The organism is Streptomyces sp. NPDC058464 (assembly GCF_042721035.1).
GTDB lineage: Bacteria > Actinomycetota > Actinomycetes > Streptomycetales > Streptomycetaceae > Streptomyces.
Window position 1 is genome coordinate 111,438 of sequence record NZ_JBHXMA010000023.1, and the last position, 86,080, is coordinate 197,517.

Below are 86,080 nucleotides of genomic sequence, written 5' to 3' on the forward strand. Positions count from 1 at the left end.
GAGCTGCTCTGGCGGGAGTACCCGACCGACCAGCGCGGCACACCGTTCCGGCAGTTCTGGGACCCGGTCACCGCGTTGCCCCTGCCGCGGGAGACCGCGGCCGACCGCCGCGAGCGGGGCTACGACATCCCGCCGATCCACGAGTGGTCCCTCGGTACCCGGCTCGGCGACAACGAGAACCGGAAGACCGGCCGGCCCCAGGGCGACGACCTCGTCCTGGTGGTCCGCGGCGAGCTGCTGAAGAAGTACCCGACGGCGGCGATCTACGCCCAGAAGGCGGAATGGCCACCGGGTCGCGACGGGCTGCCCGACCCGACCCAGCCCCGGCGGCTCGTCGAGCTCCCGCCGACCGGACTGCCCTCGCCGGAACAGCTCCTGCTGCCGACGTACGAGGCGAAGGCCGACCCGGACATCTACCTGCTCGGCTTCGACCTGGACGCCGACCAGGCGCTCGGCCGCCCCGGCCTGGACGCCGGCTGGTTCTTCGTGATCAAGGAGCGTCCCGGCGACCCGCGCTTCGGCGTCGACGACGGGCCGCCCACCCACCTCGAGGTGTGGAACGACCTCACCTGGGACGACGTCGACCCCGGCGGTCGCGGGTTCCTCGACCTGGACCCGGCCGTCACCGTGCCGCTGGCCGGCTTCGACGGGACCGACGACACGGAGAAGCAGGACCAGCGCGCCGAAGACGTCAACCTGCCGCTGTGGTCCGCGGGGCTCAGCTCCGCCGACCTGGCCTACATCCTCTTCCAAGTGCCGGTCCTGGTGGCCGTGCACGCACAGGAAATGTTGCCGCGATGACCGCACTGAGTGACGACTTCCCGGTGCTGCTGGCCCCGGTCCGGGTCGAGGCCCGCTTCACCCCCACCGAGCTCCTGGTCCGGGTGTTCCCCGACGAATGGGCCGTGGACAAGTTCGAACCGAAGCCGACCGACGCCGAGATCGGCGCGCTCGACGCGTACTGGACCGCCCGGTGGGCCGCGGGCGGTCGGGCCGTCGAGCTCCGGACCGCGTGGCGGGAACTGGCCGGGCGGGTCTCCCCCGGACGGGCGTCCTGGCTTCTGCGGACCAGGACGCCCGCCAACCCCGCGGACGAACCGGCGGGGGTGCCCGACGGTGCCGTGGTCCTGGTCATCCGCAGCACGACCGCTCCCGCTCCGGCCGACCGCCAGCCCTCGATCACCTACTGGACCGCGATCTGGCGGGCCCACGGTGACCCCGACGCCGTTCGGCGGGCGGACGCCGCCCTGAACGCCGCCGTGCGGGCCGATCGCGCCGACGCGATCCGCGCCCGTCGTCCGTTCGGAGTGGACGGTGCCGCGGTGAGCGCGGTCGACGACGTCGTCGTCGCGTTCCTCGTGCTGCCCGCGCCCGCGGCGGGCAGTGTGGCCACGGATTCCTGGACGGGTGCCGCGCAGGCCCGGTTGCTGCCGGACCGCTTCCGGGTGCTCGGGTTCGTAGGCGGCGCCCAGGTGGTGTCGGTGACCGGCGCCCCGGTGCCCGCGACGCTGCAGGTGAGCCCGGACCCCACCGCCGCGGACCAGATCAGCGTGAACGAACAGACCGGGGTGCTGCACGTCCCGGACGGGCTCCGCTGGCTCACCGACTTCGACCGGGCGGTCGCGGTCGGCATGGGCGTGCGCATTCCCCGCACCGACCAGTTCCGCGACGGGCTCGACCGGCTGGTCGTACTCGGGCTGCGTGAGCAGTCCACACCGGCGAAGACCGCCCTCGACCTCGCCGACCTCGTGACCCGGCAGCTGCGGGGTCCGGACGGGTTCAGCCTGCTGCCCCAGGGGACACCGACCAACAACTCCGAAGCGGCGTCCGCGGGCGTCGACGCGGACCAGGAGGCGGACGCCGCCCTGCGGGCCGGCACGACGGCGTTCGCGGCGGCGGCTCCGGCGGACTGGACCACCCGAACGGACGGACAGCAGCTCGTCGAGCTGCTGGGCCTCGACCCGGCCGTGCTGACCGGGATGCCGAACGCGGACGGCACCGACCACCGCGACGCCCGCGCCGCGAACACCGCGCTGTGGCCGGCGACCTGGGGCTACTTCCTCCAGACCGCCATGAACCCGCTCCTGGGCCCGGCCGCCGTCGCGGCGACCCGCGACTTCTTCCTGAAGTACGTCTCCGGCCGCGGTCCCCTGCCGACCGTGAAGATCGGGCGGCAGCCGTACGGCATCCTGCCGACGACCGCGTTCTCCCGGCTCGCCTACCCGCAGTCGGCGACACACCGCCTCGCGTTGCAGAAGGTACTCAAGGCGGCTACCGAGGACTGGACAGCGGCCGCCACCCACGTGCCGCACCTGGGCCAGGACACCGACGACCCGCACCAGCTGCTGCTGGACCTCCTCGCGCTGCACCCGACCTCGGCCGAATACCACCAGCGGTACGCCCAAAGCGTCGAAGACCTGTTCAACCGGGAGAACCTGGCCGGGCTGGGCAGCACCGTGCTGCCGGCCCTGGACGCGCTGCACCAGCCGCAACCGGTGCGCGCGCTGCTGGAGCGGTTCGGTGCCGCGCCCGGCCCGTCCCCGGACCTGCTCCGCCGGCTGTTCACCGACTTCCAGCAGCCCTTCCTGGCCCCGCTGGTCGACGACCGCCCGCTGTCGGAAACCGAACCGGTCAGGACGTACACCACGGACGGGAAGAACTACGTGCGCTGGCTGGCCGACCTGGCCGGCGCGAAACCGGCGCAGACCCACCTGGACACCATCCGGCTGGAGCTCGGCTTCACCGACGACGTCCGCCCGGCCACGCTGCTCTACCTGTTGCTGCGCCACGCCGTGCTGCTCGGCTGGGACGACACGGCGCGCGCCCTCGCGGCCGCTGCGGGAATGCCCGTGCCGTCGCCGTCGGACGCACCGTTCGTCCACATCCGGGCCGGCTCCACGGAAAGCGAGAGCCGGTTCCGTCTGCTGTACTCCCCGGCCCCCGCCGTCACCGGGGACCCGGCCCGGCTGCTCGTCGACTTCATCCCGGACGTGCTGTCCCAGCCGGGCCCCGCGGCCCCGCTCGCCGAGCAGGCCAAGGCCCTGGACGTACTGGCCGACCTGCCGACCGCCCGGCTGGAGCGGGTGCTCGCCGAGCACCTCGACCTGGCCACCCACCGGCTCGACGCCTGGCGCCTCGGCCTGGCCACCGAACGGCTGTCCGAGCTCCGGTTCGGCCCGGACGGCACCGCACCGGCCCGCACCGGACTGCACCTCGGCGCGTACGGCTGGCTGGAGGACCTGCGTCCGGACACCACCGCCCTCGAACCGGTCACTCTGACCGGTGCGCTCGCCACGGTGTTCGCCGGCGGCAGGCCGCTGCTGCACGACCCGCGCAACGAGGGGTTCGTGCACACGCCGTCACCCGGCCACGCCCGGACGGCGGCCGTGCTGCGGGCCGGATATGCGGCCAACCGCACGCCCGACAACCCCGGCGCGTTCGCGGTGGACCTCAGCGCGGAACGGGTCCGCACCGCCCAGTCCGTCCTGGCCGGCCTGCGGCAGGGCCAGTCGCTCGGCGCGCTGCTGGGCTACCAGTTCGAGCGCGGCCTGCACGACCGGCACGGCGACGCCGAGGTGGACGAGTTCATCGCGGCACTGCGGCTCCAGTTCCCCCTGCAGGCCGGGAAGATCGAACAGACCGCGACCGGCACGGATCCCGGGCAGGTCGAGATCGGACAGGTCGAGGCCAGGAACGTCGTCGACGGTCTCGCCCTGGTCCGGCACCTGACCCGCAACGCCGTACCGCAGACGTACAAGTTCGGCATCGACACACTGCCCGACGCGAGCCCGGCCCAGGCCGCGGCCATCACCGCCGAAGCGGCCCGGCTGCTCGACATCAACGACGCGGTCGCCGACCTCGCCGTCGCCGAGTCCGCCCACCAGGCACTGGCCGGCAACGTCGAGCGCGCCGCCGCGACCCTCGACTCCTACGCCAAGGACGGGCTGCCGCCCGAGCCCGCGGTGATCGAGACGCCCCGCAGCGGGACCACGCTCACCCACCGGTTCGGTCTCCGGCTGAAGACCGGCCTGAATCCGGCCGGCCGGGACACTCCGAGGGCCCAGGCCGAGCCGGCGATCAACGACTGGCTGCCGTCCCTGCTGCCGTCGCCGCGGAACGTCGCCGCGCTGGTGACGTGGACCGACGAGAAGGGCCACGCCCAGGAACACGAGGTCACCCAGGACGACATCGGCCTGGCGCCGATCGACCTGCTGTGGGCCGTGCGGCCGGTCGGGGACGCCGCGATGACCGACCTCGACGACCGGATCATCGGCGCCGTGGTCGACGACGCGCACCCGCGGCCCGACCGCGAGCTGACCATCCGCTACACGCAACGGATCCCCGACAAGATCACCTTCTTCGAGCTCTCGCCGCTGATCACCGCCCTGCGGACGCTGCTGACCACCGGCCGGCCCCTGCGGCCGAGCGACCTGGTACCGGCGGCCGGCCCCACCACCCCGGACCGGTCCCTCGACGACGGCGTCTCGGTGTCGCCGCACCGGCCCCAAGAGGTCCGCGAGTCGCTCACCGATCTCGCCGACGACGTGGCCGACTACGTCGGCGACCTGGCGCGGCTCTACCCGACGGCGCCCGCCCCGCCACGGCGCGGCGAGGTGCTGGACCGGATCGACGTCTTCCTCACCCGATACGCCGCCCTGGCCGGGACCTCGGCCGGGTTCGGCGTGGTCCGCAGCGGTTGGGGCGAGCTGACCACGTGGCGGCGAGGTGTCTACGCGGAGGTGCTGGCCGCGGTGGCCGCGATCGCCGACCGCCTGGCCCGCGCGCTGACCGACGCCGACGCGCAGCTCGCCGCGTACGACAAGCTGCCGAAGTCCACCCCGGACCCGGAGCGGTTGCGCCTGCTGCGCGCGATCGAGCGGCTGCTCACCACCACCCCGGCCGTGAACCCGGGCACGCCCCGCGACTTCCTCTCGGCGATCCGCCGTGCGCGGAACGTCTTCAGCGGCCGGGTGAACGACCTGAAGGCCCTCGCCGGGACGGACGAGACGACGCTCGGCGGCCTGCTGGAGCGGGTCGACCGCCTGGGGCCGCTGACCGACATCGACCCCACCGGCCTGGACCTGACCGGTCTGAAGGACCGGGTGGTCGCGTTCGGCGCGGAACTGCTGGCGCGGGCTCGCGCCCTCGCCGTCGAGCTCCAGGACCGGGTGGCCGCCGGCGATCGGGCGCTGGCCGTCGCGGACGAGCCCGGCGCGACGTCCGCGGACCGCGCGTCAGCCGCGACCGGGGCGTTGCGGGCGATGCTCGGCCCGGACGTCCTGGTCGTGCCCGAGTACGGCATCTCGCGCGACTTCGCGGACGAGCAGCACGACGCGTTCGACGACAGCGGAAAGCTCGTCCGGCACCTGACCCAGGCGCCGTTCCGCCGCGACTTCCCCGTCGACGACTGGCTGCACGGCGTCGCCAGGGTGCGCGAGATGCCCCGGCTCTGGGAACGGGTCGTGCTGCTCAGCGACGCGCTGCGCGGGGACGACGGCCTGCTGTCCGGTCAGCCGGACGACGAACCGGGGCTGGTGCCGATCCAGCTGCCCTTCCGGGCGAACGACCACTGGCTCGGGATGGAGCTCGCCGCGGGCGCCGACCTGACCGGGGACCGTGTGTTGTTCACCGCGCACTACGCGGACGAACCGTCGCGCGGCGACGACACCGAGTGCGGGCTGCTGTTCGACGAGTGGACCGAGGTGCTCCCCACCGACAAGGAGACGACCGGCATCGCGGTGCACGCCGACAGCCCGGATTCCGAACCGCCGCAGAGCATGCTGCTCGTCGCCCCACCGGTACGGACCGGTACGTGGGACGTCGCCGACCTCGTCGCGGCGGTCACCGAGACCTTCGACCTGGCGCGGACCCGGCTGGTCGAACCGGCGCACCTGGACGGCACCGGGTATGCCCAGCTGCTGCCGGCGACCGTGCTGTCGGCGACGCGGCAGCCGATCACCATCAGCACCGACCTCGCGATCGCCAACGTGCGCTGGAAGGCAGACCATGACTGAGCCCCGCATCGCGGACCTCGCCGGCGCGCTCCTGCGCCGAGAAAACCCGACGGTCGGCGTGTGGAACCGGATCGAGGGCCGGCCCCGCACCACCGACTTCGCCCGGGCGCTGCGCGCCGAGATCCGCGACCCGCTGTGGCTGCTGGCCCGGCAGTGGCAGCTCGGCGAGTTCCGCGGCACCGACGGTGGTTCGCCGGTGACCGCGACCTACTCCGTCGTCGCGAGCCCACCGACCCGGTTCCGGCCGGGCGGCGGCCAGGCCGAGCCGCTGCCCACCGACCGTCCGCTCGAGACCGTGGCGGAACGGCGGCCCCTGCCCTTCGCCTTCGGTGCCGAGCCGATCTCCTTCGACCTGCGGCTCTCGCTCGGCCGCCGCTGGCTGAAGCTGGTCGCCGCGTCGTCCGTGCGAAACCGGCGCGACGTCGCCGAGGAGTACGTCCACGACTACCCGATCGCCCTGCCGGGGCCCGACGACGCGCCGGCCGCGCATCCGGAGGTGTGGGCGACCCTTCAGACGGTGGCCGGCCGGCGCATGGACGGATACCCGCTCTACCAACACGTCAAGGGCGGCGGCCACGCCTCCGACGGCATCTCCGGCCTGCGCCGCCAGGACCGCGACGCGCTGGACGCGCTCGGCCTCCGACTGGTCGCCTGGTTCGACGAACTCATCGACCAGCCGGGAGGTGACGACGCGTGGGATCCGCGGCGGCTGGAGCACCGGTTCTCCATCTCCGCCGCGGGTCCCGACGGGGAACGGGTACTGACGGCGCCCGAATATCCCGGCGGTGAGCTCGACTGGCACGCGTTCTCCGTCGAGGAGGGCGGCTCGCTCGGCGGCGCCGGCACGGCACCGCCCGCCCTCAACCGCACGGTCTTCCCTACGCCCGTGCGGTTTTCGGGCATGCCGCTGCCGCGCTGGTGGACGGTCGAGGACGGGCGGACGAACTTCGCCGCCGTCACCCCGGACAGCACCGACCTGGCGCGCCTGATCTTCCTCGAGTTCGCTCTCGTGTTCAGCAACGACTGGTACCAGCTGCCGTGCGATCTGCCGGCCGGCACGCTCGCCAAGATCCAGGGCCTGGCGGTGACCGACGTCTTCGGTGAGCGCCGCTGGATCACCTCGGCCGATGAGGGCACGGACCGGCGCCACTGGTCGATGTACACCCTCGACGGCGACGCCGGGCTGCTCCTCCCGCCCGGTACCCCGAAGGTCGCGACCGGCCCGGCGCTCGAAGAGGTCGCGCTGGTCCGCGACGAGAGCGCGAACCTGGTCTGGGGCATCGAGCAGACCGTGCGCATGACGAGCGGCGAGGGCCGGGCCGGCGACGAGGTCGCGGCGGAGTCGCTCGCCTTCCGCCGCCGTCTGCACCAGCCCGGGACTCCGGACGCACCGCACGCGCCGATCTCCTACGAGGTCATGGGCTCGGTGCCGGAGAACTGGATCCCGTTCATCCCGGTGCACGTCCCCGGCGACAACCGGAACGTGCAGCTGCAGCGGGCATCGATGCTGAGCGAGGTCGACGGCACCACCCCGGTCCGGCCGAGGACGGCCCTGCTGCGGGAGGGCCTGGACGCCGGCCGGTCGTACTACATCAACGAGGAGGAAGTGCCGCGCTCCGGCACCCGCCTGACGGCGGCGTACAACCGCACCCGGACCCGAACCGGCCGAGTGGTCGTGTGGCTGAGCATCCAGCGCGACTCCGGCCGCGGCGAGCGTTCCAGCGGCCTGGGCTTCGACGAACTGATCCCCAGCGACGAGCAGGCGGGCTGACATCGTGGTTCCTACTGAGAGGCCGCTCCTCGCGAGCCAGAGGCTGGGGTGCGGGCGAAGGTGACCGGTGGGATTCTGTACTTCCTGTAGGTCAGGGGGGCGACAGCACGACTCTTGACACCGGCAGTTGCCCGAGGTGGTTGAAGTGATGGGCCTCATGGGAACAGGACGTCCACGGCGACGCCCCCTCACGCCGCTGGCCGCCGTCGTCGACGGCGTCGTCGCAGGCGTCGCGGGGACGATCTGCATGGATGCCACGCGCTATCTGCGATATCGCCGCTCAGGAGGGACCGAAAGTCCCAAGGACTGGGAGTTCGCGCCGGTCGAGGGCTGGGAAGCGGCCCCGGATCCGGGCAAGGTGGCGAAGCGGCTCCTGGAGGGGTTCACCCAGCGCGAGGTTCCTGACCGGTGGGCATGGCTCGTGAGTACCGCGATGCACTGGTCCTACGGCTCCGTCTGGGGTGCGCTGTACGGGATCGCTGCCGGATCGGTCCGGCGCCCGAACCCGTTGCTCGGCATTCCCTTCGGCACGGCTGTGTGGGCCAGTGCGTATCTGGTCCTCCCGCAGGCCGGGCTCTACAAGCCGATCTGGAAATACAGCCCGCGGACATTGGCTGACGACCTGAGCGCACATCTCGTGTTCGGTCTGGGAGCCGGGACCTGCTTCTGGCTGACCAGCAGACACCGCTGACGTGGCGCTCTGCGAGAGTCCCGGAGCGCCTAGGAGGCGGCTGTGGGGCGCCGCCGGCTCCGTACCCTGGTGGCATGCGCATGCGCCCCACCCTGAGCTGGACCCCTGCCGCGGATCTGCCGCCTGGCACCACCGATCTGCAACCGGTCGTCGATGCGCTGAGCACCGGCGGTGCACTGGTGCTCAGCGGCGCGGGAATCTCCACGGAGTCAGGCATCCCGGACTACCGGGGCAAGGGCGGGAGCCTGAGCCGGCACACCCCGATGACCTACCAGGACTTCACCGGCAGCGCTCACGCGCGGCGCCGTTACTGGGCGCGCAGCCACCTGGGCTGGCGCACCTTCGGCCGTGCCACCCCCAACGCCGGGCACCGGGCCGTGGCCGCTTACGCGCGGCACGCCCATGTCTCGGCTGTGATCACCCAGAACGTCGACGGCCTGCACCAGGCCGCCGGCAGCGAGGGCGTCGTGGAACTCCACGGCAGCCTCGACCGGGTCGTCTGCCTCTCCTGCGGCGTCTTCAGCCCGCGCAGCGCACTCGCCCGGCGGCTGGAGGCCGAGAACCCGGGCTTCGACCCGGTGGCCGCGGGGATCAACCCGGACGGCGACGCCGACCTCACCGACGCGCAGGTCGGGGATTTCCGCGTCGTGCCCTGCGCGCGCTGCGGCGGCGTCCTCAAACCGGACGTGGTGTTCTTCGGCGAGGCGGTTCCGCCGCAGCGCGTCGAGCAGTGCCGGCGGCTGGTCCGTGAGGCGTCCTCACTGCTGGTCCTGGGCTCCTCACTGACGGTGATGTCCGGGCTCCGGTTCGTCCGCCAGGCGCACCAGGAGGGGAAGCCGGTGCTGATCGTCAACCAGGACCCGACCCGGGGCGACCCGCTCGCCCTCACCCGGGTCGCGCTCCCCCTCGGGTCGGCCCTGACCACCGTGGCCCACCGGCTGGGCATCCCGGTCGGCGGCGGGTCCGCGGGCTGAGGCGGCGCCCACCGGTGTCCGGACGCACCGGCCGCGGGCCCCTGGTCGTCCTCGTGTCCGTCAGTGGTGGAAAGCGGCGTATGCGAACAGAATGGTGATCCGTGGGACCGTGTTCCCACGGCCACGCGCCGCAAGGCCGGTGTCCTTCCGACGGAGGGTGGAAGACATGCGGCACTACGATCTCGTCGTCCTGGGGGCAGGCAGCGGCAACATGCTGCTGTCCGAGGAGTTCGACCGGCTGCGGATCGCCATCGTCGAGCCGGACCGTTTCGGCGGCACGTGTCTGAACCGGGGGTGCATCCCGAGCAAGATGTTCGTGGTCGCCGCGGACGCCGCCGAGGGAGCGCGGGAGGCGCGGCGTCTCGGTGTCCACGCGAGCGTGTCGCACGTCGACTGGAAGTCCGTCCGGGACCGCGTGTTCGACCGCATCGATCCGCTGCACGAGAGTGCGGCGGAATTCCGCAGAAGCCAGGGCGTCGAGGTGTTCACCGAGGCGGCCCGCTTCGTGGCCCCGAAGGTGCTGGAGGTCGGGGCGGAGCGGATCACCGCCGAGACGTTCGTCGTCGCGGTCGGGTCGCGGCCGGTGGTGCCGGACATCCCGGGGCTCGACACCGTGCCCTTCCACACCTCGGACACGATCATGCGGATCGACGACCTGCCCGCCTCCATGCTGGTGCTCGGCGGCGGCTTCATCGCGGCCGAGTTCGGCCACGTGTTCGCTTCGTTCGGTGTGGACGTCACGATCGTGCAGCGGGGGCCACGCCTGCTCATGGCGGAGGACGAGCAGGTGTCGCAGCGCTTCACCGAACTCGCCGCACAGCGGCACCGTGTGCTGCTCGGTTCGGAGGTCACCTCCGTCGGACCGAAGGGGGACGGCGTGGCGGCACGGGTGGCCGCTCCGGACGGCGAGCACGCCGTCGAGGCCGACATGCTGCTGGTGGCCGTCGGCCGCAGGCCCAACACCGACCGGCTGCGGGCCGTCGACGGCGGACTGGAGCTGGACGAACACGGCCACATCGTCACCGACCACGCCTACCGCACGTCCGTGCCGGGGGTGTGGGCACTCGGCGACGCGGTGAACCACTTCCAGCTCAAGCACGTGGCGAACGCCGAGTCGCGGGTGGTACGGCACAACATCCTCCATCCGCAGGACGTGCGGACGCTGCCGAACACGGTGGCACCGCACGCGGTGTTCACCCACCCGCAGATCGCCGGTGTCGGACTCACGGAACAGGAGGCGCGACGGCGCGGCATCCACTTCCTGGTGAGCGTCCGCGACTACGCCCAGACCGCCTACGGATGGGCCCTGGAGGACACCGCCAGTTTCGTCAAACTCCTCGCGAGCCCCACCGATCGCATGCTCCTGGGCGCGCACATCATCGGGCCCCAGGCCGCCACGCTCATCCAGCCCCTGATCCAGGCCATGTCCCTGGGACTGACGGTGGACCGGATCGGGCACGACGTCATGTACATCCACCCGGCTCTGACGGAGGCCGTCGAACAGGCGTTGCTGGAGCTGTAGTCAGGCGTGGCGTTCGGCGGCACGAGGGGGTGAGCCGCCTGGGGCTGTGCCGGCGGTGACGATCACGCGGTGACGTCGAGGACGACGCGGAACCGTGCCTTGCCGGAGAGCATCCGCTCGTAGGCGTCCATGGCCCGCTCGAAGGGCATCGTCTCGATGGAGGGGCGGATGCCGTGCGCCAGGGTGAAGGCGAGGTTGTCCTCGTTCTCGATCGACGAGCCGGTCAGGCTGCCGACGATGCTCCGGGTGCCGAAGATCAGGTCGGCGGTGGCCACCGACAGCGGGTCGGGCGCGGCACCCACGACGACGAGCTTCCCGCCCGGCGCCAGGCCTCGCACCAGCGGATTCATGGACGCGCCGCTCGACGCCGTGGCGATGACGAGCGAGGCGCCGCCCAGGCCGGCCAGCGCCGCGCCGGGGTCCGTCTCCGCGCTGTCGATGTACTCGTGAGCGCCCAGTTCACGGGCGAGCGGCTCCTTGTCCTTGCCGCGGGCGACGGCGGCGACCCGGTAACCGAGGCTGCGCGCGTACTGGAGGGCGAGGTGTCCCAGCCCGCCGATGCCCTGCACGGCCACCAGGCTGCCCGCCCTGACGGAGTCCTGCTGAAGCGCGGAGAAGGTGGTCAGTCCGGCACACAGCAGCGGGGCGGCCTCGGCCGCGGACATGCCCTCGGGGATGCGGACCAGTCCGCTGGCGCGCGCGTAGGTCACCTCGGCGTAGCCGCCGTCGACGTTCGTGCCGGTCTGCCCCTGGTCGAGGCAGTTGACGAAGTCGCCCCGGCGGCACGGCTCGCACTCCCCGCAGTGTCCGTTCAGGAAGCCGACGCCGACGCGGTCGCCCGGGTGCCAGGCGGTGACGCCCGGCCCCACGGCGTCGATGACGCCGACGATCTCGTGGCCGGGCACGATCGGACTCGACGGGTCGGCGCGCAGGCCCTCCACGGCAAGGACGTCGGAGTGGCAGACACCACAGGTCTCCACCCGGAGGCGGACATGTCCGGGCGCCGGGTCGGCCGGCTCCCGTTCGACCAGGCGCAGGTTGTGGACTCCGGTGGCCTCGAAGGCTCGGTAGGTGGTGGACATGGAGGCTCCTTGGTACCGCCCGCCGGGCGTGGGCCGACGGGGTTCGGTGTGACGTTGCGAGTTCAATATGACCGGTCGTCTTAGATGGCGTCAAGCCTGGTCGGCGAGGGTGCGCGGGCCCGCGTCCCAGGCTTGACAGCGGCCAAGACGACCGGACATATTGAGGGCGAGGTGATCCGAATGGCACGTGCGTCGAAGCGCGAGGAGATCGCGCAGGCGGCACTGGAGCAGTTCCGCATCCGGGGCTTCAACGCCACCGGCATAAGCGACATCACCTCGGCCGCCGGCGCCCCGAAGGGTTCTTTCTACAACCACTTCGCCAGCAAGGAGGACAGCGCCCTGGAGGCGCTCGACCGCTATGCCGCCGGCCTGCGCTTCGACATGCTCGACGCCGCCGGGCACCCCCCGCTGGAACGCCTCCGGGCGCACTTCGAGTTCATGGGCTCGGACACGGTGGACAGCGGCTTCGTCCGCGGCTGCCTGGTCGGCAATTTCGGCGCCGAGGTGGCCGACCACTCCGAGGAGATCCGCTCGGCCGTCCGGCGCGGCTTCCGGCAGTGGGCCTCGCACATCGAGCGCGTACTCGCCGAAGCCCAGGAATCGGGCGACGTCAGCGCCTCGCTCGACGTGTCGGCGACCGCGCTCTTCGTCCTCAGCGCCTGGGAGGGCGCCCTGATCGCGGCCCGCGCCGACAAGTCCGCCGCCCCCATCGACGCGTTCTTCCACATGGTGTTCGACGTCGTGCTGCGCTGAGCCTGCCTGCCCGCCCGATCCTGGGCGGGCATGACCGACGTCACCGGACTACTTCGGGCGGACTCCGTCCAGCAGGTTGTTCACGAGTCCGACGATGAAGTCGTCGGTGACGGGTTCGTCGGGGATGAGCAGCCGGTGGTAGACGGCACCCCAGAGCTGGTCCACGAGAATCTGCACGTCGATGTCGGCGCGGATCTGGCCGAGTTCCTGGGCTCGGTGGAGACGTTCCCCCGCCAGCCGGCGCCGCTGCGACGAGTAGAGCTTCCGGTAGGCGGTGGCCAGGTCCTGGTCCGTCTGCGACTCGCCGATGAGCTCGGCCAGGATGCGACCTCCCGGGGTCCGGGTCATCACCTGTGCAAAGGCGCGGAGTTGGGCGAGCAGGTCGGCGCGGATGTCCCCGGTGTCGGGGAAGGCGAGCGTGTCCTCGACGGCGTGGAAGTAGCCGTCGAGGGAGAGCGCACCTCTGGAGGGCCACCATTTGTAGAGGGTCGTCTTGCTGACGCCCGCTGCCCGGGCGACGCGTTCGAAGGTGAGGTCGGCGATGCCCTCGCCGAGCAGCAGCTCCCCGACGGTGCGCAGGACGTCCGCCCGGACCTCGTCCGCGGGCCGGCGCCCCCGTCCGCGACCGCCGCCCTCCCCGGCGGTGGGCCGGTTCATATCGTTCGCCATGTGTGCTCCTGCTCGGTTGCCGGGAGGCGGGTCGGTTTCTGTGTCAGGTCGCGCGCGGTGTCAGGGAGCGATCCGCAGGCTCGCGATCAGCCCGTCGCGCAGGGCGAAGGTCATGGGGCCGGTGCCGTTGTGGCCGTTGCCGGTCACGGTCAGGGTCGCGACATAGGTGTCGGACGACGCACCGGGCTCGATCGCGTCCAGCGTGAGATGCGCCTGTACGCCGATGTTGTCGGTCCGGTCCCAGGCGCGCACTCCGTCGCGGGCGCGGTACTCGCGGCCCCAGTCGTCGAGTTCGGCGTCATGGGTGAACGCGGCGGCGAACGCCTCGGCGTCGCCGCGGTTGGTCGCCTCGACGAAGGTCTGGATGGCTGCGGGGATTTCGATGATGCTCATGGTAAATGTCTCCACCGGAGTGGCCGCGGGACGCACGCTCTGAGGCTCTCTCGGCGCCCCGGGCCAGGGATTTCAGCTCTGGACGGTGAGCAGGTCGGACAGGCCGATGCGGGTGAGGAAGCCACGGCGGATGCGGTCGGCGGTCTCGGAGACCTCCTCGGATCCGTCGTCGGCAGGGTCGACGTGCACACGGTAGGGGCGCTTCCCGGCGGGCAGGGCGACGATGCGGGCGATCTCCTCGGAGACGAGCGACGCGGGGGCGTCCTCGGGAGCGAGGGCGGCGAGCTTTGTCGCCACCTGCTCCATCAGGCCGGGGTACCGGCTCTCGTACTCGGCCTCGACGGCGGTGTCGTCGGGGTGGCCGGAGTGGGCGAAGTGGTTGGTGCCGCTGGTGAACGAGCCGGGGACGACGATCGAGGTCTCCACGCCCCAGCGGGCGAGTTCGCCGGCGTAGGACACCGCGAGGGAGTCCATGGCGGCCTTGGCCGCGAAGTAGGGGGCGAGGTAGGGCGGGGTGCCGCCTTTGACGCTGGTGCTGGACACCCAGAGCACCAGTCCTCGCCGGCGCCGGCGCATGCCCGGCAGCACGGCGCGGTTGACGCGCTGGGTGGACAGGACGTTCACGTTGTAGAGCTCGGCGAGCTGGTCGGGGGTGAAGGCTTCGGCCGGCCCGGTCACCATGTGCCCGGCGTTGTGGATCAACACGTCGACGCCGCCGTGCTCGGCTTCGATCTGTGCGACGGCGGTGTCGACCGAGGGCTGGGAGTTCACGTCGAGCTCGACGGACCGCAGGTCGACGTGGTGCTCGTCGGCGTACTGGGCGGCGGCCCGGACCTGGGGCGCGTTGCGGCCGGTGGTCTGGCGCATGCCGGCGTAGACGGTGTGGCCGGCGTCCGCCAGCGCACGGGCGGTGAGGGCTCCGAAACCGCTGGAGGCGCCGGTGATGACGACGACGTTGCCGGTGGTGGACATGGACGTGGTTCCTTTCCGCGATGACAGTGCAGGGGCGGGGTGGTGCGTGTACGGCGAGGGGGGTCAGGCGAGTCCGCCGTTGGCGTAGAGGACCTGTCCGTTGACCCAGCGCGCGGGACCGGCCAGGAACGAGACGACCTCGGCGATGTCCTCGGGCCCGCCGAGCCGCTCCAGCGGGGTCGCCTTGGCGAAGTTCGCGATGGTGGCGTCGTCCTTGCCGTCCAGGAACAGCGGTGTGGCGGTGGGGCCGGGCGCGACGGCGTTGACGGTGATGTCCCGGCCGCGCAGCTCACGGGCCAGGATGAGGGTCAGGCCCTCGACCGCGGCCTTGCTGGCGACGTAGGCGCCGTAACCCGGCAGCTGGGTGCGGACCACCGAGGTCGAGACGTTGACGATCGCGCCACCCGGGCGGACCCTGCGTGCCGCCTGCTGGGAGACGACGAAGGTGCCGCGGATGTTCGTACGGTGCATCCGGTCCAGGTCGGCGAGGTCCAGCTCCGCGACCGGGGACAGGATCATGATCCCGGCGGTGTTCACGACCACGTCGATGCCGCCGAAGGCCGACTCGACCGCGTCGAAGGCCGCGCTCATCGCGCTCTCGTCGGCGACGTCGCCGCCCACTGCCAGGGCCCTGCCGCCGGCGACGGTGATCGCGGCCACGGTGTCCTCGGCCCTGGCCTTGTTTCCCGCGTACTGCACGGCGACCGCGAAACCGTCCGCGGCGAGCCGCTCGGCCGCGACACGGCCGATGCCGCCCGAGCCGCCGGTGACCAGTGCGACACGGTCGGTGGTGGGGGTGCTCATGGGGGTCTCCTTTTCACGTGGGCCTAAATGAACGACACGTTCATATAAGCATGAAATGAACGCGCCGTCCATATCGGAACGGGTGTGGCGGATGTCGTACAGGCTTTTCCACCAGGTGTCCGCCGCTTCACGCAGGGGTCTTGGTGTCGGCCTGGGATGGCCGGGCGGTGCGGAGATGACACGTGGCGCCGCACACGTCCAGTCGTACGTCAGGAGAGGCATGTCTGTCAGAGCCGAGACGTTCGGGTACGCGGTACGGGGTGCGCGCCGCAGCGCAGGACGGGGGTTGGTGCTGGGGACCGTACTGGCCCTGGTCGCGTTCGTTCCGCCGGCCGGCGCGAGCACACGGGCCGGGAGCGCCGCCGCGCATGCAGTCGCGTGGACCACTCGGTACGTGGCGCCCGGGGTGGAGGTCCGTACCGGGGTGCTCAGTGACCCTCGGGCCGCCGGGGTGTGGACCGTCACCGTCCAGGCCCCGGCCGTCAACCGCCTCACGGGTGCCGCCACCTGGGCCCCGCTGGGTGACCGCGGGTGGGCCGACACCACGGCCGGGCAGGTGCGGGCCGCCGGGTTCGCGCCCCGCGTCGAGCAGGTGACCTGGGACCAGTACGCCGACACGCCGCACGGCACGATGGGCTGGCAGGTCAGAGTCGGCGGGTACGCCACGCAGGCCGAGGCGGGGACGCTGGGCTCGGCGATGTCGGCCGCCGGTTTCCGCACCTCCGTCGAGTGGACGGGCTACGACGGACGCCGGCCCGCCGACGCGGAACGTGTCCACGTCGCCGTCGTCGATCCGGCCCGGCTGCGCGGCACGATCGAGGTGAGTGACGGCGGGGACGCCGCCGACCGCGAGAAGACCTCGACGGTGGCCGCCCGTCTGGGCTCCCTGGTCGGCGTCAACGGCGGCTTCTTCGTCACGTCCGACGCGGACGGCGTCCAGGGCACCTCGGCCGGACTGTCCGTGGTGCGCGGCGAGTTGCAGTCCATGGCGGCCGGTTCCCGTGCCGCGCTGATCCTCGCCGACGGCGGACGGCACGTCCGGGTCGCGGACCTGTCCACCACGGTGACCGTCCGTTCCGGCTCGGCCCTCCACGCGGTGCAGGGCATCAACCGGGTCCCGGGCAAGGTGCGCAACTGCGGGCGCCCCGGCGCCGTACCCACCGCGCTCCCCCGGCAGGACGTCACCTGCTCGCTCGGGGACGACCTGGTGAGGTTCACCTCCGAGTTCGGGGCGCCCCTGCCGGCCGGCAGCGGTGTCCAGGTGGTCCTCGACCGGCACGGTGCCGTCGTCTCCCAGGGCGACCGCGGCGGCTCCGTGCCCGCCGACGGCTCGGTCCTCCAGGGCACCGGGACCGCAGCCGCCTGGCTCGCCGAACACGCCGCACCGGGGCGCCGGCTGAAGCTGCGGGAGACCGTCCGGGACGCCTCGGGCAGGCAGGTCCGGCTCGGCCCCGACGACAGCGTCGTCAGCGCGGCCCCGACCCTGGTCGAGGACGGCCGGGTCCACATCGACGCCACCGCCGAGGGCACACTCGACCCGCTCGACCTCTCCTTCGGGTTCGCCTGGTCCAACGTGCGCCAGCCGCGCACCCTGGCCGGCATCGACGGTCGCGGACGGCTGCTCCTCGTGACCGTCGACGGCCGGCAGCCCGGTGTGAGCGAGGGCTTCACGCTCGCCGAAGCCGCCCGGTTCATGCGCTCACTCGGCGCGGTACAGGCCCTCAACCTGGACGGCGGCGGCTCCACCGCCATGGCCGTCGACGGCAGCCTCGTCAACACCACGTCCGACGCCACCGGCGAGCGTGCCGTCGGCGACACGGTCCAGGTCCTGCCGCGCACCGGACAGGACTGACCACCCGCGCGCGGCACCGTCGAGGGTCCGTCGAGAACCCGGTGCCGCCGGAGATCGGCGATCCGGTACGGCTGTGGACGGTCTCGCACAACCCTTCGGCTCGCCGGCGGGTCCCATACTCTGCGGCGGGCGGCGGGGCTCCGCGGCCCGGTGCCGTCCGTGTCCGTGTCCGGCCCCGCAGTGATCCCGGGAGTCTCACCGTGCGCCAGAACAGACCCTCCGCCACACGCAGGCCGCGCCGCACCACCGGCGTCGCCGCCGCGACCCTGCTGCTGACCATCGGAGCGACCATCACGGCGACGGCCCCGCCCGCCGAAGCCGCCCCCGCGCCCATCACGCACGACGACTTCAACAACGACGGCTACCGCGACCTCGTGGTCTCGGCCCCCGGCGGAACCGTCAGCGGGAAGAAGGGCGCCGGCTACGTCGCCGTCCTGTACGGGTCCGCGAGCGGCCTGTCCCTCGCACACCGGGCCACGTTCAGCATGAGCACGCCCGGTGTGGTGGGCCTCGCCGGGACCGGCGACCACTTCGGGCAGGCCACGGCCACCGCCGACCTCGACCGGGACGGCTACGACGACCTGATCGTCGGCACCCCCGGCAAGGACATCGGTGCGGCCGTCGACGCGGGCTCGGCCACCGTCCTGTTCGGCTCACCCACCGGGCTGCGCGCCACCGGCAGCAGGGAACTGCAGGAGATCCTCCCGGTGGCGGGCAACCGGTTCGGAGCCGCCCTGGCCGCCGGCTGGTTCAAGGTGGACGACTCGTCGGTGGCCATCCTGTCCAAGGACACCCTGTGGTCCTTCGGCTTCGAGGTCGTCTCGGACGGCCGCCGGATGGAGACGGACTACAGCTCCCTGTCCAGGTTCGTGCCCTCGGACTTCCGTCCCACCGCCCTCACCATGGGTGACTACAACAAGGACCGCGCGGACGACCTCGTCATCCTCGGGAGCGGGACGTTCGACAAGGCCGGTGTGTACGGCCGGGCCGTGTACGTGTCGGGCGGGCGCGGCGGGTGGGCGGACCACTACGAACTGACCGGCGGCGGCCAGGTCGGTGCCTCGGGGGACGTGAACAAGGACGGCTACACCGACGTCGTCGTCGGCGCTCCCGACGACCGGGACTCCCAGGGTCACCTGACCACCCCCGGCGGGTTCTTCGTCCACTTCGGCGGAGCGTCCGGGCCGGGCAGTCCGGAGGGCGGATACCACCGCCAGTACTGGACGCAGAACTCGCCGGGCGTCCCGGGCGTCAACAAGCCCGCTGACCGCTTCGGCGCCGCACTCAGCGTCCGGGACGTCGACGGCGACGGATACGACGACGTGGCGATCGGCGCACCGGGCAACGACATCGGCGGCGCCGTCGACGCCGGCACCGTCTGGGTCATGCGCGGTTCTGCGTCCGGCCTGACCACGAAGGACATCCGTGTGCTCAGCCAGAGCCCACGCGCCGTCCCTGGAATCCCGGAACGCGGTGACCGGTTCGGCGCCGCGGTACGGCTCATCGACGCCGACCGCGACAAGAGGGCCGGCCTGATCGTCGGCGCTCCCGGCGAGGACGGCGGCAACGGCGGAGTGTGGGTCTTCCCCTCTGCCACCAGCGGGCCCTCCCTCAGCCGCGCATGGTCCTTCGACGGCGGCACACTGCACGCCCCCGACTCCGACGCCCGATTCGGCCAGACCCTTGCCCCGCACGGCCGCTGACAGCAGAACCGCCGGGCACCGGCAGCCGTCCACCGCGCGGTCGGCACGGGCGGGGCGACAAACCGTCTGAAGGCGAGTGCGGGCCCACCCGCTACGGGGGAAAGGGGTGGGCCCGCACTCGCTCAGACTCCCACGCCTCCACTCTCGGCGCACGGCATGCGCCGCCTGAGGAGGGCGTTCGCCTGCGCTTCGGGTGTTGTCATGGCCGCCCTTTCTCCGTGACGTGGCGGTGACGGACGGTCGGGCAGTCTGAGCCGGTCTGTCGGCAGCTGAGGCGAACCGGCTTGACGCGACTCGACGGAGGCGGACGTGGGCAGTGAGCATTCCCCTGAGCCCGGAGCGGAGAAGGCCCGGGGCCGGGCCGGCGGCGGGAGCGGGCTTCGCGCCGCGCCGCGGGCAAGCGGGGCGGACGGGGCAGGGCGGACCATCCCGCTGTGGGCCGTGAGTGACGGCGCGCGCGGTGCACGGGAGGGTCGTACGGACGGGGTCGAGGCCGTCGCGGACATCGTCGCCCGGCGGGCGGGGCAGCCGCTCGAACCGGCGGTCCGGGCTCGGTTGGAGGCGGTCTTCGGACGGAGCCTGGCCGACGTACGGGTGCATACGGACGCCGAGGCGGCGGAGTCCGCCCGGTCCGTCGACGCGCGGGCGTGGACGGTGGGGAACCACATCGCCTTCGCCTCGAACCGCTACGCACCGGACACCGCGGCGGGCCTGCGGCTGCTCAAGCACGAGGTGAGCCATGTCGTCCAGGACGGCGGGCGGGCATCGGCACCGACCCGGCTCGGCGACCCCGGCGAGGCCGCCGAACGGGCCGCCGGCGCCGTCGCGGCGGGGGCCGCGCCCGGGGCGGCGCTGTCGGGAACGGGACCGGCGGGGGTTGTCCACCGGCAGGTCGCCGGGGCGGAGGACAGTACGACGCACGGGGATCCGCGTGATCCGCAGAACCCGCACAACACGCTGACCGCAGACCAGATGTTCCGGATCTGGCAGCGCTACTGGAACCGGCGGCTCAACAGAGCAGTCACACGTGAGGACGAGGTCAGGACCAGGATCTGGAGCAAGGACAACATCAAATACGCCGATGACATGGACAAGTTCACCCATGGGCTCCGGTCCGCACTCGGGTCGGAGTACGAAGCGGCGGCCGACGAGTTGGACGCGTGTCAGGCGATCACGTCCCAGATGGAGAACGTACTCAACTGGCTCGAAGCCCGTCAGGTGATGGGCGAGCCGGTGACCTTCGACCAGGTGAACGCCAAGGCGTTGGAATCGGCACGTGCTCAGGCGTGGTTCCAGACGTGGATAGAACCCCTCGTCATGGGGGTCCTCGCGATGGGGGCCGGTCCGCGAACCGGACCCGGCCTCACCCGTGTCCCCGAAGTGCCCGCCGCCGAGCCGATCACCGTCGGCACTCCGCCTTCCGGCGCTCGAGGAGCGACGGGGTTCGCGGGATTCATCCGGAAGGTGCTGGCCGCCATGACGATGGGAGTGACCGACGCGGATCCCGTGACCCGGGGGCCGGCGGCCGGGGGTGCCCCGCGGGCCGCCGTCACCGAACCGTTGCGGCCGGCGGCGGGGAGGCCGTCGGCCGCCGGCGGGCCGACGGCCGGCGCCGAACGGTCGGGCCCGGTCGTGCGCCCGCAGCAGAGCGCCGTCGCATCGCCCTCTGCCGAGGTGGGGGCCGCCGCCGAGACGGCCGCGCGCACCACCCCGCCCGAGGTCCCCGTCAAAGCCTCCCCGGCCAGGTCGGCGGCGGGCTCGAAGGGGCCCGCGGCCGGTTTCGACGCGGCGGGGCGGCAGCGGGCCGCAGAGAAGCTGGAGGGCAAGCAGCGGGCGGTCGCCGCCGCCGGTGCGTCGGTCTCGTCGCACCAGGGGGACCGGCAGAGCGCCCAGGAGAGCCTTCGCAGGCAGGCGGGAGAGCGACCGGCACCGGCGAGGCCCGCCTCGCTGAAGGACCGCCTGAACCGGATCCGCCGGTTGCCGACCTACGAGGACAAGGCCGAGGCGGTCGAGGAACTGCGCCGGGAGGCCGGGCGGACGGCCGAGGAGAAGGCGTACCTCGACTGGCTGGGCCGCAACTACGCCCTGCAGCACGAGGCCGAGGACGCCGGGGGCGCGGTCGCTGCGGTCAACGACAGGCAGTTGCCCGCCGCGACCCAGGAGCGGGACGCGGCGCAGAAGGCTCTGAACCAGGCGAGCAAGAGTCTGAACGACCTCATGCGCGGCAACGGCCCGAACTACGTCGCCACCGGCAGGATCCAGGTCGACCAGGTGATGTCCGCCCCCACGTGGAACGCCCTGGCCACCAAACCGGAACTCGCCACGGATCACCTCGTGTCGCTGGACCGCATCACCAAACTGCCGGAACTGCGCAGGCTGCTGGCGTTCTACGCGCAGGCACCCGCCGAGGTGCAGGCGGTGCTCCGGCAGGAGCTGGCCGCTCTCGGCGACCTGCCGGAGAACCTCGTGCGGATGCGGGCGGACGCCAACGGCAGCAGCCTGAAGTCCAACAAGAGCTGGGCGGACATCTCGTACGCGAAGGCGGAGAAGTTCGGGTACAGCGTGTCCGACGTCGACGGCGCACGGGCACGCGAGGAGCAGGCGTACGCCGAGATCCTCCGGAGGATCGAGGAGCTGACCGCCAAGTACGTCAAGAACATCAAGTAGGGAACGGCGCGCGGTAGAAGTCGAGGTCCGGGCCGAGCAGCGCCCGGACCTCGTCCGTCGTCGCGGGCGAGGCCCAGACGTTGCGGCTCGACTTCGCGACGGTGTTGGCAGGGTGTACCAGGGCCACGAGGGCGTCGCCCGGTGTGGTCGCGGTGGCGGTCCGGTTGATCAGCCGGTGGACGAACACCGAGTCCTCCGCGACGGCCTGGTCCGGGTAGGGTGCGCGGAGCCAGAGGTCGCGGCGGAAGCAGAGGCTCTGGCCCGCGAGCCACCGGGGCAGCCGGTTCGGCCAGGTGACACGCCAGGCCCGGTCGGCGGCGGGGTCGTAGTAGAGCACGCTTGTCATCCCGCACAGCTCGGCCCGTCCCAAGGTCAGCTGCCGCACCTGCCGGCTCAGCCGGTCGGGGGCCTGCCAGTCGTCGTCGTCCCAGTGCGCGATGATGCTCCCCCGGGCCGCCTCGCAGGCGAGATTGCGTGCGGTGCCCACGGTGACGCGCCGGTCGAGCCGGTGGTAGCGGACGGTCGGCAGGTCCGGCACCAGGTCCTCGACGGGGTCCGTTCCGCCATCGACGATCACCAGTTCCTTGCAGGGATGGTCCTGGCGCAGGAAGTAGGAGATCGCACGGGATACGAACCGCCGCCGGTTGTGCGTCGGCATGATGCAGCTCACGAGCGGGGGCGGGAGCGTGTTCATGCGCGGGCCGGGGCGTGGTCCGGGAGCGGGCAGGAGGCTCCGGTGCGGCGGTACTCCCGCCGCACCGCCTCGACGAGGTCCTCGTCTCCTACGGGTGTGCCGTTGTCCAGACCGCGAAGGACCGCGTACAACGCGGTGTTGCGGATCTGGCCGCCGGTCAGGTCGCAGCGGCGGGCCGTGTCGGCCAGCACCGCGGAGCTGACCCGGTGGTCGCCGGGCAGGTGGGCGGACCACAGCCGGCGGCGCAGACCGGCGTCGGGCGGCACGAAGTCGACGGTCACGTCCATCCTCCGCAGGAAGGCCGGATCGATGCGGTTCCCGGCGTTCGTGGTGACCACGACGATTCCCTCGAAGGTCTCCAGCCGTTGCAGCAGGAAGTTGGTCTCCAGGTTCGCGTACCGGTCATTGGCGTTCGCGACGTCGGTCCGCCGGGTCATCAGCGCGTCCCCTTCGTCGAGCAGCAGCATGACGTCCAACTCCTCTGCTCGGCTGAGGAGTTGGTCGAGGCTGCGTTCGGTCTCCCCGATGTACTTGTTGACGACCGCCGCGAGGTCCACCCGGAACACGTCGAGACCGAGCGTCGCGGCGAGGTGCCGGGCCGCCAGGGTCTTGCCGGTGCCGCTCGGGCCGCCGAACAGGGCGCGTACGCCGCGGTTGAGGCCGCCGCGCATGCCCCCGGCGGCCGTCGTCAGGCGTTCCCGGTGCCGGCATCGCATGGCCAGGGTGCGCAGTTCCGCCGCGGCGGCGGGGGTGAGGACAGGCGGGTCGCCGGCCGGCAGCGGGTCCAGCGGGTGGGCCAGCACCTCCAGGCTCTGCCGGTCGAGGGTCCTGGTCGCGGCGGCGACATCGGCCGGCGTGACCGCCGTGCGGCCCGCCGTGCGTGCCCCCGCGACGGCCAGCGGAGCCGCCCGGTGGATGCTGCCCGGGGTCAGCAGGAAGCGGTCCACGATGGTGTCGAGGTCGGCCGTGCCGCCCGTCACACCGAGGTCGTTCCAGAGTCCGCGGCGCTCCGCCGGTCCGCATGCGCCGAGGGTCACGGTCAGCGCCGGATCCAGCGCCTCACCGGTCACCCCGCCGGTGCGGCCGATCACGACGCCGAGCGGCTGATCGACGCCGGGCGGCCGGGGCAGGGTCAGGGTCTCGCCCGGTCCGGGTGCGCACCGTACGACGGGAAGCACGTCGCCGATCGAGGCGAGGGCGCCGAACAGCCGCCAGGTGTCGTCGCCGGGCCGCCCCTCGTACACCAGCAGATCCCGGTCCAGTGCGGCGGCCAGCGAACCGAGCAGGGTGGTCCGGCCCGACCCCGCCATTCCTCGGACGATCAGCGCTGCGACGGACCCGTCCCGCAGCAGCGCGGGCAGCCTCGGAACCGTCGCGGCGGCGTCGGCGCAGAGCACGACCCGCTCCAGCGGCGGGAACTCCGCCCGCGACCGGTGGGTCAGCCCGGTCGGCAGCGCGTCGGGGCCGATCCGGCCGCTCCGCAGCAGATCCCACACCGGTACCGGGACACGCACCACCCACTCCGAACGCGGGTCGGCCGGATTGTCGACGTCCAGCAACCCGCGGCGTACGAGGTTCTGCACCCGGCCGGTGAGGTCGTACACGGTGTGGGAGACGTCGGCGAGCAGCCAGCCGAGCAGGCCGACGCAGGGCCGCCGCGACGGGAGGGGGTGCTGGAGATGGGCGAAGAGGGCGCCGAACCGGACGTCCTCCTCGATCAGTCCGGCGGCCATGAGGAGCAGTCTGTCGGGGGCGTCGAGCCGGTGCGGCGAGGGGGGTTGTCCGTGTTCCGGGGAGAGGGTGTCGGAGTGTGCCGCGGCGCGGTACTCGTCGAGCCAGGGCGGGTTCGCCAGGGGATCGGACGCGGTGTGCGGCGCCTCCGCGAGCCTGTGCAGTATCCGGTCGAGCAGATCACGGCCGGTGAGATCGGCCGTCGCAGTGATGGTCGGCATGTCAGTTCCCGCCGTCATGGCCGTCGTGGTCGAAGCGGTCGTGGTCGAAGCCGTCGTGGTCATGGCCGTCGTGGTCGAAGCCGTCGTGGTCGAAGCCGTCGTGGTCGAAGCCGTCGTAGTGGAAGGCGATGATCCGGCCCAGGGCCGGGACCCAGCCCGGATCCTGGTCCAGGCCGCTGGACCGGGCGGTGAGGTCGATCTGGTGCAGGCCGAGGATCACGTCGACGTGGGTCCGGCCGATCAGGAGGGTCCCCGGTCGCGCGAACACCTCCGGGGTGAGCCGGTGCCGGGCCAGGAGGTCCCGCAGCCGGCCGGTCACCCCGTCGAGCCGCACCGGCGTGGGGGTGAGCGCGTCACGGCCGTCGAGTTCGGCCAGGATCCGCCAGATCGGGTCCCGGTGTCCGGATCCGGGCCCGATGGCGGACGCGTCGGGCAGCAGCCAGGCGCCCAGTGCCTCCAGGGTCGCCCAGCCTGAGACGGGCTCGTGGGCGTCGTCGGTGCGTGGCAGGTCCAGCCAGGTCATGAGGTTGACCGCGTAGAAGAGGGTGGCGAAGCGGGTCTCGACGACCTCCCCGGCTGCCGGGCTCCCGACCCTGATTCGGGATTCCGCGAGTTGCGGGGCGGGAGTCGGGATTCCCGTCGCATCGGGTGGGTGGGGAGTGCCGACCGAGTCCGGACGGCGTACGGCAACGGCCGGGGGCCGGAGTCTCGGTGGATGGGAGCTCGGTGGACGGTGGTCGGACACTGTGTACCCGAAGTCGACCGGTTCGTCCGCCCGTTGGGGGACGCCGGGGCTCGTCGAGCCGGCTCCGGCCCGGCGGGGCGTGGCGTGCGCGGACGGCCCGGCGGGGTTCGGGGCAGCCGGATCCGCGGTCCGCAGCTGGGCGTCGATCTCCCCGGCGAGGCGGTCGTCGCGGGCGGCCCACGGCGTGGCCGCGAGCGTCAGCCCGAGGGCCAGCAGCGCCCGCCCGGCCGGCCGGAGTGCGGTGCCGGGCTGCGGCAGGAAGGGCGCGGGGGCGAGGGTCCGATCCGGCGCGGGACCGGACAGCCGGACCGGTGTGGGACCGGCCAGCCGATCCGGTGCAGGGGCGGAGAGCCGATGCGGCGCAGGGGCGGGCAGGTCGTCCGGCGCAGGGGTGGGCAACCTGTCCGGTACGGGGTGGAGCGGCCGATCCGATGCGCTCGCGGTCCCGCCCGAGACCGCCCCGGCCCCGGTCGCACCTCCCCCCACCCTGCCCCCGGCCGCCTCCGCCGCAGCCCCGACTGGTGCTCCTGCAGGCCCGGTTCGCGCCTGCGGCATGTGAAATGCCGTCAGGACCGCGTCGATCACCGCCTGCGCCTGGGCGTCCGACAACAGGTCTATCGCGCGTACGGCGTCCCCCGCCGCACCTGGGAAACCCGGGGAACGCCGTGCCAGTTGGGCCAGTGCCGCGGGTACCCAGGCCGGCCGCTCCAGCCAGAGCCGGGCCAGTGTCGTGCCGGTGCCGGCCGAACGCACTCCCCTGCGGACCTCCGCCGGCCAGTACCAGCGGTCCGCGGCGCGGCCCATGACCAGATCGGCCGTCAGGCAGGTCATGGCCTCGACCTCGTCGCTGAACACCACCGCCGTGCAGTCCGGCGGTGTCGGGCCCAGCGCGGGCCGGGCCGCGCTCCTGCGCAGGGCCGCGACCCGGTCCCGTACCGTGCGGGGCTGTGCGGCGGGCACGCTCAGCCGGCGGATCACCAGCACGGACCGGTCCGGCACGGGCGGGGCGAGACCGAGCGCACGGACGGCGGCGTACGCGTCGGGCGGGCCGTGCCGGGGCCGGTGCAGGCGCATCCTGGCGATGTGTACGGCGTCGCTCACGTGGCGGTGCCCTTCGGCGTGTCCCCGGCCTCGGAGGCCTCGGTGTCGGAGGCCTTGGTGACCGTCCCGCCGCCGTAGCTCTGCTGCCAGGGCAGGTTGGTCATGAACACCACGTAGGTGGGGATGGTCTCGGAGGCTTCGAGGTTCTCCCGGACCCAGTAGTACGTCAGGTGGATTCCCCGCTCGTCGGAGTTGAAGGAGGTGAGTTCCGGGGGGAGTTGCCAGGACTGGCGGAGGGCGAAGTCGGCCACCGACCAGTCGACGACACCGCCGTAGGACGCCGCACCGCCGAAGAAGGTCCACGGGTCGAACAGGGACCCGGTGAAAGCGGCTGCCGACTTCCTGGCCGCCGTGGCGGCCGAGGCGGCGTCCTGGCTCGCGGTGAGGGACCCGTTCTGGAAGGCGGCGGGCAGGAACCCCACCGGAGGCAGCAGCCCGAAGTTCTCCGTGGCCGTCGTGTAGCGGGCGAGTCCGCCGGCGGAGATCAGGTCGATCTGTTCCTGGAATTGCAGGAACCGCGCCTGGCCGTCGGCGTCGCGTCGGTCGGCGACCGTTGCCGACCAGCCCGAGGTGACCGGATCGGGGGTGGTGATCCGGCGCCGGGCCGACCAGTTGTCGAGGTCGACCACCCTCTGGCCGTCCCAGCGGAAGACCGCAAGGGGCAGGTCCAGGTCGGTGAGGTCCGCCGGGTCGAGACGGTCGAGTCCCGAGTACGCGCGGTCGAAGGTGAAGGGGAAGATGGGCAGGTCGACCAGTTGCTCGGCTCCGTAGCACCAATGAGCCGTCAGATTGCGCAGGTTGCCCTCGGTGGCGGCGACTCCGAGGACCGTGGTGAGGGCGGGCAGGGCGATCGCCCGGATCTCCACCCCCTCCGCGGTCCAGCGGGCCGCGCACCCCGGTGACAGGGTGCTGTCGGGCGACGCGGCCAGCGCCACCTGTCCCTGCCGCTGCTGGACCGGGCGGGCCGTGAGCAGGTACGCGCCCGCGGCGACGCCGGAGTCCGTGCCGCCGGTCGAGCAGCGCGAGAAGACCGCGGTGCCGGCGGTGGTGGTGGCCGAGAGGGCCAGCGGCAGCGTGATCGTCCGCGCCGCCACGACCGGCTGCCCGGACGGGTTGACACCGGTGCCCGCGGCCACCGTGAGGGTGGTGGCACCCGAGGTCACCCAGAGTCCCTGGACGACCCCGGCACCGGCCGCCCGGCCGATACGGGCGTCCCGGGTGAGCAGGCTGGCCTGGCCGGTGGCCAGGTCCTCGGCGGCGAGCAGCCGCCCGTTGACGTAGTTCGGCAGCAGCGCGCCGCCGGTGAAGTCCGACCCGATCGTCTGGCTGCTCATCGCTTCTGTCCCCGCCCGGTGGTCGTCCTCGGCGCGGCGGTCTTCGCCCGGGTGGTCCTGCTGCGGGCGGGCGAAGGCTCCTCGTCGTCGGGTGCCGGGACGCGGTGGAAGACAACGATGCTCGCCTCGTCCCCGTTCCAGCCGGTGAAGTCGACGGCTGCGCTGTCGATCCAGCTCGCCAGCGCGGTACTGCCGGAGGCGGCGCCGGTGAGGGTGAAGTCCTCGGCGGGGAAGACGAAGCGCACGTAGGCCGGGAACGGGCTGTTGCCGGCCGGGGCGCTCGTCGTCACGTGCCAGACGTTGCCGTTCCGTGGGTCCTGGGTCGGGCCGGTGACCGTCAGGGGGTCGCCGGTGGTCTCGTCGTACGCCCGGACCTGTGGGGTCTGGACGAGCATGTCGTGCCGGGTGCCCCGGGGTTCGGGATGGAACCACAGCTCGAAGTCCAGCTGGTCGGCCGTCGCGCCGGTGCCGGTGACGGTCACGAAGGGAGCGGGGGTGCGGGGGGTGGCGGCCGGCGGGGTGGCCTCGGCCGCTGCGGCCGGCGGGTCCTGCGGAGTCTGCGCGGTCTGCTCGTTCCGCGCGTCTTCGGGCAGCAGGGTGCTCGTCGTGCTGTTCGCCGTCGTGTAGGCCAGGACGGCTCCGCCGCTCGGGGCCGTGTTGAGGAAGCGGACGCCCCGCTGGTCGCGCCATTGGTCCAGCGTCCAGGCGCCCCCGATGACCACCGCGTCGGACTCGAACCGCGCGCTCAGTTGCTGACCGGCGGTGGGCTTGAACCCGGGCGGTGGGGTCAGCGTCCATACGTTCGCGTAGGTCGGGGATTCTGACCCGCCTGACGGCTTACCGGTCGCCGTGAACGCGTAGGTGGCGCCGGTCTCCGTGGTGACCTGGATCGGACCGTGCAGGGTGACGGCGTAGTCCACCAGATGGAACCAGGCGTCGATGGTGAAGGCACCGGCCGTGGGCGGGGAGGGGACCAGCGTCACCAGCTCGACCGGTTCCTTGTCGATCCGCTCCGGTGGGGGAAGTTCCTGGATCAGCTGGGTGTTCAGGACGCTGGGCCGGCCGGCGACTTCGACATGCATGTTGTAGATGGAGTTGACGTCTGTGCTGAGCCCGTACATCTGGAGGGCCCCGAGGAGGATCGCCGGGTCCGAGGACTGCGACGGGGTGATCAGGTCCGGTTCGAGCCGGGGCCTGACCTCGCTGACCCAGATGGCGAAGATCTCGTCCCAGATGCGTCCCGCCTGCCATCTCGCGATCTCGTAGGCCACGAGCGGCGTGCCGAACTCGTCTATGTCACCGGGGCCGTTCGGCGCGATGTCGGCCAGGGCACGGACCGCGGTGACCAGCGCGTCCTCGCCCGGGAAACTCCCCTGCGGCTGCTCGACGACCGCGACCGAGGCGAGGAGCCGTCCCAGCCGTCGGTCGCTGTCCCAGCGCGGCATCTCCGGGGGGTCCCAGCGCAGTTCGACGGTCCAGGAGTCGCGGACGCGGGACGCCACCTGGGTCTGGTCGCCGGTGCCGCACGGCCGGCCGGGCAGCGGCACCAGGCCGTCCAGGCACTCGGCATAGCTCGCGACGACATAGATCGTCGCGGCCCCGGAGCCCTCGGTGTGCTCCTCGACGATGCCCGGATGTGCCTGCTCCTGGGCCGTCAGCCAGTCCTGGAGCCGGAGGCACTGGGACTCGGGGACGGTGAACTCCCGCCCCCACTGGTCGATGCCCGATCCGCGGCCGACGGTGATGACGTAGTCCCCGCCACCGTCGGGGGCCGGGTCGACGGACACCTGCAAGCCGTAACTGGTGCCGTACCCGTGCAGCAGGCGCCGGTGCCGGTAGGTCTTCTCCTGGTGGTACAGCTGTTCCTGGAGGAACTCGTCGAGGCCGAGCACCATCCCGTACGAATAGTTGACCCGCAGGTCGGGGCTCAGCGTTCCCGTGGACAGGGAGACGCAGGGCCCGGTAGTGGGCTCCGTGGTGGTCATCGCGGACTTCTCCTGATCTCAAGAAGGCATCGTGCGGCGTCTACAGGGCGTGCAGGGCGCCGATCCGGTCGCGGTCGCTCACGACGCGGTCGGTGATGTCGAACGGGTGGGCGTAGCCGAGGTAGCCGGCGGCGAGAACGCCGCTGCCGGTCACGATCGGCGCGAATGACGGGCCGGCCACGACCTGGGTGTCGATGCCGAGCCGGGCCCGGCCGATCACGAACAGGTCCTGGAAGCGGCTGACCTCGAACGCGGTGTGGCCCGGTTTCGCCGCGGCCACGATGCGGGTCACCATGGCGGCGGCGTCCGCCGACAGGTCACCGGGCACCAGCACGTCGAACCGATGGGCGAAGCGGCGGACCCGGGTCCGCGGGTCGTCGCCGACGGTGCCCGGTGCCGGGGCGGCGGCGTCCCGCGTCAGAAACCGCTCCACGACCCGGACCCCCGACGTGGCCGCCGCCCCGCCGCACTCCCCCACAGGGTCGAAGATCCGTTCGTCCACGACCGGGTCGAGGAACACCCGCAGCGTCGCAACGAGACCGGGGACCGTGCCCCGGCGGCGGTAGAACGTGTCGACGTGCCGGATCAGGAAGCGCCGCCGTTCGGTGTCCCACAGCGGGTCGAGGGCGAGCCCGAACCAGGCCGCGAGCCACGGCAGATCGGCGGTCGGTGCGGTGCGCGCGTCGAGCAGCAGGTGGGTGTGCTCGATGCGTTCCTCGATCGCGGTGTAGAGGCCCTCGGGGTTGGCCAGGAACCGCTCCAGGAAGCGGTCGGGGCCCTGGGTGGCCGTGTAGACCTCGGGCAGGTAGTGCTCGGGGTAGGAGAACCGCGGGTACCAGGCGCGCAGCGAGCGCAGCAGCGGCGAGGACCGGCCGGTGCCGGTGAGGGTGATCTCCAGTTGGACGTAGCGGCCGGTGATGCCCTGGAACAGGAGTTCCCAGGTGCCGGTGGCGTCGGGCAGGGTGCCGTCGGACTGCCGCCGGTCGGCCCAGACGTCGGTCCAGGGCAGTTCCGGGCCGCCGGAGCGCAGGTAGGGCACCGGCTGGTCGAGCCATGGCCGCAGCGACAGGAGGGCGGGGTCGTCGTCCGCGCGCGCCCGGACGGTCACGCCGGTGCCGGTCGGCACCTGGGCGTCCAGGAAGAGCCGGTGCCACACGCATCCCGGCAGCCTGCTGTCGAAGGTGTCGCCCGGTACCGCTCCGGCGGTGTCGACGGCGGTGACGAGTGTCGCCGTGGTGGCGAACCGGCACTCGTTGAACACCTCCAGGGAGATCCAGCGTTCCCCGAAGTCGTACCAGGCGCCCGCTCCGGAGCGGACCAGCGCCCGCCCGGCCCACCGGCGCATCGGCAGGAAGTCGTCGTGCGCCCGTACCGCGCCGGTGTCGGGGTCCAGGTCGAAGGCGATCACCTGGGCGCCCTCGGCGTCGGCGACGTACAGGACCGGTGGTGGCAGCGGGCCGGTCGCGGGCGGGCCCGCCAGGTAGCAGAAGTCGTGGCCGAGCAGCGAGTACAGGGTCGGGGTGTTCGTCGGGTCGCGGGGGTCGATCACCTCGACGACGTCCTGGAGTGGCGTCGTCCAGCGCAGTTGTCCCCCGTCGAAGCGGTACAGCGTGGAGTGGCCGCGGCCGGGGTCGGCGTCCAGGACCAGCACGCTGCCGTCGGGCCCGGGTTCGATGGCGACGGCGTGCAGGGGGTTGCCCTCCGCGTCGGCCAGCGGCCACGGCACGGGTACGGCGGGCTTGGTCGTCGTCGGCCGCGCCGGGGTGCCGTCCGCGGGCCCGAACAGCGCGGCGGAGGTGGTCTGTTGCTCCTCTCGGCCGCGAAGCCGGAAGTGCTCGTCGAGCCGCCAGTACGCGGAGTGCGTGGCGTCGAGGACGAGCACGCCGCCGTCGGCGGTGTCGGCGAGGTCCCAGGGGTCGAAGGCGTCGCCGTCCGGCCACGGCAGTCGCAGCGGTGCGCCGCCGCCGCGCAGGTCGAACACGAGCAGCCCGGCCTCGCACGGTGTCTGCCGGCCGCGGTAGCCGACGAGCAGGTACTGGTGGGTGGTGACCGCGAGCCCCTGGAGCAGGATGTCCACCGGCGGGCAGGCCCCCGTGTGCGTGAACGTGCCCGGTTCGGCGGTCCGGCAGGCGCAGTTGTCCGCCAGGTCGTCGACGGTCCACCAGGTGGACGCCGCCCGGGCGGACGCGGCACGGCCGCGGACGGTGCGCCGGTCGGCGTCGATCCAGTACCAGTTGCCGTAGGCGTCGCGGCCGGAGCCGCGGCGGACGTCGGGGGTGAGGGGCGGGGTGCGACCCGCCCGGCGGAACAGCGGTGTGTCCCGGCGCAGCCGGAGCACGCCGAGGTCCGGGTCGTACTCCCAGGCGGTGCCGTCGGTGGCGGGTGCGGTGTCGGACCACGCGTCGGAGAGGGTTCGTCCCGAGGCCGCGTCGGTGCAACGGCCCCAGTCGTCCATCCCGTTGACGACGTGGTACTGGGAACCCTGTACGTCCATCGTTCACAGCTCCTTGGCGTGGTGGTCCCGGGTGCGGCGGTCGCCGGTCAGCAGGTGTCGGGAACGACCGGGACCGGTACCTGGGTCGGCGATGCGGGCTGGCTGCCGCCGGTCAGGGCGGCCGGGTCGGGCGCGGTCCCGGAGACGACGGTCACGGTCGCGGCAGGCAGGCGCAGGCCGCTGATCGGCACCGCGTCCACCGGAGAGACGATGCTGCCGTCCGCGGCGGTCATGGCGATCAGGACGGAGTCGACGTAGCGCACCCCCGGGACGCGGGTGGCGATCGCCTCGATGTCCTGCGGCCGGACGTCGACGCCCAGGGGCCAGCCGGTGCCGGTCGCCGTGGGTGTGATCAGGCCGCCGTCGTCGGCCGCCGTGGCCGGAAGGCCGCCGGTCAGCGGGGAGAGGTAGGTCTCCACGGCCCGGGTGACGGCCTGTTCGACGATGGACGGCACCTGGCCGGGCAGTGCGACGATCCCGACGGAGACCCGGATCGGCTGGTACTCCGGTCCGCGTACGTGCAGTTCGGTGGTGACCAGCCGGCGCGGGTCCAGCCACCCGCAGACGGCACCCAGGAACTGGCGGTCCGGCAGCGGGGCCGTCGGGTGCAGCGGATCGGAGCGGGGGACGACCAGGACGGTCACCATGCCGGCCCAGTCCTGCGGTTCGCCGGGCCGGTCGGGGTTGAACAGGGGCAGCACCTCGACACGGCCGAGGTCGACGCCCGGGGTGCGCCGGGTGAGGTCGCGGAAGTCGTCGGCGGTGACGAGCCGGTCGCGGTGGCGCAGCCAGCGGGTCACGGCGCTTTCGCCGTCGGCGGTGGACTCCCCGTCGCCCGCGCCCCACGTGGGTACCGGGTTGGTGAGGCTGAAGCCGCCGGGCAGCGCGGCGCTGCGGTTGATCCCGCCGATCGCGACCTGTCCCTGGAGTCCGCCGCCGGAGGAGTACGAGGCCCGGATCGCGGCCCCGCGCGCGGGGCGCCGCCCGGTCAGGCCGTTGCCGAACAGGAGCTTTCCGGTGGCGCGTTCGAGGGTGAAGACGGTGTCGTCGGGGCCCGCGGCGTAGATGTCGTCGATCTCGGACCAGGCGTGCCAGGTGTCGTCGGTGTCCTGGACCTCGACGGTGAGTCCGCCCGGCGCGTCGTCGCCGAGGACCGGGGTCCGGGCCAGGGTGAAGGTCTGGAACGGGGTGCCCGTGCCGGTTCCGACGCGCTCGGCCGGGACCGTCACGGACTGCACCGCGCGGGTGGCGTTGACCCCGGCCCAGGTGATCCGGCCGGTGGGGCCGCCGGTCGCGGCCGACAGTGAGGCCGGAGTCGTCGTGGACGTCGTGGCGGACGAGTCCGTGGCCGAACTCCCGCAACCACAACCGCAGCCCGATCCCGAACCCGCATCCGATCCCGTGCCGGTGCCGGCCGCCGTGGGCTCGTACCGCAGTCGGATCCAGGTGACCAGGCGGGCGGCGACCGCCGCGTCGTCGACGCGGGGCGGGAAGTCGCCGGTGCCCTCCTCCTCGGGGTCGAAGTTCCACAGCAGCAGTTGTTCGTACGGCGGCAGCGTGACCTGGACCAGGCCGGGCCGTTCGAGGACGGGCTCGGCGTAGGTCACCGGGAGCCGGGTGTAGCGGGCCGGGCCGACTCCGAAGCCGGGGCCGGACAGGCCGGACGGATCGGGTTCCGGTGCGGCGATCTCGAACACCAGCCCGGGGTCGGCGGTCCGGGTGCCGGTCTGCTGCGGTGGCAGCACCTGTCCGGCGACCCGGGTCGCCGGGTAGACGCCGATCGACAGGCTCTGGCCGGCGATCGCCCGCCGTACCCCGTCGAGGTCGGCGTTCTTCGGCGCGAGCAGCGCGACCCAGAGCGAGCGGTCGACGGTGCCGTTCACCGGGTCGCCGAGGTCGACGACCGGGTCCGGCTTGCCGGTGGCCGGCGGGTCGAGCGCCACCGGCTTGTAGAAGGTGAGGACGTCGGTGTCGGTCTCCAGGAACGTCTGGTAGATGAGCTGGTAGCGGCTGCGGGTGGCGGCGTCCAGGGCGGTCTGCGGCTGCTTGTAGTACAGCGCCGACGTCACGGGCAGTACGGCCAGCGGGGTGCTCGTGGTGAACGGGACCTGCCCGGCCCGCAGTTCGGTGCCCGCGGGCAGCGGCAGCGCCGGGGCGAGCGGCCCCTTGTCGTTGCCGACCGTGACCAGGCCGGTGCCGGGGCTCGGCGGCTGGAGGGCGATGCCCAGCATGCTGAGGAACTTGAGCCGGTTGGCCTCGGGGATGCGGTTGCTGCGGTAGAGCAGGTTCTCGGTGAGGAACGCGAACAGTTCGAGGAGGGTGACACCGGGGTCGGACTCGTTGAGGTTGGACCACTCCGGTGTGTGCACCGGGACGCGGGCCAGCGCCTCCTGGACGAGCTGGTCGAAGGAACGGTCGTCGAGGACCGGAATCGGCAGGGTCACGGCTGGTCCTGGCCTTCCGCGCCGAGGGTCATGCGCAGTCGTTCGCGGTCCCCGGTGGCGATCAGGGTGTAGACGAGGGTGAGGTCCACGTCGCGCGGGTCGGCGGCGTTGACGTCGGCGGTGACGTCCTCCAGCCTGATGCGCGGCTCCCAGCGGGTCACGGCGCGCTGGACGTCCTCGACGATCAGCCGGAGCGTGGCCACCGTGTTCGGTTCGAACAGGTACCGGTCGAGGCCGCAGCCGAAGGCCGGGCGTTCGACCCGTTCCCCTGGGCGGGTGCGCAGGATCGTGACGACGGACTCGCGGACGTTGGTCTCGCCCACGGACCTGACGATGCCGCCGTCGGGGCCGACGCGGGGCGGGAACGAGATGCCCTGTCCGTAGAGCGCTGCCGGCGTTGTCATGGTGTCGGTCCTTTCGGGAGGCCCGTCGGGAGGAGGCCCGTCGGGAGGAGGCCCGTCGGGAAGAGGCCGGTGCGCAGGCCGATGGGAGGCGGCAGCGGACCGGCGAAGACGAAGGGGTGGCTGGGTGCGCCGAGCACCGGCGGGCAGGTGTCGCGGGCGAGGACGGTACGGATGACGTGGGCGGTGGGGTCGCGCACGAACGGGTCGCCGTCGGACACCGGGACGAACCCGTAGAAGAGGGAGCGTGTCGACCGGCCGCCGGCCGCCATGCCGAGGGTGGCCGCGGCGGAACCGGGTGGTGCGAAGGCGGCGACCGGTGTGGCGTGCAGCGGCAGTTGCCGCTCGCCGGGCAGCAGCGCGTCGTCGGGTCCGGCCGCGGCGGCCGGGCGGATGACGAAGAACGGCCGTTCGCCGAGCGCGGGTCGTACGGCGTGGTCGGGGATCCCCGGCCGGCGGCAGACGAGGCTCGCCGCGACGAGGTAGTAGCGGTGGGCCGTCGGCCAGTACAGCGGGTACGCGCCGTCGGGGGCCGGGGTGGGCGGGAGGCCGGCCAGGTCCGTGGGGGTCCGGCCGCCGGTGCCGCCGGTCGTCGCCAGGAACACGTCGAGGAAGTCGTCGGTGTCCAGTTCGGCGATCAGCGGGCGCAGGAAGGCCGGGCTGGTGGTGCCGACGGTGTCCGCGGCCCACAACGGTGCGGGGGCGGTCCACTGGAGCCGCTCGGGTCCGGCGCTCACTGGAGGTTCCCGGCGCCGCCGGCGTAGATCTTGCCCACCACGTTGTTGGCGATGAGCGTGTCGCACTTGATCGCTCCGTCGTGGGACCACATCGCCGGACTCGACTTGGCCGAACCCGCGTCGATCTGGAGGGCCTGGGCCTTGATGGAGAGCGTGCCGGCGGCGGTGAGGGTGATGCCGGCCGGTGCCATCTCCAGCGAGTTGCCGCCGGAATCGGCGAGCCGGATCGTGCTGCCGCCGTCCTCCAGGGTCAGCTGCTGGCCGCCCGGGGTGCGCAGGGAGAGGGTGACGGCACCGTCGGTGTCGTCGAGGGTGATGCGGATCCCGGTCCGGGAGACGATCGACCTGAGGTTGTTGCCGTCGTCCATGGACTCCGGCGGCTCGTCCTGTCCGTTCCACAACGCACCTATCACATAGGGCCAGTTGGGGTCGCCGCCGCCGAATCCGACCAGGACCTCGTCGCCGGTCTCCGGGACGAACCAGGTGCCGCGGCCGCCGCCGGCCATCGTGGTCGCCAGCCGGGCCCATACGGCGTACTCGTCGCCGCCGGGGTCGGGCGACCAGGGCAGCCGCACCTTGACCCGGCCCTGTCGTTCGGGGTCCTGGTTGTCGCAGACCACCGCGGGATACATCCCGAAGTACTGTGCGCGCGGCGTGGTCATCGGGCACTCTCCAGTCCGGGCCGCTCGACGTCGAACTCGGTGCGGTAGCCCTGGGCGAGGTCGTAGCTGTGCCGGACCCGGCAGACGTAGTAGTCGCCGTCGAAGACGGTGCCGAGGCCGGTGAGGCGCACCCGGATGCCGACGCGCAGGGCGGGGTTGCCCGCGGTGAGGCCGGTCCCGGACACGAACCGGCGGGCCCGCTCCAGGTAGGCGGCCCTCGCCTGGGCCCGCGCGTCGTCGCCGTCGAGCGGCACGGACCGGACGATCCGTTCGCTGCGTGCGGCGAACGCGGCCGCCAGGACCGACGATCCGCCACGCTGGCCGGGTGCCAGCTCGGCGGCCAGGACGCCGTCGTCCGCGGTCTCCAGGACGGCCGCCTTGTCCGCGACCGACCAGCCGGTCACCGCGATCTCCGTGACCTGGTGCGCCAGGTCCGCGCGGACGGAGAACGACAGCAGGTCGCCGCCGTAGTCCAGGCTCAGCGTGTCCCCGGTCCGGTCGGGTCGGCGCCGGACGCGCAGGGTGCCGCCGTCGAGCTGGACCTCGCCGTCGTCGCTGCGGGCGAGGCCGCGCAGGAACGCCAGGTCGCTCTGGTTGAGCTGGGCGGTGACCTTGCGGACCGGGCCGTCGAGGTCCACGTCCGCGGTCAGGCCGTGGTCGCGGGCGAGCCGGCCGGCGATGTCGGCGGTGGTGGCGTCGTCGAAGGTGCGGGTGCGCCGGGTGAGCCGGAGGTCCTGGAGCCGGTCCTCGGCGAACACCAGCGCCCGCGCCGGGCGGTCGGCGGGGTAGTCGGCCTGGAGGGCGCTGACCTTTCCGTCGAAGACCGGGCTGTCCGTGCCGTCGGTCGAGAAGGACACCCTCAGCGGGGTGCCGAGGTCGATCGGGTCGCCGCTGAGGTACCGGTAGCCGGGCACCGCGTCGCGGGCTCCCCAGTTGCTGAAGGTGGCCTCGCACCAGGACAGGCCTGCGGTGGTCTCCTCGACCGTCAGCGCCATCAGGTCGCCGGCCGCGCCGGGGTCGACCGTTCCGTTCAGGGCGATGGCCGGGGTGGACAGGTAGGCCGCGAGCAGCGGGCTCATGGCTCAGTCCGCCAGCAGCCGCTGTTCGCGGGCGCGGGTCTCGCGCTCCCAGCGCCTCAGATGCTCGCCCAGGTCCGTGACGGGCCGGCGTGTCGGGTCTCCGTCCGCGGCGGTGTCCGCGTCCGGTCCCGCCGGGGTGTCCGGTTCGAGGATCTCCAGCTCGTTGATGTCGATGCGCACGGGTGGTCCGGTCCTTCCGGGTCACGAGAGACGGGCACTGGGGTCGAGGACGGTGCCCGGTGGGAGCAGCCTCGGGTTGTCGATGCCGTTGGCGGCGGCGATGGTCTTCCACGAGACGCCGGCGCCCGAGCGTGCCGCGATCGACTGCACGGTGTCCCCGGACTGGCTGAGCGTCAGCGGTGTGGTGCCGACCGGAACGGCGGCGGGGGCGGCGCCCGCCCCGGCTCCGGCGCCGAAGCTCACGGGCGGGGCGGGCGGCGGCGGAGCCGCGCTCTGGTCGGGCGGCTGCACGCCGGTGAGCGTCATCTCCACCGTGGCCCGCAGCGGGATGCCGGTGTCGGAGAAGAAGTCGATGGTCTGGCCGAGGCTCTGCACGACGCCGTCGAAGAGGAACGAGCCCCAGGCGAACCGCATGCCGCGCCGTGCCGGGGTGCCGGGACGGGAGGTGTCCGGCTCGGTGAACCGGACGATCTTCCCGGTCCTGGCCTGGACCGAGGTGTTCTCGGCAGTGGTGTCGAAGACGAGTTCGACACTCAGCGTGGTCGACTGTCCGGTCTGCTGGGACGCGAACTTGCTCAGGGCGCCCGACTTGGTGGCCGCGTCGGCGCCGACGACGCCCGTCGGGCTGTACGTGAGCCGCAGGCTCTTCGGGTCGAAGTCGACGACGAAGTGGACGCCCGGGTCGACCTTCTGGTGCTTGACCAGGTCCCACTCGGTGATGGTCGCCGTGCCCATCAGAGGGACCCCCCGCCCAGTGAGGCCGTGGCCGGGGTGCCGGGTGCGGCGGACGGCGTGGGGTCGTCGGGCAGGGCGATGTCGAGGTGCTCGTAGACGAGCCCGAGCTCCTCGACGGCGATCAGCCCGTCGCGGGCGTGCAGGGCCGGTGCGCGCATGCGTACCGGCAGGCAGTGGGTCAGGGTGAACCGCAGCGCGGGAGTGCCGTCGGCGGCGCGCAGGGTGATCTTGCCGAGCGCCGTACGGACGGTGCCGGGGCGGGTCCCCAGGGTGAACCAGCGCCAGAGCTGGAGGTTGTCGGTCATGCCGCGCCGCAGGGTGAGCTGTCCGTGGGTGACGGGGCCGACGAGGTGGACCTGGCCGTCGTTCATGCCGCCGACCTCGACGGTCCTCGGCTGCATCGTCATCTCCAGGCCCTCGCACTCGGCGAAGGCCGCGTCGCACAGCGGACCGGTGAAACCGGGCGTGGCGACGTCCAGGTCGAGGGTCACGTCGAACCGGAAAGCGGTGAAGAGCGGATCGTTGGCTGCCATCGTCAGCCCTCCCGTACGTCGAGCAGGCCCTCGCCGGAGCGGACCAGGCTGACGGTGATGAACTCGACCGGACTGCTCGGGGCGACCTGGAGGGTGATGATCACGGTGCCGTCGTCGCCCTCGGCGGTGGTCACCCGTTGGTCCACGAACGCGCCCCGGGCGGCCAGCGCGGCGAGGACCCGTTCGAACCGCGCCCGCACCAGCTGCCGGAACCGGTCGTTGTCGGTCTCGAAGGTGTAGCGGGCGCCCTCTGCCAGCGCGGTCCTGCGCAGCAGGATCAGCAGCCGCCGTACGGAGAGCTGGAGCAGCGCCGGATCGGCCGACAGGGTGTGCGCGCTGAGCGCGGTGATGGTGCCGGGCCGTTGGCGCAGCAGGTTGGCGTGCGCGTCGAACAGCTGGGCGGTCTCGGTGCCGGTCAGCGCCGGGGCGAGCTGTACGGGGCCGCGCAGCGGCAGGTTCGCCGGGGCGATCCAGGCACCGCGGGCCAGTTCACGGGCGGCGATGGTGCCGGCCACCGTCCCGTCGGGCGGCACGGTGCGCAGCGGGGCGGTGGAGCGCGGGTCGTTCTCCAGGACCCGCAGCCACGGATGCCAGTAGGCGGCGTAGCTCAGCGGCGACGTACCGGAGGTGCCGGCGTTGGACAACGGCCCGCGGGTGGTGAGTCGTTGCTGCCAGCCGAGCACCTGGCCGGCGTCGTAGTGCGCCGGGACGCCGAGCAGCGCCACCAGGTCGCCGCGCGCCGCGCACATCGTCACCAGCGCGCTCTGCACGGCGAGCAGCGCGGCCTCGTCGTAGGCGGCCGGGTCGTCGAGGACGGGCGGGCCGGGGGCCTGGTCCGGGCCCGCGGGCGCCGGGGACCAGCCGAGGTGGGTGGCGTCGGGTACGGCCACCAGGGCGACCTCGTCGACGCCCAGCAGGGCGTGGATCCCGGTGGGCCGGCCGGTGGGGCGGGCCGGCCCGGTCAGTCGGGCCGCGTCCTCGGTCAGGGTGTACACGGTCGCCGTCGCCAGCGCCGGGTCGGTGAAGGACCCTACGGGGAAGGTGCCGAGGTCGTCGGAGCCGGTGACGTCGGGGTCGGCGGCGTCGGTGACGGCGCCGGGCGGGCTCATGCCGACGGGCACCACCAGACCGGTCGCCGCGGCCGACAGGGAGTCGGCGTCCGTGCGCAGCACCGTCGACCGGCCGCCGTCGGGTGCCTGGTCGCCGGCGGGCTGCAGGACGTCCGTCCACACCGGCCGGACCGTCGGGACCGGCCGGACCGCCGCCGGACCGGCCGTGGACACGGCCGCGTTGAAGGCGAGGTCCGTCTGCCGGTCGAGCAACCGCGCACCGTCGGACCCGAGTTGCCTGACAACCAGGTCCATCCGCAGCAACTCGGCTGTCACGACCGGGAGTTCGGCGGGGAACCCGGCCAGCGCGCCCGGGTCGGGGCGGTCCTCGGCCGCCGTGTCCGACGCGGCGGTGTACGGCATCTCGGTGTCCATGGCGACCGCGGCGGTGCCGGGCAGTCGGCCCCGCACCAAGGTGTACAGGGCGGGGTGGCCGGGGCCGAAGGTGAACCGCAGCAGGTCGCCCGGCTGCACCGGGACCGGGTCGGCTGTGGCGGGCAGGTACTGTCCGGGGGCTGTCGCCGTGGACCGCCGGTAGCTGCCCGCGAGGGCGAGCGGCCGGGGCAGCAGCTGGGTGGCGAGCTGGATGCCCGCGGACCAGGCGCCCGGCCAGGCCGCCTCCACGACGGCCCCGGTCACGGTGCCGTCCGGCTGCCAGATCCGCAGCCCGGGCACCGTCCACCGGGCCGGTCGGGCGCCGGGACCGGCCACCCGCACCACGTGGCAGCGCCGCCCGCCGTTGTCGAAGAACGCTCTGACCGCCCCGGCCAGGCGCGCGTACACCGGCACACCGGCGTCGGTGGCCAACACCAGTTCGCCCCCGAAGACGGCGGTGAACTGGTTGACGTCCTCGACAGCGACCGGCAGGTCGAGCGGGCCGAGCGGGGCGAATCCCACGAAGGCCGCGCCGTCCAGCCGTAACGGCAGGTCGGCCGCGGGCGGTGCGGCGGCGACGTCGACGCCGGGCAGGCGTCCCGAGAACGTGAGGGTCGAGGCGGCCATGGGGGCTACTCCACGCTCATGTCTTCGACGGACAGGACGAGTTCCTCGATCGCCACCTCGGAGCCCGCCTTGGCGTTGAGCGACGGCGCGGTGTAGCGCAGCGGCCGCGCGTTCAGCAGGGTCCAGGTCATCACGGGGCCGTTGTGCGCCTCGTCCTGCAAGGACACGTGCACGGTGCGCAGCGCGGACTGATCGCCGGAACGGATCGCGTCCACCCACTGGAACAGGTCCAGCGCGCCGATCAGCCCGCGCTTGAAGGTCACGTCGCCGATCTTGTAGACGCCGTTCACCTTGATCGGATGGTTGACCGGCGAGTTCCCGGCGCGGTAGTCCGCCGAGGTCACCTCGATGTTCATGCCGCTGACCTCCTGGAAACCGCCGCGCACCGTGCTCGCGTCGCCGGTCGCGAAGTCGACCAGGAAGTTGAAACCGCCGTAGGGGTTGTCACGTTGGGTTGCCATTGCCGCTCCTCATCGGTTGGCCGCTGTCCGGCCGTGGGTGCCGTCGTCTCTCGGGCCGTCCGCTCTCAGGCCGTCTGGGTGGCCGTCCACTGGCTGATCCGGAAGACGACGAACTCGGCGGGCTTGGCCGCCGCGACGCCGACGACGCAGATCAGCCGGCCGTTGTCGAGGTCGTCGGCGGTCATCGTGGAGGCGTCGCAGCGCACGAAGTACGCCTGCTCGGGCTTGGCGCCCAGCAGGGCACCGCTCTTCCACTCGTTGAACAGGAACCCCTCGACCGTGTGCCGTACGGCGTCCCACAGGGCGGGTCCGTTGACCTCGAAGACGACCCACTGGGTGCCCTGGTCGATCGACTTCTCCAGGAAGTTGAAGTACCGGCGGATGCTCAGGTACTTCCACTCCGGGTCGTCGGAGACGGTGCGGGCGCCCCACACGAGGAACCCGGGACCGGGGAAGAAGCGCAGGCAGTTGACGCCCTGCGGGTTGAGGAGTTCCTGCTGGGCCTTGTTGAGCCGGGTCTCGAAGTCGAGCGCGGAGCGGACGACCTCGTTGGCCGGTGCCTTGATCACGCCGCGGGCGGCGTCGCTGCGCGCCCAGATCCCGGCCATGTAGGCGGCGGGCGGCACGTCGACCCGGCTTCCGTCGAGGGGGCTGCTGACGGTGATCCACGGGTAGTACAGCGCGGCGTGCGTCGAGGACCGCTGGTTGCGGTAGTCCAGCGCCTCGTCGGGCAGGAAGCCCGGCGGTGTGTCCAGCGCGGCCACCCGGTAGATCATCCGCTCGCTGTGGTTGATCACCGCGTTGGCGATCGCGCGCGCCTTGCCCTGGGCGGCGGTCGTGCGGTCCCAGCCGGTGGAGGAGCCGGGCGCGGCGACGATGGAGATGTCGTCGACCGACTCGAAGGCGAGCAGCCCGTTGAACGGCAGCGCGGTGGGGTTGTTCTGGTAGTCGGCGAAGCCGGTCGGGTCGCCCTCGTACTCGGTGATGTCGGGGGCGTTGCCGTCCGTGCCGCCGGTGAGTGTGACCACGCGCTGCCGCAGCTGCAGCGGGGTGGTCGCCGCGGGGCTGGTCTCCAGGATGCTGGCGTCGAAGAGCGCCGCGGCGATCACCCGGGGCAGGTCGTCGGGTGACACCTGGCCCAGCCCGGCCACACCCTCCACGGCGATCGGGACGCTGAGCGCGGCCCGGCGGGTGGGCGGGTTCGCCGTGAGGACGGTGGTGATGCCGGTGCCGGCCGCCCGGGGGTCGAACCCGAACTCGCCGACCGCCTGGGGCGGTCCGAAGGCGGGCAGGCCCTGGGCGTCGACGGTCGGGTGCTGCACCTCGACCAGGGCGGTGAGCGGGTAGACGCCGCTCGCCTCGTCCAGCGGCAGCGCGAACGCGCCGCCGGTGAGGGTCCAGGCCCCGGTGGTGGTGTCCCGGCGGACGGTGAACACGCCCTTGTCGTCGGAGGCGGTCCTGGTCGCCCAGACGGTGTCGAACTCCCGTACCCGGGTGAGGTCCCCGGCGGCGGTGAGCGCGTTGGTGCCGGAGCGGAGGGTGAGGGTGACGCGCAGGTTCCCGGCCTGTCCGGGGAAGCGTGCGCGCAGGCTCAGCCGGACCGCGTCGGTGTCGCGGGGCACGGAACCGAGACCGTGGTCGTTCTCGGGGGCGTCCGCGTCGGTGCGGGCGAACGTGCGCATCACGTACAGGCTGCTGCCGCCCTCGTCGAAGAAGCCCTTGACGCCGAGCGCGAGGTAGTTGGGGAAGCGACCGGCGTCCTCGAACTCGAGATCGACGGCGTCGCCGAAGAGACGGGTGAAGTCGGCGTAGGAGGTGAGCAGTTCGGGCCGGCCGCTGGTGGGGCCGGAACGGGTGGGCCCGATGAAGGCCGCCGTGCTGGTGCTGACTCCCTGGATCGTTCGGGGGCCAGCGACCTCTTCGACGTAGACACCGGGTGCTAGGTATTGGGGCATCGTCGGGTCGCCTCCGCGGCTCGTTCGACTGGGCTGGGGCTGGGTTTCGTTGGGTTGGGCCGGGGCTCGGGGACCGAGCCGGGGTTCACGAGGGCACCACCGTGAGCGGCAGCACCAGGGCGGTACCGAACGTGAGGGTCTCGGTGACGGTCGGCTGGGGTCCGCCGCCGGGGTCGATCCGCGCGGGCGCCTGCCCGAGGATCGAGTCCAGGTACGGCGGGTCCTGCGGGGCCGGCTCCACCGGCCGGCGCAGGGCACCGGGCTGGCAGCGGACCGCCACGGTGACCGGCCAGGTGAGGGAGGCGAGGCCCGCGGGTGCGGGGCCCGCCGCCGCGCCGGGCTGATCGGGCAGCTCCGGCAGGGCCTCGGGGTAGGGAAGGCAGAGCAGGAAACGGCCGTCGGCGTCGCTCACGGTGGTGTGGCGGCCGGCGTCGGTCGACACCTCCACCACCCCCCACCCGAGAGGTGCCCCGTCCGGGGCGCCGCGGAGTTCCCCCCGGACGACCGCCCAGCCGGACGGCGCCTGCCGTCCGGCGGCCGGGTACAGCGGTACGGCGACCGGTGTGCCGGCCGGCACCTCGGCCAGGAGGGTCGTCGGCAGATACCGGCGAGCGCGGTCGGTGACCCGGACCACGAACGCCTCGGGAGCCGCCGGGACCGGCCAGTTCAGTGGCTCGCCGTCGGTGGAACGGGCCCGCCGGCCGGCGCGCCGGCCGGGCAGGGCGCCGAAGCCGAGCAGGTCCGAGAAGGGTGACGGGGTCGCGCGGACCGTCGTCGCCGGATCGCTCTCGGGCCAGGCGACGGCGCTCAGGCCGTCCCGGGCGAAGGCCGCACCGGCCGCGTCGAAGCAGCGCACGGCCAGCGGGGCCCGGTAGCCGATCCGCTCGCGCTCTCCGGGGACGCCCATCAGCCGGCCTCCGTTCCTTCGCCTGCAGCCACGGCCAGTTCGCGCACCTGGACGGGCGCGCCCTGCGGCACGGTGAGGTCGGACTCGACGCGTACGACACGGGCGAGGTACGGCACCGACAGCTGGAGGCTGCCGGGGAGCACCTGCCAGAGCTGGAAGACGTCGTAGTCGCTCATGTCCACGGGGACCAGCTCGACGGTCTCCTCGGGCCGGAACACCCCCGGTGCGGCGGCGTTGAGGAAGCCGGAGGACAGCACCGGGCTGTCGGCGATCGTGCGCATCGCCCAGCCGAGCAGGTCGTGTTCGGTGGACGCGTCCTGCCCCCAGGCCGTGAGGAGGAACGAGATCCGTACCGGCAGCGGGCGCCGGCGGTCGGAGGCGGCCGGTGGCAGGGTGCGCTGGATCTGGTCGACGTTCACCTGGTAGACGAAGACCGAGACGCCCTGGGCCATCGGGGTGGAGAAGTCCTTGCCCTGGTACACGTCGAACTGCGGCTCGATCCCGCCGAGCAGCGCCGGCTGCCACGCCTGCCGAAACAGCCGGGCAACGGCCTCGGCCACCGATCCGATCGACTGGTAGTTCGCCACCGCGTCGTCCCTCCGTTCTCTCGTCCCACGGACCATGGCAGGCCCCCCGTGACCGCGCCGTCACGAGCGCGTCACCGTCGGCAGGCCGTCCTGTCGCGGGTGCGCCGACCGGTCCGCCGGGAACCCCGGGGCCGGAGTGATCACGACTCCGGCAGTGACCGGATCGGTCCGCATCGGGACCCGATGCGGCCTGTCGCCGCTGCGGTGCCGCCGGTCAGGCTGGGGGCATGACCCGAGCACTGATCGTCATCGACGTCCAGGAGTCCTTCCGCGCCCGCCCGCTGTGGGACACCATCTCCGACCCGAAGATCGCCGACCAGGTCGGCCGGCTGGTGCGGCTCGCCCGCCGGGCCGGGGACCTGGTGGTGTGGGTGCTGCACTCCGAACCCGGCAGCGGCGATGTCTTCGACCCCGCCCTCGGCCATGTCCGCCTGATGGACGGATTGCAGCGCGATGACACGGAACCGCTGATCCACAAGACCTCGCACAACGCCTTCACCACCACCAACCTGCAGCAGCTCCTCACCGAGCGCGGCATCCACGAGCTCACCGTCTGCGGCATCCGGACCGAGCAGTGCGTGGAGACCACCACCCGCGTCGCGAGCGACTTCGGCTACCAGGTCACCTTCGTCGTCGACGCCACCGCGACCAACCCCATCGCGCACCGTGACGCTCCCGCCGACCGGAGCATCGCCGAGCTGCTGTCGGACCCCCGCACCCTGAGCGCCGAGGAGATCATCAGGCGCACGGAGTACGCCCTTGCCGGACGCTTCGCCACCATCGCCACGGTGGGACAGCTGGAAGCCGAGGCGGAGTCTCGGGCATGATGACCGGATCGTGAGCCACATCGCCTTTCTCCTGGTGCCCGGACTCCACCTGCTGGACCTGGCGGGCCCCGCACAGGTCTTCTCCACGGCCTCCGACTTCGGGCACCCCTACACCTTCAGCTACGTCGCCGAACAGCCGCTGGTCCCCACCGCTCAGGGCCTGCCCGTGGTGGCCCGGCCCGACTGGCCCGACCTCGGCCCCGAGGACCTGATCGTGGTACCCGGCTGGCGGGCGCCCACCCTGGCAGGCAGCCCTGCCGTCGGGGAGGCCGCCCTCAAGGCCCTCCGGGACCATCACACCGGGGGCGGGACCGTCGCCAGCGTCTGCGCCGGAGCCGAACTGCTCGGCCGGGCCGGTCTGCTGGACGGCCGCCGCTGCACCACCCACCACGACGTGCAGGACGAGCTGGCCCGCCGCTACCCCGGGGCGACGGTGGTCCGCGATGTCCTGCATACCGCCGACGACCGGGTGGTCACCTCGGCCGGCATCGCCAGCGGCATCGACCTGGCCCTCCACCTGGTCGCCACCCGGCACGGCCCCGCCGTCGCCGCACAGGTGGCCCGGGACATGGTCGTCTACGCACGGCGCAACGGCCACGAACCACAGGCCAGCGCGATGCTCAGGCACCGGTCCCACCTCGACGACACCGTGCACCACGCCCAGGACCTCCTCGACGCCCGCTACGACCAGCCGCTGCCCCTGTCCGCCCTGGCCGCGACCGTGGGCGTGAGCGAACGCACCCTCACCCGCCTCTTCACCCGCGCCACCGGCGGCCTCACCCCCCTGCGCTACCAGCAGACCCTCCGGCTCGAACACGCCGAGCACCTCATCAGCCACGGCGCCACGGTCGACGCCGCCGCCCGCGCCGTCGGCTTCGAGGACCCCCGCATGCTGCGCCGCCTGCGCGCCCGCGAACACTGACCGGCGGCGACGCATGGCAGCCCGCTGTGCTGGTCCGGGCGGGCGTACCGGGTACCCGCGGTCAGGGCCGGCCCAGGAGGGCGCGCAGCCGGGAGAGCTGGCGATCGCGGATCACGGGTTCGATCACTTTGCGCAGGGCGGACCGGTGGGCGGGACCACTGGCCCGGTAGAGCCGTTCGACGGCGTCGAGGTCGTCGCCGGCGATCGCTCCGGAGAGCAGGCGGTCCGTCATCCGTAGCTTCTCGTCGAGGGGCATGTCGCGAAGGGCTCCCTCGGGCTGGCGCGCGATCCATTCCCTGGCGCGCGTGTCGCCGTTCACGGCCAGCAGTCCCGGCAGCTCCGTCCCGGCCAACCCCCCTATCTCCGCGGCGAAGTCGGACTTGCCCCAGCGATCCTCGTACCAGTCGTCGACGATCGGCACGAGGTGCTCGGCCGTGAACGGCCCGCCGGGCACCCTGCGTGTGTCGAGGGCCGTCTGGATGTCCGCCTTCGACGCCTCGACGGCCTCGCGGGCGATGCGCACACCGTCGCCCTCCAGCAACGGAGAGGGCGGCACCATGCCGGGAATCGGCTGCCGTCCGGCCAGTGCGCCGAAAGCACCCTGGATGTCCGGCGCACGTACCGCGAAGGACTTCTGCGCCATGTTCCGGACCTGGTTGAGGTGGTCGTCGCCGAACGCGAGCCAGCGGTCACCTCGCCGGTTGTGGACCGCTACGCCGAACTCGTTGTCGAGGTCGTGCCATATCTTGCTCTTGATGCTGCCCAGCCCCGGCACCGTGCTGTGCACCTCGTGCACCCGGTCCGGGCGCAGATGGCCCGCGGCGAACGCGTCGGTGAGGAAGTGGTCGGCGGCCGCGTTCATCGCCCACGCGGCGTTCGCCTGGCCGGCGGCGGCCAGCGCGAGCGCGGCCCTGTGCCCTTCCCGCCAGGTGCCGATGTTGTTGTGGCCGTCGCCGACGTTGGAGAAGTGCGAGACGTTGTGGGCGGCGAGGGTCAGGTAACGGCCACCGGTCACGGCCTCGGTCTTCCCGGTGGAGGCGATCTCGAACTCCCCGGTGGCCGAGCGCGCATGCAGGATCGGGATGAGGTCGTAGATCTCCACCAGCGACGCGCTGTTGATCCGCTGCATCGTCCCGACCAGCGAGGTGGCCAGGGTCCGGGGGTCGATGTCGGCGTACATGTCCCCGGACAGCGCCAGGATCTCGCCGTAAGTCAGGCCCTGGGTGATCGCACGGCGCTGGTCCGGCGAGCCGTTGTTGTAGCGGGCGATCCAGTCCGGCGGCCATCCGGCGGTCGGCGTCGCGTGCTGCGGCAGGTCGCGGGCGTGGGCGTCGAGCAGGAGGTATCCGGTGGGACCGCCGGCGGACGTGTCGCCGAGCTGGACGTGCTCGAAGCTGTCGAAGCACTGGACGTGTCCGGCCGCGGCCGGGTCCCGGCGTACCGGCGCGTGCACGTGACCGGCGCCGGAGGCGCTGCGGGCCACGTCGTTCGCCTCGCGTTCCGCCGCCGCCGGGCCGGGACCGGACCGCGCCGGGGCGGTCCCGGGGCCCTGCTGCACGACGTGCGTCAGCTCGTGAGCCAGCAGGTACCGGCCGACCGGCGTCGAGGGGGCGTACTGCCCGGCACCGAAGACGATGTCGGCGCCGACCGTGTAGGCACGCGCTCCGAGCGCACGGGCGGACTCGCCGGCCTCGGCTCCCGTGTGGACGCGCACCGTCCCGAGGTCTGTCGCCAGCCGCGCCTCCATCTCGCGCCGTACGCCGGCGTCGAGGGGCTCACCGGCCGAGTGCGGCGCGTGACCGGCGCCGGCACCGGGCCCCCGTGCCCAGATCGGTACGCGCGTCAGGGAGGCCTGGGAAGCCGCGGTCCCGGTGTGTCCTTCGCCGGACTCCGGCGTCGGCGTCGTTCGGCGGACATCGCGGCGACCGCCTCGCCCGCGTGCGAGTTCACTCATGCCGGGCCATGGTCCTCGGCCCGCGTCACCGTGCCGTCAACGGCGGCGGACGGTGCGGCCGGGATCGCCGCCCCGGCACGGACAGGACGGGGCCGCCCCCGACTGGGGCGGCCCCGTACCGTTCACAGCCGTTCGGGAACTACTCGATGTTGATCTTGAATGTGCTGGTCGTGTTCTTGATGTCCTGGGCGTTGCCGCTCATCCGCAGGTTGCGGAAGGTGGCCTCGCCGACGGCGGGACCCTGGCCGGGCTCGGGCAGTTCGTTGGCCCAGATGCCGAAGCCCGACTTGGCGTCGAAGGCGTCTCCGCTCTTCTTGGAGTTGGTGATGGAGATGTCGGTGAAGATGGTGTCCTTCACCGGGAACTGGGGCTGGCCGCCGACGTAGTTGGTCTGGAACATGACGCCTCCGTAGGTGGAGTCGTCGATGTCGACGTCGTTGACCCTGATGCCCTGGAAGACCTTCGAGGCGGAGAACGCCCAGATGGCGGGGAAGACCTGGGAGCCCCAGAAGTGGCCGCCCGTCCGGTCCAGGGAGACGTTCTCGATCGTCGTGGGATCGGTGCCGAAGCCGTTCATCGGGTAGCCGAAGTCCAGCGAGGAGATCGTGATGCCGGAGTAGACGAGGGTGTCGGCGACGCGGATGTTGCGGAAGGTGTTGGCGTAGCCGCCGTAGACGGCGATGCCGGCCGCGCGCCAGGTGAGGGTGGAGGTCAGGTTCTCGTAGAGGTTGTTCTTCTCGTCGGCGCCGCCGGCGTCGATGGCCGAGAAGAGGGCGAAGCTGTCGTCGCCCGTGGCGCGGGCGTCGTTGTTGACGACGTGGTTGTCCGTGGAGCCGTTCGTCATGTTGATGCCGTCGGCGAACGTGTCACGGATGCGGGAGTTGGAGATGGTCATGTTGTCGGTGTTGGCGCCCCAGTAGAGGCACACCATGTGCTCGGCCCAGATGTTGTCGATGGTGATGTTCGAGACGTTGGAGAAGTCGAAGACCTTGCCGGGTCCGTCGATCCGGGACGTGTAGTTCCCGAAGTAGGCGAAGCCGGCGAACGTCGAGCCGTTGGCGGTGGACTCGGCGCGGAAGCCGACGTCGGTGTTCTCCTGCGAGGAGGGGGCGTGGAAGCGGGTGAACCAGGGCCCGGCTCCGACGACCTTGACCGCCTTGCCGTAGACCTGGAACTTGCTGGAGGTGTCGTAGTCACCGGCGGGCAGGTAGACGCCGACGAGCTTGCCGGTGGTGTCCATGCGGACCTTGTCGAGGGCGTTCTGCACGTCCTGCTGGGTGAAGCCGGCCGGGACCGTGTAGGCGGCCGGGTCCGGGTTCGGGATCGCCGTGGCCTGTTCGGTGTTGATGAAGTCGATGGCGTAGTAGGCGGAGGTGTTGGCCGCGTCCTTCTGGAGGCGGATCTTCGAGCCGGCCGGGACGGTCCTGCCGAGCAGCAGGTTCGCCTCGTCGTAGATGTGGCGCGGGGCTCCGGAGCCGGGCGAGTTGCCGGGCGCGGTCTCGCTGCCGTAGAGCCAGGCGTACTTCGAGGTGAGGTCGATCGCCTTGAGGAACTGGCCGTCCACGTAGACGTCGAGGGTGGCGTCGGTGCCGTCCGGGATCGCGAAGCGGGTGACCAGGGTGTTGGTCGCGGCGCGGGTCGTCCACTCGACGTACTGGCCGGTGGCGTTGAGGGTGACCGCCTTGCGGCCGCTCGCCTCTCCCGCGAAGTCGCCGATGGTGCGGTTGGGGCCGACGACCTTGGCTCCGCCGCCGACGGTGCCGTCCTCGGCCTCGTACATGTCGTACGGCATGTCGGCGCCGCGGCCGACGAACAGGTTCTGTGTGGTGGTGTTGTTGGTGCGCTTGACCGGGAGTTCGTTGGTGTCGTCGGCGATGACCGTCTTGACGGTGTACTTGCCGTTGACGGCCGTCCAGGAGCCGAGGCTGATGGGTGCGGTCGTCTGACCGGAGGCGATGGTGCCGCTGTAGGAGCCGGTGAGGGTCTTGACGGTGGCGCCGTTCGCGTCCTGGACCGTCAGCGTGACGCCGTGGGCGCCGGAGGCGGAGTCCACCGTCCCCTGGTTCTTCAGGGCCACGGTGAAGGCGACGTTGTCACCGGCCGAGGCGCTGGAGGGCGTCCAGGCGACCGGGGCGGCGACCAGGTCGGAGCTGGAGACGGGTTTGACGACGAGGGCGTCGGAGCGGGTGAAGGTGTTGTTCCCCTCGTTCTGTTCGATGACCTTGTTGGACGGGTCGACCTCGGCGCCGAGCGGGTAGCTGCCCGCGTCCCGGGTGCCGATGCTCGCGGTGACCGTCGCCGAGGCGCCGGCCGCGAGGGCCGGGACGTCGGCGGTGGCCGCCTTGGTGCCGCCGAGGGTGAAGTTCAGGTCGGTGGCCTTGGACGCCTTGCTGCCGCTGTTGGTGACGGTCGCGGAGAGGCTGATGGCGTCCGACTCGACGGGGGCCGCGGGGGTGTTGGTGATGCCGGTGACCTTGAGGTCCGGGTTGGCGGCCGGGGTGCCGATCACCTGGAGCTCGCCGACCTGTCCGCCCGGGGCGCCGGTGTTGGAGGCGAACTTGAGCTGGATGTCGGCGGCGGCGCCGGAGACCGGGATGGTCACGGTGTTGCCGGTGGCCGGGTTGAACGTGTAGTCCTTCGCCGCGACGAGGCTGGTGAAGGTGGTCGCGTCCTGGTCGCGGCCGAGCACCTGGATGTTCTGGGTGCGGGTGGACCAGGCCGGGTCCGGGTTGAGTTTGACGACGACCTGGCTGAGGTCGGCGTTGGCACCCAGCTTGGTGGTGAGGGTGGCCGGGTAGGCGCCGCCCCCGCTCTCCCAGTAGGTGCCGATCTGCCCGTCGTTGGCGTTCGCGGCGACGTAGGTGAAGGTGTACGAGGAGGCCTCGATGGGCTTGCCCTGGGCGAGGTCGGAGCCGCCACCGGAGCCGGGCCGGGTGACGCTGTTGCTCGCCACCGACACGTTCGCGGCTGCGTCCTTCGCCTTCACGTAGTAGGTGACCGTGGCCGTCGCCGACGGGGTGTCGGTGTACGTCGTCACGTCGCCCGCCACGGTCTTGACGAGCTGGTCGTTGGCGTAGACGTCGTAGCCGGTGACCTGGACGTTGTCGCTCGACGCCTGCCAGGTGAGCTTCACGTCGCTGCCGGACTGCGTGTAGGCGAGGTTGCCGGGCGCCGTGGGGGCCTGGGTGTCGCCGCTCGCTCCCTTGCGGGTGACGCTGTTGCTGTTGGCGGAGACGTTGCCCGCGGCGTCCTTGGCCCGCACGAAGTACGTGATGTCGGTGCCGGCCGGCTGGGTGTCGGTGTAGGTCAGGACGTTGCCGGCGACACTCGCCCGCAGCTGGCCGTTGGCGTAGACGTCGTAGCCGGTGACGGCCGTGTCGTCGGTGGCCGCGTTCCAGGTCAGCTTGATCTGCCCGGTGGCCGGCTCGGTGTAGGCCAGGTCGGCCGGCGCGGTGGGCGCCTGGGTGTCGCCGGTGGCCGGTCCGTAGACCTCCAGCTCGGACGCCTGCCCGGCGGGCCAGCCGTCGTTGGCGGTGAACAGCGCCCGCACGTACCGGGTCGTGGTCGCGTCGAAGGAGATCGTCGCCGACTGGTCGTTGGAGCTGTTGAAGGCGTACGCCTGCGACGCCGTCAGGTCGGTGAAGTTCTGGTTGTCGGTGGAGCCCTGGATCTTGAGGGTCTGGTTACGGCTCGGCCAGCCACTGGGCAGCCGCAGCGTCACCTGGTTCACCGAGACCGACGATCCGAGGTCGACCTTGAGCCACTGCGGGAAGGCGTTGTTGGTGCTCTCCCAGTAGGTGTTGCGGTTGCCGTCACCGGCGTTGGCCGCGCCGTAGACGTCGGCGTGGCCGCTCTCGCTGAAGGGCTTGCCGAGGGCGAGGTTGGGGGTCGCGGCGGCGGCCGTGAGGACCTGCAGCTCGGCGAGCTGGGCGGTGCCGGCAACCGAGTTGGCGCTGAAGTCGGCCCGCACGTAGCGGGCGAGGGTCGCGGGGACGGCGACCCTCACGGTGTTGTCGTTGCCGGGGCTGAAGACGTACTGCGCCGACGACTTGAGCGTGGCGAAGCTCTTGCCGTCGGCGCTGCCCTGGAGCGCCAGCGTCTGCTTGCGGGTCTGCCAGTGCTCGGGCAGCCGCAGCACGACCTCGCGGATGCGCTTGGTCTTCCCGAGGTCGGTCTGGACCCACTGGGCCGACTTCTTCCCGGCCTGCCAGTAGGTGTCGGTGTCGCCGTCGGTGATGTCGGCGGCCGCGTGTGCGGCGCGGGCGCTGCCTGCCGTGGTCTTGGCGTCCGCGGCGGCGTTGGGGCCGCCGGCCGCGTGTGCGCCGACGGCGGGCAGGCCCAGAACCATGACGGCGGAGGCGAGCACGGCGGTCGCTGCGCGCCGTCTCCAGGATCTCGGCTTGTGTCGAGTCATGCGGGGGTCACTTCCTGCGGAGGCTCGCGCGCCGGTGGGGCGGCGAGGGCGGCTCGTTCCTGACGGAGTGGTGCAGAAAGGTGCGTGCGGAGCCGGTGGCGGGCGATCTCCAGGGGGCTCAAGAGGGACGCCACGCGCAGACTTTTGCATTGTTTCATCGAAATATTGCAGAGCGATGCGAGTGCGTCTACTGCCAGGACTACACAAATTTCACCAGAAACACCCACGCCTAGACGGCGGGGACGGCTTACGCATTGCTTGCGAGGCGCAGAGGCCCTCAAGGAGCGGGCATCAAAGGGCACTTCCCGTGAGTGCGCACGGCTCGGGCCTCACGCAAGCCGCACGCCACGCTTGCGTCCCGAGCCGCAAGCGAACGCAAGATACGCAAATTCTTGCGCGATTCCGCGCTGAGCCACTGAGCCGCTGAGCCGCTGAGCTCGCGCTCCTGTGGGCATGCACGAGTCCAGGTCGGGGGAACGGCGAACGCCCCCCGACCGCAGTGGGTCGGGGGGCGTTCGGTCTTTCGTCGGTCGCGCTCCGGTCAGCCGCGCGGACGCTCGAAGGTCAGGAGCAGGCCCTCGACGGCTCCGGGGCCTATGCGGCCCTTGACGTCGGCGGACGTGATGGCCTTGAGGGCCCAGCCGTCCTCGGCGTGCTTGTTGAGGACCTTCTCCAGCTTGTCGCTGTCCAGCGCGTCGCCGATCAGCGACTCCCGGAACGTGACGACCTTGTATTCGTAGGCGTAGGCACTGCTCATGACTGCGAGGTCCTCCTGCCGGCAGAGCCGGGTCGGGATGGGATTGGCCAGGGCCAGACAATCATCCCCGGGTGCCGTGACACACCGTGGGCCTCCGTTTTTCTGGTTCAGGGGCGGTCGACGCGGAACTGGTAGCAGCCGTATTCGACGGCACGCACGTGCACTTGGGCGGTCTCGGGATCCGCGAAGGCCCCGGCCAGCGCCTGCGCGAGAGCCGCCTGGGCGTCGTCCGGAAGCTCCAACATGCGGCCGCCCGTGATGCGCCCTCGGCCGTCGTAGCGGCGCAGGACGCGCAGGGCGCCCGGTCGGGCCCACGGGTAGCCGAGACTCCCGTCGGCCGGGCCGCCGCAGTCCTCAGCGTGGACGAAGACTGGTCCCTGCTCGTCGTAGGCCCCGGGGTCGGCGTCGGCCTGCGCCGCCCAACGGCGCAGCGGGGCATACGAGATCAGGGCGATCCGCTCTCCTGCGGTGCTGGACCGCAGGCAGCAGCGCAGTGGCGCGTCGCCCTCGTCGTCCGTGTACGGGTGCGGCGGACTGCCGGCGTCGTCACGGACACGAAGTTCCTTCAGGACGGCGGAGGGGATGGCGAGAGGAGGGAAGGCGGTGGTCATGGTGTTCAGCGTGCCGCGGGGCGGCTCGGGTCACCGGCGGGAATCGGACTCCGTTGTCCGGTCCGGGTCGTCCGCCCTGCCGGCGCTCCTGCTTGCGTACATCGAGCGCCCGCTGGGCCGGTTGACGGGTTGTCGGCCCTCCCGCCGTGGTGCGTGATCACTGGTGGGCCATCGGGTCAGGCGTCGCAGCGCGGCATGGGCGGGCGGACCCCAGGTGGACTTGCCGCCGGGGCGGCCGTGGACACCGGCGAATCGCACGAGCACCCCTGCCGCGCTCGTGCCGGCCATGCAGGACATAGCCCGGCTTCCGTCGAGAAGGGAGTTTCCCTCCACGTGGCGTTCGGCGGGGACCAGGGAGACGAACAGCGCGGCGTTGCACACGTCGAAGGGCACGCTCAGTGCGCCGACCGTGAACGCGACCGCGTAGAGCTGGCCGAGGCCGAGCCGGCCGAGGGCCCAGGCGGCCGGGAGGGAGACCGGGCCAGGGCCCGCCCGAGGGTGACCGCCCGGCCGCGATCACGAGTGTGGTGCTTCCGCCTCGCCCTGTGGCTGGGTACCGAACTCGCGCGCCGGGTGGCCGAAGTGGACGTACGACACCCGGCGTGCCTCGGCGGGGCGCTGCTCCGGGTGGTCGGCCCGGTGGAGGTACGGCTGGAGCAGCTCCCACACCTTCTCGTCGAGTTCCCTGAGCTCGGCGGCGGTGACGAAGATCGTGGCGTCTCCCAGGGGGGCCGCCTCCTGCCAGTCCGCGGGCTCGGTGTGCCGGCGCTCCAGCCAGTGGGTCGCCTCGGTGAAGTACCGCTCGACGATCGCGAGGCTGAGCGCGGTGGCGGCCTCCCGCACCTCGGGGTCCGCCGTGTGGCCGGGCCAGGAGGTGAAGGCCGCCGTGGCCCGCCAGGGCTTCTCCCGGCCCTGCCCCTCCCCCGTCTGCTCCGCGAGCCCGTACTTGGCCAGCATCCGCAGGTGATAGGAGCAGCCGGCCACCGACTCCCCCGTCAGCTCGGCGGCCCTGGTGGCCGTGACCGCGCCTTCCCTGCGCAGCAGCCCGATCAGGGTCAGGCGGAACGGGTGGGCGTACGCCCGCAGCGCGCGCGGGTCGGTGAGCTGTCGCCGGTCCATGAGGTAAAGGTATCTTTCTAAAGAAACCTTTACAATCCCCGGCGTTACTCACGGCTTGTGTTCTTTTGATCACTTTTGCCCCTTCGATGGTCCGGGTATTTGTGTTACTCATGAGATGTGCGGTCGAGGGTTCTCAGGGCTCGACCGCAGGGACTCGGGAAGATCTGCCGGTACGCGCCGGAGTCAGGCGAACTGTGTGAGCCGCATGGACCCCACACCCTCCTCTGCTTCGCCGTTCGACACGGTCAGCGGCGCGCTGGGTGACTACATCCCGAAAGGCGGAGCAAGAGCGGCGGGCGAGCGGCCTCTGCGTCGGCTCTCGGGGGCCGGCGGGGAGGCCGAAGGCGGGGAGCAGATCCTCGGGGTGGTCAGTCTCGGCCGGGATCTGAGGATCAGCGGCTCCAATCTGGACGCCGCTCCCTTCGCGGGGGTGACCGCCGCGCCGGGGGCCGCCTTCGCCGATCTGCTGCCGCCCGGGGATGTTCCGATAGTGGTGAAGCGGCTTCGCCGGGTCCTGGAGACGGGAGAGGCGCACGTGGCCCGGGTCCAGCGGCTTCGGCGCGACGACGGGACCGAGCTGGTGGTCTCGATGAGCATCCTGCCCGCCGCACCACCGCTGGACGGTCTGACCGTCTCCCTGATCGCCATGGCCAAGCGACTGCACCTGTACGCCTCCGCCACCGCGATCGGGACGTCCCTGGACATCGGGGAGACCGCGCAGTCGCTGGCCCAGTCCCTGCTGGCCTGGGGGGAGGTCGCCGCCGTCAACCTCGACTACGCCGTGTGGACGGGCGAGGCGCTCACCGAGCAGCCGCAGGAACGGATCCGGCTGCGGCGGGCCGCCCTGGTCCCGGACCGGGCCTGGCCCGAGGGATACCTGACTCCCGGGGACAACCTTCCGCGCGAAGCGAGCCGCCTGCTGGCCGGTGCGGTCATGCGCGACGACGTTCCGCAGGCCGTCGTCCTTCGCGACCGTGCGGCGATCGAGCGGGTGCTCGACGATCCGCAGCTGGTGCGCGCCTTGGTGCCCGGCGACCGACCGGTGAGTGTCGCCTGCATACCGCTGGTCGTGGAAGGACCCGAAGGCCTGCCCAGGCCCATCGTGCTGGGCGTGACGGAGGTCTGGCGACGGCCGGACAACCTCTTCCGCGACGGTGAGCTGCTCGACCTGCAGGAACTCGTGGCCAAGACCGCCCGGCACGTGGACCTGGCTCGGCAGCACCAGCGTGAGCACGCCCAGGTGCTGGCCCTGCAGCGCCGGCTGCTGCCGCGGGCCGGCAGCGACACCATCGAGGTCGCCAGCGTCTACGAGCCCACCACCCCGGACAGCGCGGGCGTCGGCGGCGACTGGGTGAACAGCTTTCCGCTGCCCGGGGACCGTACCGCGCTGGTGGTCGGCGACGTAGTGGGGCACGGTCTGGGGGCCGCGGCGGCCATGGGCCAGCTGAGCATGGAGGCCCGGGCGCTGCTGTCGGCGGGGCTGGGCCCCGGGGAGGTGCTGGAGCGGCTGGACGAGACGGTCACGCTTCTGGACGACACGGACGCGGGGCTGGCGGCCGGGTACAGCGCGCTGGGCTCGACCTGCTGCATCGCGGTCTACGACCCGGTCGACCACCGGTTGCAGATCTCCAACGCCGGCCACCTGCCCCCGGTCCTCGTCCATCCCGACGGGTCCGCCGAGACCGTCGCGGGGCAGCCGCACCCGGCCCTGGGCGCCGAGTTCGTCGTGCGGGAGCCGTTCGAGGTGCACGAGTTCACCGTGCCGCCCGGCTCGCTGCTCGTCCTCTACACCGACGGTCTGGTGGAGGATCCGGCGGCGTCGATCGACGAGGGCATCGGCCGGCTGACGGGCGTGGTGCGCGAGGTGCACCCCTGGGACGATCTGCAGCAGGCGGCGCGAGGTGTGGTCGCCGCGCTGGCCCCGAAGGAGCCCCTGCGCGACGACGTCACGCTGCTGCTCGCCCGGATGGCCGGCCGCCGCAGCCGGGACACCGCCACCTGGCACCTGCCCGCCCGCGACGACACGCCCGCCCGGGCCCGCTCCCTGACCGCTCCCCTCCTGCGCCGCTGGCACATCGGCGAGCAGGTCCGCGACAACGCGCTACTGGTGATCAGCGAACTGGTCACCAACGCCGTCCGGTTCGGCACCGGGCCCGTCACGGTGCGGCTGGTGCGGGCCGGCAGCCGGCTCACCTGCGAGGTCGGCGACACCGGCAACGGCCGGCCGCGCCCGCACCAGGGTGACCTGCTCGAGGACACCGGGCGGGGTCTGCACGTCGTGCACAAACTGACCGCGCGCTGGGGGGTGCGGTGGACCGACACCGGCAAGGCAGTCTGGGCGGAACTGGAGGGATAGCGCCCGGGCCGGAACGGGAGGGGCGGGCTGCGGCTACAGCCACTCCCCCTCGACGGCCGTGGCCGTCAGTCCGGGCGCCGCGGCGTACAGCACCGTACGGCTGCCCGACTTCTGCCCGTCGTCGTGCGCGCGGCGCAGGATGTCGAGTACGGCGGCACCGCCGCGGTTGCCCGTGGTGTAGCTGTCCCGGCTGTAGGCCAGGAGTCCCTCCGGCCAGTCGTCGGGCATGGTCTGTTCCATGTACTCCAGCACGCGCGTACCGCCGGGATGCGCGAGCAGCAGATCGGGATGCCAGGGGCGGTCGTCGTCCTGGTGGCGGGCCTGCAGCCACTTCCACATCTCGGCCACCGTCTCCTGTACGGCCCGCGGCCCGCGGCGGTCCATAACGAAGTGCGTGCCGTCCTCCCGGGTCACCAGCCGGTGCAGGTCCATGGTGCCGGGCAGGGTGTGGTGCCAGACCGCGTCCAGTCGCAGAATCGATTCCGCCCTGGGGCGGCCGGTGACCACCACGGCGACGGCGGTGTCCGCGAACAGCAGCCGGACGATCAGCGATTCCAGGGTGTCGTCGGCGGGCTGGTAGGTGGTGCTCAGCGCCTCCGCTATCACGACCAGCACGACCCGGTCGGGGTCCGCGGCGACCAGGTCGGCCGCCAGGGCCAGCGAGCGGGTGCCGGCGATGCAGGCCCACTGGGTGGCCGGCAGCAGCAGTACGTCGCCGCGCAGGTCGAGGCGGTTGAGCAGGGACAGGTCCAGCCCCGGCAGGGCCGGGGTGGTGGAGTGACTGGTGATCAGGCAGTCGACGTCGGCGGCCTCCAGTCCGGCGGTCCGAAGGGCTTCGCGGGCCGCGCGCTCCGCGTACGTCTGGACGGCGGCCCAGGCCGGCGCGGTGCGCTCCTGGACGGTCTGCGGCGCCGGTATCGCCTCCAGCGCGGCGATCGCGCGGTTCACCTCGCCGTCGGTGAATCCGCTGCGGGCCAGCGCCGTTCGGGCCGGGCCGGCGCCCGGAATTCGCAGGCCCGGCCCGCTGCCGGGGGCTGCGGCCGCCGCCAGCGGCAGCATCCACCCGCGGGACTCGATCCCCGTGCTCGCGGCGATGCCGTCGATCCGGGGCAGCCACGGCGCCTGCGGATGCCGACCGCGCACCTCCGCGAGGATCTCGTCGGTCTTCACGACATGTTCGCCTTGCATGACGACTGGAGGACACAGATAGGCGCCCATAACACGCATCTTTCGCAGAAAGCTCATAAATGAGGTGAAGTGTCCGAAACCTGCCTGATTTTGCCGAGCGGGGTCAAGACGCTGTCATTGCAATGTACTTCGCATTCGACAACTTCAGCTCTGCCCCATGTGCCGCGAAAGCCTTGGCGGTTCGGTTCGGCGTTGGCGCGGCAGGGGTACGCGATCACCCGTCCGAGATCGTTGCCGAGCAAACTCCTTACGCCCTGGACCAGTTGGGCGGAGTCCGGGTCGAGGCGCCGACCGAGACCCACGCCACCCATGAGGTGCGTCACAGCCGCGCCCCTCACGGCCGGGCCAACCGGCGGGCGCGCCGGGGCTCATGGGGTGTGCGACGGCGCACTTCTCGAAGTGGTCGCGCCACCCCGCACTCCGCCCATGCTTCATCACCTCCCGCCGGAGATCCCAACGTCAGCCCCACGTGCCGAGGAGGGCCCCCGGCAACTCCGGCCGGACCTCTGGCGGACCGCGCCCACGCCGGGGATCATGGCGCCCTGCTCACCCGACCGCTCCCCCACGAGACGGCGTCCTCAACGACCGGCGCATACGGCCTTCCACGACCTCCTGGCCGCACGGTGTGCGGCTGCCCGAACCGCCCTCCCCGCCCACAGCCCGCCACGGCCGGGCCCGGTCCCCATCGAGGAGTCGTCGAAATGTCCCATGATGTCCCGGATTTACCACCGGAGCGGCTCCTTCACGACCGCCCGTCCCCAACCTGGTCGACCGGCGACGAGCCGTACGGCGCCCGTCCGGCGGGTCCTCGCTCCGGCGCCCACCGCACTCTGCGCCTGCTGCGCCGGGCATACCGCTGGCACCGCCGGGTGGCGACCGTCACCGCGCTCGGCTACTTCGCCGCCTTCCTCACCCTGACCGTCAAGGCGCCTTCCCTGATGGCCCGCCCCGGCCCGGGCGGCCTGCCCACCGGGCTGCTCCTGGCCCTCGCCCAGATTCCCGTGACCTGGCTGGCGGTCCTCGTCCACGAGGCCGCCGCGCACCGCTTCGTGGATCCCCTGGCGCGCCGGGCCCGCCGTCAGGCGCGCGTGTCCGTCGCGGACCGGGAGCGGACGTCGTGACCGGGCTGGGCGGAACCGCCCAGTCCTGGTCCCTCGTCGCGTTCTGCTCGGTGGTCGCCCTCACCCTGCTGCTGTGCGTGCTCACCGGCCCGGAGGCGGACGACCTCGCCGAGTTCTACACCGGCTACCGGTCCCTCTCGCCGTTGCGCAACGGGCTGGCCGTCGCCGGTGACTACATCTCCGCCGCGACCGTCCTCACCATCGGGGGGATCATCGCCCTGTGCGGTTTCGACGGCATCGTCCTGGCCCTCAGCGCCCTGCTGTCGCTGCTGTTGCTGATGTTCCTGCTGGCCGAACCCCTCCACAACACCGGCCGCTACACGATGGGCGACGCGCTGGCCCGCCGCCATCCGGCCCGGTCGGTACGCGTCACGGCCTGCCTGGTCACCCTCGCCGCCCTCGTCCCTATGATGGTCGTCCAGCTCGCCGGGGTCGGTGAACTCCTGGCATACGTCCTCGGGTTCACCGACCCCGGCATGAAGAACGGGTGCATCGCCGGGGCCGGTGTCCTCATGATCAGTTATGCCGCGCTGGGCGGGATGCCCGGGACCGCGCTGGTCCAGATCATCAAGACCGTGGCGCTGCTCGGCTCCGGGCTGGTCGTGAGCGTGCTGATCCTGCGCGCGTTCGACTGGCAGCCCCAGGCGCTGTTCCACGCGGCGGCACGGCGGAGCGGGGCGGGCGACGCCTACCTGACCTGGGGGCTCCAGTACTCCAGCAGCCCGCATCCGGCCCTGGACATGGCCAGTACCCAGTGCGCCATCGTGCTGGGCGGCGCCTGCCTGCCGCACGTCACCATGCGGATGTACACGGCGGGCACGCCGCGCCAGGTCCGCCGCGCTATGTCCTGGGCGGTCTCCTCGGTGACCCTGTTCATCCTGATGCTCACGCTGGTCTGCACCGGCGCGACCGCGCTGGTCGGGCACGACCGCATCGCCGCCGCCGACGCGCACGGCACCACCGCCTACCTGCTCGGCGCCCGTGCCGCGTTCGGAACCGGCCTGTCCCGGCCGGAGAGCCTGCTCTTCGCGACCGTCACGACGGCCGTCTTCCTCACCCTGCTCGCCTCCGTCGCGAGCATGACGCTGGCCTGCGCCAACACCCTCGCCCACGACCTGACCGCGTCCCGCGCCACGCCCTGGGCGCCGGCCCGGGAACTCGCGCTCGCCCGGTGCAGTGCCCTGGCCGTCGGCGTCCCCACCGTGCTCCTGGCCGTCGTCGCCCAACGGCGCAGCCTTCAGCCCCTGGCGACGGTCTCCTTCACCCTCGGCGCCTCCGCCATCGCCCCCGCGCTCCTCTACACCCTCTTCTGGCGCCGTTACACCCGCACCGCGCTCCTGGCCACCCTCGTCGTGGGCTCGCTGAGCGTGCTCGCCCTGACCCCCGGCACCACCCTGGTCTCCGGGACACCGCTGTCCGCCTTCCCGGACGCCGACTTCGCCTGGTTCCCCTACAACACGCCCGCGCTCGTCTCCGTGCCGGCGGGCTTCCTCGCCGGCTGGCTCACCACCGTCCTGGCCGGCCGGCGGGCCGCCGACCGCGAACGCAACCGCTACGCGTCCCACGAGCACCGCCTGCTCACCGGCCCGCCGCCACGCCACTCGGCACAGTAGGGCCGACGGGCCCCGGCCCGGGGGCGGTAGGCCGAGAAAGGCCCTGGCTCCGGGTCGGGGGCGAGTCGGGTCAGGTCCGGGGAAGGGGTCGGGGAAGGGACGGAGTCGGGAGTGGCGCGGACGGGCAGCGCCTACCTGGCCGGGGGCGGGTCCTGCAGGCCGGCGGTCATGGAGGTGGCAGCCGCGTTGAGACCGGCAACCGCAGCCTTGGGCAGCGCCCCGGCGACCTTGGTGGCGAGGTCACGGGGCTGGTGGGGGGCAGATCCGTCCGCGTGGGCGGGGGCGGCGAGCGCCAGGCCCGTCAGGGCGAGCGCGGTGGCAGTGATGATCCTCTTCATGCCCTGAGGAACGACCGTCTCCCGCCGGGGACACGACCGGCGGCGCCTCACCTCGGAACACGGCCCCGACCCCGGGCAGCGGCCGTGGCCCGGCGGGACCGGTCTGGATGCCGGAGAGCGGGGCCGGGCAGGGCCGCCACCGGTTACGCGGCCCGGGCGCTGGGGGGCCGGGAGCACAGTGGGCGCCTCGCTCCCGCAGGGTCTCCCGTTCCGTCGCGGCCGGAGGGCTCCGGACAAGGCCGCCACGTCCGCGGCCCTGTACACCGGTACATCACCGCCCGGCAGGCCCGCCAGATCCTCACCAACCCTCAACCGGCCGTCTACGGCAACCCCAACGCGCTGTTGACGTGCGTATACAAGCGCGACAAAGCCCCTGCACCATCGCGGCATCAAGGACGCCCCCCCGTCTCGACGAGTGCCTCCCCACCTGCGCGAACATTGCCCGCACCGATCAACACGCCGCCGGTCTCCGGCACCGCGCCACCGTGCTCGATCAGCGGGCAGCCCACGTCCCCGGGCCGCTCGGCGAGCGGCTGCACGGCAACGCCGAACGCCTGCGCGACCTCGCCGACACACACCACCGCACCCGTATCACCCTCCAGGACGGAACCGCGTGACCCCCGCACCCGACGAACGCGACCGTATCCGCACGGCCATGAACCGCATCCTGCACGCGCAGGTCGGAGCCCTCGGAGAAATCCCGGACTCCGAGATCCGCCTGCGCAACCAGATCGTCAAACTGAAGGAACTCCGCCAGCAGGACGCCACGGAGCCGGCCCAGCTGCGCACCGACGTCGACCACCTCGTACGCGCCGTCAACCAGCTGACCATGAAGAACCGGCAACTGCGTGGTGCGCTGTCCCAACCCCGAATCGCCGTCGCGGCATTACCGCCCCAACCGCGCTCCGACCGGATCTCGTGATTCCGTTCAAGGGCCCGCTGGATCTTTCAAAGACCGAAGATGCAAGGACGCGCGCCAGCCGCCGCCCTGATGAGAAACAAGGTCGTAGACAGGGTCTGCTCCTGTCCGTTGCCCGGCGTCGGCGGCTCTCGCATGCGGAAGACCCCCTCTGGGATCAGTCCCGTTTGCCCTGGGGCTCCCCCGCAGGCTGTCGCACAGCGCGGCCACGCCAACAGCACCGGCAGAACGCGGAGTTCACTTCGGCGGCTGAGACGTCATACGCCTGTCGTCGAGCCGGGGCGGACGATCATCAGGACCACCACGACCAGCCACACTAGGGCGAACAGACCGGTGATCATCGACAGGCGGGGCAGCCTGGCGATCAGTGACTCTGTGGCGCTCTGCGTCGGGTCGGACCTGTCGAGCTGGTTGACCACGTTGTCCTGGGTGCCGAGCACCGCGATACCCAACAGGACGGCGGCCACCGCTGTCAAAGCCATGGAGGCGATGAGCCAGGCGCTGCCCATCACGCCCATCACCTGGGCGGTGCCGACACCGAAGGCCGGGACGGAGATACCGGCCACGGCGTAGACCCGGCAGATCCGGTGCAGCAGCCGTACCGCACTCTTGGCCGACTGCTGCTCGGGTCCGTCGGCCAGGGCCTGGCGCGCGAAACGCGGGAACAAGCTCGCCGCGACGGTGACTGGTCCGATGAGCAGGATCGCCCCCAACACGTGGACGCTGAGCAGGAATTTGGCCATGCCGATGTCTCTCTTTCGCGCCTTCGCGCGCACGCTGGCGCGGAGCGTCAGGCTCACGGTTTCAGTCTGGCTTGGACCGGGCCGACGGGATCACGGCACCGCCAGGAGGGCCGGCCGTCCGGAAGGCCGGCCGTCATCCTGACCGGTGCTCGGTTCGTGGGCAGTGCCGGTGTTGATGCTTGAGCTGTTCAGCGGTCAACACCGGCTGTTCGGGGACGGTTGTACGGCCAGCGGTCCTGCAGGCACCTCACACGTCCCGTCGGCGTACTACCGCTCACGCATCAGTGGATGTCCGGGGACTGGTGAACCTTCTGGCGGACGAACAGTGCCGCAGGCACGGCCATGGCGATCAGTACGACTCCGCCTATGACGTTGCCCAGGTGCACGGCGTCGGTGAACGCCCTCGGTACCGCCGTTCCCACCACCCGGGCGAGGGAAGCGGGGAGGTCCGCTCCGCCACCCCCGTGTGACGCGCCCTCCACGATCCGGTCCGCCCGCGGCGAGGGGATGCCTGCCTCGATGAGGCGGTCGTGCAGGTTCCGGGGGAAGCGGCTGGTGACGATCGTTCCGAGCACGCTGGGGCCGAGCACGGTTCCCAGCTGACGGGCCATGTTCACCGCTGCCGATGCCATGCCCTCCTGCTCCGGCGGGACGCTGTTGACCGCGGCGGCCGTCGAAGGCGCCGTCAGGAGGCCCGCGCCGATGCCGGCGACGACCAGTCCCGGCCACATCGCCCCATAGCCTCCCGAGGCGTCGGTCGCGAGCAGAGCGAGGGAACCGGCGCCGATCAGGAGCAGACCCGCGGTGATCAAAGGGGTCAGGCCGATCCGGCGTACCAGCACCCTGGCCGCGAGCACGGTGACCAGGAGGAATGTTCCGAACAGCGGCAGCAGGCGAACGCCGACGTCGACGGGGCTGGTCTGTCCTACACGTTCCATGTAGAGCACGCTGAGCAGGGCGACGCCGACCAGTCCGAAGACGCTGACAGCGGCGACGCCCATCACGGCGGAGAAGGAGGCGCTGCGGAAGAGCCTCAGGTCCAACATGGGGTCGGGGTTGCGGAGTTCCACGCGTACGAACAGGAACAGGGATGCGGCGAAGACCACGTACATGGTGAGGATCGGTGCCTTGGTGTATCCCGTGGAGCCGCCCTGGATGATCGCGTAGGTGGCCGAGGCCGTCATCACCGTGCCGAGGACGAGACCCGCGAGGTCGGGCTTGCGCGTGGGGTGCCTTGACTCGGCCACGAAGGCCGGCGCCAGAAGGATGGCCGCGCCGGCGATGACGATGTTGGCGAGGTAGACGGCGTGCCAGGAGAAGTGTTCGAGCAGGGCTCCGGCGAGGATCGGGCCTACGGCCAGGCCCACTCCGGAGCACGCGGCCCAGATGCCGATCGCGGCGGTGCGCTCGTGCGGGTCGGTGAAGGTGGCGCTGACGATCGCCAGGCTCGTCGGCAGTACGGCCGCCCCGCCGAGGCCCGCGATGGCCTGCGCGGCGATGAGCATGCCGGCGCTGTCGGCGAAAACGGCGAGCACGCTGCCGGCCAGGAAGACGGCGGTACCCAGGCTGAACACGCGCCGGCGCCCCACGAGGTCACCGAACGTTCCCGCGGACATCACGAAGCTCACGACGGCGAGGCTGTACGCGCTGGTGATCCACACGAGCGTGCTCGCGGTCACCTGCAGGTCGGTCTGTATGTCGCCCAGGGCCGAGATGGTGGAGGTGACGTCGACGAAGGCCATCATCACGCCGAGGCAGACCACCAGGAGGCCGAGCCAGCGGGACCGCCCGCCGTCGGCGCCCGCGGCGCGGGAAGCCTGAGCGGGAACGGACGCCGTCATCGGACCACTGCCTTCTTCTGCGATACGCCCAGCGACACCACGCCCGCGACGGCCATGAGTGCCATCGTGACCAGCCACGCGTGTCGGTAGGTGTTCAGGGAGGCGCCACCGGAGGCGGTGCCGAGCATGGCGACCAGGATGCTGATGCCGACGACCGAGCCGATCTGCGTCGACATGGTCACGATGGCGCTGCCGGTGGCGGCCTCCTCGGGACGCAGACCGACGGTCGCGGAGGAGACGACGGTCGGGAGCGCCAGCCCTGCGCCGAACCCGAAGAGCAGCCAGCAGGGGAAGGCTCCGGAAAGGTAGTTCGGGTCGTCGTGCAGCAGGAGAACGAAGAGCAGGATGCCGACGGAGGCGATCGCGCTGCCGACCGCCGCGACGACACCGGCCGGGATCCGGAACCGGCGCTGGAGGGTCTCGCTGATGGTGGCGGCCACCGCGAAGCCGATCGGGCCGGGAAGACTGGCACATCCGGTCTTGATGGCGGAGTAGTGCCAGTGGTTCTGCATCCAGAGGATCGACGACAGCAGGAGGCTGCCGAACGAGGCCACTTGCAGCATGCCGGCCAGGTTCGCGGAGGCGAAGATCCGGTCACGGAAGAGCGAGAGGTCGACCACGGGCACCTGGTGCCGTGACGAGCGGAACAGGAACGCCAACGTCCCGACCGCTGCCACGGCCAGGGACGTGACGACCCGGGTGTCCGACCAGCCCCAGTCGGGTGCCTTCACGATGCCGAGTGCCAGCGCGCCGACCATGACGATCAGCAGGACGCCGCCGAGCAGGTCGGGGATGCGGGCGTCCTGTTCGTGCTTGGCGTTGGAGATGAGCCGGGCGGCCAGCGCGATGGCGAGCAGTCCGAACGGAATGTTCACCAGGAACAGCCACCGCCAGGATGCCTGGACCAGCAACCCGCCGAAGATCGGTCCGCACACCCCGGACAGCGAGCCCGCGGTAAACCAGATCTTGACGTACCGCTCCACCTTGTCGGCGGGTGCGCTCGTCAGGACCAGACCGAGGCTGGCGGGGGTCAACAGCGCTGCGCCCACCGCCTGGAGGGCACGGAAGACGACCAGCACCCACACATCGCCGGCCAGCGCGGCCCCGAGGCTCGCCGCAACGAAGACACCCATACCGAGAAGGAAGCCGTTCTTACGTCCGAAGCGGTCGGCGAGCCGTCCGGCAGGGACGAGAAGGGCGGCGAAGACGATCGCGTAGCCGTTGAGCACCCAGCTCAGGTCCGACAGAGAGGTCGAGCCCACGCCCTGGCCGATGTTCGGCAGTCCGACGTTGGTGATCCATACGTCGAGCTGGCCGAGGAAACTCGCCATGGCCAGCACGGCGAGGATGAGAGCCGGACGGGTGTTCGAGGAGCCTTCACCTCCCTCGTGCGTCAGCGGAGGTGCCATCTGATCTTGCGAAGACATGCGTCTTGTCCGTTCCGTGGGCTTTGAGGGGTGCCGAGAGCGGCTGGCGGCATAGTTCTGGACCGCTTCGTCAAGAACCCTATGGACTTCTGGAACGACCTGTCAAGAATGCTGGGAGGGCCCGCCCACCGGGCGTGCCGTCATGTCTGCACCGACTCCGCCTTGTGGCGGAACACGGCCCGGTACTCCTGGGGAGAGGTGCCGAGATGCCGGTGGAACGCGGCCCGCAGGGAGGCGGGAGCACCGAAGCCGGTGAGGCGGCCGACCTGCTCGACGGGAACGGCGCTCGCCTCCAGCAGTTCGCGTGCCCGGTCGATACGCGCATCGGTCAACCAGGCCATCGGCGTGGTGCCGGTCTCCTCGCGGAAGCGGCGGATGAAGGTCCGCCGGGACATATGGGCCCGCTCCGCGAGGTCGTCCACAGTGAAGGTGGCCGCGAGGTTGTCGAGCATCCACTCACGCAGGGGAGCCAGTTCGTCCCCGCTGGCCTCGGGGCGGAACTGTTCGATGAACTGCGCCTGGCCTCCCCGTCGCCGTGGCGGCGCGACGAGGTCCCGGGCACGGATGTTCGCCGCCGCCGCGCCCAGGTCGGTGCGGATCAGGTGCAGGCACAGATCGATCCCAGCCGTCACACCGGCAGAGGTGAGGATGTCTCCGTCGTCGACGTAGAGCTGGTTCGGCAGGACGTCGATGCGCGGGTAGCGCCGTCGCAGTTGCTCTGCGTGCCGCCAGTGCGTGGTGGCGGGGCGCCCGTCGAGCAGTCCGGCCGCGGCGAAGGCGAAGACCCCGGTACAGATGGAGACGAGCCGGGCGCCCCGGGCGTGGGCCGCCCGCAGCGCGGCCAGGAGCTCCGGTGAATGGGGGATGTCGATGTCGTCGTAGCCCGGGACGATCACGGTGTCGGCGTCCGCCAGCGCTTCGAGGCCGGCGGTGACCGTGATCGCGAAGCCGGATCCGGGCACGGGTCCGGGCCCGCTCTCCGCGCACACGGTCAGCTCGTAGTGCAGGTCCGTCGAGAAGATCTGCGTCGCGGCGCCGAACTCGAGCGCGAGCACTCCGGGCAGTACGAGCACGGCGACATGGTGTCTGTTCGTCATAGTGGCACGACGGTAGCGATGCATGGCATCAGTGCCACTTTTCGCGCCGGAACCGCTTTCGTAGCGTCGAGGCATGACCGACATCCCCACCCTCTCGGACAGGCTGCACGACGGCGTACTCGCTCTCCCCTCCGGTCCGCTCGTCGAGGCGAGCCTCGCTGCCGCCCGCGCGGCGGTGCATCCGTCCGTGCTGAACCACTGCATCCGCGGCTTCTACTGGTCCCGCCTGTTCGCCGCCCACGAGGGGGTCCTGAACGACGCGGACTACGACGAGGAGCTGCTCTTCGCCGCCAACGTGCTGCACGACCTGGGCACCGGGCCGGACGCACCGGGCCTGCTCCGGTTCGAGATCGAGAGCGCCGACCTCGCGGCCGCCCTGCTGACCGGTCTCGGCGCCCCGACCGGGGATGTCGACAAGGTCTGGGAGGCCATCGCCCTGCACACCACTCCGCAGATCCCCGAACGCCTGGGGCTGCTCACCCACCTGACCTACGAAGGCATCTGGGTGGACTTCGGCAAGAACGCCGGCCTCGTGGCCGCGGAGCAGAAGCAGATCCACGCCGCGTATCCGCGGCTGCGGATGGCCCATCATCTGGCCGAGGAAGTGCTTGCCCACGGTGCCCGCTCCGAGACAGCCGCGCCTCCCTACGCGCTCGCCTTCCATCTCGCGCAGGAGCGGGCGGCGGACGGCGTCACGACCATGGAGCGGGGCGTGCTCGACGGGCCGTGGGGCGAATAGCCGTCATTGAACCTTTCCAGGCTTCCCGAGAAAGCCGGGAGGTCGACCACGAGAATGAGAAGCGGAGTCAAGCAGTGTCGGATTTTGCGGAGTTCACGTTCCGAGCGCAGCCGGGTTTCGACGAGGCCGTGGCTCGGGAGATCGTCACCGGTTCGATTCCCGTCAGGACGATCGTCATGTATTGCTTCGACCCGCGGGCGGCCGGGGCCGCCCAGGCGGTGGCCGATCACTTCGGCGACGAGGTCTACCCGGGTGAACTGCTCCTCAGTGAGACCGGCAGGAGGATCGGTTCCACGGCGACGGTGTTCCCCCTGATCGTCGGGGGCGGTCGCGCGGCAGACGCCCTTCGTTCGATCACGGTCTCCCAACACCTCTTCGGAATCGAGCGCGTTGTCGTCGTCCACCACTCCTTCTGCGGCGCCACCTCCTTCACTGCGGAGGGAATCACCTCCGCATGGAAGGAGGAACAGCACTCCGACATCTCGTCGTTGTACGACTGGGACGGCATCGCCATCACCGACTTCGAAAAGTCGCTCAACCACGACGTGAGCCTGATCCGCAACAGCCCGGGCACCCCGAAGCACGTGGAGATCTACGGCCTTTTCTACGACATCGATTCCGGCGAGCTGACCGAACTCGTTCGCGACGTTCCCGCCGAGGCTGCGTAGCTGGCGAACGCTCAGGGCGCGGCAGCCGGTACGTCGAGCGATATCACGGAGACGGCCAGGGTGAAGTGCCCTGCGGCGACCAGGCACCTCGCCGCCGCTGTGCCCGGGTCTGACTGCCGCTGCGCTTCGTGGAGCGCGAGCAGTCCGGAGAGCACGGCCGAATCGGTTGCCTCATCGAGGATCTGCTCTACCGTGAACTCACCTTTGCTCGCCGGCTCCTGGGCCCGCTTGACGGCCTGTGCCGGGGATTCCAGCAGGTCGGCGAGGAAGTCTGCGCCGACGTCCGTCCGGGCCGGGATCGCTTCCTTCTCGGCCGAGGCGCATCGTACGGCGTCCCGGGCACGTGCCGCCTCCACCCGCGTACGAGCAGACCGGCAGAGGCCGAGAAGCGGCCCGAGGTTCACCGGAACGTCGGGCCGTGTGGGCGGGGCCTCGGCGACCGGCCGGTACACCTCACCTACGGCCCGTGCGCAGTCGCCGATCAGTTCGGTGAGGGCGACGAGCAGCCAGGCGTGCCGATGGCAGCGGGCGAACGGCTCCGCGCGGCTCGGTGCGGTCATCAGCGGAGCCTCAGTGCCTTCATGACACGGAGGCTCAGGCTGATGAAAGCCGCGTACTGCTGATCGTCCATGCCCATCGACGGGGCCAGCGGAAGTATCCGCTGCGTGGCGACGGTCTGCGACTCCGTGTAGCTGAGGATGCCTTCGAGGCCGTGCCGGCGGCCGAGTCCGGAGTCCTTCATGCCGCCCATCGGGGACCGGACGCTGCCGTGGGCGGACGTGTAGCCCTCGTTGATGTTCACGGTGCCGCTCTGCAGACGGGCCGCGATGCGTTCGCCGCGCCGTGCGTCCTTCGTCCAGACACTGGAGTTGAGGCCGTACGGCGTGGCGTTCACCCGCTCGATCGCCTCGCCCTCGTCGGTGAAGCGGTACACCGACACGACCGGTCCGAACGTCTCCTCCGCGTGGACGGCCATCGTGGGCTCCACGCCGTCCAGGACGGTCGGCTCGTAGAAGAAGGGGCCGATGTCGGGGCGGGGCTTGCCCCCGGTGAGGACGGTGGCCCCCTCGGCAACGGCCTGATCGACGTGCCGGGACACCGTTTCCAGTTGGCGTCGGCCCGCCAGCGACCCCATGCCGACCCCGTAGCTCAGCGAGGTGCCGAGGGTGAGCGCACTTGTGCGCTGGACGAACCGCTCCAAGAACGCGGGGGCGATCGAGGAGTGGACGAAGATCCGCTCGGTCGACAGACACAACTGGCCGGCCGAGGTGAAGCTTGTGCGCACCGCGCCCTCGGCCGCCTTGTCCAGGTCCGCGTCGGCCAGCACGAGCAGGGCGTTCTTGCCGCCCAGTTCGAGTGACGCGCCGACCAGCCGGGTCGCCGCGCGGGCCGCGACTTCCCGTCCGGTGCGGACGGAGCCGGTGAACGCGACGTAGTCGGCCCGGTCCACGACGGCGGACCCGACGACCCGACCGTCGCCGATGACGATGTGCCAGACGTCGGGCGGCAGCCCGGCCTCGATGAGCTGCCGGCGCGCCCACAGCGACGTCAGGGCGCTCTGCGTGTCCGGTTTCGTCACCACGGCGTTGCCTGCGACGAGAGCGGGGAGCGCGTCCGCCAAGGAGAGTTCCAGTGGGTAGTTCCAGGGGACGATCTGCCCGACCACACCTCGCGGGTGATGCCACTCGGTGACTTTCGTGAGCACCGGAAACGCACCGAGGTGCCGCCGCGGCCGGAGGTACGCGGGGGCCCTGCGCCCGTAGTGCCGGGCCACCACGGCGGCTCCCTGCACTTCCTCGTGCGCGTGCAGACGGGCCTTTCCTGTCTCCACCTGGATCAGGTCCATCGCCTCGGCCTGCTTGTCCAGGAGGATGTCGTGAAAATTGAGCAGCACCGCCGCACGCTTGCGCACCGAAAGCGAGGCCCATGCGCGCTGAGCCTGACGGGCCCTGCTGAACGCCACCTCCACATCGCGGGGTGTCGACTCGGGCAGTTCCGCGACCACCTCGCCCGTCATGGGGGTGCAACTCGCGGTACGACCGCTGCCCTCCACCCCTCGCGTGAGGCGAAACACCAGGTCAGAGGTGATCACATCGGTCGCCGTCCGGTTGCTTCGTGCCCCAGCGGGGTTGCCGTCACCGGGAGCGAGGTAGTTGATTCCGCCATGCGAGGACATGCGTCTCATCCGTTCTGCGGGATTCGCGGGATGCCGTGGGCAACGACCGCAGGATTCTGGACCGCCGCGTCAGGAACCGTATGGATTTGTGGAACGTAATGTCAAGAATCCTCGCGCTGCCTGTAGGCTGACGGCCATGGGGCGCCCACCAGGATTTGACAAGGACAAGGTCGTACAGGCCGTCGAGCGACAGTTCCGCCGTACCGGATACACCGGCACCAGCGTGGACGACATCGCCAAGGCCGGCGGGCTGGGCCGCGGCAGTCTCTACGCCGCTTTCGGCGACAAGAGCCGGCTGTACCTGCGCACGCTGGAGGCGTACTGCGACCGCACCGAGACCGCCTGGGCGGCCGTACTCGACGGCCCCGACGACACCGCGCTGGAACGGCTGCACGCATACCTGGTCAAGTCAGCGCGATTCGTGCACGACGACCCCGACGGGCTCGGCTGCATGGTGACCGGCTTCGTCATCGAGGGAGCCGACCCCGATCCACAGGCCGCCGCCCGCGTCAAGCAGGCCCTCGGGAGGATCGAGGGTTCACTGGTCGAGTGCGTGCAGGCGGCGCAGCGCCACGGCGACCTCGACACCGAGGCGGACGCCCGCGAAATCAGCCGGCTGCTCATGGCGATCAACCGGGGCATGGAGGTGCTGGCCAAGGGCGGGCTCGACGCGGCCGCGCTGGAGCGCGTCGCCGATCAGGCTTTCACGGGGCTCCCCCTCACGGCACGGGCCCGGTCCCGGCGGGTTTCCCGCCCAGCCGTCTCGGGCGCTTCCTGAACGCTGCGCGTTCGAAGGCCCGCGCTCCGCGGTGCGGTCAGCGCGCCGCGGCGAACGACTCGATGTAGTCCAGGGCCCCGTACAGCGCGTCCCGCAGCGGGGTGGACTCGCCGGCCGCCTGGTCCAGCAGGGCTCCACCCTGGAAGGCGGCCGTGAGCAGGTGGGCGAGCGCGGCCGGATCGGCCTCCGGCCGCAGTTCTCCGCGTTCGCGCATCCTGCCCAGGCCGCGCCTGAACAGCACCTGCCATCGTTCGAAGCCGTCAGCCACGGCGTCCCGGTGAGAGGGCTCGGTCTTGACGACCTCGGCGGCCAGGGAGCCGAACGTGCACCCGCCGCGCAGCATGTCCTGCGACGCGATGTAGGAGTCGGCCCACCGGCGCAGGGCGGCGAAGCTGTCCAGCTCGCCCAACTCCGGTGCCTGATGGCGGGCGACGATGCTGTCGGCCTGCCAGGCGAGCACCGCGCGCACCAGGGACTCCTTGGTGGGGAAGTGGCGCGTCAGCTGTGAGCCGCTGACTCCGGCGGCCTCGCGAATCTGCTCGTTGTTGGTGTTCTGCGCACCGTGTTCGTAGATCAGCTCGGCGGCCGCCCTGACGATGCGTTCGCGCGTGGCCAGGCCTTTGGCGGTGAGCTTCCGAGTCGACGCTTGGCCGGTGGTGGTCATGGTCACCACTGTAACCCAAAAAAGGGCTTGACAACCCATTCCGCGAGAGGTCTCCTGGAGGCAGACCAAAAAAGGGCTGCCAAGCCCTTTCCTCTGGGAAGGTGGACAGGATGCCCACACAGGCTGCACCGCAGGCGGTGACGGCGACCCGCCGCAGCGGCCCGGCTCCGGCCGTCACCGAGGCCGGCCACCCGCGCCGCTGGAGCATCATGGCGGTGCTGGGTGCCGTCGCCTTCATGGCGCAGCTCGACTTCTTCGTCGTCAACGTCGCCCTCGACGGAATCGGCCGGTCCTTCCCGGGCACGGGGGTCGCGAGCGCATCGTGGGTGCTGTCGGCCTACGCGATCGTCTTCGCCGCCGTGCTCGTGCCCGCCGGCCGCATCGCGGACCAGTGGGGACGTAAGAAGATGCTGCTGTCCGGAGTAGCGCTGTTCACCCTCACCTCCGCCGTCGCGGCCGCCGCACCGAGTCTCGGTGTACTGGTCGCCGCCCGCGCCTTCCAGGCCGTCGGCGCGGCGATGATCGTGCCGACCTCGCTCGGCCTGCTCTACCCCAGCTTTCCCAAGCGCCGGCACACCCTGGTCGTCGGCCTGTGGGCGGGCGTGGGCGCGATCGCGGCCTCGGCCGGCCCGCCCGTCGGCGGGCTGCTCGTCACCCTCGACTGGCGGTGGATCTTCCTGGTCAACGTTCCCGTCGGCATCGCCACCCTCGTCGCCGGTGCGCTGCTGCTGCCCGAGGTGCGCCAGCCCAGGGGTGCCGCCCTGCCGGACCCGGTCTCCGCCCTCGCACTGCTGCTGGCCGTGAGCCTGCTGGTGCTCGGCACCGTCCAGGGGCCCGGGTGGGGCTGGACTGACATCCGCACCCTGGCCCTGTTCGTCGCCGCCGCCCTGGCAGGGGCTGTGACCGTCGAGCGCACCCTGCGCGCCAAGGTACCGGTGATCGAGAAGCAGTTGTTCGCCAGCAGGCCGTTCACCGCCGCCACCGTGGCCCTGTTCCTGTTCTCTGTCGGCTTCGCCACCGTCCTGCTCAGCACCGCCCTGTTCATGCAGGAGGTCTGGCACTTCAGCCCGCTGCGCGCAGGCGTCTCGATCGCCCCGGCCCCTCTTGCCTCGATCGCCTTCGCCATGAGCGCGGGGCCCATCCAGAGCCGCTTCGGACGCACCGTCCCCGCCGTGACCGGGACGCTGGCCATGGCATGTGCCGCCGGATACTGGCTCGCGACCGTGCACACCACCCCCGACTACTGGGGCGGCATGTTCCCGGGCCTGATCCTGGTCGGCCTGGCCGGCGGTCTGGCCCAAGCGCCCCTGTTCGCCGCTGCCGGCACCCTCGCACCCGAGCGTGCCGCCACCGGCAGCGCCGTTCTCAACATGAGCCGGCAGATCGGCAGCGCGGTGGGCGTGGCCCTGCTCGTCGCCCTTACCCCCCAGGCCACGACCAGCGGGTTCGACCATGCCTGGTCCGTCCAGGCCGGGGCCGGAATCGTCGCGGCCGCCGCGCTGCTCGCCCTCCGGCCCCGCCGCACACCCTGACCACCCGGCCGCGGCCGCTCGGGGCGGGCCGGAAAGCCGACCACGGCCACCGGTCGAACCGGGATCGCACCGCCTCTCCCCCCATCTTCTGCGGCACCCGCTCGAAGGACTGACGCTGGAGTTCCCGCCGGCGCCCTCTCAAGAAACGGAGATCACCCTCATGGAACGCAACCTCCTCGTGATCGGAGCCACCGGCAAGACCGGCGGCCACACCACCGAACTCCTGCTCCAGCGAGGACACCGCGTCCGCGCACTGGTCCGCGGTCTCGACGGACGCGCCGAACGGCTCGCCTCCCTCGGAGCGGACGTCGTGGAAGGCGACGTCCTCGACCTGGACTCCCTGGCCGCAGCGACCAAGGGGATCGACGCCCTGTACTTCACCTATCCGATCCGCCCCGCCCTGATGGACGCCACCGCGAACGTGGCCCAGGCGGCGGAGGAGCACGGGATCCAGGCGATCGTGAACATGTCCCAGGTCTCCGCCCGCCGCAACACCGCCAGCAACGCGGCACGCCAGCACTGGGTCGCCGAACGCGTCCTGGACCACGCCCCCGTCCCCGTCACCCACATCCGCCCGACCTTCTTCGCCCAGTGGCTGATCGACACCTGGGCCGACGGCACCGGCGAACTGCGCCTGCCGTTCGCCGACGGACGCCACGCCCCCATCGCCGAAAGCGACCAGGCCAAGGTGATCGCGGCCGTCCTGGAGGACCCCGCCCCGCACGCCGGCCAGATCTACCCGCTGTACGGAGCCGAGGAACTCAACCACTACGAGATCGCCGAGAAGATGTCGCGGGCGCTGGACCGTGAAGTCACCTACGTGCCCATCGAACTCGACGAATTCGCCGCCATCCTGCGCGGGCGCGGCGCACCGGACCACCTGATCCAGCACCTGCTCGCCGTGGCCGTCGACTACCGCAACGGCGTCTTCGCCGGCACCAACGACCTCGTGAAGACGATCGGCGGCAGCGACCCCCTCGACGTCGAGGACTTCATCGCCCAAAACCGCGCGGCCTTCGACCTGCCCACCGTCTGAACACCGGAGAAGACAATGAGCGTTTGGTTCATCACTGGATCGTCCCGGGGCTTCGGCCTGGAAATAACCCGTGCCGCCCTGACCGCAGGCCACCAGGTGGTCGCGACCGCACGGAAGGCGGCAACCATCCGCGAGCAGTTCCCCGACGCCGGCGACGCACTGCTCACCGCGCCGCTGGACGTGACCGACCCGCAGAGCATCCAGGCTGCCGTCGACGCCGCGGTCGAGCGGTTCGGCCGGATCGACGTCCTGGTCAACAACGCCGGCACCGGACTGCTCGCCGCCGTCGAGGAGTCCGACGACGCCGCGGTCCGCGCGCTGTTCGAGACCAACGTGTTCGGCCCGCTCGCCGTCCAGCGCGCCGTACTGCCGGTACTGCGCCGCCAGCGCTCCGGCCACGTGATCAACATCAGCTCCATCGTGGGCTTCGCGACCGCGCCGGGTTGGGGCGTCTACGCCTCCACGAAGTTCGCCGTCGAGGGCTTCACCGAGACCCTCCACACCGAACTGGCCCCCCTGGGCATCCACGTCACCCTCGTGGAACCCGGCTTCTTCCGCACCGACTTCCTCGACCCCACCAGCCTCCACACCGGACCCGACACGATCGACGACTACACCGCCACCGTTGGCGCGATGCGTGCGGCCGCCGCAGGCCTGAACCACGCTCAGCCCGGCGACCCGGTCAAAGCCGCCCACGCCATCGTCGAGATGGCCGCCGCCCCCGAGCCACCGCTGCGCCTCCCGCTCGGAGCCGACACCCTGCAAGCCTTCGACGCCAAACTGGACACCTTCCGCAAGGACATGGACGCCTGGCGGCATGTCGCCCTCTCCACCGATCACGACTAGAACAACACCCCTGAATCTGCCTTCCCCGACACCACGGTCCGGAGCCCCTCAGAGGTCCGGGCCGTCGTCGAAGACCCGGCTCTGCAGGGTCCGGGCGCTCAGCGACAGGGGGTACAGGCCGGCGAACGCGTCGTCGACGGACGGCCGGGCCGACGGGGCCGACGGACGGCCGGGCCCTGGGTGGTGCGATTCAGCAGAGTAAGGCTGCCCTAATTTCGCCCGCAAGTATGCATCCTGCACCTATGTATCCGCGGGCGGGCCGGGAGTGCGTACGCACCGCACCGACCGACGTGCGCACTGCACCAACTGATATGAATACCTCACCGCAGGCCAAGTCCACGCGGATGCCAAGGGGGGCTCCGCTTGCAGGTGGTGGGCCGCCCGGTCGCGACGCGCTCACCGCCCGGAGACGTTGATGAGAAGTCTCGATCCCACGGATCCGTCCGCCGTCGGCGGCTACCCTCTGCTGGCGCGCCTCGGAGACGGCGGCATGGGGCAGGTCTTCCTCTCCCGTACGTCCTCCGGCCGGCCGCTGGCGCTCAAGACCGTGCGGAGCGAGTTCGGTCTGGATCCCGGCTTCGAGGAACGGTTCGCGCGGGAGATCGCCAGCAGCGACCAGGTGCGTTCGCCGTGGACGGTCGCGGTCGTCGACTACAGCGCGCCGGGGCAGCGGCCGCAGTGGCTGGCCACGGAGTACGTCGCGGCGCCGACCCTCGCCGACTGGGTGCAACGGCACGGTCCGCTGCCCGAGGCCGCGGTCCGTGCGCTGGGAGCGGAACTCGCCGAGGGGCTCCGGGCCGTGCACCGGACGGGGCTCGCGCACCGGGACGTCAAGCCGTCCAACGTGCTGCTGGGCCGCCGCCATCCGCTGCTCATCGACTTCGGTATCGCCCGCGCCGCCGACGACACCCGCCACACCCGCACGGGCGGCGTCATCGGCTCCCCCGGGTACATGGCTCCCGAGCAGGTCACGGGCGGGGCCGCGGCGGAGCCCGGCGACGTCTTCTCGCTCGCGGCGGTGCTGGTGTAGGCGGCCACCGGTCAAGGGCCGTTCCTGCGTCGCGGCGAGGAGCCCTCGGCGGCGCAGCTGCTCTACCGGATCGTGCACGAGGAACCTCCGCTCGACGACGTACCGCGCTCCCTCCTGCCGGTGCTGACGGCCTGTCTGCAGAAGGCGCCCCGTTCCCGCCCCACGGCGCAGGAGTTGCTGGAGCGGCTCGGACCCGACGTCCGGGATTGGGCCACCGCGTCGCCGGCGGGTCTGGCCGAGGACCTCGCCGCGCGGGAGGCCGAGCTGCGCGCCCTGCTGGACGCGTCGACCGCCGTGGCGGCGACGCCGGTTCCGGCCGCGCCGACGGTTGCGCCCGCGCCGACAACGGTGGCCGCGATGCCGGGATTCGGGGCGCAGCCGGGATCCGGCACACAGCCGGGGTTCGGTCCGCCGCCCGCGTACGGTCCGCCGGTCGGGACCGGCGGACGGCCCGTGCCCCTCGCCCCAGCCGGTGCCGCGGTTCCCTCTGCCACCGGGAACGGGGCGACGCGGGCCCGCATCCGGTCCGCGGTCGTGGCCGGCGGTGTGTCGGCCGTTGCGGCGACGGTCGCCGTGGCGCTCTGGTGGGGCGGAGTCGGGAACCGGGACGGGGACGGGGACGGGGACGGACAGGCCACGGGTCGTACGTCATCGCCGTCATCGTCGTCGACGCCCTCTTCGTCCCCCTCCGGCCCGGCCGCCGCGAACGCGCTGCCCGCGTCCTGGGTGGGGACCTGGAAGGGCACCGGCCCGGGGAGTACCGCGGGTGACGGGGTGTTCAACGCCCGTACGACGGGCGTGTCCGTGACCCTCACCCTGCATGCCGCGAAACGTGGCGATCTCGTGGGCCGGCAGGTCAGCCATGTGACCGAGGCCGGCAGCGGGGGCGACATCGGCTGCACGGAGACCCTGCGGCTGCGGGAGACGCACACGACGTCCATGGTGTTCCAGTCGGTCACCAGTACCCCCTCGGACCCCTCGCAGGGTGTGGTGTGCAGATCGGGCAACGTCTACACCCTGACCGAGGACGGCGCGGGCACCCTGGCGCTCGGGGACGAGGGCAGCCAGACGGCGGGGTCGCCGTCCCGCCTCGAGCGCGTGACCTGACCGCCGGTACGGGTCGCGCACCGGCCGGCACGGGGCGTTCACAGGGCCGTGGAGAGCAGGAGCAGGAGGGCGATGGTGCCGGGTACGACGGTCAGCGCGGCGCGTGTCATCACGGCGGCGGCCTGTGCTCCCGTCGTGCGGTGGGTGGCCGGGACCATGACGGCCAGCAGGACGGGGAACGCGGCCAGGACGCCGGCGGCGAAGGGGCCGAGGGCGCGGGCCGCGGTCAGGGCGAGCGGGACCGTGACGGCCGACACCGCCATCCTCGTCCCGACCTCGCGTCCCCGGCGTACGCGGGTGGCGGGCCGGCCGGCGGGTGGTGGGGCCGGCCAGGTCACGAGCCCGGCGCAGGTGACGGCGAGGGCCGCGGCGGCGGTCAGCCAGACGTTCGGGCACGTGGCCGCCGCCATGGCCGCGGCGGCCGTACCGGCGAGGGCGACGGCGAGGGCGCGGGCCGGCCGCAGCGCGGCGGCGAGGCGCCCGTAGGCCAAGCAGAAGCAGGCGACGGCGAGTTGGGCCGCGACGAGGCCGCGCGCGGCTCGGGCGGCGGCCTCGCTCCCGGCGTCCAGCCACAGCAGCATGACGAACGGCACCGAGGTCATCGGCAGACCCAGCAGCAGCCCGCCCAGGCGTGGGCCCGAGCGGCGTGCGACGACGGAGACGAGCAGGACGAGACAGGGGGCGAGAGCGGTCCGCAGAAGGATCTCCATGCCTTGGAGCCTGGCACCGAATGCGCCGACATTGGCTCGGACTTCGCGGCACTCGAGGGCCTGTCGCTGTGGAAAAATCGGCGACACCGTCTGATCACCGAGTTTTCCTGAGGTGGGACCCGTGGACCGTATCGACCGGCAGATCCTGACCGTCCTGCTCACGGACGGCCGGGCGACCTACCAGGACCTGGGCCGCCGGGTGCGGCTGTCGGCCAACACGGTCGCCGACCGCGTGCGCCGGCTGCAGGCGGACGGGTTCGTCCGGGGCTACCGGGCCGAGGTGGACCTCGCGGCGTTGGGCCACGGCATGGAGTTGCTCAGCGACATCCGCCTGCGCGAGGGCACCGACCGCACGGTCTTCGAGAACCAGCTGCACGACGTCCCACAGGTCGTGGCCGCGATGCGGCTGACCGGGGACTACGACTACCAGCTGCGCGTCGCCTGCGCCGACGCCCGCGAGTTCGAGACCGTCGTCGACCGCCTCAAGGCCGACCTCGGAGTGCGGGAGGCCCGCAGCCGTCTGCTCCTCCACGAGGTCCCACTCGGCCCGGACCGCCTGGTGAGCTCCTGACGGCGCGCACGGGACCGGCCGCGAGCGGTGCGGGGCGGGGCGGGGTGGACATGAACGCCTCGTACAGGAACCGTTGTTTCGAATTCCACACGCCCCGACACCAGTTCACATCCGGAGCTTGGTCTGAACCAAAAAGGAAACAAATATTGACGCGGCCGAACAGCGTGCGTAGGTTCCCGGCCGAGCCGATCGAAGAGCTGTGTCGCCGCACCCTGAGCGCGGCCCCCCACTCCAGCTTCGAAGGGACGTGCCATGCGTGGTTCCCCGTCCGCCTGGATTGTCATGAGCTCGCCAAGCAGTGCATCACGCACAGGAGCGCGCAGATCTCGGGTGGTGGCCGTGCTGGCCTCCCTCGGTCTCGCTCTCGGGCTGCTGCTCGGGTTTCCGGCCGCCTCGCAGGCCGTCGGCTCGCTGCCGTGCGACATCTACGCCGCCGCCGGTACCCCGTGCGTGGCCGCGCACAGCGTCACGCGGGCGCTGCTCTCCTCCTACGACGGCCCGCTCTATCAGGTGACGCGTGTCTCGGACGGGGCCACCGCCGACATCGGGCCGTCGGCGCAGGGCGGTTACGCGGACGCGGCGGCCCAGGACGCCTTCTGTGCCGGCGGAGACGACGGCTGCCGGATCACGCGGATCTACGACCAGAGCGGCCGGCACAACGACCTCACGCCCGGACCGGCGGGGACCTCGGGCATGGGGGCCGACCGGGGTGCCGACGCGTCCGAGATCGCCGTCACGGCGGGCGGGCACAAGGTGTACGGGCTGTGGGTCTCGCCGGGAGTGGGCTACCGGTACACCGGTGTCGCCTCGGGTGTCGCGGTCGACGGCCAGGCCGAGGGCGCCTACATGGTGGCCAGCGGCACCCATGTCGGGTCCGACTGCTGCTTCGACTACGGCAACGCGGAGAGCACCCCGGCCGACACCGGCAACGGGCACATGGACGCCGTGTCGATCGCCACGACCTGCTACTTCGCGCCGTGCACCGGGAACGGCCCGTGGGTGGAGGCCGACCTGGAGAACGGCATGTTCCAGGGCGACAACGGCTCCAACACCGCCAACCTGGGCAACGGCAGCACCTTCGTCACCGCCGTGCTGAAGAACGACGGGCAGACCCGGTACGCGCTCAAGGGCGGGGACTCCCGGGCCGGCGGGCTGGCCACCTGGTGGGACGGAGCGCTGCCGTCCCGGGGCGGCTACCGGCCCATGCAGCAGGAGGGCGGCATCATCCTGGGCATCGGCGGCGACAACAGCAACTGGAACCGGGGCACCTTCTTCGAGGGCGTGATGGTCTCCGGCTATCCCACCGACGCCGCCGAGAACGCCGTCCAGGCGAACATCGTCTCCGTCGGCTACAGCGGCGAGACGGACGTGCCGAACGGTCCGCAGGGGACGATCACCGGGCCGGGCGGCAAGTGCGTGGACGTCGCCGCGGACGACACCGGTGCCGACGGCGCCGCCGTACAGCTGTGGGACTGCCAGACCTACGCCGAGGACCAGCACTGGACACACCATCCGGACGGCTCGCTGTCCACGCTGGGGCGGTGCCTCGACATCGAGAACAACGGCACGGCAGGCGGGGCCAAGCTGGAGCTCTGGGACTGCAACGGGGTCGGCGGCCAGAAATGGGTACAACAGGCCGACGGCTCCCTCCTCAACCCCCAGTCCGGACGCTGCCTCGACTCCCCCAGCGGCGCCACCGCCAACGGCACCCGCCTGCAGATCTGGGACTGCAACGGTTCCGGCGCACAGAAGTTCTCGGTGAACGGCGGCGGGCCGGTCAAGGGCCCGGGCGGCAAATGCGTCGACGTGGCCGCCGACGACACCGGTGGCGACGGTGCCGCCGTACAGCTGTGGGACTGCCAGTCGTACGCGGTCGACCAGCACTGGTACCACGGCTCGGACAACTCGCTCTCCACACTCGGGCGTTGCCTGGACATCGTGGGCAACGGCACCGCGAACGGCACCAAGGTCGAACTGTGGGACTGCAACGGGGTCGGCGGCCAGAAATGGGTCCAGCAGGCCGACGGCTCCCTCCGCAACCCCCAGTCCGGACGCTGCCTCGACTCCCCCGGCGGCGCCACCGCCAACGGCACCCACCTGCAGATCTGGGACTGCAACGGCTCCGCCGCGCAGGTCTTCGGGCTGAGCTGAAGGTCAGGTCACTCCTCGGGCACCGGGCCGCCGTACGCGCCCCAGGACACGAGAGAGCGTGCGTCGCCCGCGGCCGCTCGCCGGAAGGTCTGGCCGTACCGCTTCAGTCCCATGCGGCGTACGAGCCTGTCCTCGCACTCGTTGCGCAGCGCGGCCATCTCCGGTGTGCCGCGCTGCGGGTGGCCGACCGTCTCCCAGAAGCGTGACGCCGCGCCGAAGGCGTACGCGGCGGCGGGCTCCTCTCCCGCGTCGGCCAGGGCGATGGCGAGGAGGTCCATCACCATGGCGATACCGAAGGCGTCCCCGATGTGCTGCTTGGCGTCGAGGGCGGCCCGCGCGTGGTGTACGGCGTCGGAGGGCCGCCCGGTGAGGAAGGCGATCAGGGCCAGTTGGTGTTCCGCGTAGGAGCGGGTCCAGTGCTCGTCCAACGCCGCGCAAAGGTCGCGCAGTTCGAGTGCCTCGTGGCGGGCCTGGTCCAGCCGGCCGGAGCCGGTGAGGCCGAAGACGTGGACCAGGCGGCACAGGACCGTCGGCGCGGTGAGTTGTTCCGGGCGCGAGCCCGTGGCGCCGGGTTCCGTCGTCTCGACGCCGTTGACCGCGGCGAGGGGACGGCCCTCCAGCAGGTGCAGCAGGCCGTCCAGGTAGGCGGCCCGTCCCAGCCCGTCGGTGTCGAGGACCGCGATGGCGGCGCGCCGGCAGGCGGCGGCCGTCTCGTGCGCCGCGGCCTGCTCGCCCTGCAGGGTCAGCGTCAGTCCCAGGCTCCACAGTCCCTGCACCCACGTCTCGTTCGGCACCCGGACGGCCGGCCCGGTCGCCCGCTCCAGGTACTGGCGGGCCTCGTACAGGTAGCCGGAGCAGACCCAGAAGAAGGTGACGTTGCCGATCATCTCCAGTGCGGCGGCCGGGTCGGTCGCCAGGAGGTGGTCGGCCGCCAGCCGGATGTCCGCGTGCAGGAACGCGATCCGCCGGTACCAGCTCCGCTGCGCCGGACCGAACCACTCGCGATGGGCCTGCCGGGTCCGGGCGAGCACGTACTGGGCGTGGCGATGGGCCAGTTCCTGCTCGGCGCCCAGCTCGGCGAGCCACATCCGGCCGTACTCGCGCACGGCGTCCAGCATCCGGTACGTGCCGTCCTTCCGGATGACAACGGACTTGTCGCACAGCGAGACGAGAGTCCATCCGACGCCGCCCGGTGAGAGCGGGCCGCCGCCGGCCAGCTGGCCCGCGAGGTCGTCGTCGAAGGAGCCGGGCAGATAGGAGAGCCGCGCCCACAGCAGCCGCTCCTGCGGGGTGCACAGTTCGTGGCTCCAGCCGATGGTGGTGCGCAGGGCCGCGTGCCGCGGCGGCCATCTGCGCTCCGGCGCCCGGGGCAGGTCCACCGCCGCGTAGGGGCCCGCGCAGAGGTCCGCCAGTGACCTGCTCCGTAACTGCCCGGCCGCGAGCTCCAGCGCCAGCGGCAGTCGTTCGAGCTGATCGCACAGGCCTGCGGCCAGTTGGAGATCGGTGTCGTCCTTGAGCGGGCTCCCGGCCGCCGCGGCGCGGTCGGCGAACAGGGTGACCGCCTCCGCCCCGGAGGCGAACGGCTCGATGTCGACCACCGCCTCGGTACGGACGCGCAGCGGCTCCCGGCTGGTGGCCAGGATGGTCAGGTTCGGGCAGGCCGTCAGGAGATCGCCGGCCAGGTCGCGGCACTCGGCGAGAAGGTGCTCGCAGGAGTCGAGGACCAGCAGTGTCCTGCGGTCGCCGATCCACGCGCAGACGGCGTCCGCCGGCAGGCGTGGGGTGTGGTCGGACAGGTCCAGCGCATCCGCGACGGTGGCCGCCAGGAGGTGTGCGTTGTACAGCGGGGAGAGGTCCGCCCAGGCGACCTCGGCACTCCCCCGGGCCGCCGCCTCGGCCAGGGACACGGCCCGCTGGGCGAGCCTGGTCTTGCCGACCCCGCCCGGCCCGCTCAGGGTGACCAGTCTGCTCTCGCTCAACGCCGAGGCGATCCGGTCGAGTTCCGCTGCCCGGCCGACGAAGGAGGTCTCCTCGTCCCACATCATCCACACCATGCCGACATCCTCGTGGGCGAGCCGATGCGCGATGAACCGGTCAAGGCATTGCCGTGTGGCCCGCGCCCTCGGCCCGTACCCTGGATCGAGCACTGCCGTGCGAGCGCGAGAATCACCCACCCGGGTGAACCGTCGACGTGCCCGGGAGCGTGCACCGGGAACGGACCGGACCGCTCGCCGTGCCTCCCGGGCGGGGCGTTGGCAGCCCGGCGGAGGCGGCTCACTCGCCGCCGGGAGTGCCCGCCTCTTCCAGGCGGGAGAGCCAGGTGGTGAGCAGTGCTTCGAGCGACTCGGCCTCGGCGGGCGTCAGCAGGTCCACCAGGCGGCGTTCGTTGCGCATGTGGCCGGTGAAGGCCCGGTCGACGAGTTCGCGCCCCGGGGTGGTGAGGGCGACGATGCGGCCGCGCTGGTCGTCGTCGGAACGGCGGCGGGTGACGAGTCCGGCCCGTTCCAGGCGGTCGATCCTCTTCGTCATCGCGCCGGTGGTGACCATGGTGTGCGCGGCGAGCTCGCCGGGCGCCCGCTCGTAGGGTTCGCCCGCCCGGCGCAGGGCGCACAGGACGTCGAACTCCCCCTCGCTGAGGCCGTAGCGGCCGTAGACGAGGCAGAGCTCCTCGGTGAGCCGGCCGGCCAGGCGGTGCAGGCGGCCGATCACCCCCTGCGGCGTGACGTCGACGTCGGGCCGCTCGCGGCGCCAGTCGGCCTGGATGCGGGCCACGCGGTCGATCGGTTCACCGTGGTTCATGCACCCATCATAGCCAAGATAGCTTCCTGGGAAGTTATATTAGCTTCCATGGAAGCTAATTCACGCTGGGTGGCGCTCACCGCGGTGGCGCCGGTGGCCTGGGGGGCCAACTACTACGTGACCCACGAGTTCCTGCCGGCCGACCGGCCGCTCTACGGGGCCGCGCTGCGGGCGCTGCCCGCCGGCCTCGTCCTGCTGGCCCTGCGCAGGCAGCTGCCGCGCGGCGCGTGGTGGTGGCGGTCCGCGGTGCTGGGGCTGCTCAACATGAGCGTGTTCTTCGTCCTCGTCTACACGGCCTCGCAGCTGCTGCCTACGAGCGTCGCCTCGACCGTCATGGCCGTGTCCCCGCTGACGATGATGCTCATGGCCTGGCCCCTGGTGTCCGAGCGGCCCCGGGCCGCCCAACTGGCCTGCGCCGTGGTCGGGCTCGGCGGGGTCTGTCTCATGCTGCTGACGGGGGTGGAGGGCACGAGCGTGCCGGGAGTCCTCGCCTCGGCCGCCGCCATGCTGGTGTCGGCGTTCGGCCACGTCCTGACCAAGCGGTGGAACGTCGGCACCGACGTGCTCGCCTCGACTGCCTGGCAGCTCACGGCCGGAGGCCTCTTCCTGCTCCCGGTCGCCGCGGTGGTCGAGGGCGCTCCACCGGCGCTCTCCGCCCCGGCCCTCCTCGCGTTCGGCTACGTCTCGCTGGTCGCCACCGCGCTGGCCTTCGTCGCCTGGTTCACCGGTCTACGGCATCTGTCCGCGGGAACCGTCGGGCTGATAGGCCTGCTCAACCCCGTCACGGGCGTCCTGCTCGGCACGGTGGTCGCCGGGGAGGTGCTGACCGTTCAGCAGCTGTGCGGGCTGGTCCTGGTCCTGGCCGGAGTCGTGGGCGGGCCGCCCCCGCCGCCGGCGGGGCAAGGGGCCGGGCCGCGGGGCCCCCCCCCCGCGACGGCGCCGCCCCCCCCCCCCCCCACGGGGCGCCTCAACAAAAAAAATTCTCCGCCGCGGTCCAACTTCTGGGGGGGGCGCGCGGCCACCGGGGCCCCCCCCCCCTCTTCACCGTCCGGACCAAGATCC

69 protein-coding genes (1 of these 69 running past the window's edge) are annotated in these 86,080 nt (G+C 72.0%); 28 read left to right on the top strand and 41 right to left on the bottom strand.

Annotation, left to right across the window (positions count from 1 at the left end; genetic code table 11):
* The 6 genes from ACFWPQ_RS28570 to ACFWPQ_RS28595 all read left to right on the top strand — a co-directional run.
* Positions 1-801: the 3' end of a hypothetical protein gene (locus tag ACFWPQ_RS28570; RefSeq protein ID WP_384040648.1), read on the top strand. 2,394 nt of this gene lie to the left of the window's left edge; the window shows 801 of its 3,195 coding nt (coding positions 2,395-3,195); its start codon lies beyond the left edge, outside the window; its stop codon occupies positions 799-801.
* A complete protein-coding gene (locus ACFWPQ_RS28575) occupies positions 798-6,014 on the top strand; it encodes a hypothetical protein (RefSeq protein WP_384040651.1) in 5,217 nt (1,738 codons plus the stop codon). Before ACFWPQ_RS28570 ends, ACFWPQ_RS28575 begins: the two co-directional genes overlap by 4 nt.
* Positions 6,007-7,785, top strand: a complete 1,779-nt coding sequence (locus tag ACFWPQ_RS28580) for a hypothetical protein (protein ID WP_384040654.1) — start codon at positions 6,007-6,009, stop codon at positions 7,783-7,785. Before ACFWPQ_RS28575 ends, ACFWPQ_RS28580 begins: the two co-directional genes overlap by 8 nt.
* A gap of 148 nt (positions 7,786-7,933) precedes the next feature.
* Positions 7,934-8,476 carry a hypothetical protein gene (locus ACFWPQ_RS28585; RefSeq protein WP_384040657.1) on the top strand — a complete coding sequence of 181 codons (543 nt, stop codon included), beginning with the start codon at positions 7,934-7,936 and terminating at the stop codon, positions 8,474-8,476.
* A 74-nt stretch (positions 8,477-8,550) separates the two neighbouring features.
* Entirely contained in the window at positions 8,551-9,450 is a 900-nt protein-coding gene (locus ACFWPQ_RS28590; protein ID WP_384040660.1) for an NAD-dependent protein deacetylase, read from the top strand.
* Positions 9,451-9,616: 166 nt separating this feature from the next.
* Positions 9,617-10,972, top strand: coding sequence for a mycothione reductase (locus ACFWPQ_RS28595; RefSeq protein WP_384040663.1), 1,356 nt, complete (start codon positions 9,617-9,619; stop codon positions 10,970-10,972).
* 62 nt (positions 10,973-11,034) lie between these two features.
* Here the strand turns inward: ACFWPQ_RS28595 and ACFWPQ_RS28600 are convergent, their stop codons facing one another.
* Complete coding sequence (locus ACFWPQ_RS28600; RefSeq protein WP_384040666.1) at positions 11,035-12,054, bottom strand: alcohol dehydrogenase catalytic domain-containing protein; 1,020 nt, start codon at positions 12,052-12,054, stop codon at positions 11,035-11,037.
* A gap of 180 nt (positions 12,055-12,234) precedes the next feature.
* On the opposite strand from ACFWPQ_RS28600, the gene ACFWPQ_RS28605 reads away from it, so the two are divergent.
* Positions 12,235-12,807 carry a TetR family transcriptional regulator C-terminal domain-containing protein gene (locus ACFWPQ_RS28605; protein WP_384040669.1) on the top strand — a complete coding sequence of 191 codons (573 nt, stop codon included), beginning with the start codon at positions 12,235-12,237 and terminating at the stop codon, positions 12,805-12,807.
* Between the two features lie 48 nt (positions 12,808-12,855).
* Here the strand turns inward: ACFWPQ_RS28605 and ACFWPQ_RS28610 are convergent, their stop codons facing one another.
* The 4 genes from ACFWPQ_RS28610 to ACFWPQ_RS28625 form a co-directional block, all read right to left on the bottom strand.
* Entirely contained in the window at positions 12,856-13,476 is a 621-nt protein-coding gene (locus ACFWPQ_RS28610) for a TetR/AcrR family transcriptional regulator (protein WP_384040672.1), read from the bottom strand.
* 60 nt (positions 13,477-13,536) lie between these two features.
* On the bottom strand, positions 13,537-13,869 hold the full coding sequence (locus ACFWPQ_RS28615; protein WP_384040675.1) for a nuclear transport factor 2 family protein: 333 nt from the start codon (positions 13,867-13,869) through the stop codon (positions 13,537-13,539).
* A gap of 72 nt (positions 13,870-13,941) precedes the next feature.
* The gene (locus ACFWPQ_RS28620) at positions 13,942-14,841 is read right to left on the bottom strand and encodes an SDR family oxidoreductase (RefSeq protein ID WP_384040678.1); all 900 of its coding nucleotides are present in this window, start codon (positions 14,839-14,841) and stop codon (positions 13,942-13,944) included.
* A 63-nt stretch (positions 14,842-14,904) separates the two neighbouring features.
* Entirely contained in the window at positions 14,905-15,645 is a 741-nt protein-coding gene (locus ACFWPQ_RS28625) for an SDR family oxidoreductase (protein WP_384040681.1), read from the bottom strand.
* A gap of 220 nt (positions 15,646-15,865) precedes the next feature.
* Here ACFWPQ_RS28625 and ACFWPQ_RS28630 point away from each other — a divergent pair, with 220 nt between their 5' ends.
* The 3 genes from ACFWPQ_RS28630 to ACFWPQ_RS28640 all read left to right on the top strand — a co-directional run bounded on the left by ACFWPQ_RS28630 (position 15,866) and on the right by ACFWPQ_RS28640 (position 21,867).
* Entirely contained in the window at positions 15,866-17,497 is a 1,632-nt protein-coding gene (locus ACFWPQ_RS28630) for a phosphodiester glycosidase family protein (protein WP_384040684.1), read from the top strand.
* A gap of 200 nt (positions 17,498-17,697) precedes the next feature.
* Positions 17,698-19,200: a hypothetical protein gene (locus tag ACFWPQ_RS28635; RefSeq protein ID WP_384040687.1), complete on the top strand. Its 1,503-nt coding sequence runs from the start codon at positions 17,698-17,700 to the stop codon at positions 19,198-19,200.
* Between the two features lie 441 nt (positions 19,201-19,641).
* Positions 19,642-21,867, top strand: coding sequence for a DUF4157 domain-containing protein (locus ACFWPQ_RS28640; RefSeq protein ID WP_384040690.1), 2,226 nt, complete (start codon positions 19,642-19,644; stop codon positions 21,865-21,867).
* Here the strand turns inward: ACFWPQ_RS28640 and ACFWPQ_RS28645 are convergent.
* The 19 genes from ACFWPQ_RS28645 to ACFWPQ_RS28735 all read right to left on the bottom strand — a co-directional run bounded on the left by ACFWPQ_RS28645 (position 21,860) and on the right by ACFWPQ_RS28735 (position 44,964).
* On the bottom strand, positions 21,860-22,525 hold the full coding sequence (locus ACFWPQ_RS28645) for a glycosyltransferase family 2 protein (protein ID WP_384040693.1): 666 nt from the start codon (positions 22,523-22,525) through the stop codon (positions 21,860-21,862). The genes ACFWPQ_RS28640 and ACFWPQ_RS28645 overlap by 8 nt on opposite strands.
* Positions 22,526-22,557: 32 nt before the next feature.
* Entirely contained in the window at positions 22,558-24,513 is a 1,956-nt protein-coding gene (locus tag ACFWPQ_RS28650; RefSeq protein WP_384040696.1) for an ATP-binding protein, read from the bottom strand.
* Between the two features lies 1 nt (position 24,514).
* Entirely contained in the window at positions 24,515-26,359 is a 1,845-nt protein-coding gene (locus ACFWPQ_RS28655) for a hypothetical protein (RefSeq protein WP_384040699.1), read from the bottom strand.
* Entirely contained in the window at positions 26,356-27,693 is a 1,338-nt protein-coding gene (locus ACFWPQ_RS28660) for a hypothetical protein (RefSeq protein ID WP_384040701.1), read from the bottom strand. The genes ACFWPQ_RS28655 and ACFWPQ_RS28660 overlap by 4 nt, the downstream gene beginning before the upstream one ends.
* A complete protein-coding gene (locus ACFWPQ_RS28665) occupies positions 27,690-29,678 on the bottom strand; it encodes a hypothetical protein (protein ID WP_384040704.1) in 1,989 nt (662 codons plus the stop codon). Before ACFWPQ_RS28665 ends, ACFWPQ_RS28660 begins: the two co-directional genes overlap by 4 nt.
* A gap of 40 nt (positions 29,679-29,718) precedes the next feature.
* Positions 29,719-32,172, bottom strand: a complete 2,454-nt coding sequence (locus tag ACFWPQ_RS28670) for a phage tail protein (protein WP_384040707.1) — start codon at positions 32,170-32,172, stop codon at positions 29,719-29,721.
* Positions 32,173-32,219: 47 nt separating this feature from the next.
* A complete protein-coding gene (locus ACFWPQ_RS28675) occupies positions 32,220-34,616 on the bottom strand; it encodes a putative baseplate assembly protein (RefSeq protein ID WP_384040710.1) in 2,397 nt (798 codons plus the stop codon).
* Positions 34,613-35,020 carry a GPW/gp25 family protein gene (locus ACFWPQ_RS28680; RefSeq protein WP_361296876.1) on the bottom strand — a complete coding sequence of 136 codons (408 nt, stop codon included), beginning with the start codon at positions 35,018-35,020 and terminating at the stop codon, positions 34,613-34,615. Before ACFWPQ_RS28680 ends, ACFWPQ_RS28675 begins: the two co-directional genes overlap by 4 nt.
* Positions 35,017-35,754 (bottom strand): hypothetical protein, encoded by a 738-nt coding sequence (locus ACFWPQ_RS28685; RefSeq protein WP_384040713.1) that lies wholly within the window; start codon positions 35,752-35,754, stop codon positions 35,017-35,019. Before ACFWPQ_RS28685 ends, ACFWPQ_RS28680 begins: the two co-directional genes overlap by 4 nt.
* Positions 35,751-36,416, bottom strand: coding sequence for a phage baseplate assembly protein V (locus ACFWPQ_RS28690; protein ID WP_384040716.1), 666 nt, complete (start codon positions 36,414-36,416; stop codon positions 35,751-35,753). Before ACFWPQ_RS28690 ends, ACFWPQ_RS28685 begins: the two co-directional genes overlap by 4 nt.
* Positions 36,413-37,495 (bottom strand): phage late control D family protein, encoded by a 1,083-nt coding sequence (locus ACFWPQ_RS28695; RefSeq protein ID WP_384040719.1) that lies wholly within the window; start codon positions 37,493-37,495, stop codon positions 36,413-36,415. The genes ACFWPQ_RS28690 and ACFWPQ_RS28695 overlap by 4 nt, the downstream gene beginning before the upstream one ends.
* A gap of 3 nt (positions 37,496-37,498) precedes the next feature.
* Complete coding sequence (locus tag ACFWPQ_RS28700; protein WP_384040722.1) at positions 37,499-37,675, bottom strand: hypothetical protein; 177 nt, start codon at positions 37,673-37,675, stop codon at positions 37,499-37,501.
* A 21-nt stretch (positions 37,676-37,696) separates the two neighbouring features.
* Positions 37,697-38,410 (bottom strand): LysM peptidoglycan-binding domain-containing protein, encoded by a 714-nt coding sequence (locus ACFWPQ_RS28705; protein ID WP_384040725.1) that lies wholly within the window; start codon positions 38,408-38,410, stop codon positions 37,697-37,699.
* Positions 38,410-38,943: a phage tail protein gene (locus ACFWPQ_RS28710; RefSeq protein WP_361296860.1), complete on the bottom strand. Its 534-nt coding sequence runs from the start codon at positions 38,941-38,943 to the stop codon at positions 38,410-38,412. Before ACFWPQ_RS28710 ends, ACFWPQ_RS28705 begins: the two co-directional genes overlap by 1 nt.
* Positions 38,944-38,945: 2 nt before the next feature.
* Positions 38,946-41,054, bottom strand: a complete 2,109-nt coding sequence (locus ACFWPQ_RS28715) for a hypothetical protein (protein WP_384040730.1) — start codon at positions 41,052-41,054, stop codon at positions 38,946-38,948.
* 5 nt (positions 41,055-41,059) lie between these two features.
* Positions 41,060-41,515: a phage tail protein gene (locus ACFWPQ_RS28720; protein ID WP_384040733.1), complete on the bottom strand. Its 456-nt coding sequence runs from the start codon at positions 41,513-41,515 to the stop codon at positions 41,060-41,062.
* 65 nt (positions 41,516-41,580) lie between these two features.
* Complete coding sequence (locus tag ACFWPQ_RS28725) at positions 41,581-43,470, bottom strand: phage tail sheath family protein (protein ID WP_384040736.1); 1,890 nt, start codon at positions 43,468-43,470, stop codon at positions 41,581-41,583.
* A gap of 85 nt (positions 43,471-43,555) precedes the next feature.
* Positions 43,556-44,377 (bottom strand): hypothetical protein, encoded by an 822-nt coding sequence (locus tag ACFWPQ_RS28730; protein ID WP_384040739.1) that lies wholly within the window; start codon positions 44,375-44,377, stop codon positions 43,556-43,558.
* Positions 44,377-44,964 (bottom strand): DUF4255 domain-containing protein, encoded by a 588-nt coding sequence (locus tag ACFWPQ_RS28735; protein WP_384040742.1) that lies wholly within the window; start codon positions 44,962-44,964, stop codon positions 44,377-44,379. The genes ACFWPQ_RS28730 and ACFWPQ_RS28735 overlap by 1 nt, the downstream gene beginning before the upstream one ends.
* A gap of 227 nt (positions 44,965-45,191) precedes the next feature.
* Here ACFWPQ_RS28735 and ACFWPQ_RS28740 point away from each other — a divergent pair, with 227 nt between their 5' ends.
* Together ACFWPQ_RS28740 and ACFWPQ_RS28745 are read left to right on the top strand one after the other, a co-directional pair.
* The gene (locus ACFWPQ_RS28740; RefSeq protein ID WP_384040745.1) at positions 45,192-45,791 is read left to right on the top strand and encodes a cysteine hydrolase family protein; all 600 of its coding nucleotides are present in this window, start codon (positions 45,192-45,194) and stop codon (positions 45,789-45,791) included.
* 10 nt (positions 45,792-45,801) lie between these two features.
* Positions 45,802-46,713: a GlxA family transcriptional regulator gene (locus ACFWPQ_RS28745; RefSeq protein WP_384040748.1), complete on the top strand. Its 912-nt coding sequence runs from the start codon at positions 45,802-45,804 to the stop codon at positions 46,711-46,713.
* 61 nt (positions 46,714-46,774) lie between these two features.
* On the opposite strand, the gene ACFWPQ_RS28750 is transcribed toward ACFWPQ_RS28745, so the two are convergent.
* From ACFWPQ_RS28750 to ACFWPQ_RS28770, 5 genes are all read right to left on the bottom strand, one after another.
* Entirely contained in the window at positions 46,775-48,667 is a 1,893-nt protein-coding gene (locus ACFWPQ_RS28750) for a DUF4157 domain-containing protein (protein ID WP_384040751.1), read from the bottom strand.
* Positions 48,668-48,806: 139 nt separating this feature from the next.
* Positions 48,807-53,081, bottom strand: a complete 4,275-nt coding sequence (locus ACFWPQ_RS28755; protein WP_384040754.1) for a discoidin domain-containing protein — start codon at positions 53,079-53,081, stop codon at positions 48,807-48,809.
* A gap of 541 nt (positions 53,082-53,622) precedes the next feature.
* Complete coding sequence (locus ACFWPQ_RS28760) at positions 53,623-53,838, bottom strand: DUF4177 domain-containing protein (RefSeq protein WP_089106991.1); 216 nt, start codon at positions 53,836-53,838, stop codon at positions 53,623-53,625.
* A 107-nt stretch (positions 53,839-53,945) separates the two neighbouring features.
* Positions 53,946-54,449: a DUF1203 domain-containing protein gene (locus ACFWPQ_RS28765; RefSeq protein ID WP_384040758.1), complete on the bottom strand. Its 504-nt coding sequence runs from the start codon at positions 54,447-54,449 to the stop codon at positions 53,946-53,948.
* 516 nt (positions 54,450-54,965) lie between these two features.
* On the bottom strand, positions 54,966-55,568 hold the full coding sequence (locus tag ACFWPQ_RS28770) for a winged helix-turn-helix domain-containing protein (RefSeq protein WP_384040761.1): 603 nt from the start codon (positions 55,566-55,568) through the stop codon (positions 54,966-54,968).
* Between the two features lie 205 nt (positions 55,569-55,773).
* Here ACFWPQ_RS28770 and ACFWPQ_RS28775 point away from each other — a divergent pair, with 205 nt between their 5' ends.
* Positions 55,774-57,924 (top strand): SpoIIE family protein phosphatase, encoded by a 2,151-nt coding sequence (locus ACFWPQ_RS28775; protein WP_384040763.1) that lies wholly within the window; start codon positions 55,774-55,776, stop codon positions 57,922-57,924.
* A gap of 33 nt (positions 57,925-57,957) precedes the next feature.
* On the opposite strand, the gene ACFWPQ_RS28780 is transcribed toward ACFWPQ_RS28775, so the two are convergent.
* The gene (locus ACFWPQ_RS28780; RefSeq protein WP_384040766.1) at positions 57,958-59,142 is read right to left on the bottom strand and encodes a type III polyketide synthase; all 1,185 of its coding nucleotides are present in this window, start codon (positions 59,140-59,142) and stop codon (positions 57,958-57,960) included.
* 671 nt (positions 59,143-59,813) lie between these two features.
* Between ACFWPQ_RS28780 and ACFWPQ_RS28785 the strand changes: the two genes are divergently transcribed.
* Both ACFWPQ_RS28785 and ACFWPQ_RS28790 read left to right on the top strand, forming a co-directional pair.
* The gene (locus ACFWPQ_RS28785) at positions 59,814-60,233 is read left to right on the top strand and encodes a DUF485 domain-containing protein (protein WP_384040769.1); all 420 of its coding nucleotides are present in this window, start codon (positions 59,814-59,816) and stop codon (positions 60,231-60,233) included.
* Positions 60,230-61,846 (top strand): cation acetate symporter, encoded by a 1,617-nt coding sequence (locus tag ACFWPQ_RS28790; protein WP_384040772.1) that lies wholly within the window; start codon positions 60,230-60,232, stop codon positions 61,844-61,846. Before ACFWPQ_RS28785 ends, ACFWPQ_RS28790 begins: the two co-directional genes overlap by 4 nt.
* Positions 61,847-61,977: 131 nt before the next feature.
* On the opposite strand, the gene ACFWPQ_RS28795 is transcribed toward ACFWPQ_RS28790, so the two are convergent.
* Positions 61,978-62,184, bottom strand: a complete 207-nt coding sequence (locus ACFWPQ_RS28795) for a hypothetical protein (RefSeq protein ID WP_361296809.1) — start codon at positions 62,182-62,184, stop codon at positions 61,978-61,980.
* A gap of 485 nt (positions 62,185-62,669) precedes the next feature.
* Between ACFWPQ_RS28795 and ACFWPQ_RS28800 the strand changes: the two genes are divergently transcribed.
* Both ACFWPQ_RS28800 and ACFWPQ_RS28805 read left to right on the top strand, forming a co-directional pair.
* The gene (locus ACFWPQ_RS28800; protein ID WP_384040775.1) at positions 62,670-62,801 is read left to right on the top strand and encodes a hypothetical protein; all 132 of its coding nucleotides are present in this window, start codon (positions 62,670-62,672) and stop codon (positions 62,799-62,801) included.
* Positions 62,798-63,106 (top strand): hypothetical protein, encoded by a 309-nt coding sequence (locus ACFWPQ_RS28805; protein ID WP_384040777.1) that lies wholly within the window; start codon positions 62,798-62,800, stop codon positions 63,104-63,106. Before ACFWPQ_RS28800 ends, ACFWPQ_RS28805 begins: the two co-directional genes overlap by 4 nt.
* Before the next feature lie 254 nt (positions 63,107-63,360).
* Here ACFWPQ_RS28805 and ACFWPQ_RS28810 read toward each other — a convergent pair whose 3' ends face one another.
* The 4 genes from ACFWPQ_RS28810 to ACFWPQ_RS28825 all read right to left on the bottom strand — a co-directional run bounded on the left by ACFWPQ_RS28810 (position 63,361) and on the right by ACFWPQ_RS28825 (position 68,211).
* Positions 63,361-63,846, bottom strand: a complete 486-nt coding sequence (locus ACFWPQ_RS28810) for a DUF2269 family protein (RefSeq protein WP_384040853.1) — start codon at positions 63,844-63,846, stop codon at positions 63,361-63,363.
* Between the two features lie 281 nt (positions 63,847-64,127).
* The gene (locus ACFWPQ_RS28815; protein WP_384040779.1) at positions 64,128-65,687 is read right to left on the bottom strand and encodes an MFS transporter; all 1,560 of its coding nucleotides are present in this window, start codon (positions 65,685-65,687) and stop codon (positions 64,128-64,130) included.
* The gene (locus ACFWPQ_RS28820) at positions 65,684-67,114 is read right to left on the bottom strand and encodes an MFS transporter (protein ID WP_384040781.1); all 1,431 of its coding nucleotides are present in this window, start codon (positions 67,112-67,114) and stop codon (positions 65,684-65,686) included. The genes ACFWPQ_RS28815 and ACFWPQ_RS28820 overlap by 4 nt, the downstream gene beginning before the upstream one ends.
* A 140-nt stretch (positions 67,115-67,254) precedes the next feature.
* Positions 67,255-68,211 (bottom strand): GlxA family transcriptional regulator, encoded by a 957-nt coding sequence (locus ACFWPQ_RS28825; protein WP_384040785.1) that lies wholly within the window; start codon positions 68,209-68,211, stop codon positions 67,255-67,257.
* 73 nt (positions 68,212-68,284) lie between these two features.
* On the opposite strand from ACFWPQ_RS28825, the gene ACFWPQ_RS28830 reads away from it, so the two are divergent.
* Positions 68,285-68,950: an HD domain-containing protein gene (locus ACFWPQ_RS28830; protein WP_384040787.1), complete on the top strand. Its 666-nt coding sequence runs from the start codon at positions 68,285-68,287 to the stop codon at positions 68,948-68,950.
* Positions 68,938-69,618, top strand: a complete 681-nt coding sequence (locus ACFWPQ_RS28835) for a carbonic anhydrase (RefSeq protein WP_384040790.1) — start codon at positions 68,938-68,940, stop codon at positions 69,616-69,618. Before ACFWPQ_RS28830 ends, ACFWPQ_RS28835 begins: the two co-directional genes overlap by 13 nt.
* A gap of 11 nt (positions 69,619-69,629) precedes the next feature.
* On the opposite strand, the gene ACFWPQ_RS28840 is transcribed toward ACFWPQ_RS28835, so the two are convergent.
* Positions 69,630-70,178 carry a hypothetical protein gene (locus ACFWPQ_RS28840; RefSeq protein WP_384040793.1) on the bottom strand — a complete coding sequence of 183 codons (549 nt, stop codon included), beginning with the start codon at positions 70,176-70,178 and terminating at the stop codon, positions 69,630-69,632.
* Positions 70,178-71,803 (bottom strand): succinic semialdehyde dehydrogenase, encoded by a 1,626-nt coding sequence (locus tag ACFWPQ_RS28845; RefSeq protein ID WP_384040796.1) that lies wholly within the window; start codon positions 71,801-71,803, stop codon positions 70,178-70,180. Before ACFWPQ_RS28845 ends, ACFWPQ_RS28840 begins: the two co-directional genes overlap by 1 nt.
* Before the next feature lie 127 nt (positions 71,804-71,930).
* On the opposite strand from ACFWPQ_RS28845, the gene ACFWPQ_RS28850 reads away from it, so the two are divergent.
* Complete coding sequence (locus ACFWPQ_RS28850; RefSeq protein ID WP_384040799.1) at positions 71,931-72,572, top strand: TetR/AcrR family transcriptional regulator; 642 nt, start codon at positions 71,931-71,933, stop codon at positions 72,570-72,572.
* A gap of 37 nt (positions 72,573-72,609) precedes the next feature.
* On the opposite strand, the gene ACFWPQ_RS28855 is transcribed toward ACFWPQ_RS28850, so the two are convergent.
* Positions 72,610-73,236 (bottom strand): TetR/AcrR family transcriptional regulator, encoded by a 627-nt coding sequence (locus tag ACFWPQ_RS28855; RefSeq protein WP_384040802.1) that lies wholly within the window; start codon positions 73,234-73,236, stop codon positions 72,610-72,612.
* 110 nt (positions 73,237-73,346) lie between these two features.
* Here ACFWPQ_RS28855 and ACFWPQ_RS28860 point away from each other — a divergent pair, with 110 nt between their 5' ends.
* The 5 genes from ACFWPQ_RS28860 to ACFWPQ_RS28880 all read left to right on the top strand — a co-directional run bounded on the left by ACFWPQ_RS28860 (position 73,347) and on the right by ACFWPQ_RS28880 (position 78,787).
* The gene (locus ACFWPQ_RS28860) at positions 73,347-74,768 is read left to right on the top strand and encodes an MFS transporter (RefSeq protein WP_384040805.1); all 1,422 of its coding nucleotides are present in this window, start codon (positions 73,347-73,349) and stop codon (positions 74,766-74,768) included.
* A 160-nt stretch (positions 74,769-74,928) separates the two neighbouring features.
* Positions 74,929-75,804 (top strand): NmrA family NAD(P)-binding protein, encoded by an 876-nt coding sequence (locus ACFWPQ_RS28865; RefSeq protein ID WP_384040808.1) that lies wholly within the window; start codon positions 74,929-74,931, stop codon positions 75,802-75,804.
* Between the two features lie 15 nt (positions 75,805-75,819).
* Entirely contained in the window at positions 75,820-76,650 is an 831-nt protein-coding gene (locus tag ACFWPQ_RS28870; RefSeq protein WP_384040811.1) for an oxidoreductase, read from the top strand.
* A 415-nt stretch (positions 76,651-77,065) separates the two neighbouring features.
* Positions 77,066-77,680: a serine/threonine-protein kinase gene (locus ACFWPQ_RS28875; RefSeq protein WP_384040814.1), complete on the top strand. Its 615-nt coding sequence runs from the start codon at positions 77,066-77,068 to the stop codon at positions 77,678-77,680.
* A gap of 72 nt (positions 77,681-77,752) precedes the next feature.
* Complete coding sequence (locus ACFWPQ_RS28880; protein ID WP_384040817.1) at positions 77,753-78,787, top strand: hypothetical protein; 1,035 nt, start codon at positions 77,753-77,755, stop codon at positions 78,785-78,787.
* Between the two features lie 38 nt (positions 78,788-78,825).
* Here ACFWPQ_RS28880 and ACFWPQ_RS28885 read toward each other — a convergent pair whose 3' ends face one another.
* Complete coding sequence (locus ACFWPQ_RS28885) at positions 78,826-79,497, bottom strand: hypothetical protein (RefSeq protein WP_384040821.1); 672 nt, start codon at positions 79,495-79,497, stop codon at positions 78,826-78,828.
* Between the two features lie 121 nt (positions 79,498-79,618).
* Here ACFWPQ_RS28885 and ACFWPQ_RS28890 point away from each other — a divergent pair, with 121 nt between their 5' ends.
* On the top strand, positions 79,619-80,068 hold the full coding sequence (locus ACFWPQ_RS28890; RefSeq protein ID WP_384040824.1) for an Lrp/AsnC family transcriptional regulator: 450 nt from the start codon (positions 79,619-79,621) through the stop codon (positions 80,066-80,068).
* Between the two features lie 330 nt (positions 80,069-80,398).
* A complete protein-coding gene (locus ACFWPQ_RS28895; protein WP_384040827.1) occupies positions 80,399-82,219 on the top strand; it encodes an arabinofuranosidase catalytic domain-containing protein in 1,821 nt (606 codons plus the stop codon).
* Between the two features lie 8 nt (positions 82,220-82,227).
* On the opposite strand, the gene ACFWPQ_RS28900 is transcribed toward ACFWPQ_RS28895, so the two are convergent.
* Entirely contained in the window at positions 82,228-84,273 is a 2,046-nt protein-coding gene (locus ACFWPQ_RS28900; RefSeq protein WP_384040830.1) for an ATP-binding protein, read from the bottom strand.
* Positions 84,274-84,493: 220 nt separating this feature from the next.
* Positions 84,494-85,018, bottom strand: coding sequence for a MarR family winged helix-turn-helix transcriptional regulator (locus ACFWPQ_RS28905; RefSeq protein ID WP_384040832.1), 525 nt, complete (start codon positions 85,016-85,018; stop codon positions 84,494-84,496).
* Between the two features lie 48 nt (positions 85,019-85,066).
* On the opposite strand from ACFWPQ_RS28905, the gene ACFWPQ_RS28910 reads away from it, so the two are divergent.
* The coding region (locus ACFWPQ_RS28910; protein ID WP_384040835.1) for an EamA family transporter at positions 85,067-86,080 on the top strand (1,014 nt) is incomplete at its 3' end.

What these genes read in the sequence shown, in the direction of transcription:
- ACFWPQ_RS28860 (WP_384040805.1), top strand. Translation starts at nt 73,347, where the DNA reads ATGCCCACACAGGCTGCACCGCAGGCGGTGACGGCGACCCGCCGCAGC.
- ACFWPQ_RS28645 (WP_384040693.1), bottom strand. Translation starts at nt 22,525, where the DNA reads ATGCCGACGCACAACCGGCGGCGGTTCGTATCCCGTGCGATCTCCTAC.
- ACFWPQ_RS28780 (WP_384040766.1), bottom strand. Translation starts at nt 59,142, where the DNA reads ATGGGCGCCTATCTGTGTCCTCCAGTCGTCATGCAAGGCGAACATGTC.
- ACFWPQ_RS28885 (WP_384040821.1), bottom strand. Translation starts at nt 79,497, where the DNA reads ATGGAGATCCTTCTGCGGACCGCTCTCGCCCCCTGTCTCGTCCTGCTC.
- ACFWPQ_RS28900 (WP_384040830.1), bottom strand. Translation starts at nt 84,273, where the DNA reads ATGGTGTGGATGATGTGGGACGAGGAGACCTCCTTCGTCGGCCGGGCA.
- ACFWPQ_RS28710 (WP_361296860.1), bottom strand. Translation starts at nt 38,943, where the DNA reads ATGGCAGCCAACGATCCGCTCTTCACCGCTTTCCGGTTCGACGTGACC.
- ACFWPQ_RS28785 (WP_384040769.1), top strand. Translation starts at nt 59,814, where the DNA reads ATGTCCCATGATGTCCCGGATTTACCACCGGAGCGGCTCCTTCACGAC.
- ACFWPQ_RS28730 (WP_384040739.1), bottom strand. Translation starts at nt 44,377, where the DNA reads ATGGGCGTCCCCGGAGAGCGCGAGCGGATCGGCTACCGGGCCCCGCTG.
- ACFWPQ_RS28855 (WP_384040802.1), bottom strand. Translation starts at nt 73,236, where the DNA reads ATGACCACCACCGGCCAAGCGTCGACTCGGAAGCTCACCGCCAAAGGC.
- ACFWPQ_RS28695 (WP_384040719.1), bottom strand. Translation starts at nt 37,495, where the DNA reads ATGAGCCCGCTGCTCGCGGCCTACCTGTCCACCCCGGCCATCGCCCTG.
- ACFWPQ_RS28690 (WP_384040716.1), bottom strand. Translation starts at nt 36,416, where the DNA reads ATGACCACGCCGCGCGCACAGTACTTCGGGATGTATCCCGCGGTGGTC.
- ACFWPQ_RS28905 (WP_384040832.1), bottom strand. Translation starts at nt 85,018, where the DNA reads ATGAACCACGGTGAACCGATCGACCGCGTGGCCCGCATCCAGGCCGAC.
- ACFWPQ_RS28810 (WP_384040853.1), bottom strand. Translation starts at nt 63,846, where the DNA reads ATGGCCAAATTCCTGCTCAGCGTCCACGTGTTGGGGGCGATCCTGCTC.
- ACFWPQ_RS28840 (WP_384040793.1), bottom strand. Translation starts at nt 70,178, where the DNA reads ATGACCGCACCGAGCCGCGCGGAGCCGTTCGCCCGCTGCCATCGGCAC.
- ACFWPQ_RS28815 (WP_384040779.1), bottom strand. Translation starts at nt 65,687, where the DNA reads ATGACGGCGTCCGTTCCCGCTCAGGCTTCCCGCGCCGCGGGCGCCGAC.
- ACFWPQ_RS28670 (WP_384040707.1), bottom strand. Translation starts at nt 32,172, where the DNA reads ATGGACGTACAGGGTTCCCAGTACCACGTCGTCAACGGGATGGACGAC.
- ACFWPQ_RS28875 (WP_384040814.1), top strand. Translation starts at nt 77,066, where the DNA reads ATGAGAAGTCTCGATCCCACGGATCCGTCCGCCGTCGGCGGCTACCCT.
- ACFWPQ_RS28575 (WP_384040651.1), top strand. Translation starts at nt 798, where the DNA reads ATGACCGCACTGAGTGACGACTTCCCGGTGCTGCTGGCCCCGGTCCGG.
- ACFWPQ_RS28795 (WP_361296809.1), bottom strand. Translation starts at nt 62,184, where the DNA reads ATGAAGAGGATCATCACTGCCACCGCGCTCGCCCTGACGGGCCTGGCG.
- ACFWPQ_RS28715 (WP_384040730.1), bottom strand. Translation starts at nt 41,054, where the DNA reads ATGGCCGCCTCGACCCTCACGTTCTCGGGACGCCTGCCCGGCGTCGAC.
- ACFWPQ_RS28755 (WP_384040754.1), bottom strand. Translation starts at nt 53,081, where the DNA reads ATGACTCGACACAAGCCGAGATCCTGGAGACGGCGCGCAGCGACCGCC.
- ACFWPQ_RS28600 (WP_384040666.1), bottom strand. Translation starts at nt 12,054, where the DNA reads ATGTCCACCACCTACCGAGCCTTCGAGGCCACCGGAGTCCACAACCTG.
- ACFWPQ_RS28825 (WP_384040785.1), bottom strand. Translation starts at nt 68,211, where the DNA reads ATGACGAACAGACACCATGTCGCCGTGCTCGTACTGCCCGGAGTGCTC.
- ACFWPQ_RS28585 (WP_384040657.1), top strand. Translation starts at nt 7,934, where the DNA reads ATGGGCCTCATGGGAACAGGACGTCCACGGCGACGCCCCCTCACGCCG.
- ACFWPQ_RS28625 (WP_384040681.1), bottom strand. Translation starts at nt 15,645, where the DNA reads ATGAGCACCCCCACCACCGACCGTGTCGCACTGGTCACCGGCGGCTCG.
- ACFWPQ_RS28665 (WP_384040704.1), bottom strand. Translation starts at nt 29,678, where the DNA reads ATGACCACCACGGAGCCCACTACCGGGCCCTGCGTCTCCCTGTCCACG.
- ACFWPQ_RS28595 (WP_384040663.1), top strand. Translation starts at nt 9,617, where the DNA reads ATGCGGCACTACGATCTCGTCGTCCTGGGGGCAGGCAGCGGCAACATG.
- ACFWPQ_RS28820 (WP_384040781.1), bottom strand. Translation starts at nt 67,114, where the DNA reads ATGTCTTCGCAAGATCAGATGGCACCTCCGCTGACGCACGAGGGAGGT.
- ACFWPQ_RS28580 (WP_384040654.1), top strand. Translation starts at nt 6,007, where the DNA reads ATGACTGAGCCCCGCATCGCGGACCTCGCCGGCGCGCTCCTGCGCCGA.
- ACFWPQ_RS28760 (WP_089106991.1), bottom strand. Translation starts at nt 53,838, where the DNA reads ATGAGCAGTGCCTACGCCTACGAATACAAGGTCGTCACGTTCCGGGAG.
- ACFWPQ_RS28725 (WP_384040736.1), bottom strand. Translation starts at nt 43,470, where the DNA reads ATGCCCCAATACCTAGCACCCGGTGTCTACGTCGAAGAGGTCGCTGGC.
- ACFWPQ_RS28660 (WP_384040701.1), bottom strand. Translation starts at nt 27,693, where the DNA reads ATGAGCAGCCAGACGATCGGGTCGGACTTCACCGGCGGCGCGCTGCTG.
- ACFWPQ_RS28775 (WP_384040763.1), top strand. Translation starts at nt 55,774, where the DNA reads ATGGACCCCACACCCTCCTCTGCTTCGCCGTTCGACACGGTCAGCGGC.
- ACFWPQ_RS28740 (WP_384040745.1), top strand. Translation starts at nt 45,192, where the DNA reads ATGACCCGAGCACTGATCGTCATCGACGTCCAGGAGTCCTTCCGCGCC.
- ACFWPQ_RS28610 (WP_384040672.1), bottom strand. Translation starts at nt 13,476, where the DNA reads ATGGCGAACGATATGAACCGGCCCACCGCCGGGGAGGGCGGCGGTCGC.
- ACFWPQ_RS28605 (WP_384040669.1), top strand. Translation starts at nt 12,235, where the DNA reads ATGGCACGTGCGTCGAAGCGCGAGGAGATCGCGCAGGCGGCACTGGAG.
- ACFWPQ_RS28850 (WP_384040799.1), top strand. Translation starts at nt 71,931, where the DNA reads ATGGGGCGCCCACCAGGATTTGACAAGGACAAGGTCGTACAGGCCGTC.
- ACFWPQ_RS28845 (WP_384040796.1), bottom strand. Translation starts at nt 71,803, where the DNA reads ATGAGACGCATGTCCTCGCATGGCGGAATCAACTACCTCGCTCCCGGT.
- ACFWPQ_RS28870 (WP_384040811.1), top strand. Translation starts at nt 75,820, where the DNA reads ATGAGCGTTTGGTTCATCACTGGATCGTCCCGGGGCTTCGGCCTGGAA.
- ACFWPQ_RS28680 (WP_361296876.1), bottom strand. Translation starts at nt 35,020, where the DNA reads ATGACAACGCCGGCAGCGCTCTACGGACAGGGCATCTCGTTCCCGCCC.
- ACFWPQ_RS28590 (WP_384040660.1), top strand. Translation starts at nt 8,551, where the DNA reads ATGCGCATGCGCCCCACCCTGAGCTGGACCCCTGCCGCGGATCTGCCG.
- ACFWPQ_RS28765 (WP_384040758.1), bottom strand. Translation starts at nt 54,449, where the DNA reads ATGACCACCGCCTTCCCTCCTCTCGCCATCCCCTCCGCCGTCCTGAAG.
- ACFWPQ_RS28630 (WP_384040684.1), top strand. Translation starts at nt 15,866, where the DNA reads ATGTCTGTCAGAGCCGAGACGTTCGGGTACGCGGTACGGGGTGCGCGC.
- ACFWPQ_RS28750 (WP_384040751.1), bottom strand. Translation starts at nt 48,667, where the DNA reads ATGAGTGAACTCGCACGCGGGCGAGGCGGTCGCCGCGATGTCCGCCGA.
- ACFWPQ_RS28705 (WP_384040725.1), bottom strand. Translation starts at nt 38,410, where the DNA reads ATGGGCACGGCGACCATCACCGAGTGGGACCTGGTCAAGCACCAGAAG.
- ACFWPQ_RS28650 (WP_384040696.1), bottom strand. Translation starts at nt 24,513, where the DNA reads ATGCCGACCATCACTGCGACGGCCGATCTCACCGGCCGTGATCTGCTC.
- ACFWPQ_RS28770 (WP_384040761.1), bottom strand. Translation starts at nt 55,568, where the DNA reads ATGGACCGGCGACAGCTCACCGACCCGCGCGCGCTGCGGGCGTACGCC.
- ACFWPQ_RS28620 (WP_384040678.1), bottom strand. Translation starts at nt 14,841, where the DNA reads ATGTCCACCACCGGCAACGTCGTCGTCATCACCGGCGCCTCCAGCGGT.
- ACFWPQ_RS28830 (WP_384040787.1), top strand. Translation starts at nt 68,285, where the DNA reads ATGACCGACATCCCCACCCTCTCGGACAGGCTGCACGACGGCGTACTC.
- ACFWPQ_RS28720 (WP_384040733.1), bottom strand. Translation starts at nt 41,515, where the DNA reads ATGGCAACCCAACGTGACAACCCCTACGGCGGTTTCAACTTCCTGGTC.
- ACFWPQ_RS28615 (WP_384040675.1), bottom strand. Translation starts at nt 13,869, where the DNA reads ATGAGCATCATCGAAATCCCCGCAGCCATCCAGACCTTCGTCGAGGCG.
- ACFWPQ_RS28865 (WP_384040808.1), top strand. Translation starts at nt 74,929, where the DNA reads ATGGAACGCAACCTCCTCGTGATCGGAGCCACCGGCAAGACCGGCGGC.